The organism is Planctomycetia bacterium, assembly GCA_016795155.1.
Lineage (GTDB): Bacteria > Planctomycetota > Planctomycetia > Gemmatales > HRBIN36 > JAEUIE01.
Genome location: JAEUIE010000019.1, coordinates 115,343 through 199,301 on the forward strand (window position 1 = coordinate 115,343; position 83,959 = coordinate 199,301).

Annotated in this window: 81 protein-coding genes and 2 tRNA genes (1 of these 83 only partly in view); 14 read left to right on the forward strand and 69 right to left on the reverse strand. The window is 51.4% G+C overall.

Features of this window, described 5'->3' with window-relative positions; genetic code table 11:
* Window positions 1-665, forward strand: the final stretch of a protein-coding gene (locus JNJ77_08130; GenBank protein MBL8822539.1) for a DUF1800 domain-containing protein. The gene continues 754 nt to the left of window position 1, outside the view; only the last 665 of its 1,419 coding nucleotides appear in the window; the start codon falls outside the window, past its left edge; the stop codon is at window positions 663-665.
* An 8-nt stretch (window positions 666-673) separates the two neighbouring features.
* Window positions 674-1,921 (forward strand): DUF1501 domain-containing protein, encoded by a 1,248-nt coding sequence (locus tag JNJ77_08135; GenBank protein MBL8822540.1) that lies wholly within the window; start codon window positions 674-676, stop codon window positions 1,919-1,921.
* A 181-nt stretch (window positions 1,922-2,102) separates the two neighbouring features.
* Here the strand turns inward: JNJ77_08135 and JNJ77_08140 are convergent, their stop codons facing one another.
* The 26 genes from JNJ77_08140 to JNJ77_08265 all read right to left on the reverse strand — a co-directional run bounded on the left by JNJ77_08140 (window position 2,103) and on the right by JNJ77_08265 (window position 17,907).
* On the reverse strand, window positions 2,103-3,107 hold the full coding sequence (locus JNJ77_08140) for a hypothetical protein (GenBank protein ID MBL8822541.1): 1,005 nt from the start codon (window positions 3,105-3,107) through the stop codon (window positions 2,103-2,105).
* A 176-nt stretch (window positions 3,108-3,283) separates the two neighbouring features.
* Window positions 3,284-4,801: an ABC transporter permease gene (locus tag JNJ77_08145; GenBank protein ID MBL8822542.1), complete on the reverse strand. Its 1,518-nt coding sequence runs from the start codon at window positions 4,799-4,801 to the stop codon at window positions 3,284-3,286.
* A 3-nt stretch (window positions 4,802-4,804) separates the two neighbouring features.
* Entirely contained in the window at window positions 4,805-5,602 is a 798-nt protein-coding gene (gene map, locus JNJ77_08150) for a type I methionyl aminopeptidase (GenBank protein MBL8822543.1), read from the reverse strand.
* Window positions 5,599-6,255 (reverse strand): adenylate kinase, encoded by a 657-nt coding sequence (locus JNJ77_08155; GenBank protein ID MBL8822544.1) that lies wholly within the window; start codon window positions 6,253-6,255, stop codon window positions 5,599-5,601. Before JNJ77_08155 ends, map begins: the two co-directional genes overlap by 4 nt.
* 168 nt (window positions 6,256-6,423) lie before the next feature.
* Window positions 6,424-7,797, reverse strand: a complete 1,374-nt coding sequence (gene secY, locus JNJ77_08160; protein ID MBL8822545.1) for a preprotein translocase subunit SecY — start codon at window positions 7,795-7,797, stop codon at window positions 6,424-6,426.
* Window positions 7,798-7,942: 145 nt separating this feature from the next.
* Window positions 7,943-8,449 carry a 50S ribosomal protein L15 gene (rplO, locus tag JNJ77_08165; GenBank protein MBL8822546.1) on the reverse strand — a complete coding sequence of 169 codons (507 nt, stop codon included), beginning with the start codon at window positions 8,447-8,449 and terminating at the stop codon, window positions 7,943-7,945.
* Window positions 8,450-8,491: 42 nt separating this feature from the next.
* Window positions 8,492-8,974: a 30S ribosomal protein S5 gene (rpsE, locus tag JNJ77_08170; GenBank protein ID MBL8822547.1), complete on the reverse strand. Its 483-nt coding sequence runs from the start codon at window positions 8,972-8,974 to the stop codon at window positions 8,492-8,494.
* Window positions 8,975-8,986: 12 nt separating this feature from the next.
* Window positions 8,987-9,355: a 50S ribosomal protein L18 gene (rplR, locus tag JNJ77_08175; GenBank protein ID MBL8822548.1), complete on the reverse strand. Its 369-nt coding sequence runs from the start codon at window positions 9,353-9,355 to the stop codon at window positions 8,987-8,989.
* A gap of 42 nt (window positions 9,356-9,397) precedes the next feature.
* The gene (rplF, locus tag JNJ77_08180; GenBank protein MBL8822549.1) at window positions 9,398-9,964 is read right to left on the reverse strand and encodes a 50S ribosomal protein L6; all 567 of its coding nucleotides are present in this window, start codon (window positions 9,962-9,964) and stop codon (window positions 9,398-9,400) included.
* Between the two features lie 48 nt (window positions 9,965-10,012).
* Window positions 10,013-10,459 carry a 30S ribosomal protein S8 gene (locus JNJ77_08185; protein ID MBL8822550.1) on the reverse strand — a complete coding sequence of 149 codons (447 nt, stop codon included), beginning with the start codon at window positions 10,457-10,459 and terminating at the stop codon, window positions 10,013-10,015.
* Between the two features lie 90 nt (window positions 10,460-10,549).
* Window positions 10,550-10,786 (reverse strand): 30S ribosomal protein S14, encoded by a 237-nt coding sequence (locus JNJ77_08190; GenBank protein MBL8822551.1) that lies wholly within the window; start codon window positions 10,784-10,786, stop codon window positions 10,550-10,552.
* A 34-nt stretch (window positions 10,787-10,820) separates the two neighbouring features.
* Window positions 10,821-11,363 carry a 50S ribosomal protein L5 gene (rplE, locus tag JNJ77_08195; GenBank protein MBL8822552.1) on the reverse strand — a complete coding sequence of 181 codons (543 nt, stop codon included), beginning with the start codon at window positions 11,361-11,363 and terminating at the stop codon, window positions 10,821-10,823.
* 59 nt (window positions 11,364-11,422) lie between these two features.
* Complete coding sequence (gene rplX / locus JNJ77_08200) at window positions 11,423-11,779, reverse strand: 50S ribosomal protein L24 (protein ID MBL8822553.1); 357 nt, start codon at window positions 11,777-11,779, stop codon at window positions 11,423-11,425.
* A 4-nt stretch (window positions 11,780-11,783) separates the two neighbouring features.
* Window positions 11,784-12,152 (reverse strand): 50S ribosomal protein L14, encoded by a 369-nt coding sequence (rplN, locus tag JNJ77_08205; GenBank protein MBL8822554.1) that lies wholly within the window; start codon window positions 12,150-12,152, stop codon window positions 11,784-11,786.
* 28 nt (window positions 12,153-12,180) lie between these two features.
* The gene (gene rpsQ / locus JNJ77_08210) at window positions 12,181-12,447 is read right to left on the reverse strand and encodes a 30S ribosomal protein S17 (GenBank protein ID MBL8822555.1); all 267 of its coding nucleotides are present in this window, start codon (window positions 12,445-12,447) and stop codon (window positions 12,181-12,183) included.
* Window positions 12,448-12,459: 12 nt separating this feature from the next.
* Window positions 12,460-12,675 (reverse strand): 50S ribosomal protein L29, encoded by a 216-nt coding sequence (gene rpmC, locus JNJ77_08215; protein ID MBL8822556.1) that lies wholly within the window; start codon window positions 12,673-12,675, stop codon window positions 12,460-12,462.
* A gap of 2 nt (window positions 12,676-12,677) precedes the next feature.
* Window positions 12,678-13,097, reverse strand: a complete 420-nt coding sequence (gene rplP, locus JNJ77_08220; protein ID MBL8822557.1) for a 50S ribosomal protein L16 — start codon at window positions 13,095-13,097, stop codon at window positions 12,678-12,680.
* Window positions 13,042-13,740, reverse strand: a complete 699-nt coding sequence (gene rpsC / locus JNJ77_08225; protein MBL8822558.1) for a 30S ribosomal protein S3 — start codon at window positions 13,738-13,740, stop codon at window positions 13,042-13,044. The genes rplP and rpsC overlap by 56 nt, the downstream gene beginning before the upstream one ends.
* Window positions 13,740-14,099, reverse strand: coding sequence for a 50S ribosomal protein L22 (gene rplV, locus JNJ77_08230; GenBank protein ID MBL8822559.1), 360 nt, complete (start codon window positions 14,097-14,099; stop codon window positions 13,740-13,742). The genes rpsC and rplV overlap by 1 nt, the downstream gene beginning before the upstream one ends.
* Before the next feature lie 85 nt (window positions 14,100-14,184).
* A tRNA-Met gene (locus tag JNJ77_08235) sits at window positions 14,185-14,256 on the reverse strand.
* Window positions 14,257-14,283: 27 nt separating this feature from the next.
* The gene (gene rpsS, locus JNJ77_08240; protein ID MBL8822560.1) at window positions 14,284-14,559 is read right to left on the reverse strand and encodes a 30S ribosomal protein S19; all 276 of its coding nucleotides are present in this window, start codon (window positions 14,557-14,559) and stop codon (window positions 14,284-14,286) included.
* Window positions 14,560-14,583: 24 nt separating this feature from the next.
* On the reverse strand, window positions 14,584-15,438 hold the full coding sequence (gene rplB, locus JNJ77_08245) for a 50S ribosomal protein L2 (GenBank protein MBL8822561.1): 855 nt from the start codon (window positions 15,436-15,438) through the stop codon (window positions 14,584-14,586).
* A gap of 50 nt (window positions 15,439-15,488) precedes the next feature.
* A complete protein-coding gene (gene rplW / locus JNJ77_08250) occupies window positions 15,489-15,812 on the reverse strand; it encodes a 50S ribosomal protein L23 (GenBank protein MBL8822562.1) in 324 nt (107 codons plus the stop codon).
* 14 nt (window positions 15,813-15,826) lie between these two features.
* Window positions 15,827-16,486: a 50S ribosomal protein L4 gene (gene rplD, locus JNJ77_08255; protein ID MBL8822563.1), complete on the reverse strand. Its 660-nt coding sequence runs from the start codon at window positions 16,484-16,486 to the stop codon at window positions 15,827-15,829.
* Between the two features lie 100 nt (window positions 16,487-16,586).
* A complete protein-coding gene (rpsJ, locus tag JNJ77_08260; GenBank protein ID MBL8822564.1) occupies window positions 16,587-16,907 on the reverse strand; it encodes a 30S ribosomal protein S10 in 321 nt (106 codons plus the stop codon).
* Window positions 16,908-17,124: 217 nt separating this feature from the next.
* Entirely contained in the window at window positions 17,125-17,907 is a 783-nt protein-coding gene (locus JNJ77_08265; GenBank protein ID MBL8822565.1) for an SDR family oxidoreductase, read from the reverse strand.
* Window positions 17,908-17,988: 81 nt separating this feature from the next.
* On the opposite strand from JNJ77_08265, the gene JNJ77_08270 reads away from it, so the two are divergent.
* Window positions 17,989-18,771, forward strand: coding sequence for a hypothetical protein (locus tag JNJ77_08270; GenBank protein MBL8822566.1), 783 nt, complete (start codon window positions 17,989-17,991; stop codon window positions 18,769-18,771).
* Here JNJ77_08270 and JNJ77_08275 read toward each other — a convergent pair whose 3' ends face one another.
* Genes JNJ77_08275 through JNJ77_08285 form a run of 3 tightly spaced genes read right to left on the reverse strand, consistent with a single transcriptional unit; the run spans window position 18,772 to window position 21,888 of the window.
* Entirely contained in the window at window positions 18,772-19,821 is a 1,050-nt protein-coding gene (locus JNJ77_08275; GenBank protein MBL8822567.1) for a radical SAM protein, read from the reverse strand.
* 35 nt (window positions 19,822-19,856) lie between these two features.
* On the reverse strand, window positions 19,857-20,198 hold the full coding sequence (locus tag JNJ77_08280) for an ATP-dependent Clp protease adaptor ClpS (GenBank protein MBL8822568.1): 342 nt from the start codon (window positions 20,196-20,198) through the stop codon (window positions 19,857-19,859).
* A 55-nt stretch (window positions 20,199-20,253) separates the two neighbouring features.
* Entirely contained in the window at window positions 20,254-21,888 is a 1,635-nt protein-coding gene (locus tag JNJ77_08285) for a SpoIIE family protein phosphatase (protein ID MBL8822569.1), read from the reverse strand.
* A 264-nt stretch (window positions 21,889-22,152) separates the two neighbouring features.
* Here JNJ77_08285 and JNJ77_08290 point away from each other — a divergent pair, with 264 nt between their 5' ends.
* Entirely contained in the window at window positions 22,153-22,695 is a 543-nt protein-coding gene (locus JNJ77_08290; protein ID MBL8822570.1) for an RNA polymerase sigma factor, read from the forward strand.
* A complete protein-coding gene (locus JNJ77_08295) occupies window positions 22,692-23,333 on the forward strand; it encodes a hypothetical protein (protein MBL8822571.1) in 642 nt (213 codons plus the stop codon). Before JNJ77_08290 ends, JNJ77_08295 begins: the two co-directional genes overlap by 4 nt.
* 99 nt (window positions 23,334-23,432) lie before the next feature.
* Here the strand turns inward: JNJ77_08295 and hutH are convergent, their stop codons facing one another.
* From hutH to JNJ77_08335, 8 genes are all read right to left on the reverse strand, one after another.
* On the reverse strand, window positions 23,433-24,962 hold the full coding sequence (hutH, locus tag JNJ77_08300) for a histidine ammonia-lyase (protein MBL8822572.1): 1,530 nt from the start codon (window positions 24,960-24,962) through the stop codon (window positions 23,433-23,435).
* Between the two features lie 4 nt (window positions 24,963-24,966).
* Complete coding sequence (locus tag JNJ77_08305; protein ID MBL8822573.1) at window positions 24,967-26,634, reverse strand: urocanate hydratase; 1,668 nt, start codon at window positions 26,632-26,634, stop codon at window positions 24,967-24,969.
* On the reverse strand, window positions 26,621-27,592 hold the full coding sequence (hutG, locus tag JNJ77_08310; protein ID MBL8822574.1) for a formimidoylglutamase: 972 nt from the start codon (window positions 27,590-27,592) through the stop codon (window positions 26,621-26,623). Before hutG ends, JNJ77_08305 begins: the two co-directional genes overlap by 14 nt.
* Window positions 27,576-28,760 (reverse strand): imidazolonepropionase, encoded by a 1,185-nt coding sequence (locus JNJ77_08315; GenBank protein ID MBL8822575.1) that lies wholly within the window; start codon window positions 28,758-28,760, stop codon window positions 27,576-27,578. The genes hutG and JNJ77_08315 overlap by 17 nt, the downstream gene beginning before the upstream one ends.
* Window positions 28,761-29,227: 467 nt before the next feature.
* Window positions 29,228-30,046 (reverse strand): hypothetical protein, encoded by an 819-nt coding sequence (locus tag JNJ77_08320; GenBank protein ID MBL8822576.1) that lies wholly within the window; start codon window positions 30,044-30,046, stop codon window positions 29,228-29,230.
* Window positions 30,047-30,130: 84 nt separating this feature from the next.
* Window positions 30,131-30,523 (reverse strand): hypothetical protein, encoded by a 393-nt coding sequence (locus JNJ77_08325; GenBank protein MBL8822577.1) that lies wholly within the window; start codon window positions 30,521-30,523, stop codon window positions 30,131-30,133.
* A 202-nt stretch (window positions 30,524-30,725) separates the two neighbouring features.
* On the reverse strand, window positions 30,726-31,976 hold the full coding sequence (locus JNJ77_08330; GenBank protein MBL8822578.1) for a DUF1552 domain-containing protein: 1,251 nt from the start codon (window positions 31,974-31,976) through the stop codon (window positions 30,726-30,728).
* 74 nt (window positions 31,977-32,050) lie between these two features.
* On the reverse strand, window positions 32,051-36,229 hold the full coding sequence (locus tag JNJ77_08335; protein MBL8822579.1) for a DUF1592 domain-containing protein: 4,179 nt from the start codon (window positions 36,227-36,229) through the stop codon (window positions 32,051-32,053).
* Between the two features lie 113 nt (window positions 36,230-36,342).
* Here JNJ77_08335 and JNJ77_08340 point away from each other — a divergent pair, with 113 nt between their 5' ends.
* The gene (locus JNJ77_08340) at window positions 36,343-37,512 is read left to right on the forward strand and encodes a thioredoxin family protein (protein MBL8822580.1); all 1,170 of its coding nucleotides are present in this window, start codon (window positions 36,343-36,345) and stop codon (window positions 37,510-37,512) included.
* Window positions 37,513-37,632: 120 nt separating this feature from the next.
* A complete protein-coding gene (locus JNJ77_08345; protein ID MBL8822581.1) occupies window positions 37,633-38,268 on the forward strand; it encodes a hypothetical protein in 636 nt (211 codons plus the stop codon).
* Between the two features lie 18 nt (window positions 38,269-38,286).
* On the opposite strand, the gene JNJ77_08350 is transcribed toward JNJ77_08345, so the two are convergent.
* The 6 genes from JNJ77_08350 to JNJ77_08375 form a co-directional block, all read right to left on the reverse strand.
* Window positions 38,287-38,661, reverse strand: a complete 375-nt coding sequence (locus JNJ77_08350) for a hypothetical protein (GenBank protein MBL8822582.1) — start codon at window positions 38,659-38,661, stop codon at window positions 38,287-38,289.
* Between the two features lie 2 nt (window positions 38,662-38,663).
* Window positions 38,664-39,257, reverse strand: coding sequence for a hypothetical protein (locus JNJ77_08355; GenBank protein MBL8822583.1), 594 nt, complete (start codon window positions 39,255-39,257; stop codon window positions 38,664-38,666).
* A 128-nt stretch (window positions 39,258-39,385) separates the two neighbouring features.
* Window positions 39,386-42,379 (reverse strand): prolyl oligopeptidase family serine peptidase, encoded by a 2,994-nt coding sequence (locus tag JNJ77_08360; GenBank protein MBL8822584.1) that lies wholly within the window; start codon window positions 42,377-42,379, stop codon window positions 39,386-39,388.
* 285 nt (window positions 42,380-42,664) lie between these two features.
* Window positions 42,665-43,756, reverse strand: coding sequence for an acyltransferase (locus JNJ77_08365; GenBank protein MBL8822585.1), 1,092 nt, complete (start codon window positions 43,754-43,756; stop codon window positions 42,665-42,667).
* Between the two features lie 137 nt (window positions 43,757-43,893).
* The gene (locus JNJ77_08370; GenBank protein MBL8822586.1) at window positions 43,894-45,333 is read right to left on the reverse strand and encodes a DUF1501 domain-containing protein; all 1,440 of its coding nucleotides are present in this window, start codon (window positions 45,331-45,333) and stop codon (window positions 43,894-43,896) included.
* 242 nt (window positions 45,334-45,575) lie between these two features.
* Window positions 45,576-45,657, reverse strand: a tRNA-Leu gene (locus tag JNJ77_08375).
* 231 nt (window positions 45,658-45,888) lie between these two features.
* Between JNJ77_08375 and JNJ77_08380 the strand changes: the two genes are divergently transcribed.
* Window positions 45,889-46,086, forward strand: coding sequence for a transposase (locus JNJ77_08380; protein ID MBL8822587.1), 198 nt, complete (start codon window positions 45,889-45,891; stop codon window positions 46,084-46,086).
* 286 nt (window positions 46,087-46,372) lie between these two features.
* Window positions 46,373-47,221 carry a hypothetical protein gene (locus JNJ77_08385; protein MBL8822588.1) on the forward strand — a complete coding sequence of 283 codons (849 nt, stop codon included), beginning with the start codon at window positions 46,373-46,375 and terminating at the stop codon, window positions 47,219-47,221.
* Between the two features lie 346 nt (window positions 47,222-47,567).
* Here the strand turns inward: JNJ77_08385 and JNJ77_08390 are convergent, their stop codons facing one another.
* The 14 genes from JNJ77_08390 to JNJ77_08455 all read right to left on the reverse strand — a co-directional run bounded on the left by JNJ77_08390 (window position 47,568) and on the right by JNJ77_08455 (window position 62,574).
* A complete protein-coding gene (locus tag JNJ77_08390) occupies window positions 47,568-47,768 on the reverse strand; it encodes a hypothetical protein (GenBank protein MBL8822589.1) in 201 nt (66 codons plus the stop codon).
* A 17-nt stretch (window positions 47,769-47,785) separates the two neighbouring features.
* Complete coding sequence (locus tag JNJ77_08395; GenBank protein ID MBL8822590.1) at window positions 47,786-49,978, reverse strand: heavy metal translocating P-type ATPase; 2,193 nt, start codon at window positions 49,976-49,978, stop codon at window positions 47,786-47,788.
* 123 nt (window positions 49,979-50,101) lie between these two features.
* On the reverse strand, window positions 50,102-50,434 hold the full coding sequence (locus tag JNJ77_08400) for a heavy-metal-associated domain-containing protein (protein ID MBL8822591.1): 333 nt from the start codon (window positions 50,432-50,434) through the stop codon (window positions 50,102-50,104).
* Between the two features lie 72 nt (window positions 50,435-50,506).
* Window positions 50,507-50,914 (reverse strand): RND transporter, encoded by a 408-nt coding sequence (locus JNJ77_08405; GenBank protein ID MBL8822592.1) that lies wholly within the window; start codon window positions 50,912-50,914, stop codon window positions 50,507-50,509.
* A gap of 64 nt (window positions 50,915-50,978) precedes the next feature.
* Complete coding sequence (locus JNJ77_08410; protein MBL8822593.1) at window positions 50,979-54,077, reverse strand: efflux RND transporter permease subunit; 3,099 nt, start codon at window positions 54,075-54,077, stop codon at window positions 50,979-50,981.
* A gap of 83 nt (window positions 54,078-54,160) precedes the next feature.
* On the reverse strand, window positions 54,161-55,795 hold the full coding sequence (locus JNJ77_08415) for an efflux RND transporter periplasmic adaptor subunit (protein ID MBL8822594.1): 1,635 nt from the start codon (window positions 55,793-55,795) through the stop codon (window positions 54,161-54,163).
* A 628-nt stretch (window positions 55,796-56,423) separates the two neighbouring features.
* Window positions 56,424-57,599 carry a TolC family protein gene (locus JNJ77_08420; protein ID MBL8822595.1) on the reverse strand — a complete coding sequence of 392 codons (1,176 nt, stop codon included), beginning with the start codon at window positions 57,597-57,599 and terminating at the stop codon, window positions 56,424-56,426.
* A 923-nt stretch (window positions 57,600-58,522) separates the two neighbouring features.
* Window positions 58,523-58,750 carry a hypothetical protein gene (locus JNJ77_08425; GenBank protein MBL8822596.1) on the reverse strand — a complete coding sequence of 76 codons (228 nt, stop codon included), beginning with the start codon at window positions 58,748-58,750 and terminating at the stop codon, window positions 58,523-58,525.
* Between the two features lie 148 nt (window positions 58,751-58,898).
* On the reverse strand, window positions 58,899-59,711 hold the full coding sequence (locus tag JNJ77_08430; GenBank protein MBL8822597.1) for a methyltransferase domain-containing protein: 813 nt from the start codon (window positions 59,709-59,711) through the stop codon (window positions 58,899-58,901).
* Window positions 59,708-60,013: a peroxidase gene (locus JNJ77_08435; GenBank protein ID MBL8822598.1), complete on the reverse strand. Its 306-nt coding sequence runs from the start codon at window positions 60,011-60,013 to the stop codon at window positions 59,708-59,710. Before JNJ77_08435 ends, JNJ77_08430 begins: the two co-directional genes overlap by 4 nt.
* Window positions 60,014-60,259: a peroxidase gene (locus JNJ77_08440; protein MBL8822599.1), complete on the reverse strand. Its 246-nt coding sequence runs from the start codon at window positions 60,257-60,259 to the stop codon at window positions 60,014-60,016.
* Window positions 60,260-60,363: 104 nt separating this feature from the next.
* Window positions 60,364-61,293, reverse strand: coding sequence for a LysR family transcriptional regulator (locus tag JNJ77_08445; GenBank protein MBL8822600.1), 930 nt, complete (start codon window positions 61,291-61,293; stop codon window positions 60,364-60,366).
* Window positions 61,294-61,327: 34 nt separating this feature from the next.
* Window positions 61,328-62,047: an acetolactate decarboxylase gene (locus JNJ77_08450; protein MBL8822601.1), complete on the reverse strand. Its 720-nt coding sequence runs from the start codon at window positions 62,045-62,047 to the stop codon at window positions 61,328-61,330.
* Window positions 62,048-62,187: 140 nt separating this feature from the next.
* Window positions 62,188-62,574 carry a nuclear transport factor 2 family protein gene (locus JNJ77_08455; protein ID MBL8822602.1) on the reverse strand — a complete coding sequence of 129 codons (387 nt, stop codon included), beginning with the start codon at window positions 62,572-62,574 and terminating at the stop codon, window positions 62,188-62,190.
* Window positions 62,575-62,622: 48 nt separating this feature from the next.
* Between JNJ77_08455 and JNJ77_08460 the strand changes: the two genes are divergently transcribed.
* Window positions 62,623-63,036 (forward strand): response regulator transcription factor, encoded by a 414-nt coding sequence (locus JNJ77_08460; protein ID MBL8822603.1) that lies wholly within the window; start codon window positions 62,623-62,625, stop codon window positions 63,034-63,036.
* 10 nt (window positions 63,037-63,046) lie between these two features.
* Here JNJ77_08460 and JNJ77_08465 read toward each other — a convergent pair whose 3' ends face one another.
* The gene (locus JNJ77_08465) at window positions 63,047-63,478 is read right to left on the reverse strand and encodes a hypothetical protein (GenBank protein MBL8822604.1); all 432 of its coding nucleotides are present in this window, start codon (window positions 63,476-63,478) and stop codon (window positions 63,047-63,049) included.
* Between the two features lie 42 nt (window positions 63,479-63,520).
* Window positions 63,521-64,111, reverse strand: coding sequence for a hypothetical protein (locus JNJ77_08470; protein MBL8822605.1), 591 nt, complete (start codon window positions 64,109-64,111; stop codon window positions 63,521-63,523).
* Window positions 64,112-64,405: 294 nt separating this feature from the next.
* Between JNJ77_08470 and JNJ77_08475 the strand changes: the two genes are divergently transcribed.
* Both JNJ77_08475 and JNJ77_08480 read left to right on the forward strand, forming a co-directional pair.
* On the forward strand, window positions 64,406-64,591 hold the full coding sequence (locus JNJ77_08475) for a hypothetical protein (GenBank protein MBL8822606.1): 186 nt from the start codon (window positions 64,406-64,408) through the stop codon (window positions 64,589-64,591).
* Between the two features lie 24 nt (window positions 64,592-64,615).
* On the forward strand, window positions 64,616-64,966 hold the full coding sequence (locus tag JNJ77_08480) for a hypothetical protein (GenBank protein MBL8822607.1): 351 nt from the start codon (window positions 64,616-64,618) through the stop codon (window positions 64,964-64,966).
* 116 nt (window positions 64,967-65,082) lie between these two features.
* Here JNJ77_08480 and JNJ77_08485 read toward each other — a convergent pair whose 3' ends face one another.
* From JNJ77_08485 to JNJ77_08520, 8 genes are all read right to left on the reverse strand, one after another.
* A complete protein-coding gene (locus JNJ77_08485) occupies window positions 65,083-65,739 on the reverse strand; it encodes a class I SAM-dependent methyltransferase (GenBank protein MBL8822608.1) in 657 nt (218 codons plus the stop codon).
* Window positions 65,740-65,801: 62 nt separating this feature from the next.
* Window positions 65,802-69,278, reverse strand: a complete 3,477-nt coding sequence (locus JNJ77_08490) for an efflux RND transporter permease subunit (GenBank protein MBL8822609.1) — start codon at window positions 69,276-69,278, stop codon at window positions 65,802-65,804.
* 21 nt (window positions 69,279-69,299) lie between these two features.
* On the reverse strand, window positions 69,300-70,877 hold the full coding sequence (locus JNJ77_08495) for an efflux RND transporter periplasmic adaptor subunit (GenBank protein ID MBL8822610.1): 1,578 nt from the start codon (window positions 70,875-70,877) through the stop codon (window positions 69,300-69,302).
* Window positions 70,874-73,660 (reverse strand): cation-translocating P-type ATPase, encoded by a 2,787-nt coding sequence (locus JNJ77_08500; protein ID MBL8822611.1) that lies wholly within the window; start codon window positions 73,658-73,660, stop codon window positions 70,874-70,876. Before JNJ77_08500 ends, JNJ77_08495 begins: the two co-directional genes overlap by 4 nt.
* A complete protein-coding gene (locus JNJ77_08505) occupies window positions 73,657-75,102 on the reverse strand; it encodes an MBL fold metallo-hydrolase (GenBank protein MBL8822612.1) in 1,446 nt (481 codons plus the stop codon). Before JNJ77_08505 ends, JNJ77_08500 begins: the two co-directional genes overlap by 4 nt.
* On the reverse strand, window positions 75,095-75,835 hold the full coding sequence (locus JNJ77_08510; GenBank protein MBL8822613.1) for a YHS domain-containing protein: 741 nt from the start codon (window positions 75,833-75,835) through the stop codon (window positions 75,095-75,097). Before JNJ77_08510 ends, JNJ77_08505 begins: the two co-directional genes overlap by 8 nt.
* A gap of 828 nt (window positions 75,836-76,663) precedes the next feature.
* Window positions 76,664-77,137: a hypothetical protein gene (locus JNJ77_08515; protein ID MBL8822614.1), complete on the reverse strand. Its 474-nt coding sequence runs from the start codon at window positions 77,135-77,137 to the stop codon at window positions 76,664-76,666.
* A 54-nt stretch (window positions 77,138-77,191) separates the two neighbouring features.
* Window positions 77,192-77,713: a hypothetical protein gene (locus tag JNJ77_08520; GenBank protein MBL8822615.1), complete on the reverse strand. Its 522-nt coding sequence runs from the start codon at window positions 77,711-77,713 to the stop codon at window positions 77,192-77,194.
* Between the two features lie 281 nt (window positions 77,714-77,994).
* Here JNJ77_08520 and JNJ77_08525 point away from each other — a divergent pair, with 281 nt between their 5' ends.
* Window positions 77,995-78,909 (forward strand): tetratricopeptide repeat protein, encoded by a 915-nt coding sequence (locus tag JNJ77_08525; protein ID MBL8822616.1) that lies wholly within the window; start codon window positions 77,995-77,997, stop codon window positions 78,907-78,909.
* An 803-nt stretch (window positions 78,910-79,712) separates the two neighbouring features.
* Here the strand turns inward: JNJ77_08525 and JNJ77_08530 are convergent.
* Complete coding sequence (locus JNJ77_08530; GenBank protein ID MBL8822617.1) at window positions 79,713-80,243, reverse strand: heavy-metal-associated domain-containing protein; 531 nt, start codon at window positions 80,241-80,243, stop codon at window positions 79,713-79,715.
* 724 nt (window positions 80,244-80,967) lie between these two features.
* On the opposite strand from JNJ77_08530, the gene JNJ77_08535 reads away from it, so the two are divergent.
* Window positions 80,968-82,461 (forward strand): TolC family protein, encoded by a 1,494-nt coding sequence (locus tag JNJ77_08535; GenBank protein MBL8822618.1) that lies wholly within the window; start codon window positions 80,968-80,970, stop codon window positions 82,459-82,461.
* A 30-nt stretch (window positions 82,462-82,491) separates the two neighbouring features.
* Here the strand turns inward: JNJ77_08535 and JNJ77_08540 are convergent.
* Window positions 82,492-83,959 (reverse strand): copper-translocating P-type ATPase (locus JNJ77_08540; GenBank protein MBL8822619.1); only part of this gene is annotated, 1,468 nt, incomplete at its 5' end.

Genomic DNA, 83,959 nt, shown 5'->3' on the forward strand with positions numbered 1-83,959 from the left:
CATCGTTCTTATCTAGAAAACTATTCAAGCATTTCATGAGCGATACGCTCGTCCCCGATGATGCACTGATCCAGCCACTCGCTGAACGCTTCTACAAGAGCCAGTATGATATCGCAGATCTGGTTGGCGTGATGCTCCGTTCGAATCTCTTTTTTTCTCCCGATTGCTATCGGGCTAAAATCAAATCGCCGGTCGAGTTCGGGCTGAGTGTCGTACATATGCTCGAAGGCAGAGTTGACACCATTCAGTTTGCAGAAATGCTCGATCCGCTGGGTCAAAGACTGTTTGCACCTCCATCTGTCAAGGGATGGGATGGAGGCGCACAATGGCTGAACTCTTCGACTTTGCTCCTGCGCCATAACCTGTGTCTGGCTTTATCTTCAACCGAAGATCAACGTATCCTCAATCGATGCGATCCTTCCCGGCTGGTGAAGAAGCACAAAACTGGAGCCCAATCTGAACTGGCCCCGGTTGTCACCATGCTTTCTGAATTGCTGTTGCAGAATGATCTGCCTGCGACAACAAGGGAACGACTGCAATTACGTATGAAGCAGTTGCGTGAGCAGAAATATGCCCGATACTGGAATGCGGAGCTGATCATGGAGTATCAAATCCGATCCATGTGCCATCTGATCATGACCTTGCCTGAATTTCAGCTACTGTAGGAGTTGCTATGTTTCTCCATCGTCGATCATTTTTGAAATCAACCTTCGCTGGCACTGGCCTGGTGGCCTATGGCTTGTCATCGCCCCAATTCCTGACTCGTGCCGCAGCAGCCACACCACTGCTGGATGCCAAAGGCAGCCGCGATACCATCCTGGTGGTGGTGCAGTTAACCGGTGGCAACGATGGCTTGAACACCGTCATTCCGTTCAATGATCCCCTTTATGCCGCATCTCGTCCTACGCTGAAGCAAAAACCTTCGGATATCAAAAAGCTCAACAAGGATATTGGCTTGCACCCCGTCTTGCAGGGGCTTGCTGAACTCTTTAACGAACAGGCTTTAACCATCGTCCAGGGTGTGGGCTATCCTAATCCCAATCAATCACACTTCACTTCGATGGACATCTGGCACTCCGCTCGCTTGGATGGCCCCTACAGTGATGGATGGCTTGGACGTAGTCTGGGACATTTCAAACAAGGCTCAGGTTCTGGTTATCATCTGGGCAATCAGGGCGAAGCTTCGCCCCTAGCCCTGACCGGTTCCATCAAGTGTCCTACCATCACTTCTCTGGCAGATATGGAACTTCGCGCTTCAGGCCACACCAACCTCGATCGTAAGCATCAGAGGGAAATCATCGAAAAATCTGGACAGGCCAGTGTAACCGAGTCATCCTCCTTGCTCGACTATGTGCAAAGAACTTCCGCCGGTACTTTCTCGACGGTCAAGAAATTGCGTGAGATAGCAAAAAACTACGATTCAAAAGTCCCCTACCCTGCCAACCGCCTGGCCGAACGGCTCAAGCTGGCAGCACAACTCATTGATGTCGAAATCGGAGCCAGAATCTTTTACGTGGAACAGGATGGCTACGACACCCATGCTGACCAGGCCGGTAATCATTCCCGGCTGCTTACTGAACTTTCCAGTGCTCTCACTGCTTTCTACCGGGATTTGAAGGCACGCGGCCACGCCAAGCGGGTTGTTATTCTTACCTTTTCTGAATTTGGACGACGAGTTAAAGAGAATGGCAGCCAGGGAACCGATCATGGCGCTGCTGCACCAGTCTTCTTGTTAGGCGAAAGTGTAAACGGCGGCCTCGTCGGCGCTCACCCCAGGTTGGATAAGCTCGATGATGGCAATCTGATTCACCACACCGATTTCCGAAGCATTTACTCAACTATTCTCGATCAGTGGCTCGGCGTCCCGAGTAATAAAATCGTAGGCCAATTCCAGAACCTGCAACTACTGAAGAAAACATAAGATAGATGAACCTCTGTGGCAGGCTCGTCAATGTACTCATTTTCGACCCTGCAGGTTTGCGACAATGCAATAAGTCTACTGGTTCGAGATGGAGTACCATCACGACCCTTTCATTCACAGCAGACGCAAAAAAAGCTCCTTCCATTCGGAAGGAGCTTCGATGTTTGTAGTGCCAAAACAATTACTTCGCATCTTTCATGGCTTTGATCAGATCATCTCCATTGACTGAAAGATTCATCTTAACGTTTGAACCAGTCACCTCAGCTTTGACTTTCTTAAGGGATTCGCTGAGTGGCTTGAGTTCTGGATGATCATCGGCAAAACCCATGATGGTTGAAACGGCGCCTTCAAAGCCTTCATTGGCTTCCTTGGCTTTTTCCTTGGCCTTGTCTGCATCTTCGCATTCAACATTGACATTGCCGTTAATGTCTTTATCGACAGTCAGTGTAGCTACAAAATGCTTTTCGCCAGGCCTGTTCTTGGGGGCCAGACCTGCAGCAAACAGCGTATAGCTGTTTTTGCGTTGTGCGAGTAGTGCCTTGAACTCAGGATTGACGTTATTTTTGCCTTTGTTCTTGATGGTCTTGGTCAGCGTATCCTTGGAGATGCTCATGACCATCATGCCATCTTCAGGAACTGCCATGTAGAAAGCCATGGGTGCGGTATTGGGCTTCATTTCAAACACCGTTACACCACCAATTTCCTCTGACTTGACTTCAATCTGACCGGAACCCTGCATCATGGGTACAAACTGTTCCACCATGGCTGCATTCACTGCAGGGATACCCATGCAGATCGTGAGTTGGGGAATGCCATTCACTTCTTCCTTGGAATTGATGGCCACGGTGAAATCACGAACCGCTTCCTTTCCGGCTTCCATGGCCCGGGACACCGCTTCTTCGGTAACATGGTTCTTCAATTCCGGGGCCATGTCCTGCATCATCTTTTTGACGTTATCGTCGGGCACGAAGTTGGCCATCATGCTCATGACGTTCTCGCCATACTTCTTCACCACCAGGGGAATGCCCTTGGCCAGAAGCTTGGAACCCATCAGTTGATTCAAGTTGAGTTGAATGACTGTATCGGTTCCTTCCGGGAAATACTTATCTGCTGAAACGCCCTGCGCCAGCGATCTGGCGGGGTTCAGCAACAGCATCGCTGCACAAGCTAACGTAAGCAATCTCATCGAACACTTCATCAACATAAATCACCCTGATCAAGGTTGAAGGTTTCTGCTTCTAACTGATAGTAAGCATCTTGCAGTTTTTTGCAGGTTTGGCAAGTAATGCAGCCACACTGTATTAAACCGTCTCGCCAAAAGTCTTAATGTGTACTCCACGACACTCTACGAAGTTTCAAGCGTCATTCATTTCTGAAAAACAGGTGTGCAAGCAGCACAAATCCCGTGCCAAAACCAAGCAGTACCAGGCACGAGGTCTGTACCATCATCAGGTTCGGCGATGGATTCAACAAAAGCTGGGCATAGGCGTCCAACGACCACGCTTGGGGAGTAACTCGGCTGATTTCCTTCATCGATTCAGGCATCAGCTCGCGAGGCATCAAACATCCGCTGATGCCTGCCATCACCAGTACCAGCAACGTACCAAGAATAGCAACCTGGCTTTCCGTTTTGGCAATGACTGCTATCAACAATGCCAGCCCGGTTGCTGCAAAACTCGTGCAGAGCACCACCGGTATCAGCCAGCCCGGCGTTGTGCCCCAGTTCATGCCAAAGATCAGCCTGCCCATCAACAGAAGGAAGAAACCCTGTAGTATAGACAACATCAGACAAGGCAGAAACTTGCCACCCAAGATCACATGCTTCCCCATCGGTGCAATCGCCAGTCGATACATCGTACCCTGCCGACGTTCCTGCACAAACATCCAACCTACGGTCAACACCATAAAGAAGGCAAACATCACGGTGTAGGATGGTACCAGTACCTGATAACGCACTGCCCCTCGTTGTAACAGTCCGCCTTGGTCTGCCTGGTAGGTCAACCATTCAGGGTTGTCCGACCAGCGTGATTCAGACTTGGTAAGAGCTGCCCAGGTTTTGCCTGTCAGATTGTACTTGGCAAACAACTTCTTCAACGCTGCCTTGATGCCAGTCCCCATTTGTGTTTTGAAATCTTCGGTAAGGAGGAAACGAGGAATTTTCGCCTCTGCAGCCAGTACACTCAAGAACGATGGATCGCTCAGTTTTTCAAATGCACGACCGATCATCCATGGCAAAATCACCCGCAGCAGCGAAACCTGGCCAACCTGCTCAATAATCGATGCAGCAGCAGACTGCGTAGGATCACGCAACACCCGTGCATCCAAGAGCTCCAGCCGAACGCCATCCCGATAGAACGGGTTAATACCGGTTGTCAGAAAGGAACACTGAAAAACCTTCTGACTGAACTCAGGCCCAAAGACAATGATCGCTGATCGCTGGGACGATTGCACCAGCTTTTCCGCTGTTGCCAGATCAGGTAGTACCTCGATGCGGATCTCTGCCGTTTCGGCCAGATCACGCATCACTACCCTGGCCCACGATTCATACGGAAACTGCGATAACCGAAGAATCTGGGCCATGCCCGTTTGACCAGTCCATGTTGCAACATGACAGCTCATGGGCAAAGGCAATGCTTGCAGCCAGGCTGCCGATTCTTTGATCGCTGCTTCGCGATCCTCTACACCACGGTCCAGATCAACCAGGCTGATTCGCAACCGGTCATCAGGTTTCTGGCCAAAGGTTTCCCCCAGTGCCATGCCGAGCACGAGTATGAAAATGACAGGCATGACCAGCAAAAGTAGTGCTGAACGCCGGTCACGCAACAGCAGTGCAATATCCTTGCCCGCCAGAATCCACAATGATTGCCACGATTGCAACATGGCTTACTCAGCGGTCAAAACCTGAACGCCCTGTTCGGTAATCGCCACCGTATGCTCAACATGTGCACTGGGCAGACGATCGCGTGTAATGACGGTCCACTGGTCAGGCAGTTCCTGCACATCCTTCTTGCCGAAATTCACCATCGGCTCTATGGCCAGCACCAGGCCCGGCACCAAGTCGAAATCCACCTCCCGCATTTCCCGGCTCACATAATTGGGAACCTGTGGCGCTTCATGCATACTGCGGCCAATGCCATGCCCTACGAATCTCTCCACCACGCTGAAGCCGTTCTTTTCAATTGTCTGCTGCATCAAACTCGATACTTCGGTCCACCGCTTCTTGCGGCCTACTTCACGAATCGCAATAGCCAAGGCTTCTTCGGCAACCTTTACCAGTTTGAGGATATCCGGCCTGACATTATCACCAATGGGGATACAGACTGCCGAGTCTGCACAGAAGCCATCGAGCTTGCAGGCTGTATCCACTTTAAGTAGATCGCCTGGCCGCAAGACTCTTGGCCCCGGTATGCCATGCACCACTTGTTCATTCAGGCAGATGCAGGTAGATGCTGGAAAAGGTCGCTTGCCAGGATAACCCTTGAACAAAGGCTCCGCACCATGCTTGGCAAACAGGGCATCCACTGCCTGATCGATGTCCAGTGTTCGCGTACCTGGTTTGGCCATAGTGCGGGCAATCTGAAGGGCTTCAGCAACCAGTTTGCCGGCTTCCCGCATCTTGGCAATCTGTTCGGGTGTCTTCAAAATCGGCTTTTGTACTTGATGCTGGCTTTTCTGCATCATGGGGTCAATTCCTTTTCGAGTGCTTTCATCAAAGCCTCGGTAACTGATTCTACACTTCCCAGCCCATTCACTTCCTGAAATAGTCGATGTTTTCGGTAATAGTCAATGACCGGAACTGTCGAAGTCCGAAAAGTTTCCAGTCTCTGACGGATAATTACTTCGGAATCATCGGGACGCTGAATCAACTGGCCGTGACAGTTATCGCATTGATTTGCAATACGCGGCGGCTGGTACCGCAAATGATGGCTGTGACCGCACTTCGAACAGATGCGTCGCCCACAAATGCGTTCCACCACTTCCTGATCATTGACATTGAGCAGCAGCACGGCATCGAGTTGCATTCCCGCGTGCTTCAAGATGACATCAAACGATTCAGCCTGTGGCAGGGTGCGAGGGTATCCATCTATCAGAAATCGGAATGGACAATGCGGACCGCTGAAACGTTCTTCGATCACTCCATTGATCAACGTATCGGGAACATACTTGCCGGCATCCATGTAGGGCTGTGCCGTCTTCCCCAAAACGGTACCCTGCTTGATCGCTTCGCGTAAAATATCACCCGTGGATAAGTGAAGCAGTCCCAGACGCTGACACAATCGTTCTGATTGCGTGCCTTTGCCGCTTGCCGGGGGACCTAGTAATATCAGACGCATCCCGAGTTCCCTTTTGCCGTGAACGAACTCGACATCCTGCCGAGGGAGAGAATCGCCCGGCCATTCAGAAGTGTAATATATGAAACTCTCCACAAAACTCGCATCCCAAAAAAGTGAAAGGGAGCCGATTTTGGCTCCCTTGAAGAATGCGTTACTGACGGGTCCAGGTTAATCTTCCGTCACACCCTGGTAGTTTCTCATCACCAGATGACTGTTGATTTTCTGCACCAGATCCAGGCACACACTGATGACAATCAAGAGGCTGGTGCCACCAAAGAAGCTGGCCACCATGTAATCCACTTTCATGCCACGTGCTATGACGGTCGGCAGGACAGCGATAAGCGACAGGAATGCCGCTCCCACCAGGGTGATTCGCGTCATGACTTTGTTGAGATATTCTTCAGTTCGCTTGCCAGGGCGATAACCCGGAATAAAGCTTCCTTGATCTCGCAGGTTATTCGCCACTTCCTTCGGATTGAAGGTGATGGCCACCCAGAAGAATGAGAAACCAAAGATACCCACCACATACAGCAGGTTATAGATGTAGCCCTGTTCCTGAAACTCGTTGGCCAGCTTCATGCCGAACGACCACTTGTTATCCACCAGGTTGTTGATCATGCTGAGCAGGAAGAAAGGCACCATCAGCAGGCTGCTGGCAAAGATCACTGGCATCACACCAGCATGATTCAGTCGCAATGGCAATGACTGCCTCATGCCGCCATAGACACGTCGTCCTCGAACATGCTTAGCGGATTGTGTAGCTATGTGACGCTGGGCTTTGGTGATCAGCACCACAAAATAAACGACCAGAATGAAGAGCAGAATGAGGACGATCAACGTTGTTAAGTTGGCCCCCTGACCACTGCTGCTGATTTCAAAAATACCCCAATTGAACTTGGTTCCGTTCTCAATAAAGAACAGTCGTTTGAATGCTTCAGGAATACGAGAAACAATACCAGCCATAATGATCAAGCTGATGCCGTTGCCAATGCCATACTCATCAATCTGCTCACCGATCCACATCAGGAACATGGTACCGCATGTCATGATCATGACTGCAGTGAGTATGTCAAAGAAATTATCCCACCCCGGCAGGAACAAGGTTTTTCCGCCGCCCTGCTGGGCCAGAATGAAACTGTTGACATAAATGTAGCTCTGCACGAGGCAGATTGGCACGGTGGCGTAGCGTGTATATTCGTTGATTTTCTTCCTGCCGCTTTCTCCTTCTTTCTGCAGTTTTTCCAGAGGTGGATAAAACGTAGCCAGAAGTTGGAAGATAATCGACGCCGAAATGTAGGGCATGATACCAAGACCGAAGATGGTACCGGCACTGAGTTGCGAGCCTGAGAAGACTGAAGCAAAAGCCAGCAGTTGCCCGAATCCGCCACCCAGGCCTGAAAACTGATCTGCAATCTGTTGCTGATCAATCATAGGAAGTGGTATGTGGTAACCGATGCGGTAGACTGCCAGGAAGATAATGGTGATCAATATCTTCTGCTGCAGTTCAGGAATACGAAAGAAAATCGTATAGAGCGTATTCACGTGAATTCCCTTGCGTTTCAGAACGTGCCAGGCAACATCCTGTCCTGTCACGGGTAATGCTAACAGCCGCCAACTTCAGTTGACGGCTGTTTCGTGTTTCATCACAGCCTCTGTACATCGTATCGAGAGGCCAAGAACGAATCAATTACTTCGTCTTGGCAGGCCGAGGCTTCATCTTGTTTTTGACTGGCTTCTTGGGTGGAGGAATGATCTCCACCTTGCCACCGGCAGCTTCAATCTTCTTGCGGGCAGGCTCGGAGATGCCATGCACTTTGAGATTGAACTTCTTGGTGACATTGCCCATGCCAAGGATACGAATGCCATCGCCCTGCCCGTTGGCCAGGCCTGCTTCACGCAAGGAGGCATGATCGATGCTGGCATTGGCTGCAAACTTGGCTTCCAGATCGCCCACGTTGACTTCGATATACGTGTTGCGCCAGGTTTCATTGCTGAAACCACGCTTGGGGATACGGCGGATGAGCGGCATCTGACCGCCAGCATAGAGATCCGAATAGGAACGGGTACCAGCCCGGCTCCCCTGCCCCTTGTAACCGCGGCTGGAGGTCTTGCCATGCCCTGAGCCGATTCCACGACCAACCCGTGTTTTGGGACGACGTTTATTTACACCAACATGTACCGTTGTAAGATCCATTGTCCTTCGCCTTTGCTTACACTCATCACGTGGTGTACTTAATTAAGCTTTTACGCCACGCAGCGCTTCAACTGTTTCCTTGGTTCGCAACTGCAGCAAACCGTTAATCGTAGCCTTCACCAGTGTCTGGGCATTGGAACTGCCATGCACCTTGGTGAGAATGTTTCGCACGCCGGATAGTTCAAGCACTTCACGCACGCCCGAACCGGCTTTCACACCCGTACCAGGCCCGGCAGGCACCATCACCACGCGCGTTGCACCAGCACGGCCGATGACACGGTGCGGGATGGTTTCACCTTTGAGGATGACTTTTTTCAGGCTGCGTGAGGCATCCTTGACTGCTTTTTCTACAGCAGGCGGCACTTCATTGGCTTTGCCATAACCATAACCCACCTGGCCGCGACGGTCACCCACCACGACGAGTGCATTAAAGCTGAAACGTCGTCCGCCTTTGACCACCGAGGCACAACGGCGAATCTTGATCACTTTATCTTCCAAGCCACCCTGTTTTGAATCGCTCGACATACATTGCCCCGGTTAGAATTCGAGTCCTGCTTTGCGTGCTGCTTCCGCCAACACCTGGATGCGACCATGATAACGGTAAGGCCCGCGATCAAATGCAATCTTGGTGATGCCGGCTGCCTTGGCTTTCTCCGCAATGCGGGTGCCGATGACTTCAGCAGCCTTCTTGTTGCCGCCGTATTTCAATCGGCCTTCTTTTTCATTAGTGCTGGCCGCCACCAGCGTTTTGCCTGTCTGGTCATCAATGATCTGCACATAAATATGCTGATGACTGCGATGGACGCTCAATCGGGGCCGGGCATGAACACCACGTGCACGGAGTGTATTCCGTACATGGTGCTTGCGTCGCACGGCCCGTTTGGCTTTGAGTACTAAACGATCCATTTCACCAATCCCGCTGAAAATTGTTGCTGGTAGCACTCAGGCTTACGCGCCGGTGCTGCCCATGGTCTTGCCTTCCTTACGTCGGACAACTTCATTTTCGTAACGAATGCCTTTGCCCTTGTAAGGCTCAGGCTTCCGCATGGCTCGAACTGATGCGGCAAAGTGCCCCACCTTTTGCTTGTCGATGCCGGTGACATTAATGGATGTCGGATCAGGACAGGTTACTGTAATACCATCGGGAATAGGGACTTCGATGGCATTGGCAAATCCAACAGTCAGAACCAGTTTTTTCTTGTCGAGCCGGGCCTGGTACCCAATGCCCTCCACTTTCAGTTTCTTTTCGAACCCCTTGGTCACACCCTCAATCAGGTTATTCACCAGTGTGCGAGACAAACCATGCAGCGATTTCACCATGCGCTCGGTGCTGAGCGTATCAGTACGCTGGGAAAATGTGAGTGACTTGGACTTGTCATCATAAGCAACGCCGATTTCCGGACGTACATCCAGAGACAGCTTCCCTTTAGGACCTTCCACATTGACTTTCTGCCCCTGCACGGCAACTTTGACGCCGGTGGGAACAGTGATCGGTTTTCGTCCAATTCGTGACATCGATATCGATCCTTACTGCCAGGCAGCAATGCTGCCAGGGTTATTGTCTTACCACACTTCACAAATGACTTCGCCACCCAGCTTTTCCTTGCGGGCCTGGCGATCACTTTTCACACCTTTGTTGGTACTGAGCAACGCAATGCCCAAACCATCCAGCACTGGCTTCAGATCCTTATAGCTGCGGTAGATGCGACAGCCAGGTGAACTGATGCGACGAATCTTCTGGATGACTCGTTCGCCCGTTGCGCCATATTTCAGATAGATGCGGATAACGCGTTTTGCCAGCTTGGGATCGCTGGTCTGCTCGAACTGCTCAACGCCACCTTCGTTTTTCTTGAAGTGGCCTACCTGGTATTCGTAAATGTAGCCTTCCTGCTTCAAGGCTTCAGCCAGACCAATTTTCAGTCCATTGGCAGGAATGTCAACTACTGCACGTTCGATGCGGCATGCATTGCGGATACGGGTGCAGAAATCCGCAATCGGATCAGTCATCATCTCTAGTTTCCTCGCACGCTCCGGGACACGCCCAGTCGTATGCCTGGACTTATGTATCTATCAATTCACACTGAACTGGCAAGACATTTCTTACCAACTTGCCTTTTTCAGGCCTGGAATCAAACCATCGCTGCCGAACTTTCGCAGACAGATACGGCAGCAGCCAAATTTGCGGTAGACGCCTCGTGGTCGTCCGCACAGCTTACAGCGTAAGCGAATGCGAATGCGTTCACGGGGAAGAAGTACCTTCTTATCAGGATTTTTCTTCTGTTCTTCGAGCTTCTTCAGTTCTCGTTTGAACTTGGCTCGTTTTGCAGTTACTGCCATGGTTGCCTCGTATTATGCTGGCGCTCTTGTTTCGTTAGGTAGTTCGGAAAGGCATGCCAAAGCCTTTCAGCAGTTCGCGGGCTTCATCATCATTGCGGGCGTTGGTCGTAAACGCAATGTCCATACCCTGGGTGAAGTTCACCTTATCTGCTTCAATTTCCGGGAAGACCATCTGCTCGGCAATGCCCAGATTATAGTTGCCCTGCCCATCGAAACTCTTGGGGTTCACACCCCGAAAATCGCGAATTCGCGGCAAGGCTACATTGATTAATCGATCAAGGAACTCATACATCTTCCTGCCACGCAGCGTCACCTTGCAGCCGATCGCCAGTCCTTCGCGGAGGCGGAAAGCACTGATAGCTTTCTTAGCCTTGGTAATGACCGCCTTCTGGCCGGCAATCATGGTTAGTTGTTGCTGGGATACCTCCAGCTTGTTCTTGTCTTCGATTGCCTTGCCCACGCCCATGTTAATGGTGATCTTTTCCAAGCGGGGAATGCTCAGCACATTCTTCCGATTGAACTTCTTCTGAAGGTCTGGAAGAATCTCCTTCTTGTATTTGTCATGCAGTCGAGCCATGGTCGTTCACCCTGTTGTGCAGGCCGGTCGGTGTCGGCTTGCGGAGTGTGTTTGAGATACTAAGCTTTGGCCAGTGCCTTGGCTTTGCGAATGAGTCCCAGTTCGGCATTGCATTTCTTGCATACGCGGACTTTGGAACCATCCGGCTTGATTTTAGCGCCAACACGCACACCGCCTCGACAATCGGTGCAGTAGAGCATGATGTTGGACACAGCGATGGGCATATCTTTGGTCAGACGCCCGCCCTGTCGATTACGACGACTGGGTTTTACGTGCTTGATCGCCTGGTTTGCGCCTTCCACCACAACCTTGTTGGTCTTGGGGATCACACGCAAAACACGCAGCACCTTGGTTGTGCCACGTGTATTGTCGTCGCCGGTGCGGATAACTATCTGATCGCCTTTTCGAATATTCATCGCGTTATACCACCTCAGCAGCCAGGCTGATGATTTTCATGAAGTTCTTTTCGCGTAACTCGCGGGCAACTGCACCAAAAATGCGTGTACCGCGAGGATTCTTTTCCGCATCAATCAGTACGAGTGCGTTTCTGTCGAAGCGAACGTAAGTACCATCATCACGACGATACTGTTTCTTGCAACGCACTACGACGCCCTTAACCACATCTCCCTGCTTGACTTCACCACCAGGCAGCGCTTTCTTCACGCTGGCCACGATGATGTCACCCAGGCCGGCATATCGGCGACGTGAACCACCCAATACCTTGATGCACATGACTTCTTTGGCACCGGTATTGTCGGCCACGTCGAGGTAGGTCGTGAGTTGTACCATGGCACATCCATCCTCTCGTGTTCCGGCTTTACTGGGCCGGCAATTCAGCGACGTTTGTCGCCTTCTTGGTTATCTTGATCAGGGACCATCGTTTCAGCTTTGAAAGAGGACGTGATTCCTCGATCTCCACGATGTCTCCCTTGTGTGATTCATTCTTTTCATCATGTACGTAGCAGACGGTTCGTCGTTTTACGTACTTGCTGTAGCGGGCGTGCTTGACAAGGCGGTTGATTTCGACTCGGCGAGTCTTATTCATCTTGTCACTGGTTACCACACCCATCAATACCTTGCGCATGTTTTCACCTGGTTAGCTTTGCTTCTGCACGCGTTCGTGTTGAATGGTCTTGATGCGGGCAATCTGACGACGCAACTGTTTCGCTTCAGATGCCGTGTTGGTGCGATCACCTGACGAGGTGCGAAAACGGAGATCGAAGTGCGACTTGATCGCTTCGTTCAGCGCTTCCTTCAGGTGTGCCTCATCCAGTGCACGCATATCAGCTGATCTAGGCAGCTTGGCAGCCATGATTATCCTCCAATGCTCGGTCGTCGTGAAACGAATCGGCATTTGAACGGCAGTTTATAGGCAATGCGAGCCATACAGGCCTTGGCAGCATCTTCGGGAAGACCGCCAATTTCAAACATCACCATTCCGGGTTTGACAACGGCTGCCCAGTATTCTGGTTCGCCCTTGCCCTTGCCCATACGTGTTTCAGCAGGAATAGCTGACACACTCTTGTGAGGAAAGACGCGGATATAGAGCCGGCCTTCACCTCGTACATATTGTGCAGCAGTGACTCGGCCCGCTTCAATGACCTCAGCGCTCAACCAGCCACCTTCGAGAGCCTGTAAACCGAACTCTCCATAGGCGACAAAATTGCCACGTTGAGCATCACCGCGAACCTTGCCCCGCTGGTTTTTGCGATACTTGACGCGCTTGGGCATCATGGCCACGGGTGGATTCCTCCAAATAGTCGCCGTTGTTGATCCAAACCTTGATTCCGATATGTCCCTGCGGGATCAACGCTTCCGCAAAGCCATAATCGATTTTCGAACGAAGAGTAGTCAGTGGCACTCGGCCAACGCCCGACTTCTCCAGACGAGCCATTTCTGATCCGCCCAGACGGCCGGAAAGTTGGAGCTTGATTCCCAATGCACCAGCTTCCATCGTTGTTTCCATAGCCTTCTTCATCGTGCGGCGGAAACTCTGGCGTTTTTCCAGTTGCTCGGCAATGTCTTCAGCAACCAACTGGGCTATCGTCTCGGGGTTGTCGAGCTTTTCAATTTTCAGATTGATGCGGCGGCCGGTCAGCTTTTCCAGATCTGCCTGCAGCTTTTCCACTTCCTGCCCCTTGCGGCCGATGATGCCACCTGGCCGGGAAGTGTAGAGATACACTTTTACTTCGTCGCGTGTTCGTTCGATCTCGATCTTGGAGATGCCGGAACGTTTGTATTTCTTCTTGATGTAGTTCCGTACCTTGAAGTCTTCCACCAGCAGGTCGGAGTATTCACCCTTGCCTGCATACCAGCGGCTGCGCCAATCTTCCATGATTCCCAGACGAAAGCCGGTAGGTTTGATCTTCTGTCCCATTAGTTCGGCTCCCCTTCACCGGGCGTTGATACCGTGACATGGATGTGGGCCAACCGCTTCAGAATGCGATAAGCCATGCCACGGGCACGGGTTTGAATGCGTTTGAACATGGGCCCGCCATCGACGCGAGCCTCACTGACATAGAGTTCATCCATGTCGCGTTCGTCCTTGAACTCAGCATTGCCCAATGCAGATTTCAACACAGATTCCACTAACCTGGCACCCCGATTGGGCAGGTACTTCAGCGCTTCCAGTGCTTCATCAGCCTGCTTGCCGCGAATCAGGTTGGCAAACGGTCGGAGTTTGCGTGCCGTGACATCCGCGTAATAGTGATGAGCAACGTATTGTCGTGTTGCCATAATTCTCGTGCCTGTATTCTCTTGCATTTCAAGACCAGAGGTCTGCCTCGATCTTTGCCGGGCAGACCCCGTGAGTTACTTGCAGTTCCGGGGGCAGGATTTGAACCTACGACCTCCAGGTTATGAGCCTGGCGAGCTACCACTGCTCCACCCCGGGTTAATTCTCAACGTCTCTCAACGTCGTTTATTTTGCTGCTTCAGCCTTCTTGGCGCCGCTATGGCCCTTGAAGGTTCGTGTGGGTGCAAATTCACCCAACTTGTGTCCCACCATATCTTCGGTAATAAAGACCTTTTGAAACATTCGGCCATTATGAACCAGGAAGGTATAGCTTACGAATTCAGGCACTACTGTGCAGTCTCGTGCCCAGGTTTTGATCGGTTCCTTGTCTTTCCCAGCCTTCTGAACCTTTTCCAGCAGGCGAAGATCGACATACGGGCCTTTCTTCAGTGAACGACTCATGTTGTGATCCTATTTCACCTGTTATTATTTCGAAATCGATTGAGCGCCACCAGGACGACGTCGAATAATCGCGCTGTTGGAAGTCTTTCGAGGATTACGTGTCTTGCCGCCCTTGGCAGATTTCCCAGTAGGCGAACAGGGATGGCGACCACCCTTGGATCGACCTTCACCACCGCCCAGTGGGTGTGCCACGGGATTCATGGCTGTACCGCGATTGTGAGGACGACGTCCCAACCATCGCTTGCGACCAGCCTTGCCGAGGGAAATATTCATATGGTCTTTGTTGCCCAGCTCACCAATCGTGGCTCGGCATTCCACAGAAACGCGACGCATTTCACCGGAAGGCAGCGTGATCTGTGCCCAACTGCCCTCACGAGCAGTCAGAACGGAAGCGGTACCTGCGGAGCGAGCGATCTGCCCACCGTGACCGGGAATCATCTCGATGTTATGCACCTGCATACCGAGAGGCACGCGGCGAAGAGGCATACAGTTGCCAACGCGTGGCTCAGCCTGCTCACCACTTTGAATCTTGTCTCCTGCCTTCAAGCCTTCTGGAGCAAGTATGTAATTCAGAATGCCATCGGTATATTTAACCAGGGCAATGCGACAACTGCGGTTGGGATCATACTCAATCGCCACCACCTCTGCCCAGGTGTTGTCTTTCTTCCGCTTGAAGTCGATCAACCGATAACGGCGTTTGTGGCCACCCCCACGGAACCGGCTGGTGGTGTACCCTTGATTATTACGGCCGCCTTTGCGCTTGTACGGGGCAAGTAACGACTTCTCGGGTTTACGGTGCTTATCCGTCAGCTCAGCAAAATCGCTGACAGTAAACTGTCTGCGACTCTGCGTCACCGGCTTGAATGTCTTGATACCCATTTCTGCTTATCCTTCAGCACTCCAGCTGCATGCCAGAGGTTGTGTTTCAATTAGATAAAGTCGATCTTGTCTTCCGTGTGCAGCTTGACGATGGCTTTCTTCCAGTTGGAAAGCTTCCCTTCAAGCCCCTTGAAGCGTTTGTGCTTGCCCAGGCAGTTCATGGTACGGACACCTACCACGCGCACTTTGAACAGATGCTCGATGGCATCACGGATCTGAAGCTTATCTGCCAGTGGATGCACTTCGAAGGTATACGAATTGTAGCGGGTGGACTGGTGTGTGCCCTTTTCGGTAACCAGCGGACGCAGAACGATCTGGTGCGGTTCGAGTTCAGGACCGTATGCGACAGTGTTAACGTTGGCTCTGGTTGACATGGGCCTGCATCTCCCTATTTGGCAGCCTTCTCAACAGCAGGCTTTCGCAGTGCTTCCAGCGCATCGCGCGTCAGCAGCAGACGTTTCCGCTTGAGGATGGTGTAAGTATTGAAATCAGAAACAGGGTAGAAATCGACACCCTTGATATTGCGTACTGAACGGTATGTCTTGTCATCGGGGCCAGCTACGCCGATCAGCAGCGTCTGGCCGTTCAATTTCAGGTTTTTGAGCACGCCGGCCATGGCCTTGGTCTTGCCGTCAGCGCTGGCCAGTGAATCAACTATGACTGCCTCGTTGTCCTGGAATTTGCTCAGGACTGCCATCTTGCGTGCCAGTCGAACAGCCTTCTTCGGCATGTGGAATTCGTAATCGCGTGGCTTGGGGCCTTTGCTAGTTCCGCCACCACGTCGCTTATTGGTTCGCTTGGATCCAACACGGGCATTACCCGTGCCCTTCTGCCTGAAGAGCTTTTTGGTTGAACCAGCAACTTCACCGCGGCGCAACGTGCTGTGGGTACCTGCACGCTGATTCGCCAGATGCATGACCACAACATCGTGAAGCAATTGTTTGTTGACGGAACCACCAAAATCTGCAGGGTCAATCTCCACAGCACCAACGGCCTGGCCCTGGGTGTTCAGCACATCAACTTTGAGTTTGGCGAGTTTCTCTGCCATGGCCTTATAGCCTTTTCTTATGCCTTGCAGACGAATACAGCCGAGCGATTCCTGACGCTCGGCAGCGTACGTCTAACGTTCCAATGATTCTCGATAGCGTCTAACCGACTGCGGACGCTTTAATTTTAATATCTACGCCCGCTGGCAAACTGAGCTTGTTCAAGGCATCAATCGTCTTAGCGGTCGGTTGCATGATATCAATGAGTCGCTTGTGGGTGCGAATCTCAAACTGTTCACGCGATTTCTTGTCAATGTGCGGCGATCGATTGACGGTGTAACGCTCGATACGCGTAGGAAGGGGAATTGGTCCATGAACGATCGCTTCGGTTCGCTTGGCAGTATCCACGATATCCATCGCAGACTGGTCAAGGATCGAGTGATCATATGCTTCCATTCGTATTCTGATGCGCTCTGCAGCCACGTCGATTCTCGCATTCTCTTCTTATACTTACTTTGCCCACAAAGTTGCCTGCCCACCGATATAATCGGAAGCGCACAGGCGGAAGGTTCAGAATAGGGAAGCAAGGTAGACTGTCAATAAGTTGATAAAAAAGTTGGTAATAAATCAATTCAACTGTAGCGCAAATTATTGCTACCATTGATCTTAGGATGATATACAAAACTATTCATTTCATTTCTCAACCGCCAAACCATTTCCACATTTTTCGTAACATCCAATCACCCATGTTTGTAGTCTGCAGTCGATTCAAGATAAACAACGTGCGCAGCCAGAGTGGAAAGCAAACATAAGGCTTTTGCCAGACTATTGCCTTCGCCATGATGCTGGCTGCTACCGGCAACTCGGTAACTCCTGGTTTTGCTGCATTAATGGTGTGAATCACGCCTGTTCTGATCCATCCGGGATTGAGTGTCGTGCACTTGATGCCATAGGGTTTCAAATCGACTCGCAAGCTGTCCATCATGACTACCACAGCAGACTTACTCGCACAATAACCCGCCATGCCTGGTAAACCTCGATAACTGGAGATACTACCAGTTGTTACCAGGTGCCCTGATTTCCTCGCTACCATTCCAGGCAATACTGCTGCAATCGAATTTGCCACGCCAAGGTAGTTCACTTGAATCTGCTTGTGAATGCTCTCAAGGCTGAATGGATCAACCGGCGTATCCAACCCGATACCTGCATTGGAGATCAACACATCAATCGGCCCCAGTTTGTTCTGTGCGCTATCAATAGCACGATGGATATCTTCAGCGACGGTGACGTCTGCACTTTCAATAGCTACATCCCCAGCGCCGGCTTTCTTGAGCTCTTCACTAATGCCACCCCACGGTTGTCCAGGCAAGTCGATCAATCCCAGTTTCGCACCACGCTGTGCAAACTCTTTCGCAAACTGCAAACCCAGACTTCTGCTGGCGCCTGTGATGACTATCACCTTCCCAGACATTTCACTTTTCATGTACTTGCCCCTTTCTCATTGTGTTCTGAAATGTGTAAACTAACCTTCGCAAAATCTCCAGAACAATCTGGCAATATCTCCATGAATAACATTGAACTCTATCAGTCCGTCGCTGACACCTACCATGCACAGGGCAAGTATCAGGAACGCGACAGGTTCCTGGTGCTCGCACTTGATGCAGCACACACCAGTGCACAATATAACCTCGCTGAACAGATTCGCGGCAAACTCCTGCAACTAAATCCCAACCACTTGATGAAACCCTACCCCGACTGCAGCACCGCGATTCAATCACCCAACTTCTCAACCTACCTGCAACAACTGCGGAAAAACTTCCCACCCGCCGCAACAGCCAAACTGCTGAACGAGTTGAGTGGACAGACAGTGACTAAACCCAAGCCCACTATGCTGGCTGCGCCCAGTTTTCCCGCTGCTGAACCCATAGAGGATCAACTTTCTCCCACTTGGTCAAACATCAATATCGAATCAAAAGCCAAGACAATCGACTTATCCATGCAACGCCCCACTGAACTGGTCGAACCCATCTTTCAAGAACTATCTTCGGCTTCGAAGCCCATGCACGATCCACTCGCTCATGTTCCCGTATCCCCCCAACCGCCGATTCCGTTTCAAAAAGAACGTCCGATCAGCAAGCCGCCGACATCCGTTCAGGGGCAAAAGCCGGTCATCGTACCAGTTCCTCAGAGCTACAGCCGCCTGGTTCGCGAGGAAAATATCTCTGGGGTCTGGATCGGAAACTTGTTGTTTGTGCTGCTGTTCCTTGCCAGCATTGCAACCCTGGCTTATGTCTTTGTCCTGCCGTTTTATCCTGAAGTCGAGAAAATGCTGAAAGCTGCGATGTAACTAACTTTTAGTATTTACCACCCCCGCTAGCATGCCACACGCTGCATGCACATCGGCTCCGCCACTGTACCGTCGCACCACAGGCTGCCCCAGAAATTCATCCAGATCGTCACGAAACTGGGACAACTCTTCCGCACTGGGTGGACTGAATTGACCTGATGCATCATTCACATCAATGATATCCAGCCGTATCGGCAAATCTTTGACCAGGTTGGCAATCTGTTGTGCATCTTCTTTGCCCGTATTGATGCCACGGAGCATCGTCCAGGCCAACGTGGCACGGTCTCCCCTGCTCTTCTGATATTCCTGCACTGCTGCCATCAACTCATCCAGTGGGAACGAGCCCTCCACCGGAAATAACTGCTTGCGCTTCTCAGAATTAGCAGCAGTCAACGAAACAATCAGCCGATATGGATGCCCTTCTGCAGTGAACCGTTTGATCATGGGCACAATGCCAACCGTCGAAATCGTAATGGCCTTGGCGGCAATGGCCAGGCCCACCGGCTCACACATGATAGCTGCAGCCTGGATTACCCGCTCATAATTGAGGAACGGTTCACCCATTCCCATGAATACCACGCCGCCGATGGGGTGTTCCGACTCTGCCTTGATCCGCATCACCTGGTCAACGATTTCCCAGGTCTGCAAGTTGCGTTTGAATCCCATCCGGCCTGTTGCGCAGAATACGCAACCCATGGCACAACCAACTTGAGAACTGACACAGATGATGTACTTCTCATTGCCTGGCCGGTGCAGCAGCGGAATGCGAACCGCTTCAAAAGGCTGATCATCTTCGCCGTGAAAGAGGTACTTGGTAAAGCCATCGGTGGGCGAAGTGCGCCGGTCTACAATCTTCAATACTGGAATATGGGTTGCATCCCTCACCTGTTTGAGCAACTTGTTCGAAACCTGGTCAAGTCTTTCCGGCACTTGGCCATTTTGTCTGACAACCGCTGCCTGCAACCGACGGGCGAGTGTAATATCGACACCAAGATGCTTCAACTCTTCATGTAATCCGAAGGCTGTATGTTGCTTGAATGATATGGTCATGAATCAAATCGTTCTGTGAATCGTATCGGATTACGCTACTCAGCCGGCTCAATCACTGCTGACATGGAACCTTTCGAATTCTTCGAAAGCGGATCAGCACCATAGGCATGAATCTGTTCCTGCTTCAACTCTGCGCGTTCTTTGGTCGTGGTATCAACAATTGCTCTGCCTCGGGAATCTACTTCCTGCGCCATCTGGAATGCCTTGGGCACTGGATGGCCGAACAATTCACCCAGCATACGGATGACATATTCATAAGTGTGATCATCATCATTCAGCAGTATCACATGGTAAGGTGGCATGTGATACACCTTATCCTTGGATTGCTGCCTAGGCTTGGCTTTGCGGGTTTTTACTTGCGTCGTCTCAATGCTCATGCTGCAAAAAATCCTCTCTGAACGTCTGCTATTATTACATCGAACACTGGAAATCTCAACTATTCCTGCTGACACAAACCAAGGTCAAGTCATCAAACTGTTCAGGTGCAGTTGCAAATTCGTCCACCGCACGCAGAACATGTTGCCCTAAAAGTGGCGCCTCTTTGGCGCCATTCTTCATGGCAGCCATCAACCTCTCACGGCCGAAAGATTCCTTGTTGCTGTTGTTTGCATCTGTTATGCCATCCGTGCACAAGAGCAGGCATTCCCCCGGATTCAGTGGAACCTCAACGGCGGAATAAGCAAAATCTTCCACTACCCCCAAAGGCAAGCCATTCATTTCGTTAGCTGCATATTCCTCAATGGTTCCATCGGCTTTGCGCAAGAGTGGCGGCACTTGCCCGGCATTCACCAGCGTTACAGTGCCTCGCGATGGATCAAGGATGCACAGCAAAAATGCAACAAATCGATCCGAAATACCTGCCTGATGGAATAGATAGTTCAGCTTATGTACAGCCTGTGATGCATTGGTTTCCGAGAGCACTGCCAGGTTGACATCACCGCTCACCCGCGCCATCAACAGCGCTGCAGGAACTCCCTTACCTGCAATATCGCCTACTGAAAGTGCCAGGCGGTTATCTACTAAAGGAAGAAACCCATAGAAATCACCGCCCACTTCGCGGGCTGCTTTATAGTGAGCAAAGAACTGATAACCCTCCAGCACAGGCAAACGATTAGGCAGAAAGCACTTCTGCACTTCCACTGCGAGTTCAATCTCACGCTGCATTTTCTGCCGCAGATTCAGATTCTCATGCAGCTTGACATTATCAAGTGCCACCGCAGCCTGGTTGGCTACCGCAATAAGCAACTGCAGATCTTCCTGGTTGAACTTCCTGACACGATCCTGCGTATCGACCTGTAACACGCCAAAGACTTCGCCATCAGAGGAAACCAGTGGCGCTGCCATGATGGAACGAATCTTGAAATCAGAGATGCTCGCTGCCAGTTGAAACTGTTCATTCTGTGCAGCATCTTCAATCAACAGCGCTTCGGCATTATCCATACATTTTCTGAGGATGGTCTTGCTGAAGCGTGCCGTCGATTCATCTTTCTCACGTCGTGTCTTCAAAGCCTTGGGAACAAATTGACCATTACTGTCCTGCACTATGAAAAATCCACGATCAGCCTGGCGAAAGACCTGAAACAGACCATCCAGAATTTTGGGCAGCAGCGGCCCGATTTCAACCGCGCGTGCCAGGCTGTTGGATACCTCCAGCAGCACGCGCAATCGTTCTGCCGGCTGAGATGCCAGCACATTGACTGAGCCTGCTCCTGCCTGCACCGAGGAAACTACCGTTCCTGAATCCTCACTGATGCTGGATGATGGAAGCGATGTTTCGTCCACATACTCGCAGAAGAAATCACAAATCTTGACCTTGTCGCCAGGCGTTAACGCTACAGGCTTGTCTGCCTCCACCTTCTTGTCGTTCAGAACGGTAAGGTTTCTGCTCTTCAGATCCTCAATGTAATAGGCATTGTTGCGCCAGATGATCTTTGCATGTTCCCTGCTAACCGCACTGACGTTAAAGACGATGTCGCATTCCGGATTGCGACCAATAACATTGGTCCCCTTTTTCAGCTCAAACCGTTTCCCAGACAGGGGGCCACGTACCACAACAAGAAAGGGCATAGTAGATCGCCGGAGGACTTCTGTTCCAGAAAGTTATCTGAATATGGAGAATTTTAAGACGAATAAATGAAGGACTCAAGCATTTAGTCTAAATTATACTAGGGTTGAAACTTATTTCCCCATACGAGGGAATAGAAGGTGATGCAGGTGAGCGTATCTCGTTACGGCTGGACATCGATTCCTCGTGCCGTTCCCCCAAAGGATTCCCTGGAGGATTCCGTGGAACAGGTGATCGAGCAGGCTGGCTCATTGAATCAGGAACGGATGCTTGCCAAAGCCTGCCAGGCTCACGATCCCATGGCCATGAAGAATCTGGTGGAGCGGTTCGAAGCCGATGTCTATCGGGTCTGTTGCCGTTTGCTGTCTGATCCGCATGAAGCGGAAGACCTTGCCCAGGAATCCTTCATCCGTGTGTTCCGAAGTCTCCATACGTGGGATCAGGAACGCCCGCTGAAACCCTGGATACTCAGCATTGCCATTAATCGTTGCCGAACGGCATTGGCAAAGCGAGCACGACGGCCACACTTAAGCCCGATTCTCGATACCAACCCCTGCCGCGAAAAACCTGCGGAACGCACCAGCGATCTTCAGCAGGAAATTAACGCCGCTGTTGATTCTCTTCGTGTGGAATACAAGGAGGTATTCATTCTCTTCCACCAGGAAGAGCTGCCTTATGAAACCATTGGTTCCATCATGCAGAAACCGGTAGGCACCATTAAAACCTGGCTTCACCGTGCCCGACAATCTGTGGTACAGATTCTTCAGGAACGGGGAGTAGTTCACACCGGGAGGGAAGGCCTCCAATGAAAGACATGACTTGTCAGCAGATACAGCATGAACTGCAGGAACTGCTTGATGCACGTTTCGAGGGTAACCTACCTCTGGAACTGCACCATCATGTGGAACACTGCCAAGCGTGCCAACCGTGGCAGGCACTGTTCAGCGCAACTGCTACCATCATACCCAATGTGCCTGACCACTTCACACAATCTGTTCTGAACCGCTACCGCCGCGAACAGAACCGCACACGCTGGCTCAGGAATTCGTCGTATCTTGCCTGTGCCGCTGCCGTCGCCATTGCACTTTTCACCTGGTACATGCAACACCCAGGCCAGATACCTCAGCCAGGCGACCAGCAGCAGGCACAACTCCCACTGAATCCGAATCAATTCTTAGCCACTGTGAAACAGGAATTCAATTCGTTCACGGAACGATCCTGGAATTTGCCTAACCCTTCCTTTGAGATTCCTGCTACTTTCACCAGTTGGGAGTTCCCCGAACTGGATAACCCACTGGAGATCGGTTACCCCACTCTGCGGAACTTCAGCCAGACGATTCAGTATGCTATCGAACCCTTCGAAGAACCAACCCGCCACGCCATCTCCAGGGTAAAAGCAGTGATCGATGCCCCCGAAGTCAAGAAGTGGGTCAACCGGTTTATTTAGAACTGTAACTCTGTCTAATGGTTGGCACAGACATTCTTGTCTGTGCGCATAGGCAGGAATGCCTGTGCCACTGCCACAATTCTCTAAAAAGTCCTGGCATCACACTCCCAGCATCGATTCCCCCACAAACGCCGAAAACGCACCCTGCTGCACCAGTTCAGTAGTCACCTGAATATCAGGCGCAAAATAGCGGTCGTGATCATAGAACGGTGCATGACGTCGTACCAGTTGCCTGGCCTCTTCCAACTTCGCTGAAGTGTGAAACGGCTTACGGAAATCCAACCCCTGCACCGCAGCCAATAATTCGATGGCCACAATACTTGCCGCGTTTTCAGCCATCTCCTGCAAACGGCGTGCTGCAAACGTCGCCATCGAAACATGATCTTCCTGGTTGGCAGATGTCGGTATGCTGTCCACCGATGCCGGGTGTGCCAGCGTCTTGTTCTCACTGACCAAAGCCGCAGCGGTTACCTGGGCAATCATGAACCCCGAATTCACTCCACCATTTTCCACAAGGAACGGCGGCAAACCCGAAAGATTCTTGTCAATCAGCAATGCCGTTCGCCTTTCCGACAGCGACCCGATCTCCGCTAGAGCTATTGCCAGATTGTCCGCCACCATGGCAACCGGTTCTGCATGGAAGTTGCCGCCCGAAATAATCTCATCGGTCTCTGCAAAGATCAGCGGATTGTCCGAAACGCCATTGGCTTCCAGGCAAAGCAGCTTCGCTGCATGCTGCATCTGATCCAGACACGCCCCCATCACCTGAGGCTGACAACGCAGTGAATAGGGATCCTGCACCTTGCTGCAATTCTCGTGCGACTTCTCAATCTCGCTATGCCCCAAAAGCTCCCGATACTTCGCAGCGACCTGCTGTTGTGCAGGCAAACCACGCACTTCATGAATGCGTTCATCAAACGGCTTGCGACTTCCCTGCGCCGCCTCCACCGAAAGTACCCCTGCAACAAGCGCTGCATCAAACACTGCTTCGCAGGCAAAAAGTCCCTGCAGTGCCAGTGCTGTAGACACCTGCGTACCATTAAGCAGCGCCAGCCCTTCTTTGGGAGCAAGCACGAACGGTTCTAACCCCGCCTGCTGCATCGCCTGCCTGCCGGTGATGGTCTTCCCTTGGTAACTGGCCGCCCCCTCGCCAATGAGCACTGCCGCCATATGTGCGAGCGGCGCCAGATCGCCCGATGCACCCACCGAACCCTTGGCCGGTATCACCGGATAGACCTGCTTGTTGAAAAGCCTGATCAGTGCATCGATCACTTGCCGACGTACACCAGAATATCCTCGCGCCAGGCTGTTGATCTTCAGTGCCAGAATGAGCCGCACCGTGGCATCATCCAGCGGCTTACCTACCCCCGCCGCGTGCGACAACACAATGCTTCGCTGCAGTAGTTCAAGCTCATCAGGCTGAATCCGCGTGTTGGCCAGCAACCCAAAACCGGTGTTGACACCGTAAACCGTGCGGCCTTCGATCAAAACACGTTTGACACAATCTGCCGCTATATCAATGGCAGCAAAACTCTCCGGTGACAATTCCAGTTGAAGAGAACTGTCTTTCGCCAGCCTTCGCCAATCTGCCAGCGAAACCCGTCCTGGTTTCATCGTGTAATTCTTCATCATGTTACCCCAGCATTGGCAAATCGAGATGCTGTTCCCGAGCAGTTTGCCTTGCAATATCGTAGCCCGCATCAGCATGTCGCATCACACCCGTCGCAGGATCATTCCACAGCACCCGCTTGATGCGCGCCGCCGCTGCATCAGTCCCATCACAAAGAATCACTACCCCGGCATGCTGACTGAACCCCATGCCCACCCCGCCGCCATGATGCAGCGAAACCCAGGTGGCGCCCGATGCGGTATTCAGCAAGGCATTGAGCAAAGGCCAATCGGAAACCGCATCCGAACCGTCCATCATGCTCTCCGTTTCCCGATTCGGGCTGGCCACCGAGCCGGAATCGAGATGATCTCTGCCAATAACGATCGGATCTTCGACCTCGCCCCGTGCCACCATTTCATTGAACGCCAGCCCCAGCCGGGCCCGATCTTTCAAACCCACCCAACAGATGCGGGCAGGCAATCCCTGAAACTGAATCCGCTCCCGCGCCATATCCAGCCAGCGATGCAGCGATGCATGATCAGGCAACAACTCCTTCACCTTCTGATCCGTCCGGTAAATATCTTCCGGCTTGCCCGAAAGCGCCACCCATCGAAACGGTCCAATGCCTTCACAGAACAACGGGCGAATGTAAGCCGGGACAAACCCAGGAAAATCAAATGCGTTCTTTACACCGGTCTCAAAAGCCATCTGCCTGATATTGTTGCCGTAATCGAGCGTCGCAGCACCCGATTTCTGCAGCTCCAACATGGCCCTCACCTGCACCGCCATAGACGCCTTGGCTGCTTCAACAACAGCTTGCGGCTCACTTTGTCTTCGCAACTTCCATTGCTCCAGCGTCCAACCCTGAGGCAAATAGCCATTGAGTGGATCGTGTGCACTGGTTTGATCCGTCACCACATCCGGCTTGAATGCATGTTTCGATATTTCGGTAAAGACATCCGCTGCATTGCCCAACAACCCAATCGAGACAGGTTTCTTCTCTGCAAATGATTTCTTGAGCAGTTGAATCCCATGTTCCAACGATGACGCTTTGACATCGAGGTACCTGGTTCGCAATCGAAAGTCGATGCGGGTTTCATCACACTCAACGGCCAGCAGCGAGAACCCTGCCATCACGCCTGCCAGTGGTTGAGCGCCACCCATGCCCCCCAGTCCACCGGTCAGAATCCATTTCCCAGTAGCGTTGCCGCCAAAGTGCTTTTGAGCAACAGCGACAAAAGTTTCATAGGTGCCTTGCACAATTCCCTGCGTGCCGATGTAAATCCAACTGCCCGCTGTCATCTGGCCATACATCATCAAGCCGAGCTTATCGAGCGAATTGAAATGCTCCCAGTTAGCCCAGTGAGGCACCAGATTGGAATTGGCCAGCAGAACACGCGGTGCATCGGCATGCGTCTTGAAAACACCCACCGGTTTGCCCGATTGAATCAGCAGGGTTTCATCAGCTTCCAGTCGCTTCAGCACTTCCACAATCTTGTCGAAGCATTCCCAGTTGCGTGCCGCCCGCCCAATGCCGCCATACACGACCAGTTCTGCGGGCCGCTCCGCCACTTCCGCATCGAGATTGTTCATCAGCATCCGCATCGCAGCTTCAGCCTGCCAGTTCTTGCAGCTGATCTGTTTGCCTCGTGGTGCACGAATCACCCTGCTGGCGTCGTTACGGTTTTGCATGGAAATGTCCCGGAAGAGGTCTTGTCCAATGATGCAGCAGATGCCAGACAATGCGGGCAGCCACGCGGGCGCTTTGCTGCGATGGATCCAGTGGCGGACTGAGTTCAACCATGTCTGCAATAGCCAGCTTCCCTGATTCGGCAACCGTCTGAATCAGTTCGAGCAGCACAATCAGCGGCATGCCCAGGCTGGCCGGAGCGCTCACTCCCGGCATCAAATCAACAGGCAGAACATCCAGATCAATGCTGAGGTAGACCAGATCGAGCGGCTCCAGGAAAATCCGCAGTTGTTCCAGATGAGTATCGAGCGGCAACGTATTCAGTTGAATATCGGTCAGCCAGGTCGCACCCAGGCTGCGTGCCCGATCAAAGAGGGCAGTGGTATTGGAAGGCTCTGCTATGCCCAGGCAGAAATAGTTGAAAGGCAACTTCTCCGCTTCGCACCATTGGGCAATCTGGGAGAACGGCGTTCCTGAGTGTGCGGTTGCATTCTGCCTGAGGTCAAAGTGTGCATCACAATTGATGATGCCAAATTTTTTTCCTTTGGTGTAATCTTTGAGGCCCTGGAATGTTCCCCAGGCGGTTTCATGCCCGCCCCCCAGTACAGTTACCTTCTGCACAAACGCCAACAAGTATTCGATGCGTTCCGCCAGTTGCTGTTGCCCTTCCTCCATCTTCGGCCCATCGCAGACAACATCACCACCATCGTAGAGCGGCTCATCATTGTGCCAGGCGAGATTAGCCAGCGCCCGCCGCAAGGCTTGCGGAGCTTCCGCAGCACCAGCCCGGCCCTGATTGCGTTTGACCCCTTCATCACACGCAAACCCCAACAGCACATGGCCAGGCGAATTCTTCGCCGTCCAACTCGTAATGACCTGATGCCAGCGACGCGCCTGCTGACCTTCAGCGGCAGTATCATCGCGACCGGCCCACACGCTCATTTCAGGATTGGCTGGCATCGAGTTGCCCCCGGAACATGCGATGTACGAGTGGATTGACTCCCAGTGAACATACGATTTCCGCTGGATGGTCAATATTCCAGATCAGCAAATCAGCCACTTTTCCCACTGCAATGGTACCGCAGTGGCCTGACCGCCCCAGTGCCCGCGCTGCATGCCGTGTCGTTCCCATGAGAGCCTCTTCAGGCGTCAATCCGAAGAGTACGCATGCCATGTTCATCGCCAATCGCAGCGAACAGAAGGGCGACGTCCCCGGATTCATATCGGTCGCCACCGCCATCGGCACACCCGCTTGCTGCAACAGCTTCACCGGCGGCATCGTCTTCTCACGCATGAAATAATAGGCCCCTGGCAACAGCACCGCAACGCCGCCGCACCGTGCCAGGGCATTGACTCCATTCTGATCCAGGTATTCGAGATGATCCGCAGACCAGGGCTGATGATGAGCAAGAGTTACCGTGCCCTGCGATGGGCTTAACTGTTCCACATGCCCCTTCACCGCCAGCCCATGCTGACGGGCTGCTGACCAGATGCAGTCACACTGCTCCACAGTAAATGCAATAGTCTCGCAAAAGACATCGACCGCTTCTGCCAGTTGTTGCTCTTTGGCATGTGGAATCATTTCGCGGATAATCAAATCCACATACTCATCCGCCCTGCCCTTGTACTCCGGAGGCACCGCATGTGCCGCTAAAAGCGTGGGAGAAATTTCTATCGAGTAAAGTTGCCCCAGCCGCTTCGCCACCCGTAGCATTTTGAATTCTTCTTCGGTGGACAAGCCGTAACCCGATTTGATTTCCAGGCATGTGACCCCTTCGCGGATGAGTGCCTTAACCCGCTCGCACGAAACCTCCAGCAACTGATCTTCTGACAATGCCCGCGTGGCCCGCACGCTGTTAAGGATGCCTCCACCCTGCCTGGCAATCTCCGTGTAAGGCACACCGCACAACCGCTTCTCCCATTCGTGTACGCGCGTTCCGCCAAATACCACATGCGAATGGCAATCAATCAACCCGGGAGTAACCCACCGCCCTTGTGCATCAATGACGTGGGCATCTGGTGGCACCTTCAATTCAGCCATAGGCACCAGTGCGGAAATCTTCCCACCTGAGATCACCACAGCATGATCCCGCAACGTCCCATACGCCCCAGGCACCGATGTATCCATCGTAGCCAGTTGGGCATGAATAATAACGGTATCAGTTACCTTGTTAAGAGTATTCAAAGCGGCTCTACCATCGTGCGATCATCAGCATTCTATTGTGATATGTCTGAATCGTTACCAGACTTCAGACGACGGATATCGCTCAAGATATTATCCAATAGATTATCGTATTTTGCTTTATTACGACAGCTGTGATTGCATTCATACGGTTCAAATGACACTCGCATGGTATTGTTATGCAACGAACGGGTATTGAAGACTACGAGAATGTAAGCAAATTCTTCTGCAGATAATTCAAGTACAACGCATCCGTCTTGGACGCCATCAGTTGAGCCCTTCTTCAAATCACCATACTTAGAAAGAGTATTCTCTAATTCGCTACTCATTGAGCCGTCGATCTGAACAGTAAATGGCTTCCTGTATAACCTCATTACAATAACACCCGACACACTTTGAGTAGTTTCACCTTCTCACCGCTTCCCCTGCTCCGGAAAATCCCCTTCATACCGTTTCAGCAGCGCAGCAACATCATTCTTCACCAGGTAGATTTTGCTCCGTACCGTTTTGCGTTCGCCTGGCTTTAAGCCGCCGATGCGAAAATCGGAATGTAGGCAGCGGGCTACGCCTTGAAACAGTTCTTGATAAGGCTCAGATGCCATCGCAAAAATCAGCTTTTCATCTGCACTGAAGCAACCAATCAGGCCATTGCTGGTCGTCAGGCTGGAAAGTGGCCGGGGGTTCACATCAGCAGCCGGTACATGAGCAGGCTTCCAGACCTGCCCCGGGACATAACGTGCCTTTTTCGCCCACTCGCGGGTGGGCATGCGGCTCAGTTTGCCATCGAGAAAGATAAAACACTTCGGAAGATAGTCTTCCAGGTTCCCCTCCAGCTTATTGCTGAAGCCGGTAAAAGTTCCCAGCCTCACGCAAGGCTGGGCCCAGTGTGCCTCGGAAGTCTTCTCACTCGGGTTGTGCAGTTCCAGTTGAAAATCAACTTCATCCTGCCTGGCTTCAATACGATGATTGACTACCACGCCATCCTGCAGCTCATCCCTGATTTCGATCCGCTTGCCATCCGCGCTGCGGGAAACGAGTTCACTGCGATGGCCGATCACCGTATGCTTGCCCCAATCAGCATCGGTTGAACCAGCTCGGCAATATGCTTCCAGATAGTTGATGCGAATCGCCCCGCCTGGCAGATGGCTGCCCTCAATAATCAGCCAGTTGGCTTCACGCCTGAGTGTCAGCGCAGGTTCATCAGCAATGGCGTGTTGGGCAAATAGACACATGAATACCAGTGCACAAACTAAACAGTTGGTTATTCGCATAAATCAAACCCTCGTAGGGTGCTGTCGCCGCGCTGGATCATCCCGTCATGAGCTTTCGTGCGAATCAAAGCAAGACGCATCATATGCCTTGCATAACTCTACTACTCCAGCGTCAAACCAAACATCCTCATGTCCAGGCGCAATTTGAAACCTCCATCCTACGGGCAACATCAAATACGGAATTGCACCTGGACACCAATTCTCAAGATGTTCGACATGAAGCGGACTAAAAAATGTTGGGTCGTTAGACTCTTCTCCAGCCCAAATATACCATCCACAGGTATCACCTTCTTCCCTTAGATGGACACCGTTAATTGGCAAAACACCCTCACGAACATTTTCAGAAATTCCCAATTTCAAATTTGAGGGACAAGGCATTGGCGTCACGCCGAAGCGCGTACAAACTTGAATCTGCTCTTTGAGATACTTTTGGTTCATGCTACCACCCGAATATGTTTTTCATGCGTTTCAGAGAGCCAAAAGCAAGACGCACCATAAGCCGCGCGGTCTCTGGTGCGTCTCGCTCTGATTCGCAAACGCCTGTCAACTGATGCTCTATCGCTCCACTGCACCCTACCATACTCCACCGTGCCCCCCACCCCCAACCCCTCTCCAACCAGGGGAGAGGGGAGAAGACCCATTAAATCTCCGCCAGCCGTTCCTTGGAATCGCCGAAGCTCTCCAACTTCACGCCTGCTTTCTCCATCAACGACAGATACAGGCTGCACATCTTGCGGTTCGGCTTGCCCAGGTAATCGAGAATGCGACCCGTCTTGATCTGGCCGCCGCCTTTACCCAGCACCACCACCGGCAACTGGTCATTATTATGGTGGCCCGACATCATGCTCGAGCAGAACATCAGCATGCTGTTATCAAGCAGCGTGCGTTCGCCTTCCTGCACCGCATCCAGCTTGCTGGCAATGTACGTCAGTTGCGAGGTGAAGAACTGGTTTACCCTGAGCCAGTCGGCACTGTCGGTATGCGACAGCAGATGATGGATCATGTAATCGACCTTCAGATGTGGAAACCGCAGCGAAGAATGATCGTTGTTGAGCTTCAGTGTTGTAACGCGGGTTGTATCAGTCCTGAATGCCAGCACCAGGATATCGCACATCAGCCGCATGTGCTGATCGACGTCCTGCGGAATGCCATCCGGCGGGCGAGGCATATCGGGCTTGGCCAGCGTTGGCCGCCAGCCTTGCAGACGGCCTGCTTTACCTGCTGATTCAATGCGCTGCTCCACATCGCGAACCGAAGCCAGGTATTCATCGAGCCGACGACGATCCGACTGGCTCACCGAATTACGCAAGCCGCGGGTATCTTCGATAACCGCATCGAGCACGCTCTTGTCGGCTTTGCCCACTTCATCGCGGAACAGTCGATCAAACGCGAGCGCCGGGTACAGTTCCAGTGGCGTTGGCGTGGTCGCGGAACTCCACGAAATGTGCGAACTATAGACCATCGAATAATTCTTGTGGATGGCAGCGATCGGCGGCTCGGTGCCCAGCACCAGGCTTGGCACCTTGGTCTGCCCGCGTGTTCGCTCCGCCAGCAGCTGATCGCAACTGATGCCTGATTTGATTTCTCCACCTGGCGCCAGATGCGCCCCGGTGAGCAGATTCCCGGTCTGGCAACTGTGAATACCGCCGATCAGAGCCTGTTCGTTAAACAGCCCACGCAGGAATAGCATCTTTTCACGATGAGGCAGAAGCGGCTCCAGCACTTTGCCGAACTCCATGTTCTTGCCTTCACCCTTGGCCCACCATTCGCGCGAGTGAAAGCCGTTGCCTGCAAACAGGCAGGCAAACCGGACCGGCGGCAGACTCGCAGGAACATGGCTGGGCTTGTCATCACCCCAGACCGCCCGCGATTCGAGCCAGGGCAGTGCCATCGAAACGCCAACGCCCCGCAGAAACGCACGCCGCGACAAAGGCTGAGTAACAGGTAACGTCACGACAAACTCCTTTAATGTTCCGAAGTTTCACTGCCCCGTACCATCCGAAACTGGGGGCTTAATACCAGAACCTTGAGCGCTGCAGAGATGCGACCATCGTTCTGGTGCAAGGCTGCCACCATCTTGTCGAGCAGCGCAGTATCCGAAAGCGAAATCGATCTTCCTAGAGCATACCCTGCCAACCGCTTACAGAACAGCCGCACGATGCTTTCTTTTTTTCTGGTCAGTAGATACTTTCGCAGACCATCGAGATCATCAAAGCTGGTTCCATCCTTGATGACTGCGTTGGCATCAACCGGCAAGCCACCCAAGTCTTTCTCCCGCCGCCTGCCAATGGGATCATACTTCTCCAGGGCAAAGCCAAAAGGATCGATCCGCTGATGGCACGAAGCACACTCTGCAACACTGGTATGTTTCTGCACCAGTTGCTTCATGGTCAGCTTGTCGGTGCCTTCTTCTTCGGGGAGCTTGGGAACATTGGGTGGAGGCTTGGGTAGCTTCTCGCCTAAGAGTGTTTCCACCACCCAATTGCCTCGCAGAATAGGGCTGGTGCGCGACGCACCCGATTGGCTGGCCTGCACACTCGCCAGGCCCAATAACCCACCACGGCCATATTGCTTTATCTGTGTAACCAGTCTCCACTGTTCGCCCTTAACGCCCGGTATGCCGTAATGGCGGGCCAACAGTTCATTGAGATAAGTTGCATCGCTGTCGAGCAGGCTGGCAACCGATCGGTCTTTCTGGAACAGATCTTTAAAGAACAAGATGGATTCTTCGTACATGGCTTGCCGCAGTGCTGCATCAAACATCGGGAATAGTTTTTCGTTCTTTTCGTTGTGTTCATCAAACCCGCGAACGTGAATCCACTGCGTGCCGAACTCGATGGCCAGCATACGCAACCTCTCGTCCTGCAGCATCCGCTCGAGTTGTTTGAGCAACACTTTTTCATTCTGAAGTTCGCCCCTTGCTGCCAGATTTCGCAGTTCTTCATCAGGTGACGACGACCAGAGGAAATAACTCAACCGGCTGGCCAGTTCCCAGTCATTGACCAGTGCAGGCTCCTTGCCCGTCGGCGATTGCTCGACGCGGAACAAAAACGCAGGGGAAACAAATATTCTCGTGATCAGGCCCTGAAACGCTTCTTCGTGTGAAACGCCTTTGGCCCGTAAATCGCGGTAGAGTTTCGTTAACTCACTCTGTTCCGATGGACTGAGCGGGCGACGAAATGCCCTGGCAGCAAATGGCAGCACTGCTTCCAGTTGTCTTGCCTCAGCCGTCTCTTCAATCTGCCTGGCTGCATCTGCCCGTTCCTTGAACTTCGGCAACTGTGCTTTGAAATACTCGAGCATGCCCGGAGCGCCATCCTGCGAAACATAGCCAATAAACTGAGGCAGATAATCGAACTCCGCTTTCGCCTGCCTGCTGACAAACTGGTGTTCCTTCCACCATGCATCCACCTGGCGAACCTGCTCCTCGCTCAGGATCAGCCGGTTGAGCGGTTCATCTTCACGATGAAACATCTTGATGGAAACCACTTCATCATTGGGAATGACATTGGGGTAGCAGAGATAAAGGGGGAACAGTTGACGAAATTCATTCATGCCTTGAAGCAGTTGCTTGACTCCCTGGCCCTCTTTGTCCGCAATCAGAGTTGATTTGCCATCCCAGATTTTCTCCATGCCGGGTGTATTCATCGGCAACTGCATCTGAACGACCCGCTGGCTGTCAGGCTTTTCCAGCTTGCCTTCCATAATCAGTTCCCTGCCCTGGAGCAAAGCTGCAGGTAGACGTATCACGGTCACCGTGTTGGCATCCACTGCCAGATCGCCATTATGAACGTGCGTTGCAGGCAGGCCGAAACGATTCGCATTCGCCGGTTTCTTCCCGAGCTTCACCGGTGCTACACCTTGGAACAATGGGCCATCGAGCGCTACCAGATTATCGTAGAGCAGGCTGTTCGGATCCTTGTCCTTCGCCACGCGTGGGCCGGAAAGCATTGCTTGAATTTTTGTTCCTAGTTCCTTCAGTTCAGGCTGTTGAGTCGGCTTGCCCAAGGCTGTCCGCCACCGATCGAGCAGCGAACCTGCTGGAATCATTGCCGCCACGCTTGCTATTACCTGTCGTGCCGGCCCATAGACGAAACTCCAGGTATCCCGATTGCCATGCCGGTCAGCATGAGGGTTTCCATCCAGCACGGACGAGTTGATATCGCCTGCCAGATTCCATTCACGACCACCCGGCTTGTCTTCCTGAATCGTCAATGCAATATCAGTCAGGTCGCAACCATGATCACCGTTGCGTGCATCAATTCCGAGTATCACCTGATCACCGCTATTGAGCGTCAGGGATTTGCCGTCCGCCTTGGCTGAACCACCAACACCAATGGCCCCTTCCGCAAACATGACAGCACGTTCACCGTTGCGATGCTCCAGCCACCAAGCCACGCCATTGCCACAAGCTGGATGTGCCGACGCAACGCGTGTCGAGATTTTCACCTTGCCCGCCAACGGGCTTTTCCACACCACTGCTACGCATTCCTGCGGCATGGGATGTACGACAACGCCGTGCGGAGCCGCACGCCCGGGTATGTGTTCTTCGGTATCGGAAGAATTAGATGCCAGTATGGGAAGTTCGGCACCCTTCTTTTTCCATCCATTCACCCACGCCTTGTTGCCAACTCGTTCCAGCTTCTCTTCGAGTGGCTGAAACGCAACCAGTGGAACCACTCGGCCCAGACTGCCAGAATCAACCGCCAGCACTTCGAGCCAACGCTGCAGAAATGGCGCATCAATACCGTGGCTGCTTGCCAGGATTTCTACTTTGCTGCTCGGCACTCGCACCTTCTCTGCAACAGCTTCCAGATACTTCGCAGTGTTGTGAAATACACTCGCATAATCCACTTCATACTCGTCCCGAAATGAATCATAGTCGGCCAGCAGCAAAGGCGGCTTGCCCAGTGCTTCCAGCCTAGGCTTCTGCCAGATCACCCTGGCGACATCTGTAACAGGCAGTAGATCCTGCGTAGACAGATAAAGCACCGCCTCGTTTTGCCCAGGCACCGGTTTGTAGCTCATCCGCAATGGCGTCGATTCTGCAATCGCTGGAACAAAGGGCAATTGACGAGTCAGGCATTCTGCAAAACCGGCTGGTGTCGACTGGATGTAGTTCGCCACGTTGTTCGTTTTCCACAGCACTGTCTGACAGCGTGTAATCTCGTTGGACAATGCCGGCACATCGGCTTCCGTCGCCACTGCCCATTTCTTTCTGATGGGATCAAGCACCGGCGAAGGCGTGGTACTGCTTAATGCATTCCAGAGAATGTCCAGGTATTTCGCATGTAATTTCTCAGTAGTAGCAACTTCTTGGAACGTGCGTTTTCCCTTCTGAATGGCCTCACGATGTCGTACCGTTGCGATTAGATATGGCTGCCAGAGGAGCTTGCCGTCCGCCGGTGCAACGCTGGCATAAAACTTCTGGAGTCGCCTGGTCCCCTCATCAGTCCAGTCACGCCGAGTCTTGGCGAGTGAAAATCGGAACCCATCCGGCAACAGCACCACATGCGATGCCAGTTCCTTGGCTGCATTCAGATACTTGGCAAGCAAAGCTGGTGAAATATCAGTCAGCGCTTCTGCTGCATTGGTAAAACCTTCGCCGGCAGCACCATCGGGTGGGAACTCGCGGGTGGGACGCAAATCCACACCCGTCAAATCCCGAATGGTATTGTCATATTCGGCATTGCTCAGTCTTCGCAATGGAACATGCCCCGGATCGCCCGATCGCGACTTCGCTTCATGATCCAGATATTCCTTCACCCACGAGAGCAGTTGCTTTTTCTCAGCTTCGGTGAGTTGTGGCTTTTTCGCAGGAGGCATCTCACCCGTTTCAATCTGTTCAATCAAGTTCTGCCAGGGTTTCAAATCCTTGCGGATATGTTCCAGCCCAGCAAAGCGTTCCAGATCGAGGCTACCTTTCTTCGATTCCGTGGAATGACACGTCAGACAGTATTTCTGCAGCAGCGGCTTCACCGTCTTCTGATACTGCTGTTCGAAATCCCTGGTCTCGGGTCGCGCAGGCTCCTGGGCTTCGAGCAACCCGAACCAGCCAGAGGTAGATGTCAACAGAAGGAGTGTGGTAATAACCAATACCACGGCCAGGACAAGCCGACTTGAAACGCTGTTTTTCGCTCGCAAGGATAGACTTCCGCAATGGAGGGGGATACAGGCAGATCAGTATCGTAACAGTTTCGCCTGAATTGTCTATAAGATACCGTCATCAGAATGAAGAACTTTAGAGGATGACAAACATGAATCATGCTGCAATTCTTGTCATGTTGCTTGCAGGGCTGCCCACTGTTCAAACGAATCAGACTAATCAGAAAAACAACCAGCCGTTCATCAACGTAAACTTAACGCCAGGCGAACCAGGCTCTCCAGACGCCCCTCGCTATTCCCCGGCAGGCAGACAACTCAAGCTCGCTGCAAAACCTCATCCGGAATTACCCGGCAAGGACCATCTCGAAGCACGATTACCACTAGGCACCGATGCTAAGAATGCTGGCGCGTTGCTCGTCGTTGCCCGTAGCCAGCCTGGCAAACCTTACGACCTTCTTTACGTGGAAAATCAGCAGACAAAACGTCTCAACTCCATGCCCATCACCATCAAGCCGAATGTCAATCGAAACAAGCATTGGTCTTCGTTCAATGCTGTCGTGCAGGTAAACCATGCCCGTGCGGGCACTCCACCTGCTTACACCAGTTATCCCCTTGCACTGTGGATCGTCGTCGATCAGGAATCTGATCAGCCTGATATTATCCGCATCTCCCGTCGTGGCTTTCTCACGGGCGAAGTGGTTTTGCAGAACCTCAAGTGGCAGGTCGTTCTCAGCGACAGCAACAACGATGGAATCCTGGGCAAAGCCGACTGGTGGGAACTCCGCCGACCAGGCAACAATGGCGGGATGGATGCCTCGCGCACCGTGGGAGATTATTGCTGGGCCGACGGCAAAGCCTGGCGAATTGAATTGCAGGGAACCGATGGACGATTTGCCCGCCTGATCCATTTCGACCCAGGCATCACCCAGGCCGAAGATGCCAACAAGCGTGACCGGCTTCGCGAAGACCGCCAGGCTGCCCGCGCCGCCCGGCCTGTCGAATTTCATAAGGATATCGAAACCGCGTTGCAAAAGGCCAAGCAGAGCAAGCAGCCTTACTTCATCAAGTTCGAGACCGACTGGTGCATGCCCTGCAAGCAGATGGATCAACTGGTCTTCACCGCCAAAGATGTTGCCGACGCTGCCCAGGGCATTGCCTGCGTCAAAGCCGATGGCGATGTCCGTAAAGACCTGACTGCAAGACATCAGGTGAAGGCCTATCCAACAGGCATTCTGTTTGGAGCAGATGGCAAAGAACTCGCCCGCTACGTCGGCTACCAAGGCGTCAAAGATATGACCGCATTTTTCAAAAAGGTGGAGTAATCCAGCGAATATCTAACAGAACAACGCCTCGTCTTCTCCCCTCTCCCTCTCGGGGAGAGGGGCCGGGGGTGAGGGGTTCTTACTTCAAGCGCTAATCAACAACGAAAGCAACACTCTCAAATGCTCCTCGATCACGACCGCTTCATGCTGCAGGAACAGGTTCGGCTCATCCGCACCGTCGATGCTTACGACATCTTCGACCCCGTCACCGGACAGATGATCGGCCACGCTGTGGAAACGCCCAACACCGCCATCGCCTGGCTGCGGCTCATCATCACCAAGAACTGGATGCCCACCTCGGTCACCGTTACCGATATGAATGGCCAGGTCATATTCACTCTGCACCGGGGCGGCTTTCTTTTCAAATCACGCATTGATGTCCGCGATGGCGAAGGCAACCCGATTGGCCACTTTGTCAGCCGCTTCTGGACACTCGTCGGCAAGCTCGATGTCTACGACCATCATGGCAACGTATGGGCAACGGTCGGCGGCGGCAGACGCTGGTTCTTCGACTATCATTTCACCACGCCCGATGGCACCGAGATTGGCCACGTCTCCAAACAGTGGCGAGGCGCCCTCGACATCATGAAAGACCTCTTCACCAGCGCCGACACCTTCCTGGTGGAAACCAACCCCGAATTCGCCAGCCACGCCCCCGCCAAAATGCTCATCCTCGGCGCCGCCCTCGCCATCGATATGGTCTTCAAAGAACAACACGGCAACGACAACATCGTCAGTTCGTTGATGGATGTGTAGAGAAATCGGTTCCTGAATCTACTCAATCTCGTTCACATTTTCTCTCAAAAATATCTTTGCTTCTGAAGCGGCCTGAAGAAGTGCATCATAAACTACAACTTCATCCGGAATTGGAATTTTTTCCCGCAACGATGCACACCAATTCCAGTTAAATCTTTCGAGTGGTTCAACCGTTCCTATCAATTCTTGCAGTTGCTGCTTCGGAGTTGAAATTAACACTTCTATCCGTTCTACATCATCGTCAATCGACCAGTACATCGCGAGAGGAAGAAGGTGACGAAATGATTCAGGTACAGTAGAAGGTTCGAACTGGACACCGTCAATATCAGCGTATCGTGAAGTCACTGATCGAGGAGAATGATCAGCTGAATCGATAGGTTCATCGGTGCTCATGATCAATACCAGTCATTCGAGGCATGAAACCAATACCAATCATTGCCAAGTCCATACAGACCATAGCGTGCGGCTCCAAACGGCGTTCCCTTCTGGTTAGGCTTATAGACAAAACCATACGACATGGTATCCGGGCCAATCCCATCGGGGCCCCAGTGAACACGAAAGTAAACACCGCCTCGAGCATCAGCTGCGTATTCATCAACATGATAAATACCCAATCGTTGATTCAACTTCGTACCCTGATACTTTGATATTTTTGCTTCGGGAAACAACTGCTCAAAGGATGACCGGGATAGCGCAAATGCGGTTCGTCTGGGGATGTAATACTTCAGCAGTATATAGGTGCTGAAGATGATTACCAAAAGAACCGCCACCCGTTTCCATCCGATGCGTATCGTGCGGAACTTGCCCTGCCAAGCCCATGCAATCAGGGTGCCCAGGACAATCACAGCGATGAACGGTGCAGTAAGGAATGCTGGTATCATCGCATACATGATTGCATCGGTAAGCACACCCGGATAAATGCTGAGAATAATCGCAGTCACAGATGCTATCACCACCAGCACAAACATAGGATAAAGGGTGATCTTCATAATGACCACATGAGACACAGTGAGGAAGCCCCACCAACGGTTGCAATCGCACGCTGGGTCGAGCTTGAAACAGCGAGAGCACTATTGCTTCGCGGTTTTATCGCTCGACCCATCCTACAAGCTAATTCCTACTTTCTCCCCTTCAAATGCTCCTCCATCTTGAGGTGGGGCACGCCGTTTTGCCACCAGTCGGGGGCGGGTTTGCCTTGCAGGTAGTGATCGAAGAACTCACGCATGCGGACTGCGTAATCCTTCTGGTTTTCCTGCTTGGCCAGGCCGTGGTTTTCACCCTTGTATTGCAGCATCACCACAGGCTTCTGCAACCGTCGCAGGGTGTTGTAGTATTCAATGCCCTGGGTGAAATCGACCGCGCCGTCTTTATCGTTGTGCAGCAGCAGCAAAGGCGTCTCGACATTCTTGGCAAAGAAGACCGGGCTGTTGCGGATGTACGCATCCTGCTCATCCCAGTAACCTGCCGTGAATCGCCCCTGGCTGCTTTCAAAAATAGGCTGATTGGCCGATCCGCTGTTCCAGTAAACGCTGCTGTACATGCTGATGAGGTCCGTCAGCGGAGCGCCGGCAATGGCACAGGCAAACCGCTTGGTCTGCGTGATGCCGAATGCCGTCTGATAACCACCCCACGAGTGGCCATGCAAACCAACCTTCTTGCCATCGACCACGCCGGTGGCGATCGCTGCATCGAGCGCAGGCAGGATGCACTCCACCGATGACTTGCCCGGATCGTTAATGCGATAGGTAATATCAGGCATCAGCACCGCATAGCCGTTGGTAGTGTAAATCGATTTGTTGAACCCACCACGATATCCTGGCGGCGTATACTGATGCGTACCCTGCGTCAGCTTCTCGTAAATGTAGATGACCGTGGGGTACTGTTTGCCCGGTTCATAATTGGCAGGCAGGTAGAGCGTGCCCTGCAGCTTGGCGCCCTTGGTGCCGGTGTAATCTACAATCTTGTAGCCTGAACACCAGAAATAGTCTTTCTGCTGGGGGTTGCTATCCGTAACTTTCTTGCTTTCCTTGAAACTGGCATCGGTCAGGAAATATTCCGGGCTGTCGATGGCTGTCTGCCTGGTGTAAGCAAACACATCGGCATTGCGTGCCTTGAACGGTGTGCCGTAGTTGCAATCGTTCCACAGCAGCGTTTTCACACCCTCGGTGCCCGGATCGATCCGGCCCACGCCACTCTTTTTGGTCCACTCGCCATACATGGTGACATACAGTGGCTTGGTGAAATCATAACCAGGCTTAGGCTCAGCTTCATACTGAGTGATACCCTGATAGCGAATCTGATCCGACCGGCCATTGCCCGTCAGGTTCCTGCCACCCTTGCCTTCAACACTGACCGCCCACAGGTCCCAGCCATCAGAAAGAATGACCGTCTTGCCATCGCGTGACCAGCCGAGCGGGAAGCGTGGTGGCTTATCAACATTGTGATCGTCTTCATCATTGACGAACGAAGTATTCTTGATGGCAGCAGTCAGGTTGACTGTTTTTCCCGTTACCAGGTCGCAGGCGAAGAAATGACCATCATCATAATAAAGGAAGTGGCTTCCCGTCGGCGAACTGTTGAAGCTGTTGCGACTCTTCGTGACGATTTTCTTCCTGTCTCCGGTCTGCGTGTCAACAGAGTAAATATCAGCGTATCGCCTGCCATCCAGGTTGCCCATGTAGTCATAGGCTCGAGTGTCTCTACCGATGCCATAACGGTTCTTCGGGGATACGGTGACATTTTTCAGAGCCTCATCAGCCAGTCGAATGAACTTCTTGTCTTTGATGCGATAGGTAGCCAGGAACGTGTGCTGCTTGTCACTCGCCGACTGAACCTGCTGCATAGGCTGCAGGCGTTCATCCTTCCAGTGCCAGATGACCAGATCAGGCTTGGCAGGAGTCGTCGCTGTTGCAGTTGGCCGTGCAGAACTGCTTGCCACGGCTCCTTCTTTGCGTGGTTCTTCCCGTTTCTCCGAAGCACGTGACCCACCGCCAGAACCACCGCCAGGCCTGGTTTCTTCCTTCTTCTTCCGCTCTGCAATGCCAAAGATGAAGGCATCTAAGCCTTCATTCCAATTGGCCGGGCGATTGGTGCTGATAGCCATCTCTGCAGGGAAACTCTTATCCCCCTTGGGATCAAAAACCACTTTCTCCGGCTTGGGTCCGAGCTTGGAGAAGCCGAGAATGCTGATCCACTTGGTTTCATACCCTGCATCGTCTACCGATTTCGTAACGGTGAACGCGGTACGGTCTTCATTCCAGTTGATCTGTCGATAAACCGCTTTGCCGTTTTCAATTGGGTAAAGAGCACCGGTTTTCAGGTCATGCAACTGAACACCATTGCCAGACTGCCCAGCTGCGTCAATCGTGGTAACAAGCCAGTTGCCTGCCTTGTCGAAGGAGTAGTCTGCCACATTGCCGAACACGAGTTCAGTGCCTGCGGCAAGGTTACGAACCACTAGATCGGTGCCGCTGTGAGATGGCGCGGGGGTAGTTGGCGCTGCTGCTGGTGCAGTGGGAACTGGCCCGCGGGATCCGCGTGGCCCACGACTGGGCTCCTCATCCGCACTTCCCGTACCCGATTTCCGATAAGCAATATGACACGCTGTCTCACCTGCGAACTCGCAGGAGCTGACGTTTTCCAGCTCGGTCTTCTCCATCGTCTTGGTGTTGATGAGATACAGTTTGGAAACAGGCTTGGGCTGACCGGGCATGCCACCTGTCTTGACGTAGGGAAGAACCGAGAAAGCCAGCCAGTTGGAATCGAAGGAAAACTGCAGTTGTCCGCTGCCACCACCAGCTGGATACTTCGTTTCCTTGCCATCCGCTACCGAACGTAGAATGACTTCACCATCACCCTCAGCAGGTGTAACGCGATGAGCAAACCATTTGCCATCGTTGGAGAGCACCGCTGTCCGGATGGATCGCCATTTGTCAGCATCCTCGAGGCTTAACTTCTTCTTGGCTGACTTCTCTGCCGCCGGTTCCTTTTTCAGGTCAACCAGCTTCTTCTGTAGGTCAGCTATTTTCTTTTCAAGCTCATCTATCTCTTTTTTGTCATCGGCCCAGGCGGGCAGACTCAACCCTAATACACTCAGGCTGCCCAGCAGCATGAGGCTGAAGCCAAATCGACGTAACACGATCACTCTCCCCTGGTGAACCAGCATCACAGGATGAACAGAAAACGGAAGCTGCTACTGTAACAAATTCACATCGCAATACATGATGGAAATGTGATAATTGCCATTTTCTTTGCAGTTTCGGGTGTGGACTTGATGCTGCTGACGGTCAGTCGACATTGGGAATGGTAACTGAAAGTTGGATTAGCAAACGTTGGCCTGCATGGGTTGCGAGATTTGTTTGAGATTGACGACGTTGAGCGATTTTCCAATATGACATTAACTAATGTGGTTTTGTTTCCGTGGATAAGGGAAATGTCTCTTAAGTTCATTTAGAGGCTTTTCTAATAAAAACCATGACAGACTTGCAACAACAATAGAAACACCAGTAACGATCAAAAACAATGACCAACTCTTCTCTGGCAACTCAATGCCGAAGTATTCAGCATAGTTGGGAATAAACCACTGCCAGACGTAAACTCCATAGCTGTTAGTCCCGATGTAAGCCAATGGCCTCCAAGAAAGAAATCTTACCAACGCTGATTCGTTACTGCTGGCGATCGAAATGTAAACAAACGCTACTGACAGGCATCCTGAAGCAATGTCTGTCAAAACGTACTTCGCAATTCGATCATCTGGCCGAAAGTAAAAGTAAGCAAGAATCAGCGAGCCACTTGCCCCTAACAGTATTGCGTATCGTTTTTCAAATCGCGGGTAAGACTGTTGAATCAGCGCCAACATTGCTCCCATGCCGAGAGTATCAAGGCAACTTGGCATCAGGAAACGGCTCATCATTGTATAGAAAATGTTGTACGCAAAATAGCGGAATATCGGAGCAGTGATAATTGCGACAGCAATAGTCCAGGGAAGTAACTTTCGTGGCGTGAGCAACACGATGAACGGCCAAATGAGGTAGAACTGTTCCTCGACTGCAAGTGACCAAAAATGCCCGCCAACTTCAGGTGTTACCTTTTCGATCACCATTTTGACATTTGACAGGTACGCGGCGTGCCACCATGCCGACTCCCATATACCTGGTAGATTCACAATGACAGCAATTAGTAGCGCAAGGTAATAAAGCGGAAAGATTCTCAAAAATCGGCGGATGTAGAATGTGATGATTACTTTTGAAAACTGAGTTTCTGCCGCCTTATGCGTTCCGAGTAGTATTCCGGTTATCAAGTAACCCGAAAGAACGAAAAACAATCTGACTCCAAATGCTCCAATATCAAACGGCAGAAAATGAGGCGTCGTGTGAGTTACGATCACAAATATGACCGCGAATGCCCTAAGACCGTCTAACTGTGATATGTGGTTCTGGATGGTGTTTGCGTTATTTCCCATTGTTAAGAACATATCTCGTAAAATCATGCATCTCAACTTAATTATCCAGTGTGACCACACTCCCAGCGGGGTGAGAGGGATTGTATTTCTTTGCTCTTTAGTTCACCTTAAACAGTGGTATCGACAGAGATGTCTGTGCTATAACCCATGTTTGGAGAAATATACTACGCCGACAATATCGCCTCAATCACCTTCCCATTCGTCAAGCTCTGAGGCCGCTGCAACCGGTCCATGATTAGCGTTTCCGGATCAATGCCCAGACAATGATAAATGGTGGCCACCAGATCAGCAGGTGAAGTCGGGTTACTGGCCGGGGCTGCTGCAAACTTATCACTGGAACCATGCACGATGCCACCCTGAATACCACCCCCCGCTAATACGCTTGAAAACACCTGCGACCAGTGATCGCGGCCATCGCGGCCTGCACCCGCGCCACCCACTACTGACTGACCCACCCTGGGTGTGCGGCCCATCTCACCCGTCCACACCACCAGCACATCATCCAGCATGCCCCGCTGTTCCAGATCATCAAGCAACGCGGAAAATGCCTGATCGGTAACGGGACACAGCCTCGTCTTGAGGTCAATGAAGTTGCGACTGTGCGTATCCCAGTAAACAGAAACATTGGTGATACCATCGTTCTGCCAGAAGACGGTCACCAGCGGCACCCCCGCCTCCACCAGCCGCCGGGCCTGCAGCACCGCTTGCCCGTGGATGTTCATGCCATACCGTTCTCGCAGCTTCGGGTCTTCCTTACTGAGGTCAAACGCCGCCGTCACTTCAGGCCGCGTCAGGATGGAGAGTGCATTCTCGTAATGCCTCGACATGGAACTGAGTTGCTGATCCTGCTCCAGTTCCCGCACCTGATGGTCAATCTGCTGCAGCAGCGATCGCCGGCGTTCAAACCGTTCCGGAGGAATATCGGCTCGCAGATTGAAATCTGCAACCTTGTAGTTCGGACTGCTCGCATCGCTGTCAATCCGCATCGGCTGATAAACCGGCCCCAGCCAACCTGCCCCCTGCCCGTGCGATTCCTCCACAAACCGCGGTGCACCCTCGCCAGCTACTTTCGGCATCATCGACACAAACGCAGGCAAAGGCTTCTTCCCCTTACCCATCCGGCTCAACACAGAGCCAATATTGGGCCAGTCTTCGTGCAGTGTTGCGCCTTGTTTAGGAAGCGGATAACCTGTCAGCAACTCATGGGTAGCGGTGGTGTGATTGACATCGCCATGTGTCATGGAACGAATAACCGCCAGCTTGTCCATCCGCTGGGCTAATCTCGGAAGATGCTCACAGATTTGAATGCCGGGCACCGAAGTTCGTATGGGCTTGAACTCCCCGCGATACTCAGCTGGGGCCATTGGCTTGGGATCCCATGTATCCTGCTGAGCCGGCCCGCCCCACATGAATAATAAGATGCAGGCCTTCGCTGGCTTCCTCGGCAAACGAACTTTGATGTTGGAACTGATACTTGCCTGCCGTGCCTGTACTAATTGGGGCAAACCCAACCCCATCAGACTCAGCGAGCCTGCACGCAGGAATTCTCTTCTGCCCATCGGAGCAGTGCGAAAGAAACCCTGGCAGGCTTGCGGATGGATCATGAACTTCTTTCAGGCAGGTTGACCAGCGGACTTTCAGTATGCCACATCAACTATCACTTGAAAAGAGGATTGCCTGGCAAATGATCTGATGTGCAATTCGTAGATACAATCTATTTTGCGTATACCCATCACATTGCCTGTAACCTGAATGTTGAGCAGACACTTACTCACGATTTTCTGACATTGATTCTGACATGTGATAAACGGGTATCAGAAACCCCTGTTTTCTACGCAGATTTGAATGCACGAGGAGGGATTTGAACCCACACGCCTTGCGGCACTGGATCCTAAGTCCAGCGCGTCTGCCAGTTCCGCCACTCGTGCTTTTGTCCATTCTAGCTTATTTATAGGCCATTTCTGCATTTTTCTTCGTCTTCACCATTTAGCTGCAATGTGAATAATATGGGACATGTTGCCCCCACTTTGCCCCCACCAAGCAGGCGTCTAATTGCTTAGACAGAGTCATCGTACTGTGTTTGGACACTTTTGACTATCGATTGTTGCAGGCTCATGAAGCCGGCCCAGCGGTAGGCGCTGCTCTCTGATTGGAAGAATTTGGATCAGGAAGACCAGCAGTCGCTGAAGGAACTCTTCCGGGTGATTCGCCGCCTCCACAAAGCCTATCTCTTGAAGGAACAGTTCGTGCAACTGTGGGACTACTATCGACCGGAGTGGGCCAGGAAGTTCTTGCGAAGTGTAAGGCCTCGCTACGCTGGCAACGCTTGCCTGAGTTCGAGAAGTTCGCGGCCATGATGCAGAAGCACTGGATAGGCATCATCCCCTATGCTCATAAGCAGCTTCCGTTCAAAAGAATATCCCTGGAATGTATTTAGCAGCATTTGACTGGCTTAAATTGCATTGCCCAAGCTTGGATCTGTAAAACTCAGCCTCGCGATTGCCCTGCTTACTTCAAGAATTACGAATCTAGCGATAAGGTCGTTATTAAGCACCAAGAGAATTCGCAAGAATCGTGATTTCTATAGACCCCCATTTTTGACGAGCAATACTAATTCAACAATGTGATATAGGTTGATAATCCATGGATCTCAGCAAAGGTGGTCGCAAAATCAATTCTATTGAGAACTGGTTTGAGATAGCACCTCCGAAAGGTAGAGAGCGTCACTGGCAAGATGGACGAAGTGCTAAAGAGTGTGCTAAGGCATGGCTTGAAACAGGCCGTCCCGCATTGCCTGTCGAATTACGGGATCTATTTGATAGCAATGAGCATACGCAGGGTTTTGATCCACTTGAAGTAGAACCAGAAGCCCAAATCAAGTTTGACAAAAGGTCCGGAGAGCCATGTAATGCCGATCTAGCGATTCTTGGTTCTATTAGGCTTTCGCATATTGGATGTACTATCGAAGCCAAAGTGAATGAACATTTTGGAAAGCTACTGCCAGATGAACTTTGCTCTAGCTTGGAACGTTGGCGCAAATCCAATCGTAGCCGAAAGCTTAACCGGATCAAGGATCTTGTACAGTCAATTCTCCCTGCTCATTCTAGTTCACTTCCGTTACTAACTGAGATCCGATACCAGCTACTGACAGCTGTTGCGGGTACGCTTGCTTGGGCAAATTGGCTTCATTGCTGTCAAGCAGTACTTGTGATTCACGAGTTTCGAACTTTGCAATCTACACCTAATCGGATTGCTGCAAATGCAGCAGATCTCAATAATTTTGTACGCCGTCTTACTAATAACCTGGTTAGTTCAGTACCAGACGGAGAAATGTTAGGTCCATTTCAAGTTCCTGGTACTCCACTCTTTAACAATCCGCCCCCATTGTTCATTGGCAAAGCTGTCCGGCACTTAGCATCTGCTGATGACATCAATTCAGCATCAGTCGCAATACCTGCACATGACTGCACGCGATCGATGATGTTAGACTGAAATTGCGACGAGTACAATAACGTCTGAGCGCCAACGAGTTCGGCGAATCGTCAACTCATATCCTTCCCGGACTGTAATATCTAAGTCACCAAGACTTAGGCCATTACACGGAAAAGGAAGTTCGTGAAGCCGCTGCATCGCTTAGAACGGAAATTGCCACGGCAAAGTTTGTCAGCAAGAAGTCAGACACAATTGAGTGGGAAAATGGCAAAGCGAAAGACAGGATAAGGTATGAAGTCAATGCACCGATCTATCTGGGCTTAACTGCTTGTTACCGCATTGCGCTTTTTGGCGCTGCTAATAATCAGCGGGAATGGTTAGGGGCTTTGATGGGCGGTGCTATTGGCTAATTCTTTTCCCAGATGGTGATGGGATTGCTGCCCGCCAAGGTTCTCAATTGGATGTTACCGAGAACGCAGAAACCATGAACCGAATCCTCCCCGTCACTGCCATCCCTGCCAAGTTCATCAAAACCATCGAGGAAGCCCAAGGCGAATTGCACCAGCGGGGCTGGAGTATAGGCCACACCGCTATTGGTAGCGTGCATATAGTTCCTTGCCAAAATCAATAACGCTCATTTAGTAGTCGCAGACCGTTGAAAATAACCAGCAATGAAGCACCTGTATCTGCTGCAATGGCTGACCAGAGGGAAGCATGACCGGCAAATGTAAGTACGACAAAGGCTGCTTTCACTGCCAATGAAAAAATAATGTTCTGTTTAATGATCTGTAAAGTTCTTCGCGAGTGGCGGATGAGCCAGGGTAGGCTCGCAAGATCGTCGCTCATTAAAGCAATATCGGCAGTTTCAATGGCTGCATCACTGCCGATGCCTCCCATAGCGATTCCAACGGTCGCACGTGCCAATGACGGTGCATCATTGATTCCATCACCCACCATGGCGACTTGCCCCCATTCCGACACAAGCCGCTCGATGACCTTCACTTTTTCGTCGGGTAGCAATTCACTCTTAACTTCATCAAGTGCAAGATCAGAAGCAATACGTTCTGCAGTGGCACGATTGTCACCTGACAACATGATAAGGCGCTGAATGCCGAGTTTCTTCAGTTCAGCTAGAGCCAGTGGCGTCGTAGTTCTAATTCGGTCGGCCAGGACAATAAACCCACAAACATGTCGATCATTACCAATCACGACCACGGAACGACCTTCCTGAGTCATGGCCTCTATCTTCTGATGAACCTCGGTAGTCTCTTGCTTCCGCTCTTCAAGCAATCGGTGAGATCCTATCCAGTAGGCTTTCCCCTGAACCAAGCCAGTAGCACCCTTGCCTGGGATGGCTTGCACATTCTCAGCGGGTTGTACCGTATGGCCTTCTTTTCGAGCATGAGCAATAATCGCTAGGGCCAGTGGATGAGTGCTATGCGCTTCCAGGCTAGCAGCCCGTTCGAGTAGGTCCTGTTCGCTATGCGTATCGAAAGGGACGACACCGACGACCTGTGGCGTTCCTTCGGTAATCGTGCCGGTTTTATCAAGTGCGATAGCTTTGAGTCGGGCGGGGGCTTCGACAAACTGGCCGCCTTTGATCAACACGCCGTGACGAGTGGCACCTGCTAGGGCGGCAACAATACTCACCGGTGTGGAAATGACGAGGGCACAAGGGCAGGCAATCACCAAGAGAACGAGTGCTCGATACAACCAGGCGACCCAGGTGCCTCCGAACAATAGCGGACCTGCGATAAGAAAAAGGATGGCCAGCCCAAGCACGGCAGGTGTGTAGTAACGAGCGAACGATTCCACCCATTGTTCAGACGGCGCCCGTTGTGATTGAGCATCCCCCACGAGACGAATGATGTGAGCAAGGGTCGTGTCACTAGCTGGTTTCGTGCTTTCAACAATCAATGTTCCTGAACCATTGACCGTGCCTGCGTAGACCAAACCGCCGACGGACTTGGCCACAGGTGTACTCTCTCCCGTAAGCGGAGCTTGATTGATTTCGCTATCCCCTTGCCGAACGACGCCATCCAACGCAACTCGTTGCCCTGGTCTAACCAGGAAGCGGCTTCCGACCGAGACCTCTTCGGGACTGACGGTGGATTCTTTTCCGTCAGCTCCAACAACTGTGACATTGGGAGCAGATAAGTCGAGCAAACGAGCCACTGCTTGGCGTGCTCTTCCGATACTCCAAGACTCTATCGCAAGGGAAAGGGTAAACAGAAAGGCTACGGTCGTTGCTTCAAACCATTCACCGATTGAGATGGCGCCGGCTACTGCAATCACCATCAATAGATTCATATCAGGACGAAGACGACGAAGTGCCAGCCAAGCTTTCGGCAAGAAACTCCAAACTCCGGCCAAAATCGAAACTGCATAGGCAATCTGCGCCGCTATGGGAACCTTGTGAACAGCCTCACTTCCCTCCTGGGTGAAAACAGCGCGCAGTCCATCTCCCAGAAAGATGTGGAGCAATAGTCCGAACAATCCCAATGCCCCCGATGTGATAGTGAGGACGATCAGGCGTTGACGATGGTGATCTTGTTTGTCCGTACCCTTGTTAAGCACGTCAGTGGAAATGACCTGAGCCTTCATGCCCGCCCGTACAACCGCAGCGAGTATTTCCTTCGAGCTGATATCTTCGTCAACACTCAGTACTACGCTCATTCGTTGGTTCAATAAATCAAAGCTGAGACGCTCAGCTCCCCCTACTATAGGCCCAACCTCTGTTTTCAGGAGTGTAATCTCTTCGGCACAATCCATTCCATGGATTTGAAATAGAAGCAGTTTTTTGCTCGGCGTAGTCATGTTGTAAATCACTGTTGTTCGATTGTCTGGGTCAAGCTTGCGACTGAGTACATCAAGCCAATCATCAAGCATTCCGATAACGGTGGGCGATGAGAACGTCTCATCGCCCACCATATAGCTTGATTACTTGGCAGGCTTAGTTGCGAAAGACCCGTCAGGCCCTTCCAACTTGGTGGGTGTTTTTCCTGCGTTCTCAACGGCTTCCCATAAACTCTTGGGCGAGACTGTGGATTGAGCTTTAGGAGTGATCTTGATGGTCTTGGCTTCAAGATCGGTTTCAGCCTTTGAGACACCTGCAACCTTCGACATCGCCGTGGCGAGCTTTTTAGCACAGCCGCCACAGTGCATGTCGGAAACAGAAATAGTTGTCTGCTTGGCATCCGATGCCTGAATAGCATTGGACGCAAAACAGATCAGGGCACATAGTGCCAGGGTCAAACTAGTGAACCGAATCATCGACAGACTCCTTCCTAAGAGAGTGTGCCCAAATCCCTTCGGGCACGTTCGTTCCAACTCGCATAAAGAGCACTAGCCCTTCTTGGTTTCTTTGCTTTCCTCTTTCTTCCCTTCCTCTTCGATCGGAGGCGGTTCTTTGCCGTACTTGGCCCGGTACTTCGCTGCGAATGTCTCCTTGAGCTTTGGATCGCAGATAAAGCACTGCGACTTTGCTCGATCGTGCTTGTCGCACCAATCACCTTTCTTTTTTGCCTCGGCGGCAACCTTGGCACTGCACATGGAACACTCTTCTTCAGGTATTCCATGCTCATCACACCACCAACCGCCGTGCTTATGCTCGGCTTTGGCTACTTCAGTGGATTTTCCATCTGAAGATTTGCCCCCTGATGTTGGCTTCTTGTCAGCAGTGGCGTTATTGCTGCAACCAACAAAGAAAGCAAATGATAGGACGCACAGTCCTAGCACTAACAGTCGTTTCATCACGGACTCCCCATGTAAGAACCAAAGAAACCATGTCGAAACCATTTCGACATGAGAATCAGAGTCATAACGCACTCGCCGTTACTTCATTCGGATCACGACGTCCAAAAGAAAAGACCATGTAAAGAACTCGCAAAACAAAGAGTGACATGACCATGGCACTTATCACGCCTCCTACTACGACCGTAGCAAGAGGACGCTGCACCTCGGCACCTACTCCCGTGCTGAACGCCATCGGAAGAAACCCCAGGCTTGCAACCAAAGATGTCATGAGCACCGGCCTCAAACGCACCAGTGCAGCTTGCTGAACCGCTTCTTCAAGTCCAAGCCCCTTTTCACGCAAATGTCGGATGTATGAGACGAGAATCATATCATCTAGGACTGCAACGCCAGAGAGTGCCACAAACCCAACAGCTGCTGAGACGGAGAATGGCATGTCTCGTAACCACAAAGCGATGATTCCCCCAACCCAGGCAAACGGTACACCGGTGAAGACTCGCAGCGCATCGACCACCGAGTGATAAGTGAAATAGAGCAGCATGAAGATCAGAGCCAACGCAAGCGGTACGACAATCAGAAGGCGTTTCTTCGCACTGATGAGATGCTCGTACTGGCCACCGAACTCGACATGGTACCGGCTGGATGGCATTGTGACTTGCTCACGAATCTTTCGCTGAGCTTCTTCGACATAACTTCCTAAATCCCTTCCACGCACATTGACCGTGACCGTGATTCTTCTTTGTCCCCACTCCCTCGTTATGGTCGATGGCCCCTCAACGACTTCAATCTTTGCGAGCTTCGATAGTGGAATGCTCTCGCCACTGGAAGCCGTAATGAGCATTGAACCAATCTTCTCGGGCGATGAGCGGTGCTTCTCTGGAAGCCTGACGACCAGAGGAAAGCGATACTGTCCCTCTACTACCTCGCCCAGAGACTTGCTTCCCAGAGATTCAATCAGATCGAGTACGGCTTGCGCGGGTATACCGTAACGAGCCAGTTCTTCTCTTTTGACCTTCACTTGCAAAACAGGCTGCCCGGTTACTTGCTCAGTGCTGACATCTGAACTTCCTTCAATTGTGTTAAGCGTTTTGGCTATCTCCTGGGCCTTCTTCACTAATAGGTTGAAGTCATCACCAAACAGTTTGACGCCTACATCGGATCGAACGCCCGATATCATCTCATTGATGCGGAGTTCGATGGGCTGCGAGTAAGACAGCTTTTGTCCGGGGATATCGCGGAGGCTTTTTTCCAACAATGCCCGGAATTCCTCCTGGGTCTTTGCCTTCTTCCATTTCTCTCGTGGCCAAAGTGTGATGAAGAGATCGGTCAGTTCGACGCCCATTGGGTCTGTCGCCACTTCTGCCGAGCCGACACGACTCCAAACATGCCGAACTTCGTCGGGGAAAGTAGAGAGAATAGTCTTTTCCAACTGGGTGTTGGCAGCGATAGAGTCTTCTAGATTGGTGCCGGCAAGTCTTACAACGCCAATGGCAATCGAGCCTTCTGATAGCCTGGGAACGAACTCAGCACCCAGATTCGGTGCAATAATGCCAAACGCAAAAACCAGGAGGGTTGCTGCCACTACGAGCACGATGAATTTGTGCTTCATCGAAAAGGCAAGGACGGGTTTGTACAGGGCGAGTGCTATTCTCATCACTAGCGGTTCACGTTCTTCTACTTTCTTGGGCAGGAAAAAGCTTGCAAGAACAGGCATTAGTGTCAGTGAAAGAATCATCGAGCCTATGAGTGCAAAGATGACTGTCAGTGCCATAGGCCGAAAGAACTTTCCTTCAATCCCTTCAAGCGTCAGGATCGGCAGATAGACGATCATAATGATGAGTTCGCCGAACATTGTCGGTTTTCGCACTTCGACTGCAGCGTCTCTGATAACTTCCAGCTTTGTGCGTTTCTTTAGATCGCCATGAGCAATATGCCTCACGCAGTTCTCAATCATCACGACAGAACTATCCACCACCATGCCGAAATCGATGGCTCCCAAGCTCAAAAGGCTAGCAGAGATCCCGAAGCGCAACATGCCTGAAAATGCAAAGAGCATCGAGAGTGGAATGGCTAGTGCCACGATGAAAGCTGCACGAAGGTTGCCGAGAAACAAAAAGAGAATTGCTACGACGAACAAACCGCCTTCAAAGAGGTTGTTGCGTACCGTGTCTATGACGACTTCAATGAGCTCCGTTCGATCATAAACTGGCGTGACTTGGATATTCGGGGGGAGATTCAACCTGATTTCCTGAAGCGTTTCTTTCATTTCCCTTGTAACCTTGTGGCTGTTCTCTCCCATGAGAAGAAACCCAAGGCCCATGACCACTTCACCTTTCCCATTGGCTGTTACAGCACCGCGACGAATCTCATGTCCAATAACCACCTGGGATACGTCACCCACACGAACCGACACGCCGTCTTTGGCCGTCACCACAATATTGTTGATCTCATCAATGGATATCGTGCGACCCAATCCGTGAATCAGCAGCATGCCGCTGGTCTGGCTAAGGCTTCCTCCGCCGACATTCTTGTTGTTTTTCTCAACCGCGCCGACCACTTCATCAAATGTGAGCTTGAACTTGACGAGCTTATCGGGATCGATCCGTACTTGATATTGCTTTTCAAAGCCACCCCAGGAGTTGATTTCTGCTGCACCCTTGACGGTCTTCATCTTGGGCTTGATGATCCAGTCGTGGATGGTGCGGAGTTCGGATGGGTCAGTTGTTTTTCCGGTCACGATGTAATGGTAGATTTCACCTAGTCCGGTCGATACCGGCCCCATTTTGGATCGTGCAACTCCAACGGGTAACTCAACCGTTGTCAGTCTCTCATTGATGACGGTACGGGCAAAGTAGATGTCAGTGCCATCGGCAAACGTAACGACGACTTGCGAAAGGCCAAATTTCGAGATGGAGCGCAATCCTTCCAGATGAGGCAACCCGCTAAGCACTTGTTCGATGGGGAAAGTAATCTGCTGTTCGATTTCCTCCGGCGCAAGCGAAGGGGCGATGGTGTTGATTTGAACCTGAACTGGAGTCGTGTCGGGAAAAGCATCGATATCGAGCATCGTCATCGAATAGACGCCAAAGCCCGCCATGGCCAATGCAGCCAACAAGACGATGAACCTATTCTTCAGTGAGAAGTCAATAATCCAGTTGAGCACGATTCCATCCTTCGAGGACACTGTTTCAGACTTTGATCAAGCGGCGGTAGGCCCGAACCGGGCCGTTAGTGTTTGTGGCAGGCTCACCCTTCGCCCAAATTGCCTTTGAGGAGTTCCCCTCGCAGAACGGCACTTCCTTTGGATGCCACGATCTCATCGGCAAGCACCCCGGCCAGGAGTTCGGTGTGCGTTTCATCCTTTGCCCCAGGTCTCACCTTGCGCACGTGGAAGTACTTGGGGCCATCCTTCTTGAAGTAGTTCTTGTCACGGACGAAAACGATGTGACAATCTCCTTCCCACTGCAACGCCTCGTTAGGAACAGTTATCGCATTCTTCTCTTCACGCAGGATGATCTTTCCGCTTCCAAAGGCACTGGCACGTAGAGTTCCGTTTGCGTTTCCGAGTTCGGCTCGAACCATTACAGTGCGTGTCTTCTCATCGACGGTCGTGCTGATCCAGGAAATGTGTCCTTCTGTTTCTTCCGGATGGTCACCAATCTTAAAAAGAACCTTCTGGCCGAGCTTCACGTAACGCATGTCGTCTTGTCGCACATTGAGTGTTAGCCACATTCGGCTGGTATCTGCGATCACAAAGAGAGGCTTTGAGATATCGACGACTTCACCAGCAACAACTTCCCGAGTCACCACGACTCCGTCAAATGGTGCACGGATTGGAATGAGATTACCGCTGGTCGCTTGATGGCTCATCTGTTCAATCAGGCTTTGTGGCAGTCCCAAGAATTGAACTGCTTTTGCCTGATCACGGGGAGATAATTTTTCCATGCCGTCCGGTACAGGTAAGCCCAGGTTCACCAACGCCTGTTGAGCACTGAGCAGTTTCGTCTCTGCCTCGCGGTGGGCTGCCTTGGCTTCAATCTGCTGAGTGGTGCCTTCCTTGTAGATGCCCTGCTTGATCAGGTTTTCAACGTTTTCAAGCATCCTCGCTTTCTGTTCCAATCCTGACAATGACTGAAGATACTCAGCCTTGGCTTTGCCGACATCTGCCGCATCAATCAGCGCAAGGATGTCTCCCTTCTTTACACTTTCGCCGACTTTCTTTGGAACCCACCACGCGGTACCGGGGACTCGACTCGACAATCTCGCAACATAATTGTGGTCAAACCCAATCTCACCGTTTGCGGTCTTATACTCCATCATGGATCGCTCACCCACGACATCGACTTCAACACCCGACTTGGCAAATGCCTCTTCGCTTGCAAACTGAATGCGTCGATCATGCAGATTGCATTTAGAGTTGTTGAATGGTCGTTCCCACATCGACAATGCAGCTTGCGTGTCATACTTGGGAAGTTTGGGCTGCCCTTGGGTTTGTGCCAGTTCAGGATGGTGGATGACGCATTCGGCAATGCCATGCTCACGACACCAGCCATAAGACTTGGGGCGAGGCGCCAGCTCCTTATTACACTCGATGCACTGGGTTTCAGTCACACTGTGTTCTGAACACCAGTCGTCTTTCGTCTCCTGCGATTTTCCCGTGAGTTCAGAGAACTTGGGAAGACTCCAGCCAGTGGAGTGTCCCCACCAGGCAAGCCCCCCAAGCGCGGCCAGCACGATCACGTTCGGAATGGCATGAATCAGCCAGCCCACAAAGCTTGCCATCATGGATCGACGTTTGGGCTGTTGCGATGTCTGCTGCATTCCGTTTGTGGAAGCATGCGTTACCGGTTCATGTGTCCGTTCAAAAAGAGCTTCGGTCATGTCGAAGCACCTCTCTCAGAGTAAGTTTGCTTGATGGATCACTACACCATCAGGAATTGCTGACGAGTGCAGAATAGATGCACATACCCATGATCATGGGTAAAGAAATTGAGGATGTGGACGGTACTAACAGCGTATAACCACGGAAGATAGAATCGTGGCTAGGCTATCTACTCGATGTGGCCGCTGTTCAAAGGCTTGATGTTGTTTTGCCAGCGACAGTGCGTTCGAACTCAATTCAAAGGAAACCGGAAATAGCACCAAGCTTGATTCAAGAAGTCTTTGTTGTTGATCCTTATCAATTGTCACGTTGGCTTGTGTAACTACGAGTGTGTAATCCGTGCAAAGTTTGCAGGTTCGTTCAACGGTCGGGATGGAGTGATCATTGGCAGGGGATTCGTCTGAGCAAGCATCCTCTTCGCTACATCCACACGAACATCGAGCTTTCTCAGTAACCTTGCAGGAGCCTCCCACAGTCCACTGCAATCGTTGCGTGCCATTCTTGCGAACGCACATAGTGAGCGCACCTTGCCCCAAGGTGCAAATCAGCACCTGAAGCAAAGCAAGCACACAGCAAAGCACGATTTTCATGACGTTGTGGTTCTCTTTCCTCTAACAGATTGTAACCTCAAGGCAGTAAAATACAAGGCGCACCGCCTTCTCCGGAAACAGCAACGGGTGATGATTCCGTTTGCAGAATGCCCTCAATTTCGCTCTTGGCCTTCCAAACTTCGCCTTGCATTTCGACTAATTCGAGTCGAACTTGGGAAAGTAATCGAAGTGCATCAAGAACATCCATGTATCGGGCGACCTTGCGGTCTAGAACGTTTCCTTCACGCACCAGTTTCAATGATTCCTCGGCATCTTTGACCGCTTTCTCCAGTATTTCTGACTGTCTCTTGGCATTTTCAAAGCGTCGATAAGACTCGGCTAATCGTTCAGCAAGGCGAGATTCAATTTGCCGAAGTTCCGCATCGGTTCGAGCCACTTCTGCCATGGCCGACATGATGTTACCTTGATTGCGATTGAAGAGTGGCAGATTCACCCCTGCTTCAACGAAAAGCATCACGTTCCTATCAGGAAAGTCGTAAACAGGTCGGGCCTGTAACTGCAGATTTGGCGTGACCTGGGCCTCTGCCAATCGTACATGTTCCCGCGCCTGGCTGGTCAATGATTGTGCTTCTTGGATTTCCGAAGACCTGGTCAATGCTGTTTCAAGAACTTTTGTCCATTCATAGGCCGTCGGGCAAGCTTCGAGTTTACCACTGACTGAAGTGATAGCCTGCTTGGGAACACCGACGATAGCTGCGAGTTTCTTTTTGTTGCCTTCAATCCTTTGCTCAGCAGCAACTCGTTTGCCCTGACTTAACGTCAATTCTACTTGAGCTTTCTTGACGTCGAAGGAAAGAACACTCCCATCCTGCTGTAACTTGTCGGCCTTCTCCAGGCCCTCCTTGGCTAGTTGCTCGATCTCTTTGCTTACGACAAGTTCTCTCTCTGCTGAGAGTAAATCGTAATAGGCAACACGAACTCTTGTAGAGACCTCGTACCATTTCGTCACTGCCTGCCAATCCGCGGCCGTGACACCGTGTGCTGCTGCCGCTTGTGCAATCTGCAGTTTACCAGCAGTAACAATTTCCTGATTGACGTAAGGGCCCTGCTGCCCACCACCGGATTTATTCAAGCTCAATTCTTCCGTGCGCCAGCCCACGGTAGGATTGGGATAAAGACCGGACTGAACCAATTGGCCACGTGCTGACTCTGCCTTAGCCTTGGATGATGCGAGTTCTGGATTGGCTGCCAACGTCTTATCTAGAAGCTGTTGTAAGGTCCAAGGGCCAATGTGCTGCTCGGTTGATTCTTGATGAGATGTTTGCAGGAGCACAGGTAACGTCGATGACGAATTAGCTACAGTATTAGGGTTCGGGTTGGATAATAAGCGAGTGTTTTGCGATGGTGGATCTATGCGACCACTTTGGCATCCCACTATAAATGCCCCTGCTGAAAACAGGCTAAAGCGTAGTAGGTTGGTGCTCATATCTAGACCGCCGATTGTGCCGGAATGCTGGGAGCTACTATGTTGGAATAAGGCGATACTGCCCACTCAGGGACAACGCCAAGTGACAAGTATTTGAATTAGCAGCGGGCAATCGATATGAGACACAAGAGATTTGAGGCACACATTCTCGGGAAGCCGACAGGCTCATGGCCCGCCAGCTTTGCCAAATAAGCCTCTACCTGAAAGTGGAAGCTGATTACATGCTGAATGTTGAACGATTGGCTGACTTGGCCTGCAAGACACTTCAAGATCGATTGAACAATAGCGTAGTGTTGCCCATGCCATTTCTCACAAGGGCATTCTTGTTTATCATCCGAAGGAATGTCTTCATTTTGCTTGCAATGGTTTTTGCAACAACAGCGTTTCTGCGCTAATTCACTCTTGGTGCTCGAAGTCTTTGTGGTTGCTTGAGTAATGAACGTGGAAAGGCAACAAGCTCTGGGGCCCAGAATGAGAATGACTATCGAGAGTATGGCTGGCAATGAGCGAAGCATGGTTGCCTGCGAACGCCGAGATAGAACTACACTGCTCATTTATCGGCATTAACTTCGCAGTACCATCAGGGAAACGCGAGTAATCGATCCAACTTACCTAGCTTAAGCCAGTTCCTCTTGGTCACTTTTGATCAATCGAATTGCATTGCAGTTAGGTGTCTTGATCCCAGTTCCCTATTTTTTCTTGCAGCAATCATCAGTACATGGCAGATCCGTTCTCGCTGGTGGGGTGACGATCTGCACAACGGGCACTTCAAATGCCTGTCGATGAGCTTCGATTCGTTGCTGACTTTGGAGTGATGTGCGGGTTGCTTTTTGTTGATTAGCAGGCTTGCTATCGAGAGCAATGAATCCAACGAATGCAGATACCAGGGAGATGCCAACATAGAGTACAGGACGCATTTGAATCCTTGCCTTTAACAACCAATACGACATTCAAACTGATTACCAGTTGGTGCAAGTTCAAACAAGGTCAACTGAGTTGAAGAGTACTATCCACGACCGATTCCCTGGATCGTAATTTAAGTGCATCGCGGTATTTTACATCGTGTTATAGTTGAACTGTCACGCACATAAAGGTAGCTGGGATACAAGTGCCTCGGCCTGTGTCAGTGTTCTGAACCCGTGCCAACTCAAGGAGCTGTTGAGAAAGTTCTTCCTCTTTTCCTTGCTTCTGTGCTGCTTCAAAGGCATTCATCGTTGGGCCATAATAATGCCTGAATTGGCCAATGAACTCAGTGGGGTTCTTGTTTGCAGAGATGAAGTAGAATGTATGTTTCTGCAATGAGATTCTCTCACTGGGTATCCCTGTTTGGCCAAATCTCAAAAAGATGTCCTCCTCCACTCCCCATCTCATCGGGCTGATAAATCCTTCTGGGGGTGGAGGAGTAAATGTGGAACTGATTTTTAGAACCTGAGAGACAAATGTCGGATCGTTTGGTATCCAGTTACCCATCACAATTCGACCACCTGGTCTTGTGACACGTACCATCTCCTTGGCTACATCAAACGGCTTAGGCGCGAACATGGCACCAAAAACACTGAGTGTCAGATCAAAAGAGTGATCGCAAACACCTTGCAAATCGCATGCATCCCCCTCTCGAAAGACGATTCCTTCGATCCCTTCTTCCGCAACTCTGCTGTTTCCGGCATCAACCAGATTCCTGGCGATGTCGATTCCGACGACCTTAGCACCATGACGTGCTAAGGGTATTGCCGTGGTGCCATCTCCACATCCCAGGTCAAGAACATGCATGCCGGTTGAGATGCCAAGTGATTCGACAAGAGTTTCTCCAGACTTCCGCATGAAGGCTGCAATTCTGGTAAAGTCGCCTTTTTCCCATAGCGCCTTGTTCGCGTTCATCTTGCCATCCTCATAGTAGGTTCAGGATCGACCCCGAGTCCATCGAGTACACGATTGATAAAGTTGAAGTAGCCAATGCAATGCACCGCATCCACCAGTTCGACATCGGATAAGCCAAGTTGCCTCAGGCTTTCCAAATCATTGCGTCCTGTTTCAGTGGGATTTTTCGTCAGCTTAACTGCATAATCAAGGATGGCTCGTTCCCGGTCAGTAAGATCAGCTTTACGATAGTCCGACTGCATCGTTTGGCGTTCTTCATCGCTGGCGACCACCGACCGGAGGTCGTTTTCATGCGATTCCATTCAGTAGAAACAGCCATTAACTTGTGACACCACAGTTGCAATGAAAACCCGCTCTCGCTTGGTGATCCCAGTGGATGCATCCATAATCTGGCAGTAGAGGTCAAAGCCATGGTTCATCGTGTCGGGACGTAGTGACTGTAGCTGAGCAATGTTGGGAACTTTGCCAGAGCGTTTTCGTACCTTGCCGTAAACCTCAGCTAGTTTTCCGGAGGCTTCTGTCTCAGGTACCGTTTGCACCCATGCCATGTTCTCATCCTTGCAGTGCGAGCTAAATTAACTTGATGTCTGCAAGGTAGATGAAAAAAGGGGGAAGCGTTACGGATGTTGCCTAATACTAACGAGGCCACGCATTAGCTGGGCTTATGGGAATTCTGTGAATCAAGAAAGTAAAGGAACAACCTGGCAGGAGTAGTGACCACACCTCGATCATCGGTGATAACATAAATATTTCTGTCGCATTGCAGGTCAGCGAAGGAAACACTCTTGATCCGACCTGCATCCAGATCCTCCTGGATGGCACATTGAGACAGTACCGCCAGACCCATCTTACGGAGCACAGCTTTTTTGATGGCTTCGTTGCTGCCCAATTCCAGAACGATATGGAAATCACTCAGTGAACGATTGATTCTTTCGAGAGCAGTTTCAAAACAGTGCCTCAAGCCTGATCCCGTTTCTCTCAGGATGAGCGGATACTGAGTCAATTCCTTGGAAGTCACCTTCTTCTTACGCGACAGCACGTGCCCCGGCGGAACAGCCAGTAGCATTCTGTCGCTAGCCAGGAAACGAAACTTCAGATGAGGATTCTCAATCAATCGACCCACCAGGCCAATGTGTGCTTTTCCCGTTCCAATCAGTTCAAAGACGTTGTTGCTATCACTCACGGAAACTCGCACACGAATCTGGGGATACTGCTTGACGAAAACATCCAGTATGCCAGGCAACAGATGCTCACCCGGAACTGAACTGGCTGCGATAATCAGTTCTCCTGCAGGTATCGACTTCTTACCGGTAATTTCTCCTTCGGCATCTCCGTACAACTGCATGATTTTCTGAGCATACTCATACAGTGTTCGCCCGGATGGCGTGAGTTCTAGCCGACCACCGCGACGAGTGAAGAGTTGGGTCTTCAAAGACCGTTCCAGTTCCTGGATACGCTGACTTACAGCTGACTGGGTTAATCGAAGTGACTTAGCAGCTGCTGTGAAACTGCATGTCTCTGCCGCCAGGGCGAAGGTGGCTAAGTGTGGAAGTGCATGCTTATCGTGACTCTGAGCCATCATCACTCTAATTCTTGTTGTCCAGTGGGGAAATCGCTTACTCGGTGGGTAACAGCAACACAGCCTTGCTGCTGAACTGGATCGATTCTACATGGCCCGACTGCTTGCCGTCACTGGTGATCATGTGCATGTGAACATTGCTGTCGTGGTGAGTGAATACGCCTTGATGACTATCTGAATAGAAGCCAAGGAGCTTGATACTGGTGTTTTCAAGTTTGAACGACACTTTGACAGCCTCATGGCTGGCAGGAGTATGTGGTCTATCGTCCGTCTTATTGACGATGTGAAAGGCTAACTTTCGGGGTGCATCCTTGATCAGGAATGGAAACGGTCGATTGACGTTAATGCCTTGTTCTGAAGCCGTTTTTTCCAGCCACTTCTCAAGCTTTTCTCCATTGGTGACATCGGCTGGAATGGGCACTTCCTTCCATTTCGCCACAAAAGCATAAACGAGAAAACAGGCTTTATTCTGATAGCTGTCTGATGTAACAACCTTGTTTGATTCGATTCGCGAAATGGATGGGATACTATCCCAGATCGTTACTTCGCCACGCAAACCTTCCAGTGGTCCCAGGGCATAGAGATGCTTTTTCGTGGCGAGTGATGACAGATCAATCGAAGCTGCGAGATTACCTTCTCGCATGACCTTCCGCATTTCGCCAATGTGATGAACTGCCACTACAGTTTTGTTCTTATCTTCAGCAAAATAGGGACATAAGATAAGAGAAGCAATCACAAGTAATGTAGCGTGCGTCATTCCGTTGAACCTCACAAGTGGTCTGAGAACAGCCGATTTATCATTGATGATGAAAGTATAGCAGCATCTGCAAACCTTGGGAGAGCTTTGGAAGGCCACTGCAGTAGTTGACGCTCTGACACAGTGACGGAAATCCACGCTCAATGACTGGGAAACTCGGGCATCTCCGTGACGAAGATCTCCATGCGATTGATAATTCCATTCTTGATTTGAAATAGATCGTAGCCACGCATGGGGCCAGGCATGACTGAGGCTGTACATGTCCATTCAGCGCGGATTGTTTGGCCTTGAAGATCCACTCGGTCAAGCAATATCTTCATATCTGGCGCCTGGTTAACCCACATAGGCACAAGACTGGCCTTGATTGCAGCCTTGCCTTCATGTGTTTGCATTTGTCCGGTGAATGGTTCAACTAACACTCCATCTTCAGCAAACAAGTTGAGCAGTTCCTTCTCTGCGGTGGGGCCGGTTTGCATAAATCGGAAGACATTCTCAATGACCTGTCGATCTTTCGTAGAAACGGACATGATCTGGTTCCTTTCTATTGGTAGACTGGGTGTGAATGGGAGTGGTTAATGCCTGGTTTTATTCCAGCCTTGGATAACGAATCGTTGACAGCGCTACGTCGTCTGGTTCAGTCCATGCACCAAGAGAACGGCAAAGCCATGCCGTTGACCGACTTGATTGAATTGAGCAAGCAAGTCAAGACCGACAATGGCATCACCATTGATTTCCGTGCTTCTGAATCGCTAGGCAGCCCTATGGTTGTCGTTCAAGTTCCTCAACAGTGTGGCGACACTCCCTTCTTCAGGGAGCTATCGAAACGAGAGCAAGACGTGGCAAGCCTGATTGCCAGAGGCCTGAGCAATAAGCAGATTGCCAAAAAGTTGCACATCGCGCTTCCCACAGTGAAGGATCATGTACATCGGATTCTGGTGAAAGCGGAGTTGCCCAATCGTACTGCAATCGCGGTAGCTATGCGTTCTTAAGTTCACGTTATCATTTGAGCAGGCTGACAAACGCCTGTCTCAAGGCTTTTTGTTTGGCAGGGGTGAGTACGCCAGGCTCGACGATGCTGATCATAGTCTTTCCAAGTACATGCTCATCAGCAGCCAAGCGAAGCAACTTTTCAAGATCTCTTAAGCGATCTTTACCCATCTGTTTACCGAGCGTAGTACAGGCCAGTTCGATTCGGTCTTTCTTACCAGCAAATTGTGGTGCGAGAAAACAGATGCTGATTTCTTTGCCGTCAACAGCACCACGAAGGCTTACTCCACCTGCGCCCCATTTGAGCGATCCGCCTGACTTCACCCAGGATGCAATCATCTCCCGGAAATAGGGAGCGCTCTCTGACTCGCATTCAGCATAGAACTGATTCTCTTCCATTGTGCCAACTCGGCATTTGGCTTTCTCGTCATAGTAGGAGGGCATGCTTAGAGTCCTGAGTGTGGGATCTGTATCATTGAAGGAAGACTATTTGATTCGAGTTAATTTCGTTTGAGAGTAGACCTGAAACTCCTTGCCAGGCTCTGCAATCTCGAAAGTTTCCTCGAACTCATCAGCGCTCTTTAGTTTGTAGCATTCACGGGCGCGATAACCCTTCGGGATATTCTCGATTGCTTCGGAGACAAAAACCAGTTCCTTACCGTCATCCGAGACACGGTCCAGAACGTATTGGTTAACGAAACCCTCGATGTGAAATTGCCGAAGTACGAGTTTTTTACGCCCAGAATCGTAACTGAACATACCCCAATCTTCATGTTTTTCTCCCTTGGGGTTTTTCTCTTGGGCTGGATACACAGAACTGTTTCTAGCATTCAGGTACTTATCCTTTAGCACAAACTCATAGGATCGTTCGACCGAAGATTTGCCTGGCTGACCGTTCCCTTCACCACGCCAACGGCCCTCCAAAATACGAAGTTTGGCGAACCTATCGGTCTTCACAGTTGACGAAGGTGGTTCGCCTTGCTTTGAACCGGCATTTTGTGCTTGCGACGGTAGGCAAAAGATCAATGTTGTACTCACGGCAGTAGTAAGGAACAAAAGTAACGTAATACCCTTCATGCCGGTTGCCTCTCATTGTGGATTCAGTGTCTTGTCCGAAGCTCAAGGATATCACGCTACCACATCGTGTCATTCCATCTTTAGATGGTATTTCAGCAAGGTCTAGACTCGATCATTCAGAACTTGTGAGGCTGGAAGTCACCAACGTATTGTGTATTTCAAGGGGTAGTCGCGTGTTTCTTAGTTCTACGAGTTACTTTTTTCGAGTTACTTTGTTAAATGATTACATGAGGTTTGCAATCAGGGTGTCGATTGTAAACTCTTGGTCTCTTACTCATTCCATCGGAGAGAAGCATGAAGACGCGACGCAGTTTCATCTGCGGATCGCTGGCAGGCATGATGGTCTGTGCGACTGTCGTGATGGCTGGTGATTTGAAGTCCGGCCCGCAGCCGGGTAAAGGGGTCACTCCATTTGATCCCCTGAATATCTACAACGCCGATAGCCCCAGCAGGAACGGCAAGGAGAGTTGCTTTATCTGACAGCTCGGCAGCAAACCAGTCGCTTTGGTCTTCGCACGCGATACCGACGACGCCTTGGCCAGTTTGGTCAAGAAACTTGATGCCGAAGTTGCCAGAATCGGGAAAGCCAAAGTATCAGCAGTCATCATCTTCCTGGCCGACGGCGATGATATGAAAAACAAGATCGAGCAGTTTAAGAAGGATCATAACGTCAAACATGTCAGCCTTGCTCTTGACGGACCCAAAGGTCCTGAAGACTACAAGATCGCAAAAGAAGCTGCGGTGACGGCAATCCTCTACAAGGGCAAAAAGGTCAAATCGAATCACGCATTCGAAAAGTTTGCTGCGAAGGACGTCGAGACAGTTGTCAAAGACTTGTCAGAGATGAGCAAATAACCTACTGCTGGCGTATCGTCAAAGTATTTATGACACCCATTCACCGCCTGGCGATCCGCTCAGGCGGTGTTTTGCGTTTGTAGACTAAACCTGATTGCCGCGCACCCCGTGCCTGGTCAACAGTGTGCTTCGACCATCAAGCCCCAAAGTGCGAGGTGACGCGATGAAAGAGGAAACTTCCGAAAGGTGATAGTTGAAAAGCCTGCCTGGATTAGGAAATCTCGTACTTCTGGTTCTGTGTAAAGGTTTGATCGCCACCATCGACCAATCAACCAATACATGAGCCAATTGTTACGTGTGATGAATAACAACAGACTCCCATCTTGGTTCAAAAGCCTTCGTAGTCCACTGAGGGCCTGAACAATATTCCCTGGCGGAAGGTATTCCAGCATTGATGCTGTGACAATCAGGTCGTAGTTCGTCCAAGAACTCGGAAGAGTGTTCAGATCGAGCACGTTCGCCTGGATCAGTTCGATGCCTTCGATCCCCTGATTGAGCAGCGACGTACGAAACCGCTCAAGCATTGCAGGAGTAAGGTCGAAACCGTGGATGGTTTCCAAACTGAATCCACGTGCTAAAAGGGCCTTACGCAACGCAAGTGTTACGACCCCGCTACCACACCCGGCATCGAGGACCTTCATTCCGGGCCGAAGCAGCGGAGACTGCAGAAAACAAGCAAGAAGTCCGTGCGGGTAGCGAACCAGCCGTACAAATCGATCATAGGTTCGCCCTCTCTTTGTGTAGAGCTGAACTAAGTCATCTGTTGATATCATGTTCGTATTATTATCTCACACCCTTCGGCAAACTGGTCAAAGTGTGCCTTTGTTATCCGGAGCTACTTGCTGTTCAATGCACGCTTCACTTCCCATTCTTTGACCAGGCAGTAAAGACAAGGAGCGATGAACAGCGTGATCAGATTGACCGCCATGCCGCCGATACTGGGAATGGCCATTGGTTGCATGACGTCAGACCCACGTCCATGTGTCATAAAGATTGGTAAGAGCCCGATAAAAGTCGTGGCCGTTGACATGAGAATTGGGCGAATACGTTGAATGGCAGCATCGAGTACATATTCGCGCACCTCTTGACGGGATCGCGGAGTAACTTTCCCAAATGCTCGCTCCAGATAATCGAGCATCACAATACTGCTGTCGTCAATAACACCGAAGAGGGCGATGAAGCCGACCCAGACGGCAACGCTCATGTTGGCTCCCCAAAGATAAACCATGATGAAAGCTCCAGCAGCAGAGGTGAGCATGCCAAAGTAGACAACGAAGCCGAGCCACCATTTACCAAGGCCAACATAAATCATGACCACCATAGTGATGAGCACGAGTGGTACAAGCCATGAGAGACGGGCCATGGCACGTTGCTGATTCTCGAACTGCCCCGACCATTTCCAGTAGTATCCCGGAGGTACGACAAGCGTCGCCTCCTGGTGCCGTCCGGCGGCAACAAGCTCGTCACTTTTCCGTTTTTCTTCCTGCAACAGCTTTTCTGCGTCTTCAACGACGCTTACCTCATCACGATCACGTGTGTTCATCGTGACATAGCCTACAAGAAGTCCCCCTTCGCTCTTGAGTTCCAGGGGCCCAACTGTGTAACGAATCTTGGCGACCTGGGTAATAGGGATATGTGCCCCGGTAGATGTGGGCACGAGTACTCGTTCAAGTTCTTTGAAGTTGTCTCGGAGTTCACGTAAATAGCGTACGCGGATCGGGTAACGTTCCCGACCTTCAACGGATGTCGTCAAATTCTCACCGCCGATGGCGATCTCGATGATGTCTTGAACATCGCGAATTTTAACACCGTAGCGAGCTATGGCCAAGCGGTCGATTTCATACTCGATGTACGGCTTGCCAAGGATTCGGTCGGCAACAATGTCAGTGGCACCTGGAACCTTGCGGAGAAGCTGCTCGATTTGCAGTCCAATGCGTTCAATTTCTTTAACGTCGGCACCGAAGATTTTCACGCCCATCATGGCCCGGAAACCGGTTTGTAGCATGATGATGCGCGTTTGTATGGGTTGCAGCCACGTTGGGAGCACCCCAGGGATGTTGGTCTTGGATTGAAGCTCCTGCAGGATTTCCTGTTTAGTGATGCGACGCTGCCCGCCTTTGCCGTCTGAGACCATCCGCCAATCGTCTTCTGGCTTCAGGATAATCACCGTTTCAATCATGCCGATAGGGGCAGGATCAAGTGCAGTCTCAGCACGGCCGAGTTTCCCGACGACACTTTGCACTTCAGGAACGGTACGAATGGCGGCGTCTTGCCTGGAAACAACATCAAGTGATTGTGGTAACGACGCCGAAGGAAGCATGGAGGGCATAAATAGGAATGAGCCTTCGTCGAGAGGCGGCATGAACTCTCTGCCCAGGCCAGGGAAGGTCTTACTGAGATTGAGCCAAACGCTGTTGTTGGTGATATCGACACCGATCTTGCGTAACCCGAACTCAAGCGGATAAGCCATACGAGCGAAACCAAGCCAGCAAGTCAGACCTAGCAGTGAAATGAAAAGAGGGATAACAAGGAATAGGAACTTATTGTTAAGCACCCACCGCAGTGTTGGTCGAAAGACTGCATTAACACCTCGGGCAACAAGATTCTGTTCGAGTGGGATAAGTCGTTCTCGGCCCATGCGGTATACGGCGGCAGCAATCATAATCCCGATGCCAAAGGAAGTCGGCCAGCCGCTCCAGCGACCGCTGATGCCGAATCCCCATAGCAGGACTTCATGCATGGCAAACGTCGCCGCGATACCAACAGCAACGCCAACGAGTAGTGACTTAAGCCTTGACCAGGTCCCTGACCTGACAAGGTAATAGCTCAGCACAGGAACAAGCGTGATAGCCAGAATGACGGAAGCAGAAATAGCAAGTGTCTTGGTGTAAGCCAAGGGCTTGAAGAGTTTGCCTTCCTGATCGGCTAAGGCAAAAATCGGAATGAAGGAAATGATGGTATTAGTCACGGAGGTTAAGATAGCGCTACCCACTTCGCTGGCAGCTTCGGCAACGACCTCTTTGTGCGGCCTGTTAGGCTCTGTGGAACAGCGGCGGTAGATATTCTCGGTCATGATAATGCCCATGTCAGCGACATCACCGATGGCAATGGCTACGCCAGCCAGCGACATGATGTTGCTATCGACGCCGAGGTAGTACATAACGATAAAGCTCATCGCCACCGAGAGCGGAAGAGTAGGAACGATGGCAAGCGAACTACGCAGGTGCAGCAGAAAAATGATGACGACGCAAGCAACAGCAATAGCCTCTTCCGTCAATGCTTCTCTTAAGGTGTCGATAGTCTCCAGCACGATGTCAGTACGGTCATAAAAGGAGACAAGGCTGACGGGAGCCTGTTTGCCACTCGCCAATGTGATTTTCAGCCCTGGTTCAATCTCCTTGATTTTGGCTTTCACCCGCTCTAGGACATGCAGCGGGTTTTCACCATAGCGCATGATGACGACACCACCCACAGCTTCCCGGCCGCCCTTGTCGAGTGCGCCACGACGGAAATCGGGCCCAAGCTGAACCGTGGCAACATTCTTGATGAAGATCGGTGTGCCGCCTTCCTGGCGGATGACGATATTTTCCACATCCTGAATACTCTTAACAAAGCCAACACCACGGATGAAGAACTCATAATTGTTGTTTTCGAGAACCTTGGCTCCGACATCAATGTTACTGCGACGGACGGCTTCATAGATTTCCGGCAACATCACCCGCTGAGCACGCATCTTGTCCGGATGAACATCAATTTGATACTGCTTGACGTATCCACCGACCGAAGCCACTTCCGAAACACCATCCACGGATTGGAGTTGGTAGCGAACGTACCAGTCCTGCAACGAACGAAGCTGTCCCAGATCAGCTCCATCTGCTTCCAGCGTATACCAATAGACTTGTCCCAGAGCCGTGGCATCGGGGCCAAGTACCGGAACAACACCCTGCGGCATCTTGCCCATTGCGACACTCAAACGTTCCATGACGCGAGAGCGTGCCCAGTAGTAGTCAGCTTCGTCCTTAAAAATGACGAAGACCATCGAGAAGCCAAACGCAGAGGCTGATCGAATGGACTTAACTAGCGGCGTTCCTTGAAGGCTCGTAGTAAGGGGGTAGGTCACCTGATCTTCGACGTCCTGCGGCGAGCGCCCTGGCCAGTCAGCAAAGACGATCACCTGTTTCTCACCGATGTCAGGAATAGCATCGACAGGGGTATTCTTGAGGCAGTAATACCCACCCACGAGTATGGCGATTGCGGCCAGCAACACCAGGAAGCGGTTGTTCAGGCACCAGTTAATAATGAATGCAATCATGGCTGAACTACTCCTGGTGGATTAATGGCCTTCGTGACCTTTGGGAGCTGTTGGCTTGGCTGGGGTTGGCGCACCACCACCATGTCCGGAGTGTAAGTTTGCAGCCGACTGGCCTTGTGGATATAGCAGGCTGGGCATGCCAGCGATTTGTTGCTGGCTATCGAGCAAGAAACCGCCGCGAACGACAACGCGATCGCCAGCTTTCAGTCCGCTCAAGACTGGATAATACTCAACGACTTTGTTTGCATCATTCTTCCCTTCTGTCTTGGGGCCGATGATCACTTCAACAAGTTCATAAGCTCCGTCCTTTTTCAATCGATAGACAATGCGTCGTACACCCGTATCGAGAACTGCTGTCACTGGGATAGCCAGCACTTTTCCTTGGGGAGCTTGGGGACTCACGCTGACAGGTGGTGTAGCTTTGGCAATATCGTGTCCTGCATGTTCGTCATGAACAGTTTCGCCTGATTTCGTGGGAGCTTGCTTTACGTCTGGTTTTAATGTCGATGGCTTTGCATCAGGGATTCGCTCCAATGGCATCTGACAAATGGTACATTTGCCTGGCTTATCTTGAATGACTTCCGGGTGCATCGGGCAAACGTGCTTTCCTTCGAGCCCGGTCGCTTCGGGGCTTCCATCCGAACGGAGTCGCACGTTGATGATCGCCGAGGCGTACATGGCTGGCTTCAGACGCCGGTCGGGATTCTTGAGATTCACACGGACTTTGACCGTGCGGCTTTTATCATCAAGAAACGGATCAATAAAAGTCACCGTGCCCTGGAAGGCTTCGTTGGGATAAGCTTCCAGCGATACTTCTACTGATTGGCCATATCGTACCCAAGACAGGTCTGATTCGTAGACATCGATGTAAAGCCAGATCGGATCAAGATCAGCAATGCGATAGAGAGGATCGCCTTCCTTGACGTACTGACCGACGCGAACGCTCTTTTCCACTACGGTGCCGCCGATGGGCGAGTACAGCGTCAGATGGGTTTGGATCTTGCGGCTCTTTTCAATCGATTCAATCTGCTCGGGAAGAATACCCAGAAGACGTAACTTGGCTCGTGAAGCTTCGAGAGTGGTTTCAAAATAAGTACGGTCACCCTGAGCTTTCTGAACCGCATCGATCATGCGTATGAGTTCACCCTGGGCAACAAAGAGTTCCGGGCTGTAGATGTCAACAAGATGATCTCCTTGTTTGACCTGGATGCCGGTGAAATCAGCATAAAGCTTTTCAACGCGACCCGCAATACGGGCAGTAATGTAGGCGATGCGTGGTTCGTTGTAATCGAGTTTGCCAACCGTACGAATGACCTTGGCGAGTTCTCGGAAAGAAATAGCTTCCGTTTCAAGTCCAATTCGCTCCTGATAGACCGATGCCTCAGCTTGTTGCTCTTTCACAGGAATCAGTTTCATTCCGCATATTGGGCAATCGCCTGGTTTGGGCGAGCGGATTTGAGGATGCATCGAACAAGTCCAATCACCTTGCTCGGTGGCTAGTACAGATTTTTGCGGCCAGTAACGGTACGCCAGGTAAACGGCACCTGCGAGGAGGCTCAAGACAACAATGCTGCGAAGCCAAGGCGCGAAGCGGTTCATACGTCACCTCCTGCGGAAAGCGTGGTACGGCTCAACCATCTCTGCCGAACTAGTTTGCTGATCTCAATAGCAGTAACAGGGAACAAAGCGAGAATGGCAATGGACGCCCATTCCCAAATGGGGTGCGACGTAACGTCGAAGACAAGATGCGTGAATGGGAGTGTAATGATGCTCAGTTGCAGTAGCGCTGATACCGCAATCGCACCAAAGAGATAGGGGTTACTGGAGATTCCCAGTTGCCAGAATGTTCGTATTTGGCTGCGGGCAGCCAGGGCACGAAAGAGTTCCCCATAGACCGCAACGCAAAACGCTACAGTGCGAGCATGAGCTAAGGCTTCGTCTGACTTGGGGTTTTGCAAATATACAATGCCAAACGCCGCTAGAACTACTCCTCCAACTAACAGGCCTTGAAATAATAGCTGTCTTCCTAACGCCCATGAAAGCATTGACTGACCTGGAGGCCTGGGTTTTCTTTGCATGATGCCAGCTTCCGGCGGTTCCATGGTGAGGGCCAGCGCGGGTACACCATCACTGATAAGGTTGAGCCATAGCAAATGGATTGGTAATAGTGGCGTTGGCCATCCTAACAGACTCGCGACGAGCATCAGGAGAATCTCGCCACAATTACAGGAAAGCAGGTAGATCAGCACCTTTTGAATGTTGTCAAAGATGCAACGCCCTTCTTCAACTGCATTCACGATCGAAGCAAAATTGTCATCGGTCAGCACCATTGCCGATGCTTCCTTGGTGACGTCAGTTCCACTCACACCCATGGCGATGCCGATGTCGGCAGCCTTGATGGCCGGCGCGTCATTGACACCGTCACCAGTCATGGCAACGACTTGGCCACGGCTCTGCCAGGCTTTGACGATACGCAGTTTGTGCTCTGCAGTGACGCGAGCATAGACGGCGATCATTTCGACTTCTGTTGCAAGGCGCTCGTCGGACATCACGCTGAGGTCTTGGCCCGTGACGACTCGATCATTAGGTTCAGCGATGTTGAGTTCCACGGCAATCGCTAGTGCTGTTGCAGGATGATCACCGGTAATCATGACCGGGCGTATTCCTGCTTCGTGACAGCGCTGAACTGCCAGTTTGGCCTCCTCGCGGGGCGGATCAATCATGCCGACCAGCCCGACGAAGATCAGGTCATGCTCGTCTGCTAGAGCATTCGCTGGTGATGATACCTCTCGATAGGCTAATGCGAGCACGCGTAGGGCACGACCAGCCATTGCCGCGTTGGCATCCAACACCTCACGTCGCCTCACTTCTGAGAGTGGCTGTGCTCCCTCCGAGTACCGTTCGCTGACGCATTTCCCGAGAATCACCTCAGGGGCACCCTTGGTATACATGAGAAGACGACCGCCAGGTTCCCGAACCACGACGGACATCGCCTTACGTTCAGAATCGAAGGGTATTTCGTAAAGTACCTGGGCGGAAGATGACGTGATCTCGATCCCCGCTTTCATCGCCGCTACTATCAATGCTCCTTCAGTCGGATCGCCGACAACTTGCCATGCACCTGCACCTTTATCAAGTGGCTTGAGTCTGGCATTGTTACAGCGTGCACCAATCGTTAAGGCTAGCTGGAGCGATGGAGAATCTAAGGGCTTGATTGCCTTTGAATCATCGGTCTCCAATCCAAAAGGGAAGAATCGACCTGATGGAGCGAACCCGGAACCACTTACTGCAAAATGCTCGCTTGAGACGAGTATTTCACGGACTGTCATTTCATTACAGGTCAGGGTTCCGGTTTTGTCAGAACAGATGACGGTGACGGAGCCGAGCGTCTCAACGGAAGGTAGTTTTCGGATGAGCGCGTGACGACGAACCATACGCTGGAGTCCGAGAGCCAGGGATAGCGTCACAACAGCAGGCAACCCTTCAGGAACTGCTGCCACGGCTAGGCTCACAGCCAGCAAAAAGGTATCGAGTAGTTTTTCGCCCCGCATTTCTTGCAGGATGAATATAAGTCCGACAATGGCAAAGGAGGCATAAATCAGGACTTGGCCCAGTTTGGCCAATTGCTTTTGCAGAGGTGTAGGTTCAGGCTCATATCTCTGAAGCATCCCCGCAATGTGGCCCAGTTCGGTTTGCATGCCTGTCGAGGTTATTACTGCTGTAGCCTTCCCGGCAGTCACCACCGTACCCAGGTAGATCATCGTGCGGCGCTCAGCCAGGGGCGTTTCTGAGGCAAGTTTGACTTCTGCGTTTTTTTCAACAGGAACTGATTCCCCTGTCAATGCTGATTCTTGAACACAGAGGTTAAAGGAACGAAGTAATCGAGCATCGGCGGGAACATAGTCCCCAGCTTCAAGTTCAACGATGTCACCAGGGACCAGTTCCTTTGCAGGGAGTGTTTGCAGAGTTCCGTTACGGATAACCTTGGCCATCGGTGATGAGAGCTTCTGCAAGGCGGCTAAGGAACGCTCAGCCTTTTCTTCCTGGTAGAAGCCGATCAGTCCATTCATCAAGACAATGGACAAAATGGCCAGGGCATCCGTCCATTCACCCATCGCTCCGGAGATCAGAGCTGCCCCGATGAGCACCCAGATCACCAGGTCGTTGAATTGGGCCAGAAACTTTCGCCAGAGAGGGGTAGGTGGAGCTTCCGTGAGTTCGTTGGAACCGTAGCGTTCTTGCGCAACACGCAATTGCGAACTAGAGAGGCCTTTATCGGAATCGGTGCCCAGTCCCTTCAAAATTTCTTCTTGGTCGAGAGCATAAAACGAAAGTCCAATATTCTGGGGCAATGAACCCACACTTTGGTTCGGAGAACTCATCTTGCCACCTCCGGTAAGCTCATGGAGCTAGGCGAATCGTCTAAGAGGCGGGCAATCGAAACTACCTCGCCGTCTTGTGCAGGTCGCACTGCCGAGCGCCACCGTTCCTGCAATGCGGTAGTTAAGGCCAAGGCAGGCACCGGCTCACCATGAACTACAAGTGTGAGACGGGGTGGCTTTTGAAATCCTGACAGCCAGCGTAGTAATTCATTGCGGTCCCCGTGCCCAGAATAACCGTGCAATGTTACGACAGCTGCACGTACAGGAACATCTTGACCATGAATGCGAAGATGCTTTGTGCCTTCCTGCAGCAATCGTCCGCGTGTTCCAATGCTCTGGAAGCCAGCGAGTAGTACGGTTGTTCGCGGGTCAGGCAGACGGTACTTGAGGTGATGAAGAATGCGGCCTCCGGTCAGCATTCCTGCTCCAGCAATGACAATGAAGGGGCCTTTTATGTCGTTTAACGCCTTGGATTCGTCAGGAGTGCGTGTCAACTGGTACTTCTTGCAACAGAGTGGACATCGCTTCTCGTCCATGAGGAGCTTCATATCCAGGGCATGATCTTCGGGATGGCGACAATAGAGGGCGCTGACATCAATAGCCATTGGGCTATCGATGAAGACCGGGAGTGTTGGAATGCGTCCAGAATCTTCTAGTTGTCGTATCGCCCAGACTAGTTCTTGCGTACGGCCTACGGCAAATGCTGGAATCAATAAGGCGCCGCCTCGTGCAACAGATTGGTTAACAACCTCGGCGAGCTCGTTGATCGGATCGGGAGCATGAATACGGTCGCCATAAGTCGATTCGACAAGCAACAAATCAGCTTGTGGAACAGGCTCGGGGTCGTGAAGGATGGGTCGTCCGTAGCGACCTACATCTCCCGAAAAGACAATTCTGAAAGCGGGTTGGGTTTTCAGTTCTAGTTCCACAGAACACGAACCCAAAATGTGACCGTTTGGCCTGAATCTGACTTGAACACCTTCAACAGCAGAGAACGCCTCGCGATATGGCTTAGTTTCAACGAGACGCAGTGTCGCTTGTGCATCCGCTACGGTGTAAAGCGGAAGGGCAGGAGCGTGCTTGGAATAGCTGTAACGATTAGCGCGAGCAGCTTCTTCTTCCTGTAAGTGTGCACTGTCGGGTAGCAGCACTCCCAAAAGATCGGCAGTACCGGAAGAACAATATATTGGACCACGATAGCCTTGACGCACTAACAACGGGAGGTAACCGGTGTGGTCCAAGTGGGCGTGACTCAATACGACTGCTTTCAGCTGCGATAAATCGAACGGCACCTTCGCCCAATTGCGAAGCCGGAGTTCTTTGAGACCTTGGAACAGTCCACAGTCTAGAAGGAGACTTTGCTGCTGAAAGCGCAACAAATACTTTGAGCCAGTAACAGTACCAGCCGCTCCCAGTATCTGGAGTGATGAAGTATCAAGCATGCTGTTCCCTCCTGTCTAAAAACTGTTTAGCATCGGCATCAAATCGACTAGCACAGTGCTCTGAGCAAAAATAGAAATATTGGTTCAAATAAACTCGCGTTGCGGCGGCTGATGCAGATGCGATCTTCATGCCGCAGACGGGATCGCGGGCAAGTGTTGTATCGGGAGACAGTTCGCTACGAGGACGTTCAGCACAAAAACATGAAGGACGTTTATGGTGAGAAGTCCGGTACGTTTCCAGAAGGCTGTTCACAAGCTTGGCTGGATCATCGTCGTATTTGACGAACGCACCTGTGTCTTTCGAGCATGCTTTCAAAATCTCAGCGATCATGTCGCTGATGCCGCCCGTACCGGTGAGTACTCCGATAAGCTTGCCTTCGTCGTAAGCAATCGCCAGTTCCCCGAGTGTACCGCTTCTGCCACCGATAATAATGACGATGTCTGAGCTGCGGATATTCACGATCTCCCGACCCATGAGACCACTGCCGGTGAAGATAAGCACATCGTGAAATTCAGTGGGTGAACCGTACTTGTAGATATGTTCATCCAGGCTTAATCCGGGAGAAATACCAACTACGAGGCCACCCTTTTGCTTGGCACCACAAGCAGCGGCTAGCGGCAGCCCAGGGCATGCACCTGTAACGGTAATGCATGCTTGAGTGGCTATGGCATGGCCCAGTTGGTGGGCCTTGTCCATATGCAATTTGTCAAACGTGCCGCTTGCCCCTCCCATCACGCCGATCTTCAGGGCAAGATGTTTGGGATGAGTGGCTTCCAGCGTATGGCAAGATTCCATGCCGGTTGCTCCAGACGAACTGTGTTCGGATCAACTGCCGTTTGCTACGGCAAGGGTAAGTGAAAGCAGTTTGGCTAATGCCAAAGTCAGTGAGCAGATCGCCCACTTTGGCGACAATTCGACTTGAACGCAGTAGAAGCTAACAAAGAAGTACGAACGGTGCGCGCAGTATCCCTAGCGCAGAAAACTGACAATGATGCCATCCGCTTAGATATGCCATTAACAATGCGTCGCCTAAGTACTGGGCTGCCCCATTTGACGGACCGTGAAAGTTTTCGAAAACATTCAACTCTTTTGCAAAGTCAAAGCATAAGCTCAGCGTCAAATCAACGCTTGGCAGAACCACGGGTATTTGTTCGTGGTGATTACAGGGGCAGGACGGGCAAGAAGTGTTAGAATGGCCAGGTTGAACCGGTGCGGAACGCTGATCGTGTTGATGTTTGCAATTGCAGTGTTGCTTGTGTTTTGTATCGGAAGATTGGTTCTTGCCTGAGCGGTCTGCGACTTTTCGATGAGTTAGCTGGAGAATGTTGCAGTAACAAAGACCCGGGCCAGCGAAGGCTAGCAGTATCAGGTACAGTGAAAGTAAGATACGGAACAATACACGCATCCTTCTTGCTGCTAAAATTGTAGCCTGGACGTGGCGTTTGACAATGATGACAACTGTACAGGTTTCTGTCCAATGGTTTGAAACCACTTCAAGGTGAAAACAACTGGATCTTCGGAGACAGGTTAGACTTTTTGAGTTGACTAGCGCTAACTCAGCTATTCATCGTTTTTCTTTTTGAAACCAAATTCAATCGACATGTAGATGAACAGGCCAATGTCTGGAGTATCTCTGGTTAATCCGATAGGTGCCGATACGCCGACGACCCATTCCACTTCCTCCAATTGACAGATGGCATACCTCACTCCTGGGTTGAGATAAACTTGGGTCAAACGGTCGCGGGTCCCCAGATCGTTGATTTCTTCGTTTGACAATGCCAGTGCTTCGACGAAGAAGTGAAGGTTGGTTTTTGGTTTCCAATAGACACTGGCACCTAGGTTAAAGGAACGAAGGTCCTGAGCAGAAGATAAGAACCCATTTTCTAAGAGCGCAGAAACTCTTGGAGTAAACGTCGTCCCGATGTTGAAATGGAAGTCGAATACGTCACCGTAATGACTGATCGGAAGGTTGAATTGATATCCTAACTCCCCAGTGCCAAGGCCGAAAGTCCTATCACCAGTCGGAAGAATCAAGGTGAAACGGGGCGCACACCAAATGAACTCGTCATCGGCTAAAAGTTGGTATCGTTAGTTGATGAAGGTATCTCCTATGCCTCCAGGTTGTTGACTCTGCCCTGCTATTGGAGCATCGAATGCGGATTGTATTTGCGTCAGGAAAGAGAACTGATGAGTCTGTGAGCCGAGCGGCAATTCCATTGTGTATGAGAATGCGAAATCGCGAGTCTTCCCCACTGCTGTACGATCCCATTGATGCACCCAATTGAAAATGTGTTGAACTTCGCCAGGCTCCTGATTAAAGGCCTCTTCAACAAGAAATCCATTGTCGCGGATATGCTTGGGTTCGAATTTTTTATCCTCTTTCCCGTTTTTTGATTCTGTGCCATTTTTTGTCTGAGCATCATCCTTGCCATCCCAACCGGTGAAGATGGTTTGATTATTCGAGGGAATGAAGGAGTTAGTTTGCTGGATTGGTAGCGGTGATTGATCGTTTGGCGGCACTTGCCGTGTTGAATAATTCTCTTGCCCACAAAGCGTACTTATCTGCCCTAGAAGAAGAACAGCTGTGATTGGCAGCCATGATCGAAACACAGGAAAGTTCCTAAAAGGCTGTTATCGCGTGTCAAACTTTGACGATAATAACGCTAATCCGTCAGTCTTCATTATCGGCAGCTAGTCTTGCCTGTCTTTAGGAAAGACTAGCAGTTTAAGTTAGGGTAGGCTAAGTTGTACTCTGATTTGTGTCTTGAAGTACCCTAATCGTCTGCTGATTGATGTCGATTCAATAACGCATTGCTTCTATTGACATGCCAACAGGTCGAAGTTATTGCCCTTACTTGGATTACGGCTTATCGCGCATTCAGGGGACTATCATGTTCAGCATTTTTTCGCTTGCCGTGATCATCAGCATTGCTCAACAATCAGCTGTTCCACCTCCTCTCGCTTCCCGTGACGTGCCCAAATTACCTCTTAACACTTCGACTAAACTGGTTGATGGCCGACCGCTAACTCAAAAATCCGAAACGTCGTCAGATAATGAAATGTCTTTGGAAAAGGCAGACAATCTGAAGCGTCTGGCATCGCGACATCTAGACAAGAGGGAATATGAAAAAGCGGCACCGCTTCTAAAGCAGAGTTTGCAGTTGTATAAGCAGTTGCAAGGTGAGGAGAGCCAAGCATACGCTACGACCTTGGACCAACTAGGTTGCGTAGACATCTGGCTTGGCAATCATGAGCAAGCCGAAAAGTGTCTGCTCCAAGCAATTCGAGTCTTTCACAAGATCGCCGGAGAAGACAGCGAGTCTTCACTGAGTTCCGTGAGCAACCTCGCCGGACTCTACATGAAGACCAGTAATTATGAACGGGCCAAACCGTATTTGATCCAGGTATTAGACGCGAGAAAGCGAGTCTTAGGCACAGATCATTTGGACTGTGCGGGAAGTCTCAATAATCTGGGGCTTCTTTACATGCGAACGGGAAAATATGAACTTGCCGAACCACTTTTCCGTGAGGCTCTGGTCATATACCGAAACCGACTAGGCGAGAACAACCAAGCATATGGCGACAATCTAGAGAAACTGGCTGAGTTGTTCGAGTCTAAAGGCGACCTTATCGTTTCTGAGTTGTTCCTGACACGTGCTCTCACCATCTACACGAAGGTCCTTCCCAAAACACATCCAGCTTTAACACAAGGTCTGGAGCGCTACGCCGCATTGTTGAAGAAAATGCACTTGGATGAACAAGCAGCCCAAGTAAAGGCTGTTCGGGCAGATCTATTGAAAAAGTAAGTAGCCATTTATTGGGAAACTGAACCAGGATAAACAAGCAATACATTTGATTCACGGCAATGCCGGGATGCGGTCGCTATACGATTCCGGGACCATTAAAATTTTGAGATTGTACATCTTGATCCAAGCTCACCATTAACTGGCATGGCAGTTGCATTTAACCTAATAGGACAATCCACCTTCACATTCGACATCGGTGTCGGTAGGCGGTGGGCACTTCGATTTTGGAGTCTCCAATGATCAGATTTCTTTCTCTCGGAAATGGCTTTGCGGTTTTCGCAATCGCCTTCGTTATCACAGCTATTGGTGTTCCTTTTGCTGTAACACAGGAGAGAACCGTGCAACACACTGAACACGAAAAAATGCTACAAGACTGTGCCAAGGCTTGTTCTGACTGTCAACGTGCATGCGATATGTGCTCCACACATTGTGCACATCAAGTTCATGAGGGTAAAAAAGAACACATTGCGACTTTGATGACTTGTCAAGATTGCTCGACCTTCTGCGCCGCAGCATCGCAAATCACCGCTCGAGGTGGTCCTTTTGCACAGCTGATCTGTATGTCGTGTGCAGACGCCTGTGCTCGATGTGGTGCTGAATGCGAAAAATTTCCCAATGACAGTCACATGAAGGCATGTGCTGAAGAATGTCGTCGTTGTGAAAAAGCATGTCGAGGAATGGGTAAACACGGAGCAAGCAAATAGCGGGTCAATTCCTTGCCTCTTCGATAATCAGAAAGTTCCTGGGCCGAGAAGCGAAATTGCTTTTCGGCCCAGTTGAATGCCCTGCTTAATGCCTGTTTGCTATTGCTTCACTTTGACGTGAAACCCTTCCTTGTTGAGTGCTTCGACCAAAGCCGCAGCATCGAAGTTTCCCTTCACGGTACACGTGGTGACTGAAGGCTTGCAGTCATCACCAGTCACTCCATCCACTTTCTTGAGAGCGACGCGGAAGGATTTCACGCATCCTGGGCAGGTGTTGTGGAAACCAGTCAGTGTGAGCGATGTTACTTTCTCTTTCTTCACGCCACTGTCAGCCTTGAAGGCGATGCCTTTGTCGTTTACCTCACCATAGAAACCATCCTCTGCCAAAGCATCAAGAGCTTTCTGGGCAACGGAAGAACTGGGTGCAGAGAATGTTGCTGTTCGAGTTTTCCTGGTAACCTGTATATCCGTTAAGCCGTCGACCTTTTTCAGGATGTTCTCTACTTCTTCAGAGCAACCGCTACAACACATGTGCAGTTGTTTGACTTCGATCTTGGACTCAGCTTGAGCAAGATTAGTCCAGAAAAAGATGGTAGCGATAGCCGCCAAGATTGTGAATTGCCGAAGCATATCTGTCTCCTCAATGAACTGGATTCGTGGAAAGACCTCGTCGCAGGTCATTCTAGCAACGAGGTCAACATACTATCAGAGCAAGATGCGAGTTCAGCTATCTCCCGCAGCCACAGGAATTTCCAGAGCACTGGGATTTTCCAGTTCGACACGAACTGTTAGTACATGATGAGTTCCCCGGACAGCAAGATTTCTGTGAAGCATAAGCTTGCACCTGGGTATGAGTGGATTCAGGTTCGTAGTATTCGGTCTGGCGGGTCACGACCTCCCTGGCATGCAGAAGAGGACGTACAGCCTTGACCGAGCTTCTCACCTCGATGGGCTTGGCTTCCAGTGCAACATATCCCGTGAATGCTGAAACAATCGCAACCGCAACATAGAGCAAACGCATGACTGGCATCCTTTCCTTGGTTCTCAATATGTCAAGAAGTTAACCATACCAAGTAATTCAAACAAGGCCAAACACTGACGCAGCCACGCTCTTCGAAGCCCTCAATCAAGATACATTACATCGAGATGAAGGTAAAGTCTGACGATTATTCAGGTCGATACACCATTCATGCGCTACTTGGTCGTATGGTGGCTGTAACTCTGGTTACTGCCATTTACGCATAATTCATGCGTCACGACAATTTGCAGTTGACCGGCTAGAGAGAAAACTCAGCAAAACTCCACGAGTATCCACGGTCTCCAACCACAGGTCAAGTCGCGCTAGGAGTCAGCTATGAGACTTACTGGCGTACGGAACACCTGTGTTTTTCTGATTGGCTTTTCAATTCTGTCGATGGGATGCACAGGTCTTACCAAGTCCGAACCAAGACCGAGCCCCTTCTCTTTAGAATCATCTTCATCGGTAAGCCATCGTTCAGGTTCGAAAACCAGTAAGAGTTCAGAACAAGCCGAGATCGTTCCTGCGGGAGCCATCGAAACTAAGGCTCAGGAGCAGTCTTCTACGGAGCCCGTTCTCAAGGACGTGAAGGAACTCACGGCTGAAGTACTTGTTGACAACGTACTTGCCCGAAACCCATCGATAACGCAGATGAATGCCGCGTGGCAGGCAGCTTCAGCCCGCTTCCCACAAGTTACTTCGCTTGATGACCCACTTGCTGGAACAACTTTGGCTCCAGCAGGACTAGGCTCAAACCCAGCAGCATACCGGGTGGAATTATTCCAACGAATCCCCTATCCGGGAAAGTTATCACTCCGTGGAGAGATTGCGAGTGCAGAGGCAATCGCAATCAGTCGAGATGTCGAAGGCATGAGGCAACAACTGACCGAGGCGGCGCGCGATGCGTTCTACGAGTACTACCTCATCGCCCGGTCTACCGAAGTTAATGACGAGGTAGTGAAGTCACTTCGCATGTCTCGGGTAAATGCTGAGACGCTCTTCACTACCGGTAAAGTGAAACAGCAGGACATGCTCGTCCTTGACGTAGAGATCGGTCGGCGGCGAAATCGTTCAATACTACTGGACCGCCAGAAAGCAGTGGCTGTTGCCCGAATCAATGCCTTACTGCACCAGTCCCAGGATACTCCATTGCCCCCACCACCTAAGTCAATCAAAGTCGAGGGTGAACTCCCAGATCCAAGGAAACTACAGGAGCAGGCACTTGCTCAGCGGCTCGATTTGATGGCGATTAATGATCGTATTACCGGTGCTCAAGCCGCCGTACAACTCGCCCAGAAAGAGTACTACCCCGACTTCGACTTGATGGCTGCCTACGACAATATGTGGGACGACTCAAAAATGCGCGCCCAGGTCGGCGTCCGGATCAACCTGCCGATGCGTCTGGCGAAACGGGAGGGGGCTGTTGCCGAGGCTCATGCTCGGTTAGTCGAATTGCAAGCCCAGCTATCGCGACAACAGGACCAGGCTGCGTTCGAGGTACAGCAGGCCTACGAGCAGTGGCGTGAAAGTCATCGGTCTATCCGCCTGTTCGAAGCTGATCTCTTACCAGCCGCACAATTAAGTGTCAAAGCTGCCCAAGCTGGTTATATCCCCGGTGATGTTCCGCTGTTGGTTTTATTAGAGGCACAGCGTAACCTTGCTGACCTACAGGAGCAGTACTACCAAGCAACAGCTGAGTACTTCCGTCGGCGTACCGTTCTGCAGCGTACATTGTCAGGTCCGCCGAGTTCAAGTCCCTTGCCGGTACCTGCTGAACGGCCAAGCCCGGGGCAGCCGGGTGCACCGACTGGGATGAGTAGAGGTATGTAACAATGGCTGGAACATACCAGTGACACAAAGCTAGAGCCGCACTGTCCGTAATCGCAGTGCATTACCCACGACTGAGAGGGAACTCAGCGTCATCGCGGCGCTGGCTATCATGGGACTGAGCAGCAATCCAAAGAAGGGGTAGAGTACACCAGCAGCAATAGGCACGCCGAGCACGTTGTAGGCGAAAGCAAAGATCAGGTTTTGGCGTATGTTCCGCATGGTCGCTCGACTGAGTCTTCTAGCACGGACGATTCCCTGCAAATCGCCTTTCATCAGAGTGACTCCCGCGCTTTCCATTGCCACATCCGTTCCGGTCCCCATAGCGATGCCGACCTGGGCCTGAGCCAGGGCTGGGGCGTCGTTAATCCCATCCCCGGCCATGGCGACAATACGCCCTTCTGCCTGGAAGGCTTCGACAGTTTTGCCCTTATCTGCCGGCAAGACATCCGCACGCACATCATCAATGCCGAGTTGCTTGGCAACAGCATCGGCGGTAGTCCGATTGTCCCCTGTGAGCATGACGATCCGCACACCTTCGGCGTGCAACAGTCGAATGGCATCTTTAGCAGAAGCTTTGATCGGATCGGCGATGCCGATGAGGCCCGCTACCTGGCCATTCACGGCTACAAAGATCGCCGTCTGGCCTTGCTCCCGAATCTGACTGGCTTTTTCCATCATGCCGCCGGCGTCAGCTCCGATCTCCTGCATGAGTTTGACGTTGCCGACTGCTGCCGTTCGACCTTCAACCATGCCACGAACTCCGCGTCCTGTGAGTGATTCAAAGGATTCGGCCTGGGGCACATCGAGGCCACGCTCCCGAACGGCCTCACTGATCGCAGCGGCGAGTGGGTGTTCGCTGGAACGTTCCAATGCTGCCGCCGACCTGAGGACCACTGCTTCATCCTGGTCACGCGCAGCAACGACAGTAACAACACGAGGTTTGCCCTCGGTGAGAGTGCCGGTCTTATCCACAACGAGGGTGTCTACACGTTCCATGATTTCGAGTACCTCGGCATTCTTGATGAGCACGCCCGCTGTAGCACCACGACCGGTGCCGACCATGATCGACATGGGAGTAGCCAGACCCAGGGCACAAGGGCAGGCAATGATCAAGACTGCCACGGCATTTACCAGGGCATGGGCCAACCTGGGTTCTGGACCGATGAATGCCCAGATAACAAACGTGATGACAGCAACAAGGATGACAGCAGGCACAAAGTAACCCGAGACCGTGTCGGCCAACCGCTGGATCGGTGCTCGCGTTCGCTGTGCTTTACCAACCATCTGTACGATCTGGGCAAGCACAGTGTCGGCTCCGACCCGCTCGGCCCGCATAACAAAAGCCCCAGTGCCGTTGACGGTGCCACCCACAACTTTTGCTCCGGTCGTCTTTTCAGCCGGAACAGGCTCCCCGGTGATCATCGACTCATCGACTGAACTGCGACCCTCGGTGACAGTCCCATCTACTGGGACCTTCTCTCCCGGACGGACGCGCAGA

What these genes read in the sequence shown, in the direction of transcription:
- JNJ77_08135 (MBL8822540.1), top strand. Translation starts at nt 674, where the DNA reads ATGTTTCTCCATCGTCGATCATTTTTGAAATCAACCTTCGCTGGCACT.
- JNJ77_08140 (MBL8822541.1), bottom strand. Translation starts at nt 3,107, where the DNA reads ATGAGATTGCTTACGTTAGCTTGTGCAGCGATGCTGTTGCTGAACCCC.
- JNJ77_08145 (MBL8822542.1), bottom strand. Translation starts at nt 4,801, where the DNA reads ATGTTGCAATCGTGGCAATCATTGTGGATTCTGGCGGGCAAGGATATT.
- map (MBL8822543.1), bottom strand. Translation starts at nt 5,602, where the DNA reads ATGATGCAGAAAAGCCAGCATCAAGTACAAAAGCCGATTTTGAAGACA.
- JNJ77_08155 (MBL8822544.1), bottom strand. Translation starts at nt 6,255, where the DNA reads ATGCGTCTGATATTACTAGGTCCCCCGGCAAGCGGCAAAGGCACGCAA.
- rplO (MBL8822546.1), bottom strand. Translation starts at nt 8,449, where the DNA reads ATGGATCTTACAACGGTACATGTTGGTGTAAATAAACGTCGTCCCAAA.
- rpsE (MBL8822547.1), bottom strand. Translation starts at nt 8,974, where the DNA reads ATGTCGAGCGATTCAAAACAGGGTGGCTTGGAAGATAAAGTGATCAAG.
- rplR (MBL8822548.1), bottom strand. Translation starts at nt 9,355, where the DNA reads ATGGATCGTTTAGTACTCAAAGCCAAACGGGCCGTGCGACGCAAGCAC.
- rplF (MBL8822549.1), bottom strand. Translation starts at nt 9,964, where the DNA reads ATGTCACGAATTGGACGAAAACCGATCACTGTTCCCACCGGCGTCAAA.
- JNJ77_08185 (MBL8822550.1), bottom strand. Translation starts at nt 10,459, where the DNA reads ATGATGACTGATCCGATTGCGGATTTCTGCACCCGTATCCGCAATGCA.
- JNJ77_08190 (MBL8822551.1), bottom strand. Translation starts at nt 10,786, where the DNA reads ATGGCAGTAACTGCAAAACGAGCCAAGTTCAAACGAGAACTGAAGAAG.
- rplE (MBL8822552.1), bottom strand. Translation starts at nt 11,363, where the DNA reads ATGGCTCGACTGCATGACAAATACAAGAAGGAGATTCTTCCAGACCTT.
- rplX (MBL8822553.1), bottom strand. Translation starts at nt 11,779, where the DNA reads ATGAATATTCGAAAAGGCGATCAGATAGTTATCCGCACCGGCGACGAC.
- rplN (MBL8822554.1), bottom strand. Translation starts at nt 12,152, where the DNA reads ATGGTACAACTCACGACCTACCTCGACGTGGCCGACAATACCGGTGCC.
- rpsQ (MBL8822555.1), bottom strand. Translation starts at nt 12,447, where the DNA reads ATGCGCAAGGTATTGATGGGTGTGGTAACCAGTGACAAGATGAATAAG.
- rpmC (MBL8822556.1), bottom strand. Translation starts at nt 12,675, where the DNA reads ATGGCTGCCAAGCTGCCTAGATCAGCTGATATGCGTGCACTGGATGAG.
- rplP (MBL8822557.1), bottom strand. Translation starts at nt 13,097, where the DNA reads ATGATGCCCAAGCGCGTCAAGTATCGCAAAAACCAGCGGGGCAAGGTT.
- rpsC (MBL8822558.1), bottom strand. Translation starts at nt 13,740, where the DNA reads ATGGGACAGAAGATCAAACCTACCGGCTTTCGTCTGGGAATCATGGAA.
- rplV (MBL8822559.1), bottom strand. Translation starts at nt 14,099, where the DNA reads ATGGCAACACGACAATACGTTGCTCATCACTATTACGCGGATGTCACG.
- rpsS (MBL8822560.1), bottom strand. Translation starts at nt 14,559, where the DNA reads ATGAGTCGTTCACTGAAGAAAGGCCCGTATGTCGATCTTCGCCTGCTG.
- rplB (MBL8822561.1), bottom strand. Translation starts at nt 15,438, where the DNA reads ATGGGTATCAAGACATTCAAGCCGGTGACGCAGAGTCGCAGACAGTTT.
- rplW (MBL8822562.1), bottom strand. Translation starts at nt 15,812, where the DNA reads ATGTCAACCAGAGCCAACGTTAACACTGTCGCATACGGTCCTGAACTC.
- rplD (MBL8822563.1), bottom strand. Translation starts at nt 16,486, where the DNA reads ATGGCAGAGAAACTCGCCAAACTCAAAGTTGATGTGCTGAACACCCAG.
- JNJ77_08265 (MBL8822565.1), bottom strand. Translation starts at nt 17,907, where the DNA reads ATGAAAAGTGAAATGTCTGGGAAGGTGATAGTCATCACAGGCGCCAGC.
- JNJ77_08270 (MBL8822566.1), top strand. Translation starts at nt 17,989, where the DNA reads ATGAATAACATTGAACTCTATCAGTCCGTCGCTGACACCTACCATGCA.
- JNJ77_08275 (MBL8822567.1), bottom strand. Translation starts at nt 19,821, where the DNA reads ATGACCATATCATTCAAGCAACATACAGCCTTCGGATTACATGAAGAG.
- JNJ77_08280 (MBL8822568.1), bottom strand. Translation starts at nt 20,198, where the DNA reads ATGAGCATTGAGACGACGCAAGTAAAAACCCGCAAAGCCAAGCCTAGG.
- JNJ77_08285 (MBL8822569.1), bottom strand. Translation starts at nt 21,888, where the DNA reads ATGCCCTTTCTTGTTGTGGTACGTGGCCCCCTGTCTGGGAAACGGTTT.
- JNJ77_08290 (MBL8822570.1), top strand. Translation starts at nt 22,153, where the DNA reads ATGCTTGCCAAAGCCTGCCAGGCTCACGATCCCATGGCCATGAAGAAT.
- JNJ77_08295 (MBL8822571.1), top strand. Translation starts at nt 22,692, where the DNA reads ATGAAAGACATGACTTGTCAGCAGATACAGCATGAACTGCAGGAACTG.
- hutH (MBL8822572.1), bottom strand. Translation starts at nt 24,962, where the DNA reads ATGAAGAATTACACGATGAAACCAGGACGGGTTTCGCTGGCAGATTGG.
- JNJ77_08305 (MBL8822573.1), bottom strand. Translation starts at nt 26,634, where the DNA reads ATGCAAAACCGTAACGACGCCAGCAGGGTGATTCGTGCACCACGAGGC.
- hutG (MBL8822574.1), bottom strand. Translation starts at nt 27,592, where the DNA reads ATGCCAGCCAATCCTGAAATGAGCGTGTGGGCCGGTCGCGATGATACT.
- JNJ77_08315 (MBL8822575.1), bottom strand. Translation starts at nt 28,760, where the DNA reads ATGGATACATCGGTGCCTGGGGCGTATGGGACGTTGCGGGATCATGCT.
- JNJ77_08320 (MBL8822576.1), bottom strand. Translation starts at nt 30,046, where the DNA reads ATGTGTCTATTTGCCCAACACGCCATTGCTGATGAACCTGCGCTGACA.
- JNJ77_08325 (MBL8822577.1), bottom strand. Translation starts at nt 30,523, where the DNA reads ATGAACCAAAAGTATCTCAAAGAGCAGATTCAAGTTTGTACGCGCTTC.
- JNJ77_08330 (MBL8822578.1), bottom strand. Translation starts at nt 31,976, where the DNA reads ATGGCACTGCCCTGGCTCGAATCGCGGGCGGTCTGGGGTGATGACAAG.
- JNJ77_08340 (MBL8822580.1), top strand. Translation starts at nt 36,343, where the DNA reads ATGAATCATGCTGCAATTCTTGTCATGTTGCTTGCAGGGCTGCCCACT.
- JNJ77_08345 (MBL8822581.1), top strand. Translation starts at nt 37,633, where the DNA reads ATGCTCCTCGATCACGACCGCTTCATGCTGCAGGAACAGGTTCGGCTC.
- JNJ77_08350 (MBL8822582.1), bottom strand. Translation starts at nt 38,661, where the DNA reads ATGAGCACCGATGAACCTATCGATTCAGCTGATCATTCTCCTCGATCA.
- JNJ77_08355 (MBL8822583.1), bottom strand. Translation starts at nt 39,257, where the DNA reads ATGAAGATCACCCTTTATCCTATGTTTGTGCTGGTGGTGATAGCATCT.
- JNJ77_08360 (MBL8822584.1), bottom strand. Translation starts at nt 42,379, where the DNA reads ATGCTGCTGGGCAGCCTGAGTGTATTAGGGTTGAGTCTGCCCGCCTGG.
- JNJ77_08365 (MBL8822585.1), bottom strand. Translation starts at nt 43,756, where the DNA reads ATGATTTTACGAGATATGTTCTTAACAATGGGAAATAACGCAAACACC.
- JNJ77_08370 (MBL8822586.1), bottom strand. Translation starts at nt 45,333, where the DNA reads ATGATCCATCCGCAAGCCTGCCAGGGTTTCTTTCGCACTGCTCCGATG.
- JNJ77_08385 (MBL8822588.1), top strand. Translation starts at nt 46,373, where the DNA reads ATGGATCTCAGCAAAGGTGGTCGCAAAATCAATTCTATTGAGAACTGG.
- JNJ77_08390 (MBL8822589.1), bottom strand. Translation starts at nt 47,768, where the DNA reads ATGCACGCTACCAATAGCGGTGTGGCCTATACTCCAGCCCCGCTGGTG.
- JNJ77_08395 (MBL8822590.1), bottom strand. Translation starts at nt 49,978, where the DNA reads ATGACTACGCCGAGCAAAAAACTGCTTCTATTTCAAATCCATGGAATG.
- JNJ77_08400 (MBL8822591.1), bottom strand. Translation starts at nt 50,434, where the DNA reads ATGATTCGGTTCACTAGTTTGACCCTGGCACTATGTGCCCTGATCTGT.
- JNJ77_08405 (MBL8822592.1), bottom strand. Translation starts at nt 50,914, where the DNA reads ATGAAACGACTGTTAGTGCTAGGACTGTGCGTCCTATCATTTGCTTTC.
- JNJ77_08415 (MBL8822594.1), bottom strand. Translation starts at nt 55,795, where the DNA reads ATGACCGAAGCTCTTTTTGAACGGACACATGAACCGGTAACGCATGCT.
- JNJ77_08425 (MBL8822596.1), bottom strand. Translation starts at nt 58,750, where the DNA reads ATGCGTCCTGTACTCTATGTTGGCATCTCCCTGGTATCTGCATTCGTT.
- JNJ77_08430 (MBL8822597.1), bottom strand. Translation starts at nt 59,711, where the DNA reads ATGAACGCGAACAAGGCGCTATGGGAAAAAGGCGACTTTACCAGAATT.
- JNJ77_08435 (MBL8822598.1), bottom strand. Translation starts at nt 60,013, where the DNA reads ATGGAATCGCATGAAAACGACCTCCGGTCGGTGGTCGCCAGCGATGAA.
- JNJ77_08440 (MBL8822599.1), bottom strand. Translation starts at nt 60,259, where the DNA reads ATGGCATGGGTGCAAACGGTACCTGAGACAGAAGCCTCCGGAAAACTA.
- JNJ77_08445 (MBL8822600.1), bottom strand. Translation starts at nt 61,293, where the DNA reads ATGATGGCTCAGAGTCACGATAAGCATGCACTTCCACACTTAGCCACC.
- JNJ77_08450 (MBL8822601.1), bottom strand. Translation starts at nt 62,047, where the DNA reads ATGACGCACGCTACATTACTTGTGATTGCTTCTCTTATCTTATGTCCC.
- JNJ77_08455 (MBL8822602.1), bottom strand. Translation starts at nt 62,574, where the DNA reads ATGTCCGTTTCTACGAAAGATCGACAGGTCATTGAGAATGTCTTCCGA.
- JNJ77_08460 (MBL8822603.1), top strand. Translation starts at nt 62,623, where the DNA reads ATGCCTGGTTTTATTCCAGCCTTGGATAACGAATCGTTGACAGCGCTA.
- JNJ77_08465 (MBL8822604.1), bottom strand. Translation starts at nt 63,478, where the DNA reads ATGCCCTCCTACTATGACGAGAAAGCCAAATGCCGAGTTGGCACAATG.
- JNJ77_08470 (MBL8822605.1), bottom strand. Translation starts at nt 64,111, where the DNA reads ATGAAGGGTATTACGTTACTTTTGTTCCTTACTACTGCCGTGAGTACA.
- JNJ77_08475 (MBL8822606.1), top strand. Translation starts at nt 64,406, where the DNA reads ATGAAGACGCGACGCAGTTTCATCTGCGGATCGCTGGCAGGCATGATG.
- JNJ77_08485 (MBL8822608.1), bottom strand. Translation starts at nt 65,739, where the DNA reads ATGATATCAACAGATGACTTAGTTCAGCTCTACACAAAGAGAGGGCGA.
- JNJ77_08490 (MBL8822609.1), bottom strand. Translation starts at nt 69,278, where the DNA reads ATGATTGCATTCATTATTAACTGGTGCCTGAACAACCGCTTCCTGGTG.
- JNJ77_08495 (MBL8822610.1), bottom strand. Translation starts at nt 70,877, where the DNA reads ATGAACCGCTTCGCGCCTTGGCTTCGCAGCATTGTTGTCTTGAGCCTC.
- JNJ77_08500 (MBL8822611.1), bottom strand. Translation starts at nt 73,660, where the DNA reads ATGAGTTCTCCGAACCAAAGTGTGGGTTCATTGCCCCAGAATATTGGA.
- JNJ77_08505 (MBL8822612.1), bottom strand. Translation starts at nt 75,102, where the DNA reads ATGCTTGATACTTCATCACTCCAGATACTGGGAGCGGCTGGTACTGTT.
- JNJ77_08510 (MBL8822613.1), bottom strand. Translation starts at nt 75,835, where the DNA reads ATGGGAGGGGCAAGCGGCACGTTTGACAAATTGCATATGGACAAGGCC.
- JNJ77_08525 (MBL8822616.1), top strand. Translation starts at nt 77,995, where the DNA reads ATGTTCAGCATTTTTTCGCTTGCCGTGATCATCAGCATTGCTCAACAA.
- JNJ77_08530 (MBL8822617.1), bottom strand. Translation starts at nt 80,243, where the DNA reads ATGCTTCGGCAATTCACAATCTTGGCGGCTATCGCTACCATCTTTTTC.
- JNJ77_08535 (MBL8822618.1), top strand. Translation starts at nt 80,968, where the DNA reads ATGAGACTTACTGGCGTACGGAACACCTGTGTTTTTCTGATTGGCTTT.